This is a genomic window from Sporosarcina sp. SAFN-010 (assembly GCF_059415065.1).
Map to the genome: position 1 here is coordinate 115343 of NZ_JBPFDS010000005.1, position 83054 is coordinate 198396.

Here is an 83054-nt window from a genome sequence, read left to right on the forward strand (position 1 = left end):
AAACACCCAATCCTAAAACACCTGTAAGAATCCAGTTATTACCCCAGCCAGTGATTAAAACAATTAAACAAGTGAACGCAATAACTAAAGCTCCGTATTGCCCTCTCCATTTATCTAATTTTGAGGATTGTTCATTTTCTAAAGCAACCAACTCCAATCCTAAAGACATTTCTCAAACAAAATGGCCCGATTGTGATATTGCTTCTTTTTACTTCCCTAGATTTCTCCACCGAATATAGCAAAAAGGAATACAACATATAAAACAACCTGTTATTGATTTAAAAAGTCATTTGCTTACGACTTTTAGGAATAGCTCCGAATTTAGCGAATAAAAGAACCGCTAAGAATACAAAGCAACTAAAACCAGTGTTATTACTTGTTAGTATATTTGACTGGATAATACGCATCGCAACTAAAACGTTTAACATATAAGAAATTAGAACCCCCCCAAATGACAAACACGTTATATAATTGCCGATTAACGTCCTTCTGTAATTTGATCCCGCTGTTTTATTAGCTTTTCGGATAGTCAAAGTATGTTGAATTTGTCTAACAAAACCATAAGTGAAGCCTGTAATTAAAAATACAACTACTACATAACCAATTATTTCATCTAGCATTAATTCACCCTCTCCACTTTGAGTTTACACCAGTTACTTTTATGAGAATTTTCTTCTGGTATAAAATAGTCTAATGCTCAAAGAAGGCAAATTTCTTCTTCATGAATTGCCCCCAATTAAGGAATTAATCTTGAGCGTAATGTCTTTTAATTCTTCTATAAAAAAATATATACACCAAAGAAACTACTATGCCGATAATTCCTAATATGTTCACCGCCGTTGTGGAATAAGAACTAACCATAATAATCGCGATAAACAATAGTACTAAGAGAACTTGGGTAGCTCTAAATAACTTTTTCATTACCTCTCCCCCTCTTGTATGCATGCTTTATAATAACTACACTCCGTTGCTTGGAGCGGAAGACGGACGACTCCGAAGGGATCAGCGTGCGCCTTGAGACCCCGCAGGGAGCGTTTTTTGCGACCGAGGAGGCTCAAGCCACGCCCCTCGGAAAGCGTTCCGTCTGGAGCGCAAAGCAACAACTTGTATGCTAGATAGTGGCCAGATTGCTGAACTTTGTAACTCTTGAGTTCTACATATTAATTAAATCGCATCAAACCATTTATAAATCATCTAACCTTATTCGAATTGATCACTATTTATTTTGAGTCCACAAACTCTCTTTCATAGCCGCGACAAGACAATTAGTTCTTAAAAAACTCATTAAAATGCTCTGGGTTTAAATTCTCCAATTCCAATTCCAGCTCATACCACTTCGTCGTTGCCTCATCCATCTGTCCAATTGACAATGGGATATTTTCTTTTTGAATTTGCTCCTTCACTCTCTGAGACTGTTCTAAATTATAGGTTGAAAGATCTGTTCGTTTAAAAGAAACCTGATCTCCATTCGATTGCTTAAATTCAAACCTCCAAGCAAATATCGGTTCCTTTGAATATTTGTTAGCGACTCTTTTCAGAACATATGGAGTAATCTCCACGCTATCCACCGATGCCCAATCTACGGTCTGTTGCTTCCCCCACCACGTGGACACAACAATTCCCTCTTCCTCATGGATCGCCTGATAATCATTCCAAGTGATAAACAGAAATGTAACAGTGAGGACAAACAGGCTTAGGATGAATCCCGTCAACGGTTTTCCTCCGTGGGTCCAACCAAACAGGATTTTAGGCATAATCGAAAGAACCAATACAATTAGTAAAAGAGTTCCGATTAAACCGATAGCGGAAGAAGAAGTTGGTTGAAACCAGAGAAATCCTTCACGTGCAAAGGTTTCGTTTTTCAGCTTGGAGTAGTTATTCAACACTAGGAAAATCGAAGGTATCAAAAATGCGACTTGCACAAAAATCGCAGTGAATTTCACCAAAATCTGTTTAGTTAAGGAATGACCGATTCGAAGCCATTGCCCAACCATGAAAAGTGGAAACGCGAGCAAGATGAACAGGAATAAGTAGAAAACCCCATCCGTGAATAGGAGTCCTGTACAGGTAATTCCAAATATTATTCCGGAAGCTATGAGCAAAATCCCTATCCCTTTTTTCAACAGCGTCCTCACCCCTTTTCTTACGTTTCATACTTCTCTTACGGATTATCTCTTTCGAAAGTTTCAAATTCCTCCTGGGTATCAGTTTTTCATCCAACAAAAAAGAGTGCCTTCACGGCACCCTTTTGACATCCGATTATACTATTTTTTTCACCTTCACCCGATACGACAAACACTCATGTAACGGCACCCGATCATGATACCGCCATTCTTCAAAATCCATCGCCCCGCCCGGAAAAATGCCGACGATTCTCAAACTGGCCTGTTCACACAGTTCACTAATTTCCTCTAGAGAATAACAGCGTAGGGACTGCGTTACTTTTTCCTCGGGATGATCGGTATGCCACCAACTGTCGACCATGCGATGTGCTTCTTCATCATAATGATAAACACGACGTGCTGCGTCCACCGTCATCTCCCTACCATCCACCTGCTGCCAGTACCTTGGCTGATAGATGTCGATCAAACCACAGCCGTCCTCCTTCATCCACTTTCGAATCCGATTCAAGAGTCGAAGCTGGTCCTCGTCTGAACCAATTCCAAAACCGTCAAAGTAGCTCACAACGTCAAAAACTTCAGGCAGTTCAAACGTATAGAAATCTCCGCAATGACTTGTCACCCGTCCATTGGAGCGCTCTTTTGCAAATTCCACAAGCTTTGGGACAAGCTCAAGGGTTGTCATCTCTATTCCTTGTTCTGCCAAAGCTTTTGCCATATCTCCTCTACCCGCACCAATATCGAGCATCTCGCTAAATGGCTTCCCAACTTGCTCTTTCACTTCCTGCGCTAATTCGTTAATAGCATCTTCCATATCCAATTCCTGATTCATCCACTCAAATTGCTTTCGATAAAAGGGTTCAACCCATGATTGTGTCATTTAGATTCCTCCTGTATTTTTTTCGTTTACAGAGAAGAATTCAAGTACAATAGTGTCATGGTCAACCCTCCTTTTACTAGTTAAGGATGATTATACAGTATTTTCTGATTAAATTCTATATCGTTCTGATGTCCATAGAAATCATACTAACGGCGTCTTCAAATAAAACAATCCGCCATTAATAATTTCAACTCGGATAGTTGTTTCATACTGTTCCTCAATCGCTTTTTTCTCCATTGCATAACTTTCAGGCACATCCTCTACTCCCGTGTAAAAGTAATCCAGTACTCGTAAATCTCTGACTTGGCGTTGCTTCGCTTCATCCACCCAAGTATGATCATCCTGATTCACAACGTTTTCCATTACCTCTTCAAGGCGATTTAAGGCGCGCATTGGCGGTATATTATAAGGTAAATAGTACGTATTCGCGGATACCGATGGCGCTAAATCTAGTTTGCGGACAGACTCTTGAAACCCATCAATGACTGCACCATTCATTAAATTCATCCCTAACGAATAGAGCATTTCTTTAGTCCGGTCACTGGAATACGTGATTTTATAATTCACTCCGAGCCATGGCGTTAGCGTGACCTGGGTCGCCTGATTTTGACCAGGTTTCTCATACATTTGAACAAAGGCTCCTTGTTCTTTCGTCACTTGAAACAGCTGATGAAGTCTTGGTGAGCCAAAGTGGATTCGCTCTCCTGCCAACGAGGCTGAGAACTGACTCGGATTTGTGATCAATGTAAGCTTAGCCGGATTCGGTTCTACACCTCCACTTTCAACATAACTCCAGTAATACGGGCGATTCATAATGCGTTTATCCATGTCGATCGTTAACTGAACCGTCATATGATCATAGCTTTCGTCAAGTACCCTACATTTGTTTTCATGGAAAAACCGCTGGATGTACTGATGAATTTCTTGCTGGCGCATAGATAACCTCCATTCACAAAACTACTCAAGAGATAGACCTCTTGCCATCTGTTAAGATATGATCCAATTCCCCGACAACTTTTTCAAACACACCAATCTTCCGTTCCAGCAATTCCACCATTTTGTCTTCTACTGACTGTTGGATTGCTAAGTTATAAATGTGTACATCCTCTGTTTGTCCAAGTCTGTGAACACGGCCAATCCGCTGCTCCAGCTTCATAGGATTCCATGGTAAGTCATAGTTAATAACATGATGACAAAACTGTAGGTTAATCCCTTCACTTCCCGATTCGGTTGCGATCAGCACTTGTGCATTGTTTTGGAATAACTGTTTCATCCACTCTCGTTTGTTTTTACTGAACTTCCCATTAAACAGGACACTTGTAATACCTTTCGCATGCAAAACCGCTTGTAAATAGGCTTGTGTTGCACGATATTCTGTGAAAATGATGACTTTATCATCAGCTTTTTGAATGAGCTCCAAAGCTTTTTTCGCCTTAGAATGGATGTCTAGTTCCGTCAGCTTCAACAATATCTCTTCTATCTGGAATCGAACTTCTGGTTGGACCGTTGTTTGATGTAATTTCTCTAATGTCAACACCGCAGCCAGCTGACTACTGCACATTTCCCGCTGAAGGGTGAGCAACGTAAACGAATCTGAAACTGGTAACTTCGAAATCATCGAATAGATAACTCGTTCTTGTTCCGTAAAGTCTAGCGGCATAATTTGTACAAGACGATTCGTCCATTCAATCCCTGTCTCGTGTCTAATGTTCCGTACCATTACTTGTTGGATCAATTCCTTCAAAAATTCATCTTCTTCTACATGATGCTTACTCGCAGAAAACACACTTTGGAAAGTTTCTAAGTTTCCTAAATGGCCGGGCTTCAGCAGAGAGATCAAGTTAAACAGTTCGAACACATCATTCTGAATCGGGGTTGCCGTTAGCAATAAGCAAAACTTTTTCTTCAATTGTTGAACGAACTCATAGTTTTTTGTTTTAGGATTCTTGAGTTTGTGGGCTTCGTCGATAATAACCAAATCGTACTCTTGTTGATAAATCATCTCTTTATGGGGACTCCGCTTCGCCATGTCGATACTCGTCACAACAATTGGGCAGTGATCTAGATTGTATTTTTTATTGTAAGCAATCGCAGGAATATGGAACTTCTGATTCAACTCGGCAATCCATTGATTTGTTAAAGATGCCGGTGCTAGTATAAGAGCTTTTTTCACGAGACCACGTATGAGGTATTCTTTTAAAACGAGCCCTGCTTCAATCGTTTTTCCAAGTCCCACTTCATCCGCTAAAATGGCTTTCCCATTCATCCGCTCAATAACTGTCTCTGCAGCCTCCAATTGGTGTGCATACGGCGTGAGATTCGGTAAATGTTTTGGCGATTGGAGACCGTGAAATTCTGGAATCACTTTCGCTCTTTCCATGTCATAACACATTTGATAGAGCGTCCAATTATCCCATTCTTTGCGATTCTCGAGACGTTCTGTAAATCCATCTTTCCATTCTGTTGACCGCTCAATTCGCATACGTATCCCCTCATTCAATAATTTCTTTTAAATTAGCATGCCCAAAGAATAGTATTTTTATGTATAGAGCAGTTGTCTATCCTAGTATAAAAAAGAAGAGCCTGACGATTCCTCATCTGACTCCTCACTTTATATTCTTAATAGGTGTTTCTTAATACGATATTTAATCGTCTATTCTAGATTTCAATCACAAATACCAGGATCATCGGTCTTCTTTTCGTTCTTTCAAACAGTAGCGTTTCTACAGATTTCTTGATTTGTTGTCTCATAACGGCCCCATCGCTGCCATTGATTGTCTTGAATCTGTCAACTGTCGTTTTGACCGATTCATTCACTTCTTCTATCAATTCTTGTGCATCTGGTTTGTAAACAAAACCTCTCGAAATTGTATCGGGTTCAGTTAGGAGCCTGCCCGTCTCTTTACTTACAGTAATCAGAATCACGAGCATACCTTCTTCTGAAAGTAGTCTTCGATCGCGTAGCACGATATTTCCTACATCCCCAACTCCTAAACCATCGACAAAGACCCTACCAGCTCGGACTTTACGTGTTTGACGTGCGGTTTGACCGTCAAAATCCACTACATCTCCATTGTTGACAATGAAGATGTTTTCTCGTTCCACCCCCACCGATTCAGCCAATTGTCTGTGTTTGTGAAGCATTCTGTACTCGCCATGGATGGGGATGAAGTATTTAGGTTTCATGAGTGTCAGCATGAGCTTCAGTTCTTCCTGACGAGCATGCCCGGATACATGCATCCCTTCTTCAGAACCATAGATCACGTTAGCTTTCAAAAGGAATAACTGATCAATGATCCGTGAAACATTCTTTTCGTTACCTGGAATTGGAGACGATGCTAAGATGACCGTGTCTTCAGGAAGCACTTCTGTATGCCTTGAGTTCGAACTGGCTAAACGGGATAACGCAGCGAGCGGTTCCCCTTGGCTCCCCGTACAAAGAACAGCAACATGTTGAGGGTCCATTTTCTTGATTTCATAAGGCTCGATAATCATGCCTACAGGGATCGTTAGATGGCGAAGCTCCGAAGCAACTTTCACGACATTCAACATACTCCTTCCTAATAACACTAACTTACGATTCGTTTTCTGCGCTGCATCGATCACTTGCTGAACACGGTGGACATTCGATGCAAATGTCGAGATGATGACTTTTCTATGTGCATTTCGAAAAGCTTCTTCAATATGGGATCCGACCGCCATTTCAGAAGGATTAAAACCAGGACGCTCTGCATTCGTACTCTCTGAAAGCAACACTAATACACCCTTGTCCCCGATTCTCGCCATCTTATGGATGTCGGGTGGCTCGTTATTCACTGGAGTTAGGTCAAATTTAAAGTCACCTGTATGGACGACAACCCCTACTGGTGTATTGAATACCACACCTACACAATCAGGAATACTATGATTTGTTCTGAAAAACGTAATGTTCACACTGCCAAACGACAAATCGGAAGTATCGTCAATCAGATGCATTTCCGTAGATCGTAGCAGCCCATGTTCTTTCAATTTGATTTCTATCAGTCCTAGCGTCAGATCAGTTGCATACACAGGAAGATTCATCTGTTTCAAGAAGTAAGGAATTCCTCCAATATGATCTTCATGACCATGGGTAATAATTAATGCTCTAACATTGTCTTTGTTATCCTTTAAGTAAGAAATATCTTGGATGATCAAATCAATACCAAGTAAACTCTCGTCAGGAAATTTTGATCCACAATCAATGACGAAGATATCATCTTCATATTGCACAACATACATGTTTTTCCCGATTTCATTGATTCCACCTAAAGCAAAGATAGATAATCCCTTTTCAAATGTAGTCATCTTCGATCCGCTCCCTATACCAATTGAATATGGCTAGTATGCGCTTGTATGTCCAAATTTATGAATTCTTATATGCAGCTATTCTGGAGCTCAAAAATACAAAACTCTGTTCCACAACATCCCAGATGCCAAGAATTAAGAACAGTGGTACTATAGGAAAGTTCATAAGCGAAATGCTTGCGGATGCATGAAATGTAGGAGGTTTAGTTATGGAAGATAAAAGTACGTTGCGGCTTGTACTCGCTGGAATCCTTCTTGGTATTTTAATGTCGGCGATGGATAATACGATTGTCGCTACAGCATTAGGTTCGATTTTAGGAGATTTGGGCGGCGTCGACAGTTATGTATGGATCACGTCAGCATATGCAGTTGCTGTTCTTGCGGGGATGCCGATTTTCGGTAAGCTCTCAGATATGTTTGGAAGGAAACGTTTTTTCATATTTGGTATTATCGTATTCATGGTTGGATCTGCTCTTTGTGGCGTGGCACAATCCGTTCCACAGTTAGCAGTCTTTCGTGCAATTCAAGGAATCGGTGGTGGTGCGCTTTTACCGATCGCATTCACAATTGTGTTTGATGTGTTCCCACCTGAAAAACGCGGAAAAATGACAGGTCTCTTAGGTGCTGTTTTCGGCGCATCCAGCGTCATCGGACCGTTACTTGGTGCTTGGATCACGGAATCCATTAGTTGGCATTGGGTATTCTATGTCAATATCCCAATTGGGTTAGTGTCCTTATTACTCATCGCCCGTTTTTATAAAGAAACTACTAAACCGGTCAAACAGACAATCGATTGGCTCGGAGCAATTTCACTTGTCACTGCGGTGGTCAGTCTCATGTTCGGACTTGAATTCGGTGGTAAAGAATTTGCTTGGTCTTCTTGGCAAAGCATCGCACTGTTCAGCATTTTTGCGATCTTTTTCATTGTGTTCATCTGGGCGGAGACTCGAGCAAAAGAGCCAATCATTTCGTTCTGGATGTTTAAAAACCGTCTGTTTGCCTCTTCTCAAGTGCTTGCCTTTCTTTATGGTGCTACATTCATTTGTTTGACAATCTTCATCCCTATTTTCGTCCAAGCGGTATATGGAGGGTCTGCAACAAACGCAGGAATTGTATTAATGCCCATGCTGATTGGTACTGTTGTAGGGAGTGCACTTGGTGGAATTCTTCAAACGAAGACATCTTATCGTAGAATCATGGTCATTTCAGTCATTGCCTATTCAATCGGAATGATCCTGATGAGCACAATCACTCCAGATACGTCACGTACAATGTTGTCTATTTACATGATCTTTGTCGGATTCGGTGTAGGTTTTTCCTTTTCTTTGCTGCCAGCGGCTTCAGTTCACAAAATGGATTTCAAATATCGCGGTTCTGCCAACTCAACAAACTCATTTTTCCGTTCGTTCGGACTGGCACTCGGAATTACGATTTTCGGTGCAATTCAAACGAAGCTGTTAGCAAGTGGACTCACTTCAGGTTTTGAAAAAATGCCGGGTAACAATGCAGGTGGCATCGAATCGATTGGAAATATCCAAAACGTCTTCCTACCTGAAACACGCAAAACGATTCCACCTAATATTCTAGAGGTGATTACAAACGCCATGTCCGCTTCGATCTCGACGACATTTTTATGGGCGCTCATTCCTGTGGCCATTTCGATCATCGCCGTGTTCTATATGGGACCTGAGCGTTTAATCCCTAAAAAGGAATCAGAAAAATAAGTAGTAAAGAGGCATCGACAAGGTTAACGTCGATGCCTCTTTTCAATGAGTCTCCTCATTCTTTGAAACTGGAAGTTTTCGTTTTACTTGTTTCAGCGTTGCGACAATTAGAAAACTAACAATCACGAGCAGTAACCAAGAACTCACTTTTCCTAGATGAACCAGACTCCATGCATCCGTCTGATTTGGGTATTGCCAAGCACCAAAAAAAGTAGCAATATTCTCTGCAACCCATATGAAAAATCCAATGAGTGTAAAGGAGAGTACAATCGGCATTCGATATCGGCTTCCATTCACTTCATAGGTCACCCACGAACGCCAAAATACAACTAGTACTAGTCCAGATAGCCACCAACGAATGTCGATCCAGAAATGGTGTACAAAGAAATTTAAGTAAATTGTAGCTGCAAGAGGAACTACCAATAGGAACGGTGGCCACTTTACTAGCTGAACATCCAGCCGTCTCCACGCCTGGCACAAATAACTCGCAACACTGGCATACATAAATCCACTATAAAGAGGGACTCCGAGAATTTTCATATACCCTTCTTCAGGATAAGACCAGGACCCCATATTCACTTTAAAAATCTCCAACGCAAGTCCAATAAGGTGAAACAATGTAATCACTTTGAGTTCATCCTTCGTTTCAAGTCCAGAGTGAACCATCCACCATTGCATGAGTAAGAAAATGAGGAGCAACCAATCATACCTAGGTAGTAATGGAAGAGGGATGACTTGTGTCAATGCCAATGAACCAAAAATGACAACGGGAAAGACGCAAGACAATGCTTGCTCCCTCCCAAAGTAAATCAGTTGCGTCAGGTATCTTTTTAGCCGACCTAAATAACTCGCATCAGGAGACGTGACCTCTTCCCATCCCCTAGCCATCTTGCCGCCCCTGATCACCTTGATATTCTAGAATGTCGCCTGGCTGACAATCCAGCGCCTTACAAATCCCTTCTAACGTTGAAAACCGAACCGCTTTTGCCTTACCATTTTTTAAAATGGACAGATTCGCCATTGTGATGCCCACTTTCTCGGACAACTCTGTAACACTCATCTTCCTTTTTGCGAGCATGACATCGATATTAATAATAATTGACATAGCATTCACCTCAGACCGTCAAGTCATTTTCAGATTTTATGTCGATTGCGTTCTGTAACAATTTCTGCAGGACTGCCGCAAAAACAGCGATGACAACGCAGCCAAAAATAATTCCCAAGCCAATTACGATGATTCCTGGCGCATCATCTGCATCTCCCATCATGAAAAGCAGCGGCATGAATAACACGTAGATCGTTCCTATCGAGACCGCGCACAGTTTAATTTTTTTCAACACGCTGACCGAAGCCTCCGAAAATGCTGTGTTCCTGTCAATGTAAGTTAAAAGTTTCATCGTCTGATAAAGGGCCACAAAGTAAATGAGTGCCCCTGCATACAGACCCACTAAAAAAGGATACTGCAAGAACGACCATTTTGGAGCAAGTTCTGCAAAGAATTCTGCAATCTGTGGTACTACAAAGATACAGAGAGCAAGAATAGGTAATGCCATAATCACAAGTGTAACCTTTAAAAATAACGTTTCTCGTTTCATCAAATACACCTCATTTTGTGTAGTATAGAAATAATATTACCATCTAATTTATCGATTATCAATAAATTATTACTGATTATTAATATACTATTACCCATTTAGACGATGATGAGTGAAAAAAGCTCCTCAATTCTTGAAATAGAAGAGTGGCCATTTTATTATGTACGTTTTGTTTCATAGACAAGTTAACAAAAAAACAGCCGGAAGATTCTCCGACTGTTTTCTCTACTTATTTAAACACGGTTGCCGCTTTAACAGCTTTTTGCCATCCGCTATACAGCTGATCTCGTTCTTCTTGCTCCATGGTCGGTTCGAAAGGCCGATCTAGTGACCAATGAGCAGCGATTTCAGAACAATCTTTCCAGAAACCGACCGCAAGTCCTGCTAAATACGCAGCTCCAAGCGCTGTTGTTTCGTTAATGGAAGGACGCTCAACTGGTACATTCAATAGATCTGACTGGAACTGCATAAGGAGATTATTCTCGACTGCTCCGCCATCTACTCGCAACGTTTTCAATGAAATCCCTGAATCAATTTCCATGACATCCAAGACGTCCTTGGTTTGGTATGCAAGTGACTCTAATGTTGCACGAACGAAATGCTCTTTTGTCGTGCCGCGTGTTAAACCAAATACAGCACCGCGCACATCGCTATCCCAATATGGAGTTCCAAGACCGACAAAAGCAGGTACAACATATACACCGTCTGCCGATTCTACCCTCGAAGCGTACTGTTCACTGTCTGAAGAGTGGCGGAACATGCGTAGTCCATCACGCAGCCATTGGATGGCAGAACCTGCAACGAAAATACTTCCTTCTAAGGCATATTGAACTTTTCCATCAATGCCCCAAGCAATTGTCGTTAACAGTCCATGATCTGATTTCACCGCTTTGTCTCCTGTATTCATCAACATGAAGCAGCCGGTACCATATGTGTTTTTTACCATTCCAGTTTCAAAGCACGCTTGTCCGAACAAAGCCGCCTGCTGATCTCCTGCGATTCCCGCAATAGGGACTGCATGCCCGAAAAATTGTTCGGGATCTGCATGCGTATAGATTTCTGATGATGGGCGGACATCAGGCAGCATTGAAGCCGGAACACCTAGAATTTCTAAAAGCTCTTCATCCCATTTCAATTCGTGAATATTGTACATTAACGTTCTGGATGCATTCGAATAATCCGTTACGTGCGTCGTTCCTCCAGACAGTTTCCAAACAATCCACGTATCAATTGTTCCGAATAACAGGTCCCCATTTTCGGCTTTCTCCCGAGCTCCCTCTACATTGTCTAAAATCCATTTCACTTTAGTCCCAGAGAAATAGGCATCAATGAGCAATCCGGTCTTTTCTCTGAATAGTTCGTTGTAACCGCTTTCTTTCAGTTCTTCACATATTGCTGCCGTTTGGCGTGATTGCCAGACGATTGCGTTGTAAATTGGATTGCCCGTATTCTTATCCCATACAACTGTTGTTTCCCGTTGGTTCGTTATACCAATGCCTTCAATTTGTTCTGCTGAAATATTCTTCTCGGACAGAACCCCAGCAATTACGGATAGAATAGAGCTCCAAATTCCATCTGCGTTGTGTTCAACCCAACCTGATTTAGGAAAATGCTGTGTGAATTCTTGTTGTGCAGAGTGAAAAATCTTACCCTTTTTATCAAATAAAATAGCTCTTGAACTCGTAGTCCCTTGGTCTAACGCCATAATATACTTTTCAGTCATTCTCGCTTCCTCCTATACTTTCAATCCTTAGAATTTGTTAGTCCTTGCATGACTTGTTGTAGGTTCGACACTCTCTGAACTCATCTCTTTCCGAATTGAGTATTGAGCGGCTACCAACAATGCTAGCACAATTGCACCTACAATCCAGAATGCAAGACTATTTTCTCCAATGAAAAATTGCTTATAAAATAGGGCGCCCATCGTTCCTCCTAAAATCGGGCCAACTACTGGAATCCATGAATAACGCCAGCCGGATGATCCTTTTTTAGGGATTGGTAAGAAAAAGTGTGCAATCCGAGGTCCGAGATCACGTGCGGGGTTAATGGCATACCCTGTCGTACCTCCAAGTGATAACCCGATAGCGATGATCAAGGCACCGACAATGAGGGGATTGAGTCCTTCTGTGAATTCGTTGGCACCGATTGATAATAATCCGAGTAACAAAATGAACGCACCGATTACTTCACTTGTCAAGTTGGAAAGTGGATGACGTATCGCTGGGGTTGTTGCAAAAACATCCCGTTTTGCGACTGGATCTTCTGTTTCTTTCCAATGCGGCAAGTATTGAAAATAGACGAGGACAGCTCCAAGAATCGCCCCAATCATCTGTGCAAGTATATATGTTGGCACATCCGCCCAAGGGAAATCACCGATTGCTGCAAAGCCAATCGTCACCGCCGGATTCAAGTGTGCACCACTAGTTTGGCCAACTGCATAGACGCCAAGAGCAACTGCTAGTCCCCAACCAACTGTGACTACAATCCAACCCGAGCCTTCTGCTTTCGATTTCTTCAGCGCAACACCACCGACAACACCGCCACCAAACAAAACCAAAATCATCGTTCCGATTAACTCTCCTGCAAATGGAGTCATCCAATTCTCCCCCTACTCATATTTAATGACATGGATCATTGAGTTAAGCACAAAAAAAAGTCCACAATTAAAATCTTGCTGGACGCAAGAAATTAACTGTGGACTCCTCAACTCAACCACGTTTTATGAACTTGTCCACAATTATAGAGCGGTTTCATTGGTCTGTCAAACACTAGATTCAGAAAGTTCTCTTTTTCTCAAATGACTTCCATAACTCACGGTCGGAGGTGGTGACTGCAACAGCCCCTGCAGCTAGCGCATCTTCAATATGCTTTTCCGTACGAATGAGCCCTCCGTTAATTATCGGAATTCCCGTGCGCTTGTAAACTTCTTCAATCAGTTCAGGAATCACACCTGGCAACATTTCTATGAAGTCCGGTGCGGTTTGTTCTATCAAAGAATAACTTTTTTCCAACGCAATCGTATCGAGTAAAAACATACGTTGTATCGCAAGGATATGTTTTGCCTTCGCTTTCATAATGATATTGGAACGAGTGGAAATAATACCTGCAGGCCTAATATCATTGCACAAAAAGTCTGCAGCAAAGTTATCTGTTTTCAGTCCTTGGATAAGATCGGCATGGATGATTAACTTCTTGCCTCTCTTATCTGCTTCCAGTTTCACGGTTTTCAAATTGCTAATGTGCACTTCTAGTAACACGACATATTCGAATGGGCTGTCCAACAGCCTTTCAAACTGCTTTAAAGTGCGTGCAGCCGGTAAAATTTTTTGATTGTGAAAAGGCATTTGTTGATAACTCCTGTCTATCAGTATAGGTTCATACTATCGTATTCAGACAACTGAAGTCGCTTTACTCATCTCATCTTCCAATTCTTTTTCATAACGTTGCCGCTCCATAGCCGACCAGTTGAAGATTTTTGCCATCTCGTCGAGAACGTCTTGTTCTGCATCCACAACGTTTTTCATATTGAAAAATAGATCACCCGTCCGTCGAATGAAGAAGTCTGTCGGTTTTACGGTCATTTCCTTTTCAATAGCATAGCGCAATTTCACGTACAAAATCCGTGGCAATGATTGGTTTTCATCATATGGAATCGTAAAGACTTCATCGACATTGGTGCCATATAATGATGCTAAGTGTCTGCTTTCTCTTTCTGTAAATCCTAGCAACTGTCCTCGCTTAACTGCTTGCTCCATATACCGCATATAATTCGCAGACCCACCAAAATCGCCGCCAGAGATTGGAATCTTTTTCGTACTGCATCGTCTGAACGTCAATCCTTTTTCTTGTTGAAGAAGCTGTGCAATCTTGTTCACAACAGTCTCCGCCATTTTTCGATAGCCCGTCAGTTTCCCACCCGCAATGGTGATTAACCCACGTTCCGACTCCCAAATCTCATCTTTTCTCGAAATCTCAGAAGGATTTTTCCCATCTTCATGGATAAGCGGTCTTACGCCTGCCCAACTCGATTCCACATCTTTTTCGGACACTGAGACTTCTGGGAACATGTAGTGGATGGCATCTAAAATATACGTACGATCTTCTTCAGTAATTTGCATTTCTTTTGGATCCCCATCAAAAAACGTATCCGTTGTCCCGACATATGCTTTCCCATCCCGTGGTACCGCAAAAATCATGCGCTTATCGGGTGTGTCAAAGTAAATTGCTTGATGCAATGGAAATACACTTTGGTCGAACACTAAGTGTATTCCTTTTGAAAGGATAAGTTGTTTTCCATTGGAATGCCCGTCAATTGCTTTCACTTCATCTACCCATGGACCTGCAGCGTTGATCACTTTCGATGCATGAACGGTTGTTACGTCTCCCGTCAGCATATCTCGAACTTGCACCCCTTCGATTTTGTTGGATTCGTCATATAGAAACGATTCCGCTTTTGCATAGTTAACAAGCGTCGCGCCTTTTGAAGCAGCCGCTTTTGCAACTTCAATTGTGAGGCGTGCATCGTCTGTACGGTACTCGACGTAATATCCACTTCCTTGAAGTCCCTCTCTCTTAATAAGCGGGGCTTTTTGGATCGTCTGGTCAAGAGTCAACATCTTTCTTCGTTCAGAGCGCTTCACTCCTGCTAAAAAGTCATACACTTTCAGTCCAAGGGCAGTTGAATACGGTCCAAACGTTCCTCCTTTATGGAATGGTAGTAGCATCCATTCCGGGGTTGTCACATGCGGTCCATTCTCATAAACGATAGCACGTTCTTTTCCAAGCTCCGCCACTTCTTTGATTTCAAATTGTTTCAAATATCGCAGTCCTCCGTGCACTAACTTTGTAGAACGGCTCGATGTACCAGATGCAAAGTCTTGCATTTCAACAAGCGCCGTTTTCATACCACGTGCTGCTGCATCTAAGGCAATTCCAGCTCCTGTAATTCCCCCACCGATCACGACTACGTCAAAGTGTTCTCTATTCAACTGGCTGAATACTTCGTTTCGATTCAATGCAGAAAATGTTGTCATGTGTCTCGTCTCCTCTTTGTATACGAGTTCAAAAAACAAAAAAGAGACCCCAAGAAAATAATCGCATTGTTTGCAATCATTTCTTGAGGTCTCTCAGTAGCTCAAACCCGATATATTAACTTGTTGACTAGTATACCACAGTCAAAAAAAATTACAAAACATCTAATTTGAACATTCCCAAGCCGTGACATTGCGAGTCTGTCAGACTTAGGCAGTTGCATTTTTCCTCTTCAAACTAAGCAGTCGAATCAATACGATGGCTAGCAGTAGGAAGAATGTGATAAGCCCGATAACGCCAATCCAGCCGAAGTGTGACCAGAAAAAACCGCCTCCTGTTCCGCCAACGCTTGAACCAAAATAATAGAAAAATAAATATAAAGAAGAAGCTTGGGCTTTGTCATGTTTCGCGCGATGGCTCACCCAACCGCTCGCAATCGAATGACTGCCGATGAATCCAAATGTAAAGACTACAATCCCTGCAATCTTTAAAATCAGACTGACATTCAGTGTAATGAGTGCACCAGTCAACATGAGGACTGTACCGATAAACAGGATATTTCTACGGCCATACTCATTTGCCAACTTTCCAAACCACGTCGAGCTAACAGTCCCGACCAAATAGACGATGAAAATCCAACCGACAATCGTCGTACTTAACGAATAAGGTGGCGCTAGCAATTTAAAACCAATGTAATTGTATAGCATGACAAAACTTGCCATAAGAAAGAATCCGATACCATACAAGTTCAGCATGGCAGGATCCTTCAAATGAGAGACTAATGATTTCCAAAGATTTTTAAGCTGAAGCTCACGTGCAACGAAATGGTTTGAACTTGGCAATGCGACAACAAAGTATGCACTGATCATCAAACTCAACACTCCGATGACGATCATACCAATTTGCCAGCTATACAGGTCTGTCAACGTTCCCATCATGACGCGTCCCGCTAAGCCCCCAACAGAGTTCCCACTAATATAGAGTCCCATCGCGACGCCAAGGTCTTTCGGATGCATTTCTTCTCCTAAGTACGCCATCGCAATAGCAGGTAGCCCCGCGAAAGTAATCCCTTGAACAATTCGCAGTCCTAGTAGTACTTCAAATGTTGGGGAAAACGCTAAGGCAAGCGTTAAAATAGATGACGCAAAAATTGAAATCGTCATTAACCGTTTTCTTCCCCACGCTTCCGATAAAGAACTCACTATCACCAGACTAATTGCCAACGCAAACGTCGTGACGGATAATGACAAACTTGCAAACGCTGGAGATATATTAAATTCCTTCGAGAATTCCGGCAGAAGTGGTTGTGTAATATAGAGGTTCGCGAATGTAATGAACCCTGCTGCAAATAAAGCCCAATTCGTATGTTTATACTCTCGAGAACCTCTTTGGATATACTCCATTTATTATCTCCTCAACTCCTAAAATGCTTATAAGCTCTTACTATTTTAAGTATAGACCTTAAAAACCAGCATGATAAAAAAATTTGCTTACTAGAGAAAACGAGCTTGTAATACGTCTCCCGTAGGCACCTCTCCAATAATGAATATAAACTTTTAGTTAACGTATTCCCCGTTTTCCCCTTCTCTCGTTTATACTAGGAAAGCGGCGATTATAGAATGTACGTTCCAATCGTTTGTATCGAAACAAATCGTTTTCAAAACTAACAGCTAAAGAGGGTTTCAGATGAAAGGAAGTTCACATTTAGGAATTGGCATTGCCGTTGGCGCAATCGCCGGGTACATCACACAACCAGACCTCATGACCGTCGCGATCTGCGCAGGTATTGGCGGAGTATCTGGCGTTGCACCAGATTTAGATACTAATGGCCTTGCAAGCAATCGCATCACATTGTCGAAAAAAGTGAGTAAGGTACTCATGGAAGTTGCCGGTATCGGGATTTTACTTATGCTCATTTATCAGGTTATGACTCAAGGAATGAGCCGTGAAATTTACATATACGCAGGGATTGGCCTTGTTCTCCTGATTGTCTCACGGGTTATTACCCAAAGACGGATGCTGACGATTACAGGCGTTCTAGTCATGTTGCTTGGATTTGTATTGGATAAATCCATCGGTATTTTACTTGCAGGAAGTTATATTATTTTTGCTTCATTTTTGCCACATCGGTCTTATACGCATTCACTTATCGGCGTTGTGTTTTATGCGTTCATTTTAAAGTATCTCTATATGGAATGGCCAATTGATGGATTAGTCTTAGCAGGATTGGCAGGTTATATCAGTCATTTAGTGGCGGACATGAAAGTGTTGCCTGTGAATCGCAGAGGTGTGAAATGGTTTGCACCATTGTGGAAGCAAGAGTTTTAATTGGTCATAAAAAAAACGAGTATCCGTGAATCGGGATACTCGTTTTTTGATCTATACTTTCGTCAAACTGAAGATATAAACTTCTTAATTGTTCGATAGTAAATCCAGTATTGACCTGCTGCAAGTAGTAAAACCCCTACAGTCATCCACATCTTACCAATCGGAAGCATTAAATAGACAACCGCCATTATAGGTAACTCCCAAGCAAAATACGTGTACACTTTTTTGGTCGCCTGTTTGGTTACATCTTGAAACAGCTCATCATCTTCTAAATACTCTTGTGGCTTATAGGTTGTCATTGAAATCTTTTGTTTAGGCATTCTTTCATTGTGTTTCTTGATGTTGTAAAAAAACAGGATCAAATAAAGGAAGACTATCACCATCATTACATTCAGCAAGATGCCTGAATTCCCACTAATGCTAAATTCAAATCCAAATCCGCCATCTGAAAAAGTATTCACTGTAGCAGCATAGCCGACTAGTAAGACAAATCCCATAATAATAAAAATCCCAGCCATTTGCCAAAGTGGATAGGTGATTCGCATATCATTCTTCATGTTCTTCCTCCCCTTCCAACCAAAAGATTTCATTGATATCACAGTCAAGCGCCTTTGCCAGTTTCAATGACAGTGTGACAGAAGGTGAAAACTCACCTTTTTCGATGAACCCAATCGTCTGTCTTGTGACACCGACTTGCTTTGCCAATTCTATTTGCGTGAAGCTGTAACGCGCTCGCAGCTCCTTTAACCGATTTTTCAGCATCACGACACCTCTTCACTCTAATGTACACTATTCTTAACATAATGCATAGTATTCTTAACATCTTATTTCTATTACATGCAAAAACACTCAAATTGTCAGGGCAATTGAGTGTTTTCATGTGAAATGTTATCTAATTATTTTCGAACCTTCAGTACCCACCAAATGAGCACAATTTGCAACGGCAGACGAATCCATAATGCCGCTGGAGACAAATCGAAATTCTCAGGGTTCAGCGCCATATAGATGTTGACCGGGAACACAAGCACTAAAAAGATGGCGATTAACACGCCCGCTCGTTCACGTGTTTGCTTTAGGAATAATCCCAGTGCTAGCAAGATTTCCATGACACCTGAAATGTATACAATCTCTGGTCGGAACGGTACCCATTCTGGCATGGCCATGATGAAAAATGAATCCAATAAGAAGTGGCCAACTCCCGCAGCGGCGAAGAACAGACAAAAAGCGTATAATGCGATTTTCTTCATTGAAAAGACTCCTAACTTGGGGGCGAATGAGTTTGTTAAATGATTCTCCCATATGCACGGCCCAGGACTGGATTGTGCTCATAAATCTCTGTTTTCGCTCATAAACTCGGATTTGTGCTCATAAATCTCGAATTCCGCTCATAAACTTGGGTTTGTGCTCATAAACCACGGATTCCGCTCATAAACTTGGATTTGTGCTCACAAATCTTGAATCCCGCTCATAAAGCTCCCACAATCAAAGCGGTAGCATGCTGATTAACCAAAATTCAATTCAATTACTGTAACAAATCCCCTACTACTTTTATTCCCCTACCCTAAACAGTTCCCTATCCATGTTTTCCGGAAACGTTTTCGTAACGGTAACAGTGAAGACCGGTCCACTGGTAAACGTCACATATATGTTTTCTAATTTAATCACTATTGAGGTTAAAAATTCTTTTTCTTCATCTTTGTAACCATACACAAGCACTCGTTGAACAAGTGTATTTTCCAGTTGAATCGAAGAACTTACAATTAACGGCTCTCGAAATCTTTCAACTCGTTGGAAATGGGAAAGTGTATCAGCATCATGAGTCTCGTCAATCAGCAATTGATCATCGCCATCCTCCGTTTCTGTCCATGACAGAACCCAGTATAACGGCCTCCCGGAATCTATTGGGGATTGAAAACAAAGTACGGGTTCTGCGCATTGATATTCCCACCCATCTCCTCGTTGATAAGCTGTAAGCTGATTAACTAGAATCGTTTTTAAGTCCATTCCAATAATTGATTGCAGACTTGCTTCCATCACTCCAGCACTCCTCTTTAAAAATCTCCTTTGTTTGTAATTCTAGGTAAAACGATTACTCCCCAATCACCTCTTATATGGTGACAATCATTACATTCATCGTGGTTTCCCACCAGCAACCAATCAGTCCAACTCAACAACTAGCCTTAACGGAATTCCAAAGTATGTGTACTCAATATTCACGGTTTGAATCGGTAACTCGTTCTTCACGGTCACACCATAAATCAAATCCTGTTTAGTAACTGTCCCCTCGTCCTGTTTGGCATACGTTTTTGTAGGAGATGTTCCCTTTTTTATAGAAACACCTTTTAAATCACGGACTCCACATCCATTTAGCTCTTCTGTTCGATAATCGTCAGTAAGCGTGAATCCTGATATTGCATCACACGTTTGAACTTTCGTTTCAGTTGGTACTGCTTCCTCCACATTTACAGTTACATTTACAAGTTGAATCGTACTCAGCCCACGGTTCCCGACTCCCACAAGATACAATGTCTGATCCAAGTTTGAAGCGATTGTTCCTGTCTCTAATGGCGGATACATCTTAAGAAAAGTATAGATTCCCGCAATCAGGATGAATACGCTCAATAAAGGTATCCATAGTTTTTTACTCATGCTCTCATCCCCCCAACAAATAAGACAGCGCCGTCATTCCTAATGTAAGGAAAATCACTCCGAGAAACACTTCCCCGTAATACGTTTTAGGTCCTTCATACTTTGCTTTACTCATTCTCCATCCAATGAACATTCCAATCAAAGTCCCCATCGCACCATAGCGTAATACCGAAATCACATACTCATAAACTGGCAAATACTCTTTCATCTCTACTCCATCTTCTAAAGTAAGATGTTTATAATTAGCCAAGAAAAGTCCTAGGGATAAGGAAATAATTAGACCATATATTGCGCCATTCCGAATTCGTCTGTCCATCACCTTGCCTCCAATCCATTTTCACTCTTTGCTTCCATCAAAATATCAAGCGTTTCTTGAACGAACTCATTTCTCTTTTGTTCTTCGCTTAAAGATCCCCCAGCTTCCACCCGATCATAACGAAAAGCCCTGATAACTGATTTCAGAATCAGAACAAGCACCTGCTCCTTCTCTGTAAAGGGGCGTTCAAAAGTATACGATTCCAAAAACAATTGAAATCGCTCTTCTTCAGTCAGGTCTCCGGTATAAGGCGCATGCCATGCATGGTAAACAGCGACTGCAATGGCTTCGTTCAAATACACTTCGTTTCCAGCTAGATTAAAATCGTAAATGCCGAGTTTTCCACTCTCTTCACGTACCATATTGTAATAGCAAAAGTCCCCTTGAATAGCACCTTGAGGCAGTTGCGCCCAAGCTCTCTGCAACACTTTCCGATAGTCAATATACAAAGTTTGGATTGTTGCATATAAGGGATGGATTTGATAATAATTCTTAAACTCTAAGAAACTTAATTCGTTTTCATCATAATCCCCAAGGTTTCAGTGTCATTGCCACCGAACATGCTCCAAGAAGTCCCTGTAGTGAAGGGCGACTTGAATTGAGCTGAAATGAGATGTTGCTTACCTAACAAACTACCAATTTCAGAAAGCAACTCCTCTGTCACGTAGGTTAGTTCATACCCTGGTAATTCTTTTTCTAAAGTGAAAACGAGTCCATCTTCTGCATACACATGTGAACCACTACTTGTTTTAACATACCTTGCAACATTCATACCGTTTTCAACTAGTCGTTCCGCATATTGACAGCAAGCCTCCCAATAAAAGGACTCTACACGTTCACCTTTTAACACGTAGGTGGAAATTGATTTCACTTCGGCTAATATTTTTTCACTGGAACGAAAAATTTCTACCTCTTCTGCTTGTATATTAAAGTTTATGCAAACCGCTGAAATTCTTTCAGTATCCATAACACCCTCCGTTCCTATCCCACTACTCCAATTCACGTTCGTCAATCATCGTCATGAATTGAAAGTCACTTGAGCCGTATGAATATTGGGGACTCTTGAAAAACACTTCTGGCGAGACCGATTTTCCACTGCCGTCCAGTGCATTCCAACCGAATTCGAATTGCATAGCAGCTGTCGAATAACCATCGAACCAAGAAAATGTTTCTGTCTCATCTAAGCGAATAGTGGATTGCAACACTTCTTGCCAAGTAGAAGGAAGCGGTATTGCACCGAACGATTCTTCAGCTACCTCGATTTCTTTAGACATTTGAACCCGAGGGCTATAAAAGTTCTTCCCGTCCGCCATTCCATAATCTCTTCGACGGATGATATATGCATTCAACTTCTCTGCACCGATTTCAGGGGCGATGTTCCACGTTAAAAAATAAGAAGTAGGATCGTTTCTGTCAATCATCCAGAGCTTAGGTTCCCCATTCGATTCTAAACTGATTAACTCCCATTTCCATTTGCCCCAAATCCAAAAGCTCATCCCATAATCACCCTCTTCTGAAATATAAGGAACTGCGACGTGGCGACGATCTGCTTGGATCACCTTTTGAATTTCAGCAACTTGATCACTAGTCCCGTATTCGTTCAACGAGTCATTCATTTCCTGTAGAAGTTGGGGCTTATCCGGAAATTGGGTAGGCGGAGAATAATTCCACCACATGAAGACTAAAAGGAGGACACTCGCTAAAGAAACCCATATCCACGCTATGTGATGTCTGCTCATTTTTCGTCACCTCCCACAACAAATGATTGAGTGGAACGGAAATACAGAGATTCAGACGGAGTTTGGATGAGCAAACCTTTCCCGTCCTTTTCTACATAAATCGTCGAACGTACGCCACTTCCCCATTTTGGTTTCGCATCCAGTAACAAGTACGGAAAACGCTCATATCTCGCTTTTTCTTGCACAAACGTATACTCATACCAAGTCCCATCGTAAACTTGTGATTGCTTCAGCTTTTGAAGTTCTGAATTCAACACCTTCACATTGAGAGCGGCCTTCTCACTTCCATTTGGATGAACGGATAGTATCGATGCTTCTTTCACATCCGATACAAACGTCTCCGCATGATCTGCCGGATAAACAAAATGCCCAATCGAACTTGCCACTAGTACGCTGAGTAAGAAAATATAATTTGCCCCAAACCCTAACCATGCGAATTTACGATACCGCTCCCAACGCCCCTCTTTTCGTTTGAGAAAGAAATATAAAACCCATACACCTAGCGGCAAAACAGCAATCCGAATGACTGTGCTAGCCATCATCCATGTAATTGAAAATGAAGTTATACCGGTTAATAAAACCAGAAAAGCTTTCCATCCTACCTGTTGTTCGGGATTCTTCCTATACATTCTATACGCGAGGTAAGCAATCACCCCCCAAGCTAAAACGGTTAAAAGGTTAGATAAAAAATCAAAAGAACCATACTCGTTTATCTCGTTCACTCCTCTTATAAATTGTATAATCATTAATGCTCGTAAATATAATTTAATTCAGTTAATTCCCACATGATTATCATACACTATTTGGAAATCATGTGGGAGCAATTTTTGTAATTGAAGAAACGCAAAAAACCACTTACACGCAGTGTGTAAATGGCTTTTCTTCATCTATTCTTTCAGTACTTAGTCCTCTGTTGGTGCATAATCTTGGTTGAACCACAACTGCTCCTGATCATCCACTTCACCATTGTAGTTTATGAAGATTTCTTCGCCTGCTGTAATTGCTTTATGGGCAAAGAAGTCAAATGTTTGGTTATCAAAATTGATGTCATACCAGGCATTTGGCTCATAAGAATGGTTGAATAGCATGCCATATCCTAAAAGGATTGCGGAGTGGTTCACTCCGTATTCAAAGGCGTAATCGCCAAGAATCGTTTTCTCAATATGCTGGTGCTGTTCGTTTGGATAGGAAATAACCGGCGCCGCATGCAGCAACTGGCCTTTTTCAATATCACATGTGGCAAAAACGCCTCTGTTGAATTCACCATCACTAATTTCGGAAGTTTTTACTTCTATCATTTATTCGCCTTCTCGCTTTTGTATTTACTGCCCACTATAGCATGAATGAACCATCCAATGCTTTGTCTAGAACTCTCCCCTTAATGGTTTTGTCGTCTGCGACTAGACGCCTTCCCCATAGTAGTCGAAAACATCAGCCAGGTCGGCGTAAATCTGATAACCATTTCCCCAGTATTCTTTTACCCAAGCAAGCAGCTCAATCATCTGTTCTCCGTGCTGTACCACTTTATCTTCCAATCCTTTTGCTTCTATCAGCTTGGCGTGACACCAGACTGGATCCGGAAGAGAGTCAAACCATTGCTTCTCGCCATCATCCATTTGTTCTCCATAATACACTCCCCACTCTGCCGGCAGCATCTTGGGCCATTCCACTCCCAGTCCGACGTCTTCCATGACTTGTCGGAAATCCAGCATGAGTGAAAACATAAAGCCTTCTTCATCTGCAGCCGGTAATTCCGGAAAGGAGAGTTTATAGGACTTGGGAGCGGGTTTTGCTTTTACTAACTTTTGAAAAAATGTAGGCTCCGGGGTACGATCCTCCCATGTATAATTCCGAATCGCGTATAGGATGACCTCACTGTGATCTTGCATCTGACTATATCCAGGCAGCTTTTCATTTTGAACAGTTAAGAGTTCTTCAAGTTCCATTTGTTCTGAAAGCGACAGTTTACTTCGAAGTTCTTTTATCCGTAAATCATGTAATCCAACTGCATGTCGGCGCTCCTGTTCAATATTCATTTACACATTCCCCCATTCCTTTTTACATCCCCTCATTAAAAATATACCGCCATCTAACAGTAAAGATGACGGTATCCTTCGATTACTTATTTTTCTTCAGGAATCGCGCAGCTGCCATCTGTACACGTGGCATCTTCCCCATTATCCGGTGACAAGTTTTCAAACACGGATACTGGCTGTTCTTCTTCCAAGATTTTCTCTATAGCTTGTAAAAATGCTTCAGGTGGCTGTGCACCTGAGATCGCATATTTTCGATTAAAAACAAAGAATGGAACGCCTGTAACACCAAGTTGTTTTGCTTCTTCAATATCCGCGCGTACTTCATCAGCATAAGCATTCGGATCACTCGCAACGGCAAGTGCCTCTTCTTTAGATAAACCTGCTTCGACCGCGAGTTCAACAAGGATTACTTCATTGCCCACGTCTTTCGATTGTGTAAAGTTTGCATACAGTAATTTCTCTGCAAGTACAGCGTCTTTGCCGTGAACTTTCGCAAACTTCGTCATCCGGTGTGCGTCGAATGTATTCGTTGGTTTCATCGTATCAAAATGGAAATCGAGCCCCACTTCTTTCGCTTGTTCTGCAATAGAAGCCGTCATTTGTTTCGCTTTCTCAGCGCCTCCGAATTTAGCTCCCATGCTCTCGTAGAAGTCTTGTCCGCTATATTTAGCAGATCCTGGATCTAGTTGAAAACTTTTAAACTCGATTTCTATACGATCCTTCCCTCTGATTTCATCCAATGCAATTTCCAGTTTGCGCTTTCCAATATAGCAAAACGGGCATACAAAATCCGACCAAATTTCAATTTTCATAAAGCATCTCTCCTCATCTGTTGTCTGTTTTATTGAGACAACTATACCACTCCATAGTCTGAAAACGAATTAGTAAGCTTCTGTCTGTGATTACCCACTAATGTTAGTCATTATCTAAAACGGGTATAGATATATATAAATATTTCCCGCTCAATTTCGGGAAATCTTGGATTCTCGAACTAAAGAAAGGTTGGATATTGTGAAAGTACTAGTTATTGGAGCAAACGGACAAGTCGGTAAAGAACTTGTTTCTTTAATTCAGAAGAGTGATTCGTTAACAGCCAAGGCGATGATACGGAAGCAAGAACAGGCTTCTTATTTTGAAGACTTAGGAGCTGAAACAGTCTTAGTGGATTTAGAAGACGACACGAAGAAAATTGCAGAAGCCGCTGAAGGCGCAGATGCGATTGTATTTGCTGCAGGTTCCGGACCGAAAACGGGTGCAGACAAAACGATGCTGATTGACTTGGATGGCGCAGTGAAGTCAATTGAAGCTGCAAAACAAGCAAACGTAAAGCGTTTCATCCTCATCAGTTCTTATGACACGACCCGTGAAGCGATTCAGGAAGCAGATTCATCATTTGCGCCTTATGTTGCAGCGAAACATTATGCAGATGAATGGCTTCGCAAAACAGATTTAGACTACACGATTGTTCACCCTGGTATGTTAACGAACGACGATGGAACTGGTAAAATCGAAGCCGCAGAGAAAGTTGAGGCAAACAAAGTTCCACGAGATGACATCGCACAGGTACTTCTTGCTTGTTTAGAAGACAACTCGACAATCGGCAAGGAATTCCAAGTAATTGCAGGCGATAAACCGGTGAAAGAGGCAATCGCTTCGCTTAAATAACTACATTGAATAACCGTACCCCATGTTAAACTCTGGGGACGGTTATTTTTTACGTTGCCGTAATTACACATCTAACTCTTCCCCATTTTCTTACATATCAACTTCATTTTTTTAGACCGTTTCATAACCAAACAGAACGATTCCCTGATCAAGTATCGTTGTGGGTTGTTTTTCCATTAGACAGCCATCTACTGATAAATTCACTCCCGTGATATACGAAAATTTATCTGACCTATGCATCTCGCACACGATCATTTTGGCATTGTCTAAGCAACAGGTTTCTCAGACTACACTTCACACTTCTACTGGCTAGTTTCAGTTACTTGGTTGCACTTATTATGAGTTTCACTCTTTTTCTGACGGACCTTTGCTGTTTAATTGTCTTTTGTTTTCCGCCACGAGTTTTTCGAAATAGGATAGCTCTTTAGATTCTTTAGTTGTTTCTTCAACGAAAGGTACCACATCTTCTGTTTGTTTAGGTGTAACCACTTGTTTAACAGGTCCATCTGAAACTGAAGAACGTGCTGGCTCAATCTCCTCTTGTTCGTAATATCGATAGGATGTTGCTGGCTCACTAGGTATCGTTACTTCAATTTCTCTAATGTCTGACCGACTAGTGGATACAGGTGTCTCAACTTCAACCGATGGCGTAGTCTCCGCTTTCTGAAAAACAGCCGTTTCCGGAGTTTTTTGCAGTAGCTGATTATTTATTATATTGTTCAGTGTAGAGAATCCCGATTTTAACTCATTTAAAAGCTTTTCATATTCAGGTGTGTCTGTTTCGATTTGCGTGGAATTGCCTTCTATGAAATTGACTTGATAAAAAGGTTGGGTCCAGTTACGAATTTCAATGACCAATGCTAACGTGTGTATTTTTTTCGACTGAGTATTTTTAGGAAGCTTACTATATATCTCTTTTTTAATATACTCTAACATCGGGATATTTGTAGATGTATACGACATGTCGATCACTTCTGAATTCTCTACAATCGCAACCGCATCCAATTCAGTGAATCCATAATTATCTAGCGTGTAAGACATGTTGGCCGTCGGTGTAGTCAATGGCTTTCCAAGGCCATCCACTGCACGCCAACAATAAATCTGACGTGATTCTTCATGAATTGTAACTCTTGTCAACGCATCACTTGAAACATAGGTTAACGTGTCGTCTAGATTACCTGCCGGTGGTTGTATGGAACTCAAACTTTCTCGTTGCTTAGCCAATTGACCCACCGCTAATGTATGCGATTTGGCAGACAAAGGAATCGTTAAAAACGCAAGTATACCAATGACACTCCACCCTATCCATCCAGCCCCATTAATCATTGCAAAAACAAAAAAAATACTTGCAAGAAGTGGAGATAGACAACCCAGACACCCGATTATAGTAGAATTTTTTGTAGAGATAGGTTCCATCCTCCTTTAATGTAATAAAATTAAACCTAAAAAACACGTAAATAGTCTATATATCTGAGGCTATAGCATAAGATCCAAACTCGTTTTACTGAAGATATCCTTTTGTTTAGTCGAGTTTATACAGGGAAATCAATTGAAATAAGTACTTGTTGACTAGCAACTTACCCACTGAACTTTTGTTTTAAGGAGGAGTTACATTATGGAACTTCATGACGGAGAAACAGTTAAGTATAAGCTGTCCGCAAACTTGAGAAATGGGATTGAATTTGTAGGCGGAGTCTTAACCATTACAGACCAGCGATTCCTATTTTCATCACACGCCATCAACATTCAAAAAGGCGAAGTGGCAATTTCTATCAACGATATGGATAAGGTGCATGAATCCAACGCTTTAGGTATCCTTTCAAATGGTCTTACTGTAGAACTAACGGACGGATCTTCTCACACGTTCATCGTTGCTCCAGGAGACATGTCTAAACGTGAGGATATCGTGGAATTTGTTCAAGAAAAATTAAGTGCTTAACACACAGTACCTCAAACACTTCTAACTGTTTGGGGTATATTTTTTCATTTCCTACTATCTAGCTGGCTGTCCGGCAACAAGCACATGCATAACAGTAGCCATTATTTCAAACCACATATTTAAATTTTCATGCACGCCATCATAATCTGACGGTCCCTTATAAATCGATTGAAAATTTAGTAAAAACAGGTTTTATTATCCTTTAATTATTGATATACTAGTTATAGGTGGATAATTCCTTTACGTTATCACCATTGGATTAGTTTCAATAATTGTTGAGAATCTATATAAGCACCTTGCTTTGAAGTAGATGCTCTTAAAGATTCTGCTCCGCCACATCCACTATGCTTTAAATATATCTTGTGCAACTAACGAGTAGGAGGAGAAGCAATGGCTAGCTTGTTCATTACTATCAGTATCTTTGTTGTTATGTTGTTTGGTTTTAATAGGCTCATGGGGTATCGAAAAGGCAATATTACATTGGAGTTGGATGGCAGGTACGCAAGTCTTACCGATCAAGCCAATGCAGTCACCGAAGAGCTCAGAAAACAAGGTAAAAGCGCTGAGTACAACGGAGATGGTCATTACCTGGTTGATGGACTATCTTATGTTGTTCTCAAAAGAAATGTTGGTATGGGCGGAGTTCCTTTGGAGCGTACTGTACTTGTACCGGATAAGAAGTGAAAACTTCCCTTCGAACAAAACGTAAAAATACCAGTATACTTTTGAATTCTACATTCAATCGTATACTGGTATTTTTTCATTAGCGTGCTATTCGTTAAGACGTACAATATGCATAGCACTCACCGATTTCGTGAATACCCGGCACTTATTAAATTTGTTATATGAACTTTACTTTGTCTTCAATTGCAATTCGAGTTGTTGAATACGCAGGCGCATTTTCTTTCCCGAGTGTAATTAACACGATTGGAAAATAACGCTCAGATATATTAAAGCGCTGGGCAAACTTCACTTTGTCGAAGCCACCCATAGGTCCTGTTGCATAGCCACGCTCTTTCGCAATGAGCATGAACTGCATTGCAGCGAGACCAGAATCGAACGTAGCCATATTCTTACGTGATTCTTCAGGGGCATGTGGATACGCTTTGTGGGCATTGCCTACGAGCACTGCTTTGCTTGCTTCGTCCACAAAACCGGCTTCGGACATGCTGTCATAAACTGGATCGATGTTTTTGTAAAACTCTTTATCTCCCAGTACAGCGATGACTGCAGAAGCAGTTTCAATCTGCTCCTGGTTATACGCAATTTTTCTCAAATCTTTGCGTTCTTCAGCATCTAGGAAGACAAGGAACTCCCATGGTTGCAGATTGCTAGTTGAAGGTGCGAGTGTTGCCTGCTCTAGCATCTCCAAAATCTCATTTTTCTCGATAGTAAAGTCCGGATCGTATTTTCTCACCGAACGGCGTTCTTTAATTAGGGTAGAAATCGTTTCAGACAAGTAAATTCCTCCTGTTGGTTAAAAGAACCATTAATTCTTACAACAGTAGCATACTTATAGTAAGCTAAATCATCAAGTATTGTTGAGTTACGGTTAGGTCTCTTCGGTGCTAGTAATAATATGCATACTTTCTAACAATGCCCGCGCGTCCTGATTCAAATAAGTAAGTGTATCTTCCCTGCTCACTAGTCCCGCATGATCCTTTACCATTAATTTAAATGACCGGATATTAAAATGAACAGCATAATCATTAATAGCATGAATTACTTTAATCTCCGATTGGGTCAACCGTCTTCCATCTGAATTCAAAACAAACTCAAATAGATCTTGCGCATTCCGCTGGAGATGATGCTTATGTGTTTTCACAAGATCTATATTATCCTCCATATACTTTCTCGCGGTTATAAAGTCTAATTCATCCACACATTCATTGATCACTTTAAACAACTCATTAGAATTCATACGACCACCCCTTTACTTTACCATCCCTTACCAATATACCATTTCATAACTGTACTTCCACTTTAGCACACATTCTTTGAACATAAGGTGAATGATAAATGTGCTATACAGCGTTACATCTCCTTTGTGTAAAACTCCTCAAAAAGAAAAACCCTTTGAATTGTAGATACTTTAAGTGTATCACTTCGAAAGTGTTTTTAGATTTCAAATTAAGTTTTTCTCACTTATGAGGTAGGCTACTTTTTACAACTCACACGCACTTAAACAATGAGAGCGTTCATACTTTCCAACAATGCTTTCGCATCTTCATTCAAGTATGCGAGTGTGTCTTTTTTACTAAGTAACGCCCCTCTTTCTTTTACCAACAGCTTAAATCCCCGAATGTTAAAATTGGCGGCATATTCGTTAATCGCCTGAATAATATTCAGTTCTTTTCTGTTCAGCATCTCGCTGTTCAGATCTCGGTTTGCAACAAATTCGAACAGTTCTTGCGCATTGTGCTGCAACCGATGCTTATATCTGTTCAGCAATTCAATATTCTCTTCCATGTATTTTCTTGCAGAAACAAAATCCAATTCGTTGACGCACTTGTTGATGGTCGTAAACAGTTCCCTTTCGCTCATTCCAACCACTCCTTTTATACTAATTAATACTGTATCACCCTAAGGCCTAAAGTTCTATTAGAGAACAATTAGAAATTGATGAGAGTTTGTATTTAACGGGTATGTCCAGGTCTATTTTTTGCTATAGAGAGAAGGAATGGGTTGTTGGGGAACCTAGAAAACGAGGGGAGAAGCCTATACCTCCAGGCTTCTCCCCTCGTATGTGATAAATCAGTAAGTTACTAGGAATATTATGCATTTTCCTTCAGTTCCGCTTGTGTAAGTAGCCCACCTTGTTTGAGATACTTATTCATCCCTTCAGCAGCACGATAGGCAAATGCTCCAATCGTTCCTGTCGGGTTGTAATTACTATTATGAGGGAATGACGAACCACCCACTACGAAGAGATTTTCCATCTCCCACATTTGGGAATACGTATTCACCGCAGAGTTTTTGGGACTTTCCCCCATAATCGCTCCACCGAAGAAGTGGTCTGTGTAAAATTTATGGTCAAATTCCACATCATCTTCCACAACATCGACATTCATCGTATCTGCGCCCATCTCTTTCATGATTTCTGCGCAACGAGCGACTCCTGCCTTTGCACGTTCGCGATCTTGTTCTGAATACTTTACTGTAACCCGTAAGAGAGGGTTACCCAAAGAATCTTTGTACGTTGGATCTAAGTCCATATACGTTTCTTTGTTAGGCAGAAAACCACTCTGAGCTGTGACGAATAAATTACGATTTGCATATTTCAATGATTGCTTTTTAAACTCTTTTCCCCAAGCTGGCGTTCCTTCTGGTACTTGGTTATTCGCAATCGGGCGTGTTCCTAATTGACCATAGTGAACCTCATACCCGTGTAGAAATTTAAGATCGGAATGATCTTCGTTATCTCCGCTAAAGTCGTCAATCGTCGCCCCTAATGCACCTGTCCCCATGAAATTGTTGAACTTCTTATCCTCAAAGAAACCACGCGCCCCAATATAAGTGGACAAATTATTGAAGTGGCCAGTGAAGTTTTTACCGATGATCCCTTGTCCTGTTTTCGGATTATAAGGAGTTCCGATTTTAGAGACGAGCAACAGTTTCGTATTTGTAAATACAAATCCTGCAAGGACAACAATGTCTGCTGGCTGTTCAAATTCCTCCCCTGTCATCGTATCTGTATAGACTAACCCTGTCGCGCGCTTTCCGTCATGACTTACCCGTGTTACATTGGAGCCATTTCTCAGTTCCAAGTTACCTGTTTTCCTTGCAGTTGCAAGAACGGTACCAATCGGATCGGCTTTCGCTCCAAAGTCACATCCATACTCTTCACAAAACGCGCAATACACACATCCATTTAACTTTTCTCCATCTGGGTTTACATAGGCTTGGGAGAGATTTGCAGAAGGCATATGGTATGGATGATAGCCCAAGTCAGTAGTCGCTTTCTTAAACAAGCGAATCGTTGGTGTTTCTTTTAGTGGTGGATTGGGGTACTTATCAGACCGAGGGGGGCCAATCGGGTTTTCTTCCCCTGAAATACCAGCTGTCTTTTCATATTTATCGTAGTAAGGTTCTAACTCATCATAGGTAATGCCCCAGTCTTGCATCGTGGACTCTTTAGGTATTTTTTCTTCACCGTATCGTTCCACAGTTTTACTGTAAATCTCAAAATCATATGGTAACCATCGAAATGACATCCCATTCCAATGGACTCCAGCTCCTCCCGTATTATTTCCTAATCTTGCTTTTGAATTACTTCTAACTGGAAGTGCTTTCTTATCTAGGGAATTCCTCGATGTGATCGTTTCTTTATTAAGATCTTGCATTAAATCATATCGTTTTGAATAACGTAGCTCGTCTTTTGTCCCCATAAAATCTTCGTGCTTTTTATCCCGACCTCGCTCGAGTATTACTACCTTATGTCCCGCTTTAGTAAGTTCAGCCGCAGCAATCCCTCCTGCCCAGCCGGATCCAACAATTACAGCATCTACTTTAGGTAACTTTTTGACCATTTTTGCTTCCTCTTCTCAATTTATGATTTAGTGTCCTTGATAGTCCCGTAAACTAATTGGTTGCAGTTTTATAAATTCGTCTTGGTCTATGTAGCCAGCGTATGAGGTTTGTGCTCCAGGAAACTCTTTCATTTTCCAGCCTTCCATATTGCGGTTTCCTCCATATAATGGATCGGAGTATGCGCCTTCTAATGTAGATTGAATTAGCAGAGCGAAGAATTCAGAAGCAGCGAGTCCGTTCATTTTCACTTTATCATCGTCGAAGTCCTGCAAAATCTGAATTTGCTGGTCTTCTTCTGCCTTATCAAAAGTAGTGCTAAATCGTTTTTGACTTTCTTCGTCCAACTTCCTTAATCCGTGAATGAAAATGTCGCCACGATCCAAAATGGATTGTTCGCCTGCAGGACCCGCAGATTGATCACTCTCATCTAAAACAGCTGTATACGGACCATGTCTGTAGTCTCTTCCATTAATGCCCCAACGGCCAGCCAATTGCTTATCTATATAGTAAGGAACGCCTAATTTAATTGCCCCTGGACCATGCTCGTCCTCGGGATAGATTTGTTCCGTTGCAGCCATCAGTACTAAGAAGTCTTGATGACGGGTGAAAAATTGCATGGCTTCTTGTACATCTATCAAAGCATCCTTATGCTCTTCAACCTTTTGTTCTTTCTTCGAATCGAAACTATTCGTTAGCAAGCCGCCGAATAATGAACCACCAACCAGTCCACCTGCTACTAAACCTGAATTCTTTAAGAATTTCCGACGACTCATATCTTGCTGTTTTTGTTGCTCTCCACTCGCGCTATCTTTTGGATTATTATCTGACATGTTAAAACCTCCCCAACCTTATATTTTTCCGTATTTGTGAAAAGTTAAACTGTAATATAATTCCCAAAACCTTCACATCACAAGTATGAATCCATAAAATATAGTGAATTATTTTTTCAAATTGAGTATTGACGATTCAGTACAAAACTAGTCATTCATTTTAAGGCGTTCGTCATATTCTTTGAACTTCATGGATATCTCTCGCTGAATAAGGGTATTTCAGAGGTATACATAGTTCTTGAGGATTCGCACTGCAGGAAGGGGGAGCTAAATGGATAGAGATCAGTTGCATACCAAACGGATAACAAGTTTACTAACAATCTGTGCTGCTTTTTTGATGGGGTTTATCGATGCCTATACATTCATGGAGTTGGACCATGTTTTCGTGAGTGCCCAGACTGGAAACATGGTGACGTTTGGTGTCAAATTATTCACAGGTCAGCCCTACGATGCCTTAGCAAACATGATTGCTTTCTTCGGATTCATGTGTGGTGCATTTTTAGGTGAAGTTCTTTTGGCTCGCTTGAGGCTTCCTGGCTTGAGGAGATATCGTCTGTTCCTGTATGTCCAGGCACTCCTTTTACTGGTGTTGGCACTGTTTCAAACAAGTCTCGAATTGTCTGTAATGGTTTTTGTATTGGGATTACTTTCCGGCTATGCATTGACGACGTTCAGAAAAATCGGATCGACTTCCGTCAATAACGGCATCATGACTGGGAATGCGAGGAATATGATGAACAGCTTGTATCTGATTCTCTTCGAAAAGGATGAACAGGCAAAAAAAGATATGCTTCATCTTTTCATTGGCATCATTACATTTGTTGCTGGAGTTGGTGCTAGTGCATTTGTCAGCGGATGGGATCCGATGGCTATATTATGGATTGCCTTCGGGATTGTCTGCTTTTCAATCGTTGCACTATTTTTCTATAAGTGGACGTAAGAGGTAGTTAGAGCTATTCCTAATCTGGATGATGGCGTAATAGGCTCTATTCATGTTAGAGTGATAGACATTCAGACTGACATTTGTCAGTCTCCATCTTTATGATTTTTTCAGGAAGTTACACACTATGAATGAGGAGTGAGTGGAATGAATGAAAAACAATTTGACAAGGTGAAAAATGGAAAAGGGTTCATCGCAGCGCTTGACCAAAGTGGCGGTAGTACCCCTAAGGCACTTGCAGCATACGGTGTGAACGAAGACGCGTATACAAACGAAGATGAGATGTTTACGTTGGTGCATGATATGAGGACAAGAATCATCACCTCTCCTGCATTTGATGCGCAGCATATTCTAGGTGCGATTCTTTTCGAACAAACGATGGATCGTGAAATTGACGGTATGTACACTGCTGATTACTTAGCTGAAAAGAAAGGGATTGCTCCATTCCTTAAAATTGATAAAGGTCTTGCGGAAGAAGCAAACGGCGTCCAACTCATGAAACCAATTACAGATTTGGATGAAACCTTGAAACGCGCAAACGAACGTCATATCTTTGGAACAAAAATGCGTTCTGTCATTAAAGAAGCAAATAAAGAAGGTATCAAGGCAGTCGTCGATCAACAATTTGAAGTCGGTAAGCAAATTATCGCTGCGGGGCTCGTTCCAATTATCGAGCCTGAAGTGGATATTAACAGCGCAAACAAACCGGCTTGTGAGACATTATTGAAAACTGAACTTCTTAACCACTTGGACCAGTTGAAAGATGATGAAAATGTCATGTTGAAACTGACAATCCCTACTGAAGCAAACTTATACAAGGAGCTTATTCAACATCCTAGAGTGGTACGAGTTGTCGCACTTTCTGGTGGATATCCAACAGATATCGCCAATGAAAAGCTTAAAGAGAATGATGGGTTGATTGCCAGCTTCTCTAGAGCTCTTAGCCAGGACTTGAATGCTAACCAATCAGACGGTGAGTTCAACAGCGCTCTTGGAAAAGCTGTTAAATCGATTTACGAAGCGTCCATTTAAGCGAAAAGCCTGTGCCAAAACCAATTCAGTTGGTTTTAGACACAGGCTTTTTTATTTACTGTTTACTCTTGAAGAAGTAATTTTCGAGCTTATTAACGTCCCAGTCCAAATGAGCGATTGTAGGTTTGCCCGGATTGCACCATTTTTCGGACCTTTTGTAAACGAAGCGATTCATAGTTTTTCAAAGCTTTTATGGCTGCGGTTCCTTCGATTTCCTTTGACACACACTTCCCCAAATCCACCGCGTCTTGCAAAGATGCGTTAAATCCGCTTGCCGTAATGGGTGCTGGAACGTGTGCAGCATCTCCTATCAATGCAATACGACCATGGACTAGCTGAGTGGGAACGTATTCTTTAATAGGTGTCCCTGTAAGATTTCGATGTTGAAGTGCGTGCAACATCGCGGATCTCCATGGCTCGTCCCATCTTACAGATACTAATTTAGCGAGTTCATCGATTGTCTCTTGAGGTATATCAGGTCCTTTGAGTGAATGCTTCACGACATTTCCTTCCACACATCCGAGATGGCGCAACAATTCATTTCTTGAGATATCGTACCATGTGCAGCCAATTCGACGATTCCCAAATTCGCCCCCAGATTCAATGATTGATCCAAACAAAAAGCCATTTAAACTTTCGAGCATAGTTACTTCGGGATGGTGGTAACCTGGGCGCATATGTGGTGGCAACTCTTCTTCTTTCGTAGAGGCAATCCACACCATATATCCCGCAAACGTTGCCTCGGGATTATCTGGAGCTACGTGTCTCCGTACTAAACTATGATGCCCATCCGCGCCAATCAAAAGGTTGCCGTGAATTGTCTCTCCCGCGTCCGTCATAACAAAAGCGGAAGTATTATCTTGGTCTACAAATTCAACACGCGTATCGTAACGTAATTCAATCCTTGAATCCTTTTCAGCTTCTATCCGTAAACGAGACTCTATCGAGGACCATAGCTGAATGGATCGTTTCCCACCGGAAGCTAAATTTCGTAACAAACGCTCCGTCCCTGTCGCATTAAATCTTGCGGCATCAACTTGAAGACCAGCCCCGGATCGATGTCCTGATCCAACTTTCTCGAGAAGAGTCACTTGTACACCTTCTCTAGCAAGCGCAATTCCAGTCATTAGCCCTGAAAGTGAAGCCCCAACAACGATGGCAGAGCCGTTGGTAGCACCTTTTTTTGAATTCATTGGATTCACCGCAATCCCCCCAGTTTTTAACCATCACAAATGTGACTCTCGTGTTTTTCACTTCAACCATTTATTTCGGAATTAGTTAAACCTTATAATAATTTAACAAACAGATAAGGAAAAACCAGAAGAATGCTCACTGGAATAATTGTAAAAGCAAAAAGACCCGAATCTGCTGAGTTCAGCAAAAACCGAATCTTTAAGATGAATATACTCGATACACAACTTAGTACTACTTCTATTTAACAAGCGTCACAGGACAACTCATACGCTTTACTACTTTCTCACTGACACTCCCAAATATAAGTCCTTTAAAAGCATTCAGCCCTCGACTACCGAGTATTAGCTGATCAACTTCACTAGCATTCACATACTTGATAATCGTTGGACCCGTCTGCCCTTTCAGCAACGTGACTTTCGGTTCTACCCCGGCCTCACGAGCCATTTTAACAACAGGTTGGACGTTTTTCTTCTGATACGCAGCGAGATTTTTAGGACTTTCTGTCAGAAGTCGTTCGTCTTCCACCTTATTAAAATCGGTCACAAAAATGATCTCCAAGTGCGTCTCTGGTAAAAACTGAACAAGCATTAGCGCATGTTGTGCCGCACGTAATGCACTCTCTGAACCATCCACAGCCACCGCAATATTCATAATCGCCCTCCTTAGATTTGCTCGCCAGTCAAAGAGTCATGTAAGTAATACCACCGATTTTACCAGACCTCAAACAAAAATCAATGAAAGCGCAAAAAGATTTTTGAGTTGCACTCGTTTTTTTCCTCAGTTGTATGAAAGTAAGGGAATCTCACTGTACTTCTTCTGCACAAGCAGCCAACGTTCTTCTAATTTCAGCACGGACATCGTCTTCCTGATAATTTAAAATCCGCATCGTCTCATTCGGATCAATGAAGGCATCTCGATTCTGCATTTCGATTTGTTTCCCCATATGAATCGCATGCTCTTTCCCTTTTGCTGCGACAGTTTCATCCATTTTCTCAGCAGATGGCTTCAATTGACCTATGGGAACTGTTTCAACGATTGTGTCAGTTTGTCCAAGACTTTCCGCAATCATCTTGTAGAACTCGTCATACTTCATATTAATGCCAGAGATTGCGTAAGTCCCTCGGTGCTCACCATGTTCCAATGCACCGACAGCCGCTTCCGCCACTTGCTTCGTTGTCACCATTGCCGTCCCGCCAGCAGGGACTTTGACTACATCCATACCTTGAACACGAGGGAAAAAGCTTTTCCATAACGGTGTACGATGTGGCATTGTTCCGAATATGTATGGTAGACGAAGCGACATGACCTCCATGGATCCTTCTCCTTCCATGAATGCAACTTCCTCCTGTAGTAATCTTGTTTTGACATAAGGTTGCTCCTGCAAATTCAAATCATTCCACATACCCGCAGTTTCAGTGTGATACGAACCGAATATGAGAAACTTCTGCACGCCCGCTATACGAGCCAATCTTGCAAATCTTTGTGTAGGTAATACGTTTTTTTCATAATAAAATTTCATAGCTGGTGCTTCAGGAAGGGTTCGCTCATCCAATCCAGCTGCATAGACAAATGCGTCTTTATCTTTAAGCATCGCCAACACTTGCTCATCTGTCATCTCATTCATGTCGCCAATTATCCGTTCTTTTACTGGATCAGGTAACACATCCTCCATGACTTCTGCATTGCGTGCAATTGTAGAAACCTCGTATCCTTTGTCGAGTAGTTCTTTGATCGTCTCAAGTCCAAGCAACCCGGTTCCACCTAAAACAAAAACTTTTTCCATTCAGCATAACTCCCTTATTCAAAGTGTTCCAGTATTCTACCCTTCTATCGTTTTGGGTAATCCAATTGCGGAATAGTGTGGAAGCGTAATAGCGGTACGTAATATATTTTCTGTTGCACCATGAACAACTTTTACAATGAAAAAAGACACGATCCCTTTATAGGTTCGTGTCATCGTTATTCTGATTACTCTACAGCCAATTGGCGAATACCATTTTCAAGTCGTTTGTCGACTTCCTTGGCATCTTCAATATGCTCAATAATGAGACCGTGTGCTTGTGAGAAAAGAGTTTTTGCACCAAACAGCTCACTTTTCACTTCTGCAGATAGTTGTTTTTGCTCTTCAATCATTTTCTGGATGGATCCAATATCACCTTGACTCTGTTCGATTGTATTTAAAATGCGTTCCATTTTCTCAGCTGTCGCAAGACTAACTTGGACACCTTTATCCACAAGCTCCGCACTCGTTCTTGTAGAATCCAACGCTTCTTTAATTTCGTCACGCAATGACGAAGTCAGAGTTTGAATACTCGCTGTACTCTTTGCCGTACTTTCTGCTAAATTACGGACTTCCTGCGCAACAACTGCGAACCCTTTTCCAGACTCACCCGCTCTTGCTGCTTCAATTGAAGCGTTTAACGCAAGTAAATTTGTTTGTGTTGCAATGCCATCGATTACCCCGACAATCGATTGAATTTCATCTGATCGTGCACTTAAATTGGTCATATTTTGCTCGGAAGCCTGTATTTGCACCCCAAGATTTTTAATTACTTCTGCTGTTGCGTTCACTTCTTGTGTACCTTCAGTAGCTTCGACGACCATCACATGTGATTGATCTTCTAAAGAACGTCCCTTTTCATACAGTTCTTCTGACTTTTGAGTAGTTTGTTCACTAAGTTCGGCAATGTTCTCAAATCGCTCTTCAATTTTGCCAACTGCTTCGCCTAAGACACCATGTTGCCCATTCACTTTCTCGTGCTGCATCACAGCAGCCGATAACTCGTCTCTTAACTCAAGCAAACGAGTCTGATCTTGCTCCTCTTTTATCGCATGGCTTTGTTTTAAAGCAGTTAATTCCTCTTGGAAATTATCTTCTTCAACTAGTCTACTTTTACTTCTGAACATTTGAACTCCCCCAAGTTATCTTTATGTTCATAATTATAGCATAGAACGACCTATATTCTTTGAATATTTCAGGGTCAGAAGTCATGTTTCTGACTTTTTTGTGAACGCTGATTCAGGAAAATATTCTCATACATTCATAGGTTGAATAAAATGCGAGTCATCAGCAATCAGTCAAACTCGATTCCCGAGTTACGCGGATAACTCCGCCACCGGACCGAATCGATTCTGTTGCTGCACAGCCTACCGCAACGCTCATTCTTCCCGCGAACGGAGATGTAAGCGGCTGTTTATTACGAAGTAAAAGTTCAATGAAGTCTTGTGCAATTTTCGGATCTGCACCACCGTGACTTCCGACTTCAGGCTTCATCTCATACGTCACATTACTAAACTCATTCCACGTGTTCGTTTTGCGTGTCTTCAAATACACTTTGCCATTCACTTCATCGTTTTCAATCCTTCCTTTTGTGCCGATAAATGTATAGTTCCGCTCATAGTCCGGTGTGAAATGACATTGTAAGTACGATGCTTTTATACCGCCTTCTAACTCCATGATCAACATATTGTTATCCTCCACATCTACTTCTTTGCGGAATGCGCATTCCGTAAATGTATGCGGCACATACTCTGGGCACGTATCTTTCAGCGAACACTCCGGACACGTCAGATCATTCGGCATGTCCCCGCCGTAATAATCCAGCCCTCCGAATGCAGAAACTTTTGTTGTATATTTACCTGAAATCCAATGGATGACATCCAAGTCATGAGACCCTTTCTGAAGTAGGAGTGAAGTCGTCTTATCACTTCTTGCGTGCCAGTCATGGTAGTAATAATATCCGCCCAATCCAACAAAATGGCGAACCCATACTGTTTTCAACTCCCCTATCGCTCCTGAGTCAATTAACCCCTTCATCGTCTGATACATGCTCATATATCTCATGTTGAAGCCAACCATCAAGTGCTTATCCGATTTCTCCCACGCCTCGATGATTCGGTCACATCCTTCCACTGTAATTGCCAGTGGCTTTTCAGAATACACATGCTTGCCCGCTTCTAAGCACGCAATCACATGCTCCTCGTGGAGATAATCTGGTGATAGCACAGCGATTGCATCGATATCATCTCGCACCAATAACTCTTTATAATCCTTCGTTAGAAAAAGTTGCGAGCCTATCTCTTCTTGAAATTCCTGCTGACGGTCTTCTGATAAATCCGCCAAAGCAACAATCTCAGATTCCCCCTCAGGCTTATGCCAATAAAGTGCTAAATTCCTTCTCAGTCCTGCTCCAATGACTCCAATTCTTACTTTTTTCATATGCGCACCTCATTTATGTGTCTCTTGTAAATTGACGAAAGTCCTTTATATATCAAGCCCTGCAAAAACTATAGCATACTATAATCGTTCCTCTGAGAAGATGCCGACGCCACTAAAGTAATACATGGTGTAGTTGAATTTCAAACCACCAACTAGTGTGTAAAGTATAGACATTTCCTAGTTATCTATCACCTGACAATACTCATTTTACTTGAAAACGTATATCACGAACGGTCTTAATATCGTCAATTGGTGAAATGAATACCTCAGACGCTCTATAATCCTGCTCCACGTCCGCTTTGGCAATTACAAGTACAGGATACAAACTTACCCGTTCAATGGGTAAGTCGATTTTCTGAAGATGCTGAATAACTAATAAGAGCTCATCTAAGTCTTCATTTTCATCCGTATGAAAAACCGTGCCGTCTTCCTGTTCCGTTGTATCGATAACGACTTCATAGTGTTTACACGATTCAAAGTCTTTTAATTCGTAGCAGGACAGTTCCGCGTCTGCAAGTCGTAATCTCAGAATTGTCTCTTCTAAGTCTTCAAGTCCATTATGTAAAACTAGCATGTCTTCATTATAGAAATTCGGATAGAAGATCTCAGGACTTTCCTGGGCAAACGCCTGACCTATGGAGTGTGCATTCTCATAACTCTTAGTGAGGTCAAGCCACTCACCATTTACAGAAAGGACCTCCAATGGATATCCCGTATCTGCCGTTATTTTTTCGTTCAGTCGATGGATGATGGGTAAAGAGGCATGCAGTAATTCAAATGCAGCTGGCTCAAACAACTGAACTTCTTCAGGAAGATTCATGGTCAAGTCCTCTTCGTACACCTCATTTCCGAGTGTGATCGTTGAAAATCCATTTGCTTTAAGTGCTTTTATTTCCTCGCTCTCCTTATATCGATTGTTTACGTCGTCACGAGTTACGAGTTCTTGATAATTATCATTCTCAACCTCTCCCTTTTTGTTAATGCGAATAAGAAAGTTCAATTCTTGCCGATCCTGCGTTTTCACATGCACTACAGCCTTATAGCGATCATCATCTTCTAGTTTCCGATCTACAATTTCAATTGTTCGCCCAAACTTATCTTGTGCATATTCGGGTAACTCATCTTCCATATAGATGGCTCCCCGTGCCATGTTAGAATAGACAAGAAAGATATAAACGGAAAATCCTACGAAAACTGCTGCAGCAATAAACAGCAGCAAACTTATAGATATGCCCGCGATTAATAGTTTCTTTTTCATTCTTCTCCTCATTTACCCAATTATTTAACTATTCTTTCACATCGTATCATCCAGTGCTGGTACTTTCCAGGCAAATGAAGTTTGACTTTGTCGCAATAAGGTATGGTTTGGTATGGCTTGCACTCAATGCGGCAATCCTTACTAATACAATACGATTTATCAAACAACAAAATTGAGGTCTGCACCAATAACCTCTATCATATAAGGAATGTCAGGTCCGGTTTTCATATTAATAGGTGTATAAGGATTTGCTACTCCAAAATGAGGTGATGAAAAGCTAATGGTCAATTCACAAGCACTGGGTGATTCCCAGACGTTCGATTTTAAAAAGAATATTCCTCTACTCGCTGTATTATTGTCTGGAGCGTTCATTACTATATTGAACCAGACGCTTCTAGCGACCGCTCTCCCCCCGATTATGAAAGATCTCAACATTAGCCAAAGTACCGTTCAGTGGCTACAGTCGATCTTCATGCTCGTCAATGGAATCATGATTCCAATCACTGCGTTCCTAATTGGGAAATTTACTACACGAAAGTTGTTCCTTACTGCTATGGGCACCTTCGCCATAGGTACACTCATCGCTGCATTTTCTCCTAACTTTACCTTCTTGATGGTAGGACGCGTTTTACAAGGGGCTGGAGCCGGAATCATGATGCCGCTCTTGCAAACGATCATGTTTCTCATATTCCCAATTTCGCAACGCGGGAAAGCAATGGGGATGTTTGGTCTCGTCATTGCATTTGCACCCGCCATTGGACCAAGTTTGTCCGGCTATCTCGTCGATAACTTCCCATGGCGCAGTGTCTTTTACGTCGTGCTACCAATTGCCGCAGTAATTATTATTGCCGCGTATTTCTTACTTAAGAATATTACAGAACAAACGAATCCAAAAATGGACTATATGTCTATTGTCCTCTCCACGTTCGGATTTGGTGGACTGTTGTATGGTTTCAGTGTGGCAGGTAACTTAGGTTGGCTTAGTCCAAACGTGATCATTTCGCTAGTAGTTGGTGCGGTTACTCTCTTCTTGTTCATCAACAGACAGTTGAAACTTGAAGAACCAATCCTTGAATTCCGAGTGTTTAAATATAGCGTCTTCTCACTAGCAACAGGACTCGGAATGATTGTGTTTGCATCGATGATTGCAACGACAGTCATTCTTCCACTCTTCATGCAAAATTTACTTGGGTTCAACGCGTTGCATTCAGGACTCATGCTCTTGCCAGGTGCGATTGTTATGGGTGTCATGAATCCCGTTACTGGTACGCTGTTCGATAAATACGGAGCTAAATGGCTACTGCGTACCGGTTTTGCCATTTTGACTGTCACGACGTTCTTCTTTGCGAACTTGTCGCAAGATACGACGTTTACGTATTTAGCGGTCTTGAACGCAATACGAATGGTCGGTATCGCCATGGTCATGATGCCATCCACAACGCTCGGTTTGAATCAGTTACCGAATCACCTGATTTCCCATGGTACGGCCATGAATAACACCTTCCGTCAGATTTCAGGTGCTGTCGGAACTGCGGTGCTCGTGACGATCACCATCACCGCAGCAAGCGGAGATTCAGTTGCCGGAGAGATCCATGGAGTCAACATCGCCTTCTTGGTAGCCGGATGCATCGCAGCGTTCGGATTGTTGCTGTCGTTTGCTATCCGTGATCCGAAATCGAAAGAACAATCGATGGATGCGTAATTACATGTTAAAAAATCTCCCACATCAGTTGATGTTGGGAGATTTTTTGATTTTATAAGAAAAGTGCCATGGACAAGCTATCGTAGTACCGTTCGCCATCATACGAGTCTTTGCAAAAAAGACCTTCCCGTTCAAATCCGAGTTTTTCATAAAGTGCGATGGCCCGTTCGTTATCAGCACGTGTGACAAGCGTAATTTTTTCCGTTTGTCCATTATTTTTAGACCACTCAATCAGTGCATTCATCAGCATGCGGCCAAGTCCTTTTCCTGCGTGCGACTGGCAAATGACAATACCAAGTGTTCCGACATGAAGGAACCTGTGTTTCGTACTAGAATCGATCGTACCGATTCCGACAATCTCCTCTCCTTCCAACATGAGCAACATGCAGTTTCCACTGGATCCTTTCATATGAACTATGGATTGCGCCACTTCATCAGCTGACTGAGGGTATTCATCCCGACCGAAAGACAGATAATCCGTCTCCCCGCCAACTATATTATAAAAACTAACAATACGCGCAGCATCTTCAGGCTGTGCATTCCGAATCACACTATTTACTGCAGACTTTGTTTGATCTGACATAAAAATTTCCTTCTTTCTAATTTGTAAAATTACCCCTTGAACACTTTCATTTCCCAAATTGCAAAGTCGATGTTTGGATGCTCATTGAGTTGCGGCAAGATTTTTCGTTGCAATCCGGTTTTCACACAAGTCCCATGCCGGTAATCGACCAAATACCGTAAAACCAATACAATTCCTGCATCATTCGTATCCACTGAAAATACAGGCTGCAGGTCTGCTTGCTCACTAGACATGTGACCTTTCTTCTTCTTAAGCTCAGGCAGTACAGTTTCCTCGAAATATGCCTGACCTGCATCCGTCATGATCTTCTCAGCTGTCTGCCATTCGCTATCGAAAGACAGTACGTACTTGAGTTCATGCCAAACAAATGAATTTGCACCACCGATAATTTCAATGGATTCATTGAAAATAATACTATTCGGCAGCTTGATAATACGCCCTGTATTCGCATCGGATGATAATCCAGTACGTACCTCTAACAATTTGAAACTAGTTGAATTGATTTCAACAACATCCCCGATAATTTCATTAATTTCTACACGGTGTCCAATTTCAAAATACTTCCGATACTTAATGACAAAATAACCGATAATGTTGTTTGTCAATCCTCTGACCATGAACACCGCAATGACGCCAAATAATAGTGCGATCAAGACCAGTACATTTATCGCCTGAATCCATATGAATAACACCGCAACGACCGTCAACGTCGCCATCGTCTGCTTCGCTGCTTTATGTAACTGAATCTTCTTCGTGAAATCTTTAACACTTCGCAAAATCATTTTTTTGAATAAGATATATAAGGATAAGCCGAGCACCAGAATTACCACTGTCAGCGCCACTTTGTTCAAATATGCATCTGGCGTTTTTAAGGTGGATTTTAAGCTATCGGCAAGTCCAAGGAAATACTCTTTTAAAACGTCTGGCATGGTACCACTCCTCTGCCCTACTAGTATACCGTAAATATCACTTTTTGCTGTGTGTTACACGAGTGATCCACCTCGACACAAAACGTTCAGCAATCACAAGTCCGGTCGATGGTAGACTGAAAAGTAAGGAGTGGATTATTGTGAATGAACAGAACGAAGAACTTTTCACGAAAGCTGCGGATTTCATCGAACGTTGTTATGGGGAGTTAGGACTTCCTGCGGAACAACAACAACAGCGACTTCAAGACATTAAAAACGAAATCACAGCAAGCGGCACCTATACACACACGCCCACTGAATTGGCGCATGGGGCGAAAATGGCTTGGCGCAACAGCAACCGCTGCATAGGTCGTCTGCTTTGGGAAACACTTGAAGTGTTCGATAGACGAGACGTAACAACAGTGGACGAAGCATTTGATGCATTGCTGGACCATGTTCACTTTGCAACGAATGACGGTGATATCCGATCGACCATTACCGTCTTCCCACCACGGAAAGAAGGACAAAATCCAATTCGTATCTGGAATCATCAGCTAATTCGGTATGCAGGTTATGAAATGGATGGGAAAGTTGTGGGTGATTCTGCGAATAATGCCATGACAAAAAAGTGCGAGTCTCTCGGCTGGCAAGGGGCTCACACTTCGTTCGACATCCTACCGCTCGTTATCCAAGAAGACGGACACCCTCCTAAATTGTACAAGCTACCGGATGGCTTAGTGAAAGAAGTACCCATCAGCCACCCAGACATTGCTGGTGTCGAGGCGCTTGGCATCAAATGGCATGCGGTACCGATTATTTCTGACATGAGGCTTGAAATCGGAGGTATTGACTATCCGATGGCGCCTTTCAACGGCTGGTACATGGGAACTGAAATCGGAGCACGGAACCTTGCGGACGAAGACCGATACAACCTGCTGCCGGCGATAGCGAAACAGATGGGACTTGCAACAAACTCAAACCGTTCACTCTGGATTGACAAAGCACTCGTCGAACTGAACATCGCTGTCCTGCACTCTTATCACCAATCAGGCGTTACAATTATCGACCATCATACAGCCGCCAAACAATTTAAAGCGTTCGAGAAAAAGGAGAAGAATGCGGGACGCTCCGTCACCGGTAACTGGACTTGGCTTATCCCGCCTGTCTCCCCCGCTACGACGCATATTTTCCATAAGCCATACCGAAATGATATCGTGACACCAAACTTCTTTCATCAGGCAAGCCCACTGGACGAAGAATAGACACTACGCTTTTTTCATGCACCTATGCACCATTCGTTTGTGCATAGGTGTTTCATCATCACCTACCTACCTCAACAAAATCTTTCATAACTGAACCCTCCCGTTTCCCAATCACCTACACCTGTATACCCAGCACTATTGCATCCCTACTAAAAAATACTAAGCCGCCGAATGAGTCGGTGGCTTAGTATTGGGTGTACAAGATTTCTTACATTAACCTTTTAACTCGATTGCCTGGTCTAACACTTTGTCACCTTTCATCATTCCGTAAGCTAACTGATTGATGATGTCTACCTTTATACCTTGAGGTTCCAATTGTTGTTTTATCTTCTTTTCCAGGTATCTGACTTGTGGTCCAATCAGGACTACATCCAGGTTTTCCAAGTTGTTTTTCAATTGAGATTCAGCAACTGCACTGATCTCTACATCTAAGTTCCTTGCTTCTGCTGAATCTCTCATCTTCTTCACTAACATAGAAGTCGACATTCCCGCAGAACAAACTAGAATGATTTTCATCTTTTTCCCTCCTCAATCATCTGCATCCGTTCGTACATATCAATCATCTCATTCGCCAACTCTTTGACCGTCATCGCTGTCATGAGATGATCTTGAGCATGCACTAATATGACTGTCACAGGATTTTCTACACCGTTAGCTTCAGCTTGTAAAAGTTTTGTCTGGTAATTATGAGCTTCAGTGAATTCCTTATCCGCTTCTTCTATCTTCTTTCGAGCTTCATCAAATTCATAGGATTTCGCTAGGGCAATGGCTTCCATTGAACTGGATCTAGCGTTGCCTGCGTGCAAAATAATCGTGAATGACAGCATTTGTATTTCTTCAATTGTGTGCATCCTCAATCTCTCCCCATCTGTTGTTTTAACGCTCTGACGCCTACCATAACAAATGGAATGTACATCATCGTAGCAATCGCGAAGTTAAATAGCTGTAAAGCAATTCCTCTCCAGCTTCCGCCAGTTACTAAGTAACCACTTAAAATCGGTGGTGTCGTCCATGGAATAATCGCGACCGTTTTTGGTACTAACCCTGTAGCTAGAGCGAAATAAGACGTGATTGTTAAGATAACCGGAATCATGATGAATGGAATTAGCATCGCTGGATTCAGTACAATCGGTAAACCAAAGATTACTGGCTCGTTAATGTTAAATAGTGAAGCCGGTGCAGAGAGTTTACCAACTTCCCGATACGGGTGATTTTTCTGTTTCCGTATGACGATGAATATCGCAGCAATTAAAGCGATGGTCGTACCTGATCCACCCATGAACACATACGCATCAAGGAATGGTTTCGTTACTGTATAAGGAACATCGAACGCTGAGACCCCACTATTGAATAGCTCTAAGTTTTCCTGGATCAACGGAAGGTACAACGGCTCCATAACAGCCCCTATAATGTTCGTACCATGTAACCCAAAGAACCAAAGTAAGTGATTCAAGAATGCAATTAAAATAGCAGCTGGCAGCGTATTCCCGAGACCTTGTAACGGCTCCTGAATCGCTTGGAATATCACTTCAAATATACTAATTTCAGCAAACACACTCATTAAAGCTTGGAAACAACCAACTAAAATCAAAATAATCGTCGCTGGGATCAATGCCTTAAACGATCGAGCAACACCTTCAGGGACTCCTTCTGGCATTTTGATCGTCCATTTAGAGTTCACTAATACTCGGAATAGCTCAGTCAGTACAAGTGCAAGGATGATGGCCACAAATAGTCCTTGAGCCCCTAGCCAAGCAAAATTCAATCCCCAATCTTCCGTCACAGGAACAAGCATGATGTATGCTGCCGCAGAGATTAAACCCGCGGACAACCCATCGACTTCATAAGACTTGGCAAGATTATAGGCGATTGAAAAGGCGACTAGCAATCCTAAGACAGCAAAGGTACCGTTCCATATACTTCCTCCAACTGCTTGCCAGTTCCCTTCTCCTAATATACCATTCATCCATTCAACAAAACTGAAAGAACCTAAAGGTGGAAAGTTATTGATTAGAATAGCGAAAGATCCTACAATGATCAGCGGCATAATCGCAACAAATCCATCACGGATTGCTACGAGGTGACGCTGTGCCCCAATTCGTCCAGCAATTTCAATAAACTTCTCCATGAACCTGCCTTTCATTCCAATTCCCCCTTGAATTGTGGTAAGTACTCTTTGTGAGCTGTTAGCAACTCATCAAGTACCGTTTTACTTCCCTTTTCATCTCGCATAAGTGGATTCATGAGCATCGCTACGTATGCATCATGATAATTACCAGATAGCCCTGCTTGAATAACAAGTTCCTCAAATGCTTTCATCTCGCAAACAATCCCTTTGATAGAGAGCGGTAGCGGCCCCACTGCAATCGGTTCGGGTCCATTTTCCGTAATCACACTGTTCACTTCAATCACTGCATCATTTGGCAAATCAGGAATCGCTCCATTATTAAAAGTATTTACCGTTTGTATGTCTTTTCTATTATTATAAATGGAATCCATTAGACTACAGGCGACATCACTATAAAAAGCGCCCCCACGCTCTTCTAGCTCCTTCGGTTTGTCTTCCAGTTCAGGATTCTTATAGAGTTCAAATAACGACTTCTCCAACTCTTGGACTTTTTCAGCACGCGTACCATGTTCGTTAAACGCTTGAATATCCTTTTTCAGAACATCTTTCATCTGGAAGTAATATTGATGATACGGATTAGGCAACAGCTTTGTCGCGTCAATGAACGTACTAGACCATCCTAGATCCACAATATTAGCTGGAGAATAATCCAAGCCCTGTTTTAGTTTGTTCAATACATCTTCTGTCCGATCAATCCCGTTGACCGTGACCTTTCTTCCAAAAACAAAATGATTCATCCCGATGAATTCAATTTCCACATCACTTGGTGACACATCCAAAATCTCGGCGCTAGAATGTCGCATGTTAAATGGAATATTACATACACCAATCACTTTCTTATGTGCGGAATACTTTAACAGCGCTTCAGTAATCATTCCTGCAGGATTCGTAAAGTTGATCATCCATGCTTCTGGGCAGATGTGATGGATATCTTCCGCCATTTCCATCATGACGGGAATCGTACGAAATGCTTTGAAGATTCCTCCTGCTCCATTCGTTTCCTGTCCAATGAATCCATGACTTAACGGGATCCGCTCATCTTTCGCTCTTGCTTCTAAACCACCAACACGTATTTGTGTAGACACAAAATCTGCTCCTACAAGAGCTTCTTTTCTATCCAATGTCCAAGATACGTTTATAGGCTTACCAGATTTCAAAATCATTCTCTTCGAAAGCTCACCAACAATCCGTAATTTCTCCTTCCCCTCTTCAATGTCTACTAATACAATGTCTGTTACAGGAAACGAATCATGACGACGAATGATTCCCTCGATGATTTCAGGAGTATAGCTCGATCCTCCACCGATGATAACGATTTTTAAGTTCATGTTAAAAGCTCCTTTACTGCAAATGTGAAAGCGGTTGCAAAATATGATTACGGGTAAAATCACTAGACTTATAAATCTCCACATATACTTCAGTAGAGATATCCAGATACATATTTCAACAGAACACTTATAAATTGTTACTACTTTCTAATTCTTCAAAGCAAATGTATCATACATTTAAAAACTTGTATATAACAATAATTCATATTATTCAAATGTAGTAACATATATTCCAAATTTGTTATTGTATCTTTAATCTTGTACACTTTAGTCATTATCAATGAAGGAGCATTGCAATGGAAAAAAACCAAGCACTTCATGCGTACATTAAAGAAGATTTACTGAATCGTATAAAGTCTGGCACTTATAAAGTAGGCGACAGAATCCCTACAGAATTGGAATTATGTAAAGATTTCGATGTCAGTAGAACAACAGTAAGAACAGCACTTAAACAACTTACAATTGAGGGATATCTTGTCCGCAAACAAGGAAACGGGACTTTTGTTGCGGAACATAAAGTAAAACAAACCCTTTCACACACAGTGAAACGGTATAGTGATCAAATCGCAATCCAAGGAAAAAAAGCAGAAATCTCACTCGTCAGTATTCAAGTAATCCCTGCGACAGAGCTGCTAAGAAATGTACTTCATGTGTCCATCAATGATCCTATTCAATGTATTGAGCGGGTTAGAAAAGCGAATGGTGAACCTACACAATTTGAAATTGCTTATATTCCATGGAAATTAGCGCCTGGCATTACGAAAGAACAGGCTGAGTCATCTTTATATGAAGCACTCAAAACAAACTATCATTTACAGATTGCTAAGACAACAGAGCATGTTGAGATTGCATTTCCCGACGATCGAGTGGCTCACATCTTAAAGTATAAGGAAGGCTTGCCATGCTTCTATATTGAAACAGTGGCCGAGGATGTAGATGGAAATGTATTTGAATACTCGCGCTCCTATTTCAGAGGCGACAAGACGAATTTTGTCATTAGTCGTAATTACTTAGAGGAAGAGTGATTTGTAAAAACTAGGAGGGATTATGGTGAAAGTACTTTTTAACGCAGATGATTTCGGGTTAACAAAAGGCGTGACGGATGGGATACTTCACTCTCATACAAACGGTGTGGTTCAGTCAACCACGTTAATGATGAATGGACTTGCAACGGAATATGCCGTTGAAAAAGCGAAATTGTTCCCTTCCTTGCATGTAGGCATTCATCTCGTACTCACATATGGCAAACCCTTAAGTGAAGACGTGCCAACACTTGTCAATGAACAAGGTGTCTTTCGCTATACGAATGCCTTTCTAAAAATGGAGCCGCCCAATCTTGAAGAGGTAGAAAAAGAATGGCGTGCTCAACTGGATGCGTTTCTTGCGACAGGTTTACCACTTCACCATATTGACAGTCACCACCACGTTCATGGCTGGGACGTTTTTAAAGAACTCATCGTAAAGCTATCGAACGAGTACCAAGTCCCCGTCCGTTATACGGATTCCTTAAAAAACTATCCTGATATCCTGTTGACCGACTCTCTATGGTTGGATTTTTACGAAGATGGAGCCAATGAAGATCTCTTTTCTCGCCTAAAAAGCCTTGAAAGTAAGTCTGTTGAAATAATGACCCACCCTGCCATCGTTGACCTAGATTTAAGATCCGTTAGCTCTTATCAAGACAAAAGAGAAGATGAACTCCACATATTATGTAATATAAAAATCCCTGAATGGGTAGTAATGATGCAGTAGGATTTGAACCTTTTTTGGTGAATTTTACTTTCACACTTATTTCAATACCCCCATGTAGCGCACCGTATCTTTTCTAAAACAATTCTATTGTCAGATTTTCTTGTTGTAACGTATGAAAGTTGAAAAAAATAAAAGATACCCGGTCCGCAGTGAATTATAATTGCGGACCGGGTATTTAATTTTTGTGCATCTCGGGGCTTTTGTGTTGTTGAAGCAAACCCATTTGTTTTACAAACATATCTAATTTTGAATCCTGTTTTGCGGTTTCTAGAACATGCATTTAAGTGCTCGTTGCGTAGGAAAACAATGATCAATTCTCCTGTTGATTTAACTCATCTACATTCTCGGCTTCGAATTCATCGAGCAACGCGCGCACTTCATCTGTCGTCTCCGTGTACATCAATTGATTTCTCAATTCACCTGCTCCTCGAATTCCTTTGACATAAATCTTAAAGAATCGACGGAGTGGTTTGAATGGAAGCTCTTCAATTTCTTTCGAGTATTTATCATGGAGATCCAGCTGAAGTCTTAAGAGATCCATTAACTCTTTACTGCTGTGCTCTCTTGGCTCTTTTTCAAAGGCGAATGGATTTTTAAAGATGCCTCGTCCAATCATTACGCCATCCACACCGTATTTTTCGACGAGTTCTAAGCCCATTTGACGATCCAAGATATCTCCGTTGATGGTTAACAATGTATCTGGTGCAATTTCATCACGAAGTTTCTTAATCTCAGGGATGAGTTCCCAATGCGCTTCAAAATTACTCATTTCCTTACGAGTACGCAAGTGTATCGATAAATTAGCGATGTCTTGCTCCAATATATGTGTCAGCCAACCACGCCATTCTTCTACATCTGTATAACCTAGTCTCGTCTTCACACTGACTGGCAATCCTCCCGCTTTTGCAGCTTGGATAATATCCGCTGCGTTATCAGGATAATTGATCAGCCCGCTACCTCTTCCTTTCGAAGCTACGTTTGGAACAGGACAGCCCATGTTAATATCGATCCCTTTAAATCCTTGTTCTGCCATTCCGATACTCATATCTCTGAAGTGTTCGGGCTTGTTCCCCCAAATATGAGCCACCATTGGCTGTTCGTCTGCTGTGAACGTCAAACGCCCGCGTACACTAAAGATTCCCTCCGGATGACAATAACTTTCCGTATTCGTAAACTCTGTGAAAAACACATCAGGTCTTGCAGCTTCTGCCACGACATGACGAAACACAACATTCGTGACATCTTCCATCGGTGCTAATATAAAAAACGGTCGTGGTAATTCACGCCAGAAATTCTCTTTCATGTTCAAATTCCAATCCTCTCATTATGGGATGCCAGGTCAGCCCTTCATCTAAAAATCTTAGTGTAGTAATACTGGAAATCGAAGTAGACCTTTTTTACGTTGCCTACCTATAGTTTTATTCTCAACGTTAACTATTTTACATGACTAACGTGTATGTGGGAAGAGACTGGTTCTAATAAGGTCAATCATTCCATTATACAAAAAGCCCGCCGGCACATTCCACTATGTTTGGAATTCGCGGTGGGCAATTATTGTGAAGTTACCTTTGAGGTTTGCTTTGTAAATAATATCGATTTTACAAAGGAGCCGAAACTTGAATTGGATGATAGACAGGCAGCATTCACTACGTCAAATCACTAGCATGGGTGACTTGATTGCGACCGCCATTTTTGGAGGCATAGAGTGCGTAATCTGCTTTGGACTGTAAAGAACTTTCTGTATCTCCTTGTAGAAACGTGGCTGCTCCTATACTTATCGTGATGGCTGATTCACCCCAGTCTGCCATTTCAACATGCAATCGGATTCTTTCAGCGATTTTCAGAGCATCAGATTTATCGGTATTCGGGAGAATCAATGCAAATTCTTCTCCTCCATATCGTGCGGCAATATCTTCTTTTCTGGACTCCTCTTCGAGTAACCGTCCCATCTCCTGCAATACTCTGTCGCCCGTCATATGACCATAAGTATCGTTAATCTCCTTAAAGTAATCGATATCCATTAGCAGCAGGGAGATTGGCTGCATTTGTCCAGCATGTGAATTGAAATTGGATGTCAGACTTTCTTGTAGGTAGCGTCTGTTCTTGAGACCCGTTAATCCGTCTGTTTCGGCTAGTTTTCGAAGCTTTTCATTCAATTCCAGCAGTTCATTTTGCTTGCACTCCAATTCGTTCCTTAACAAGTCCAGCTCTTCTATTTGCTTTTTCTTCATCTGGTTTCGCTGATCTGTCTCCTTTTTAGCTACCAGAAGGGCCTGCTCATACTCATATCTTTCTTTCATAGGAAAACAGGCACAATCGTTAAAAAACTTACCGCCACGTTCATTTCGCGAGGCATTGAGCAATATAGGAATTTCCTGTCCGGACTTTGCCTTTAAAGCAATATACATCGCATCCACTTTTTCCTGAAGGCGGATCATCGGAAAAAAATAGAGTTGGTAAAAAGTTTGGCTCGCATGCGTCAAGAGTAGGTTAATGTGCTGCCCCTGTACCTCTTGAAGTTTGTAATCGAGTAAACTGAGCAGCGTCTTATTGATGTCAAGGATCGTACTGTCATCATTAAGTGATACGTAACCGCATGGCGCAAAGTCCAGTTGCTCATCCATTTGAACTATCCTGATCAGCGACTGATTTCAAATAATCGCTAATCAAACGGATGGTCTCTTCAGGATGGCTCAAATGTGGACAATGTCCCGTCGCTTCCATTAAGGCGTATTCACTTTCTGCGAGGACGCTGTGCATATATTTTCCGACTTCTATCGGAGCAATTGCATCATCAGAGCACTGGAGAATGAGTGACGGCACCGTAACATTCTGTAAATCGTTCCGGTGGTCAGAGAAAAAGGTTGCTGTTGCAAATTGGCGGGCTACGGTTGGATCCGTAGAGCAAAAGCTCTCCTCCAACTCTTGGAAAAGTTCCGGGCGCTCAGGATTTTTCATAATGACCTGAGAGAGATAATTTGCCCAGCCAATATAATTCATCTCCATCATCCCAATCAATCCCTCAAGGTCTTCCTTTTCAAATCCTCCTTTATAAAGAGGAGGGTCATTCAAGAAACAAGGTGAAGGACCGAGCATCACAAGGCGCTCAAATCGTGTTGGCTCTTGAATAGAGGCCAGCATCCCGATAATACTGCCAACCGAGTGCCCCACAAATATTGCATCTTTTATATCTAAAGCATCGCATATATCGAGTACATCTTGTGCATATCCATGAAGGTCTTGGTACTTAGTTGAACTGTAAGCACTGTAATCAGACTTTCCAGAGCCGACATAGTCGAACAAAATGACACGGAAATTTTCTTCGAACGCCGGTGCCACTAGCCTCCACATATTCTGATCACACCCAAAGCCGTGCGCAAAGATCATTGCCTTTGTGCCCTTCCCTGTAACGTTCACGTTATTGCGAATAAGGGTATTTCGATTCATAAAAAAGCCTCCATTACTTATTTTATAATAGCAGTTTAGTCTTTAGAATAATATTTTCCACAATCACAAATAGGGCAATGTTACTAATTCTAGTATAGAATAAAATGTCTCTTCTTTCAATATCCGTCGAATTTCAATTGTGACAATTTCTTACACTGACAAAGAAAGCATCTATCCTCAGTATAAGAATAGATGCCTTATGTGCTTGGGTAGGAAGCTTTCGTTCATGTTTATAGTTTCGCGATTGTTTATTCACGCCACTTTCAATAAATGCTGTTTCACATCACTATCTTATCCGGATTATACAAAAAACCACCTACCGATTCCACTATCTTTGGAATCGGTAGGCAGGTTATTGTCGTGGTTGCGAAAACACCAATATCTACTATTTTTTAAATCAATTTTAGATTCACAGCCAGATTATGATGCTGGGTTTACTTGCATCTCTACTAGGATTTTGATGTCTTTACCAACAAGTACTCCGCCTGTTTCAAGAGTTGTATTCCAAGTTAGGCCGAACTCTTCTCGGTTGATCTTCGCTTCCGCTTCAAACCCATATACTTCAACACCCCATGGATTTGTTCCTTTTCCGCCAAACTCCACGTCAAAAGTTACCGGTTTAGTGACGTCTTTAATCGTTAAATCGCCTGTTACTTTGTAGTCATCGCCTTTTTTTACAATGGCAGTCGATTGGAATGTGATGTTCGAAAAATTCTCTACATCAAAGAAATCTGCTGATTTCAAGTGATTATCCCGATCTACTGAATGTGTATTGAGGCTTGTCACGTCGAAATCGAAAGCAATTGAGGCAGTTGTAAGATCTGTTAAGTCTGCTGCCTCAACCGTTGCCGTGTAACCGTCAAACTGGCCTTTCACCTTGGATACCATCATGTGTTTTACTTCAAAACCTACTGTTGAGTGCGATTGATCTACTGTCCATTTTGTCATTTTAATTTCCTCCAATTTATATATGATTCTCTTGAATCTGAGTTTTTGTTTCTTGCCAGGTTAAACTGGTCACTTCATCTGTAATAGTCTGTAGTATCTTACTGAAAAATTTGTTCATACCAAGCTTTTGCAGCTTTTACTTCCGACATTGTCAACTGATGTCCCGCGTTCTCCCAATGAAGTCCAACGGATGCCCCTGCTTCTTCCAGCAGGTTCTGCAACTCAGTCGATTCTTCCTGCGTACAGATCGGGTCGTTTGCTCCCGCTCCGATCCATACATGAATCCCTGTAAGATCAGGCATAGGCACATTACGTATTGGCACCATCGGATGATGCAAAATGGCTCCCTTTACTGCATCGTCATAGTGAAATAGCAGACTGGCCGCAATATTAGCACCATTTGAATACCCGATAGCTACGATATTTGACGGGTCGAATTGATGGTCAATTGCCGCCTGATCCAAAAAGGCTTTCAGCTCTTTCGTCCGGAAAACTAAATCTTCTTCGTCAAATATGCCTTCTGATAACCGTTTAAAGAAACGAGGCATGCCATTCTCCAAGACATTTCCACGTACACTGAGCACGGAAGCTTCAGGGTCAACTAATTCTGCTAACGACAGCAAGTCCTGCTCCGTACCGCCTGTGCCGTGCAACAACAGTAAAACCGGTTTCTCGCCATTAGTACCTTTTCTAAAAATATGCTGCATAATGGGGTTGCCCCTTTCTACAAGTACTCTTTTTCTATTTGAATCGTACTGCGTACGGTGTCGATCGGCCGAACAATCGCCTCGATTTGTTCCCGTTTTCCTTCCAGGAATGGTGGTAGCGACAAAATTTCACCAACTGTTTCATAAGGTTCATCCCCCATGAAACCAGGTCCATCTGTTGCCCACTCAAAAAGAATTCCAGGAGCTACACGCGCATAGAGGGATTCAAAGAAAAATCGATCTACATACCCGGATGTATTTAAACCGAATGATGGCAAGCGCTCAATCCACTCGTTTAACACATTCGTATCTTCTACCCGGAAAGCGGCGTGGTGAACAGTTCCGTACCCTTGACGGCCATCCGGAAGTGACATGTTGTGCTCCACAATCACTTGTGCTCCGTTCCCGCCTTCACCCACTTCGAACAAGTGTAGAGAGCCTTCCGCTGCCACTTCTTTAAACAACATGACCTTTTCAAGCACTTCTTTAAAGTAGTCAAACTGTGCAATGCGAATGTGGATCGGTCCTAACCCCGTAATCGCAAATTCGAGAGGCACAGGACCATGCTGCCAAGGAGTGCCTGATACAATACCTGTGTTGTGCTCATCTGAAACCAGCATATAGTTTTGTTCGTCGAAATCGGTGAATGAAATGGTTTTTTTGCCAAAAACTTCTTGGATTCCCGTATGGGTCACGTCGTATTTTTCAAAGCGTTTTACCCAATAGTCCAACGCCGCATCTGTCGGTACCCGAAAAGCGGTTTTGTAAATCTCATTCGTGCCATGAACCCCTTTTTGAATGCCCGGAAAATCGAAAAATGTCATATCGGTACCGGCTGACCCTGCATCGTCTGCAAAGAACAAATGATACGTCCGAATATCATCCTGATTCACCGTTTTCTTCACTAACCGCATACCTAATGTATATGTGAAAAACTCATAATTTTTCTCCGCACTACTAGTAATTGCCGTCACGTGGTGAATACCTTTCAATCCGTTCATATTATTATCTCCCTTCTTATATTGTAATTTTATCTTGAATTCAAGATATATAAGCAAAAAATAAACAGCTCGAACTTACAAGCTAGTTTTGTGTTATTTTAACTCAATTATTCATAAATGGCTCGCCATTCATGTGGGAAGGCAGTTCATCCATAGTAATTTCTCCTCCAACTTGTTTGGAAAATAAATTACCTTGAATTCAAAGTAATCATAACACGTCATATTTTTCCGGTCAATTAGTTTGTTCCTCCTTTTGAGTAGATCAGATTCAGAAAGTGCCCAAAAGCACAAAAAGCGTCAACTTCAATAAGAAGTTGACGTTTTTTAAATTTAGCAGCTTGCTTAGAGGAAGAAGCTACCTATTATAAGAAACCTTTATGTTTCTAGTTTAAATCATCCTAGTAATACTAATCAGATGTATCCAGAACTGTATACGAATTGCATCGCGTACAGACACCTCATACCTTCACCTTAGATAGCACAGCGCACTACTCTTTCTCAACAATCCCCTGTTCAATAGCCAGCAATTTCGCCACTTTCGGCGCGTACCATACGACCGGGAGCAAAAGAATTGATACTGGAACTGCAGCTATGACGACAAATGACTGTAACGCACCAATTCCTCCGCCACCGATTTCAATTAGGATGGTGGCGATTGTCGCCATGATGACCGCCCAAAATACACGAATGGCTTTTGGAGGGTTTCCGTCGCCTGTCACGGCCATGGAGATGGAATACGACATGGAGTCTACTGTCGTCACTACAAATAGTGTAGTCAAAATCAAGAAGACAGAAGGCATGATGAATCCTAACGGCATTTGTTCCGCTATAGCGATGATTGCACTCGGCAATCCCCCCTCATTCAATGGACCGCTGACGGAACCTGCGTTATTTAATTCGTAGAAAATACCCGTACCTCCAAGTACCGTGAACCAAAAGTTTGTGACGACAGGTGCTATTACAGCAACCACTAAAAAGATTTCACGAATTTTTCTACCATTGGATATTCTTGCGACGAATAATGCCACCAATGGACCGAACCCTATAAACCATCCGAAGAAGAAGAGCATCCAGCTTCCTAGCCATGCATCATCCCCGCGGAATGTACTGATGCTTACGAAATCACTGATGTACGTACCAAAGGAAGACATGAACGTGTTGACGATGAACAGCCCTGGACCGAACACGATTAGGAATACGGCAATCACCGCCACTAAGTTGACGTTCACCTTACTTAAAAATTGAATCCCCTTCTCAATACCTGTAAGGGTGGATACGAGTACGACTCCTGTCAAAATAACGATGACCGAGAGCTGCGTCACAAATGTATCCGGTATGCCAAAGATCGAACTGACTCCATAGCTAACTTGCAGCCCGAGAAAACCGATTGGACCAATCGTGCCAGCAGCAGCGCCTATAATACAAAATACATCGGCAGCCGTGCCCCATTTGCTCGTTAAAATTCTCTCTTTCAAAATAGGATACAAAAGGGTCCTAGGCTTCAACGGCATGCCCTTATGTTTATGTGCGTAAATCAATATAATCGAACTGATTGCACCGTATACAGACCATGCGGTGAAGCCCCATGACATGTAACTTTGAGCCAATGCAGGCCCAATCGCGTCAACAGTGCCGCCTTCTATCCCTTTATGCATGGGAGGCACGTCCAGAAAATAGTACATAGGCTCTGCCGCTGCCCAAAAGACACCGCCAGCTCCAAGACCTGTCGTCAAAATTACGGCTAACCATTTAAAATAAGACATCTCCGGCTTCTTTGCGTCTCCCAGGCGAACTTTGCCATACTTTGAAAACGCCAATACCGCACCTACTACAAAACTGGCCATCAATAGGAATTGCCAATACGCCCCGAAGTAGCGAATAGATAAATCGAATCCCTTATTTACAAATGCACTAACCTGGTCTACTTTAAAAATTGAAAACAGCACGAATGCCACTAATATGCCGCCACTCCATAAAAATACTGGCCAATCAATCTTTTCACGTATACTCTTCCAATAACCTCTCGTCATAGCTCTCCTCCAATGTTCGTTTCACTTACATATCTATACTGTTTTCCAAGACAATCGTAGTTATAGCTTTCCCTTCTTTTCATCTACTTTCCAACAGCTTCTGCAAAAAAAAATGCAACACGATTTGAATTCGTGTTGCATGTCTCATACAAAAACTCATAGTACAGGATATATGGTACCTTCCACACTGTCAACACGTATCCATATTTTTCAAATATGGAGAAAGGTCAGTTATTGAAGGGTTTTCTGAGGGGACTGGGTTGAACTGGGAGTACTCGTGTACAAAATTATTGTATTTGAAGCATAGGTACTCCACACTTCGTTTTAAGTATTATGGTGCACATCATTTTCATTTTGGAACATCATTTATATTTCAACTGTCTCCATATAAACGCAGGCTCACACAAAGTATGTCGTGTATACTTGTTTCTGCTTTGTGCCTGTATATGTATTAAAACAAAAACAAAAAACCCTCTTCTTAAATAATAAGGAAGAGAGGTGAAAAGCTTTCGTTATTTTCCTATTCAATCTACAAGTTTAAACTTCAAATCGCCTACTCCAACATCAATCTTTATATCGATCACAACATCACTACTCTCATAAGCGTCATTCACGTAGATGCCATTTCCCTGAGAAGTAAAGCCTTTCGCCTCAAGGCCAGAGATTCCTTTCGAAACGTTCAATTTGACACCGGTGTCCGCAGGGAGAAGAATCGTCGCATCGCCGACTCCAAGATCGATGTCTGCGTTGAAGCTATCTTTCCAGTCTCCGCTTAAATCGATGGTTGCATCGCTTACACCTGCATCGATCGATAGCTTACTGAGTTGGATACCCGACAGGTTTAGTGTCGAGTCAGAGACGCCCATCTCAATATTCAAGTTGACAGGTATCTCATTTGTCAGCTCGAGGTCCCAATCGTTACGTACGGTCCCTAATCCCGCAAGTAATTTTCCTTTTTGCTTAATGTCAGCGTTTCCGACAGTTCCTTTCTTCTTATAAGATACAGTTGGTTTCAATTTCTTTTTGTTCGTGTCAACTGTGCCTTTGATCCAGGCATCCTCACCATCCGTAATAGATACGTCCCCGAAGCCAATCTGTATATTTGCGTTAAGTGATTTTACGTCATCCTTTTCGATTAAAATGTCATTAACCCTATTTCCCGAAAAGAACCAATTATATCCCCAAACCCCGACAGCACCTAGTATTCCCACTGCCATCACAGCCACTATAAGCTTGCGCATATAGAACACCCCTTTCCCTTTGACTTTATCATATCCGATTCCCTGCACAAATTTGCCAGTCGTTTGCATGAAATTCAAATCAGTCTTAAGTCTTAGTATACATAGATCATGCAACCAGACGGAAAGTAGTTCTTGCGTAGACTCTATCGTTCGTAGCTGAAGTGCTTCTAACTTAACATGGGTAACGCTTAGCTCCGAAACACTTAAACCATTGGGGGACAAGGTCCGAAAATTATAATTGTGAGTACCTGCGCACGAAACAATTGTGATTGTCAGTCTCACATGTACCCCATATTAATTCTTTGTTATCACAACGTACTAAGCCGTAGTTCATAAAAGTACTGAACGATTGGATGCTTTAACTTCATCTTCTCGGTCATGTTTAAAATTCGTTTTTTTCCAACCCTCCGGTCCACCAAAGCTAGAATATTCAATAGGATATCATTGCTCTCTATGCTCTCCTCTATAGGAGTGGATAAAAACTTATTAGCTAAAACGATAAAATTTGATTTACTTAATGATGACTGTGCTGACAAAAGCTCCTTTGCATGTTCTGATAATTTTCTACTTCTTGCAATTACTTGTAGACGATCCTCCGGAACCATCCCCTTGGTCTCGTTTCTTACTGCTTCAATTTCCTCATTGTTGATAGGAATTTGGATATCTGAATCATTCTTAATTTCTAGCTCCGTTTGATACCATCTGATTGAGGTATTTATATCACTCATATTGAGTACATTCTTTTTATCTACCGCAATATAACAAGTTCCTGCTTTATCAGGTAAATAACGATAGCTGCTTGCACGGTATTCAACCCTTCCATCTAATGCGGGACAGAGAAAACTCTCCAGATTTTTCTTCAATTTGCTCCAGGTCATGTAATTCTCCTTAATTTTTATATTTTAACTAGTTATTGAGGCAGTCGTTCTATTATCCATAATACAATAACCGTCACATCGGTCATACTAAATACAAGGATTAAGTGTGACATGAATTTCTGAGGTATCGATAATAGTGAGCGAGTAAAACATCCAGACTGATGAAACAATAACTTGTCCATCTCCATGTTACCCAAGAAATGAAAAAAGAAGCTTCTCAAAAGTTTGTACAACTAATGAGAGGCCTCGATTATAATCCTTTATGTTAGAATTGTTTTGGAGTTGTATCTTACACACGCAGCCATATTTATTCTCCTACCATGCCGTCATTATCACGATCCTGCATATATTGATACAACCAGTGTTCCCTAGTTATTGGCATACTGAAACCAGCTGCTTTCGCTTCTGCGATTGTCACGATACCATTTCCATTTGTATCAACACTAGAAAGCTCGCCTTCGTTTGCGGAAGAACTTTCTGATTTGGACTCGGACTCATTATTTCCGGTTAGTCCAAGAGATTCGTTTACTTCATCTGGATTCACATTTTCAAATGAATCCGTAATGACATTTCCCTTTATTGTATAGGTATATTGATAACTTGAAGGAATTTGCGTTTCCGTATTCGGATAGGTGATAATTGCTTCGAATTTAGTAGCTCCACCTGCTCTTCGGATCTCGTTTTCCATATACGCTTGATCACCATGTCGGTTGAGCTTGCTATTCTGTGGGGTAATATTATAAGCATTCGATACCCCTCCGAGAGAGTCAGCAATTACATGGCCTTCATCTAAAACATCACTTTCAACGCCAGGAACCTTTGCCTCATCGGAATAATATCTGCCAGACGATAAAACAGGTTCATTACTTTCATCTTGTAGAATGATCTCGTCAGCTATGACACGTACTAGTTGCCCATATTCATTAGTAAATCCCCAATATTCACGGTCCCCGTAACCAATGTCAACAACGACGCTAGGTTCATGATATCCAGACAAATCACCACCATCAACTTCAATTAGTTTGTATCCGGAGAACCGTTCTTTCTTTGGTTGAGTTGATTTTTCCTCTACTACGTGCTCCTCTACATCCTGGTCTTCAACAATCGTAGTTACCGTTTCTTCTTTTTCACTAGTTTTATTTGGTTCAACAGTCGTGACTTTTTGCGAACCCGTTTCTACCTCTGTACTGGATGCATCTTCTGAATTGGTACAACCAACCATAAAGACGATTGTTAAAAATAAGATTAAATAGTTCATTTTCTTTTTCATTCTTCAAACCATACCTTTCATCTGTGTCAAAGTTTCACGAAAAAAATTATATCATAAGTAAACGCGCGCCTTAACATTTTCCATGAAATTCAAGTGAAATACACGAGAAATATTAGCTGTTCGTAATAGTAAACTCATCCAGACAAAAAAGAAGAATGACTCGGTACTGCTCAAGCACAGAGCAATCCGACGCCACATTTTAATCTACTTAATTTTAGGTAATTCCTATACTTTTTTAGCGCTATAATAAAACTAGCCATTAAGTTGGCCTTAATGACTAGTTTTTCTTTTATTTATTTTTCTGTGCCACAATAATATATACAGGTTGATTAGCAATTGGTGTTGGTGAATGAACCGTTTCTTTGATGCTGAAACCTGCTTTGCGAATTTCCGCCTCCATTTCCAGAGAAGGAACTCTTGGCCCAGTGGGATGATCTGTTTTCTCTAGATCGATACATAAAAATATTCCTTCATCCTTTAACACCCTGTGGATTTCACTTAAAACCAATGAGAGTGGGGTAACTTCATGCAATGATATCGAAGCGACAGCTTTATCAAACTTATTGCTAGCTAAGGGCATTGCTTTAAAATCTCCGGCAGCTGTTTCTATGTTTGTTATTCCTTTATCCTTGGCTTTGTTTTCTAGATAATCTAAAACATCCTTATCAAAATCAAGCGCCACCACTTTTTTCACGTAGTTAGCAATAGAAAGGCTTATATATCCTGCACCCGCTCCAAGATCTAGTAGTTCGTCTTCTTTATTAAGCTGTAGGAATTTAAAGAACTCCTCTGCTGGAAGTCGTTTTATGTTCTCTAAATTATGGATCTTTTTCTGTAATTTTTGATTCATGATAAATTCTCCTTTGATTACTGATTTTTAAAACCTTTAAGACTTGAATTTGGATTTGGATACTTATGACAATAGTGTTTCTCTAACTCGCCTTGCTATAACATGTGCGATTCAAGCACCACTACCAAAAAAAAATAAAAGAGCCGCATATCCTTTTTATCGCATTAAAACCATTAAAGGTATTTTATATCTACAATTAACATAAATTTTTTTGATACTTAGATAAATCATTGAACTTTCTATTCCCTAACTAAGAAAGTTGGCTGGTTACAGAATTGTCTAACCTTTTTGCTTAAGCAATTATCCAGGTCATTCTATTACATAAACTCTTCTTCGATCAGTGCTCCATTGATACTGATCGCAGCCATACTGCCTTCTCCGGCTGCAAGAATCAATTGAGACGGTCCGGCCATCAAGGTATCGCCACATGCATATAGACCCTCAACAGTTGTCCTTTTCCAACTATCTGTTTCGATGCCTCCGCGCTCGTTCAGGTTGCAGCCTAACTGTATACCAATGTCAGTCGCTTGTTCCCATTCCGGCAGGACAAATCCGCCGTCGCGCAACACCGCTTCTCCGCCATCAAACTCGATTTTTTGTAGGAACCCTTTTTCACCGATTAACGAACGGATCTTTTCCTCGTAAACTTTTATCCCCCTGCTTTCCAGTATTCCTTTTTCATCTGCAGAAAGCGTTCGTTTGCCATTGGTGCACACAATCAAATTATCCGTCCAGTTCGATACCACTTTCGCCAGATGAAAAGCTGGCTGATTTTCTGAGATCACGGCAAGGGGACGGTCTCTCAATTCCCAGCCGTCGCAAAATGGGCAGCTGAACAAACTGGTTCCGTAAAACTCTTTTATTGATTGGATATCAGGAAGAACTTCCTTGAATCCCGTCGCTAGTATGACCTTTTTGGCGTTATGGATTCCTCCGTCCTCAGCTGTGATCTGGAACACGCCATTTTTCTTGACTACGCTCAGCACCCGTTGCTTTTCAATTTTAACGTCGGGATAATTGCCCAATTCTTCCTGGGCAATTCGTTTCAACTCCTGTGGGTTGATACCGTCGCGCGTGATAAACCCGTGGGATTCCGAAGTCACCGCATTTCTGGGGTTGTTATCATCGAATAGAATCGTTTTCCTTCTTGACCTTCCGAGAACCAAAGAAGCGTTCAGCCCCGCTGGTCCGCCGCCAATCACTGCACAATCCAATAACATTTGTCCATCTCCTTCCGTTGCTTTTACTGGTTCGTTTCCACTGAACGTTCGGCCTCTGCTTTTTTAACAATATCAATCAGAAGCTTTGCCTGGAGTTCTTTTTTCATATTTTCTTCTGCCTGCCGCATGGTTTCTTCGATCAGGCACCCTTCATGGTGGATTGAACAATCAAACAGGTTGGTGTCTCCCTCAATCGCTTTGATGACATCAAAAAACGTAACCTCATTTTGAAACCTGGAAATTTTATAGCCGCCCTTTACTCCTGGGGTCGATTCGATCAACCCCGCTTTTGTCAGCTTGGTTAGAATTTTTGACAGATAAGTTGGAGACAGCTTTTGAATTTTCGCCAACTCCTGAACGCCTACCGTGTTTCCTTGTGGCAAATGTATTAAATACACCATCGTGTGCAAAGCATAATTTGTTGCATTTGAGTATTTCATCCTGATTCTCCTCTCCAGCTATTAAAGAGATATTAAAGACTCTTGTTATCTTTAATACAACTTAGCATCATCAAAATAAGAAGTCAACCAAGAAGTTTAAAATTCACTTCCATTGCAAAAAAGCAGGAAAAAGGATTAAGTATGAATATATTCTGATGTTCCAGGGACTTTTATTTCTTGCTGTGCTTATTTCATTTCTACTAAATGATTTCATCTGGTTGAACAAGCTAATCTGTTAGCCCTCTTTAAAACCATTCATAAAAGTACACATTTACGAACAGCTAATAACTATCACTGATTGTTAAGATGATAAGTACGCAAATTCCATAAAAACATTTCCAAACCTGTAGTGCAGATCAACAGCTGTCTACTCAATTTCACTTTTGTTCAGCGCAAAAAACGTCAACTTCCAATTGAGAGTTGACGTTTTTAGTGTTGAACTTTATGACTTACACCATTCCGCCCATATCAGGCATACCGCCACCTGCTGGCTCTGGGACGTTAACTTAAAAGTGCCTGTGCAACATTGAATTCTGAATTAAATGTTGTGCAGACACTATTTATTTTTGAAACTTTACTTCATTAAAGTCACTGGTCGTCGATTGATAATTTGTCGCACAGTTATCCCCGCACTCAGGAGCTGACGCGAGTCCAATGAGACCTGTGGATGAATGGTTGTTTCACATTGGAAGACGTTAACCTATCTCCTGATAGTGAATTGAGCAATTGCGGCCATTTTCTTTAGCCCTGTAAAGCGCCTGATCCGCACAATTTACAATGGTGACCTCTGTGTCGCTCTCTGAGAATGTAGACGCTCCAATACTCACGGTTAATCGATCAATAATTTCCCAATTGGCATTTTCTACTGCCTTATTAAGCTTAACAGCAAGTTTAAGTGCCTCTTCAGCATTCGTTTCTGGCAGAATGATGACGAACTCTTCACCGCCCAAACGTGCTACCCGATCCTCAGGACCAATTTCTTGCGCCAGCAGTCCCGCTAGTTGAACCAGAACGCTATCGCCAGCGAGATGACCATACGTGTCATTGACCTTTTTGAAGTAATCAATGTCCACCATCAATAACGAAAATACAATTCGCTCTTTCCTATATCGATCAATATGACGTTCCAATTCTTCCTGGAAAAAGCGTCTGTTCGAAATATTCGTCAGCTTATCTGTATTAGATAATTTCAAGAGTTCATTATTCATTTCCAAAATCTCGCCTTGCTTCCTTGCGATTTCCACATACACTTTTTCTAATTGAGCAAATGCTTCTTCCCTGTCACGATACGCCTTTTCAGTTGTTTTCTGAAGCGAACGCAGTTCCAGTTCATAATCGATTCGCTGTTTCATCTGGATGAACAAACAGTCAATGACAGGTACACCATCATGTACATATCGTCTCGCGTTTAAAAGTACCGGTATGGATTCACCAGCTGAATTTGTTAGATTGATATAAAATTCTTCCACAGAGTTATGCAGCTGTATCGTCGGGAAAAAGTAGGTATGGATGAACATACGATTGACTTTGGTAAACAAAGTCTCCATGTGTTTTCCAACCACTTCTTCTTCCTGATAGCCCATCCATGTTAGAAAGCGATTATTCACTTCATTGATACAGCCGCTTTGATCAATACTAATAAAACCGCATGGCGCTTCTTTTAACCGTTCCTCCACTACGAATCATCCTCTTCAGCATTAATTAGAAAAATACTCTTCTATCAGTTTTCTCGTTTCTGTCGGGTTGCTCATATGTGGATAATGACCTTTCACCTGCATAACGTGCAACGTGCTCGCTGGCAAATGGGCATGCAAATATTCGCCTACTTCTATAGGCACAATACTATCATCCGAGCATTGAATAATAAATGTCGGCACGGTCATCGATGCTAAACTTTCGCGATGATCAGACATAAATGTCATTTCGGCAAATTCTCGTGCAATTTGAGGATTTACTGAGACAAAACTCTGCTCCAAATTCTTTGTCAGCTGAGGATCTTTCACCGGATCCGTCACGACAGGTGCTAAATAGTTCGCCCATCCGGAAAAATTCATTTCCAGCATGGTCAGCAAGTCCGCAATGTCACTCGCATCGAATCCGCCCGTATAACCTGGCTCATTTATATAGCACGGAGAAGGTCCAATCATGACGAACTTCTTAAAGCATTCCGGTCTCTCAATTGCAGCGAGCATGCCAATCATCGAACTTACCGAATGTCCTACAAAGTGGATGTCCTTCAATTCCAACTCGTCAATGATGTCTAAAATATCTTGCTTATAGCCATGGGCCGAACTGTATTTTTCGGATTGATAAGCGGTAATATCTGAATCGCCTGCACCCACATAATCGAACAGCACGACTCGGTAACGCTCCGCCAAAGCCGGCGCTATGTACTGCCACATACTCTGATCGCACCCAAATCCATGAGCCAACAGGATGGTTTGTTCCCCTTGTCCCATAACCATCACATTATTACGCTGCTGAATAGTTTTCATAGTAATCCGCTCCTTTACTAATCTCTACCCTCATTATAGATTTAAAAGCGATTGGTTGATAGAGATAGATTTATTCAAACACTTCAATGACTGCCTATACTTGCTCTATCGGTATCCTTGCTTTTAGGTACCTGTACAACAAACTTTCGTGTTTGTTTAAACATTCATGTTTGTTTTATGCACAGGTACCCTTCGTATGTCTTTCAAAAATAAAAACGTCAACTCATAGATTGAAGTTGACGTTTTTATACTATAAGACAAGTGAATTACATTTTGCCAGCTTACTCACAAAAAGGTGCTCACTATAATGAAGATGTACATTATTTTGTTTTTCAACATCCATATTAACGTCTACCTTTGACACTGTAATATCTAATTTCAAGCCTAAATTATCTATAAAGTTCTTTGAAAATATATTTCACTAATTTCTCATTGGATTTAATCTCATTTCTGTTTATACATAATCTATCTGCTATATACTCGAGTTGGGAAAGAGTAGCTTTATTAAAGTTATAGTGCTGTCTCACCGATCGTAGCCTTAATGAATGAAGATATTTTTTTCTCATTCCTAAAAACAAGCGAGAACTATATAAATGTTTTAGAATTACTTTATTAATTACCTCATAACTATTCAGGTTATTTATTCTTTTGTAACTATTCTTAAAGCCAAAAGAAATTGTTGTATTCTTTGAGTAATTCATCGTTTCCGTTGTCCATAATAGATTTCTCAAAGAATAATAAAGCTTAAAAAAGTCTTTATCTGTTTTATGACTGTGATAATAATTTGAGAATAATAAGTTTATGTTACCCAGATATTTTTCTAGCTTTTCTTTACTTACAGAAATAATTATTTCAGTAGAGCCTCTATTACTTTCAAAACAATAACCTAGATAAGTAAACTTAAAGCTATTCTCTTTATTAATAACTTCAAGTTGGGTTTTATCATTTAGTTCCAGTTTATAACTGCTTAATAAATTTTGTATACTACTAATTAAATCATTTTTAATCTGTTTATGATTACCATGTAGAACTAGTATAATATCATCTACAAATCGTTCATAAAGAATTACATTGGGAAGAGTAATTGGTACTAACCTATCGAAGTCTTCAAGATAAATCTCTGAAAGTGCTGAAGAAAAACTAACTCCTTGAGGAAGTCCTTTTATTTTATTTGAAAAAACTATCTCTTTTATTTTATTCATTGATGAATTCTTTAACATCATCGATCTACTTAATCTCTGATAAAGCAAATGTGTATTTACTGAACCAAAAAAATTCTTTATATCTAATCTTAGTATAGTTAGAGAGGAATTCTTTGCTATCATATTATTTTTATTCGTCATGACTGTTAGGAGCGCATCTATAATATAATTTCTATTACTAGTTTCCACAGCATATTTCATTTTAATTTCTTTATTGACAGTACTGTCGAAAATCTTTTGATGTCGAGGTGAAGAATAAATTATACGGTTATTAATACGTCTAACTTTGTATTTAGAAACTTTCATTTTATTACACCCCCTCATTTAAAGGTATGGCTAGGCGGAGATCGAATGACCTACCGCCTTATCACTCATCTAAGAGAGTGTAATGGATCGAAATTATGTAGATGAATCTTGATCCCTAATGTGTGTGTAAGAAGTGAGTAATGTTTAAAAACCATGTATGTATGATGAAACATCCTACAATAAATAGAATTAAATAAACTCACTACTATATTACTATTGGCCAATACCTCTGTTATCATTATAAGTAATAAATAACTATTTGGGAAGGATATTACATGAAAAAAAACTTTCTATTTAAAACCGTTGTACTGCCTACTGAAATCCCTATGAATTATACAAACAAGAATCTATTTAAAATTAATTGTGATTCTTTAACTGTGAGCTATACAATTCCTCATTCATTCCAGATACCAAAGCCAAACTCAATAAGTCAAAGAGTCATGAGCCTTCCACATCCAATTGCTCAATTACAAATGTCCAGCTTTATTGACTCATTTAAATTTAATATTACTAGTTTTTGTTCTTTATCTTCTTTTAGTATTCGTTCTCCTTATAAACTAAATAATATTAATACAGATATCATAAAAAGAAAAACACAAAAAACAATCTATGAGAATGAACAATTCTTTAATTCTGAAGACAGGTCCACCCAAAAAGTTTCATATAGCGACATAGTTAAAGAATATACCCAGTTTTTCAAGTACAAAAAATACAGTTCTTTAACGCAGTTTTTAAGCTCACCTATTTATCATCGTTCAAAATCTAGATTTGATAACTCAATGAAACTTGATATACAAAACTTTTTTGACTCTATATACACACATTCGTTAGAATGGGCAGTCTCTGGAGACAAATATACAGTTAAAAGAGATAAAATCACAGCAGATAATGATTTTTTTCCAAAAGCACTAGATAAAATTTGTCAACAAATCAATTACAATGAAACAAATGGAATCATTATAGGCCCTGAGTTTTCAAGATTAGTTGCCGAAATATTACTAACCAGAATTGATGTAAATATACTTAGGGACCTACAAATTTCTGGATTAACGTTTAACAAAGACTATCTAATTTATAGATACGTTGATGACTATTTCATCTTTTTTAATTCCTATGAAAATAGTCAAGACAAAATAAAACAAATAATAATACATAATCTTAAAGAATACAAATTATCATTGAATGATTCAAAGTATGTTCTTGCAGAATCGAGTATTGCGTTAGAAGACGATAGTATTATTATTCTAAAAAAGTCCTTAGATTACTTTTTTGAAAAGTTCGATTCAAGTACATCGTTTCAAAACAGAATGAAAAGTCTCAGTTCCTTTTTAATTGAATTTGAGCTGGTCATTAATAACTATCCTAATAAAAAGCAAAGGTTAGTAAGATATGCATTAAAATCCTTAAATCATTTTTTAAAGACACCCATAATTATCAAACATCGAAAGTTAATATTTGAGCTGAGTTTATACATTTTTAATTTTTCTAGCGAATACTATAGTAGTAGAACCTTTTACACCTTCTTTCTTAAATACAGAGAACTCTTAAAAAAAGAATATAAAGATAGCACATTACTCGGTGAAGTAGAAGAAGAAATTTTTCAATTCATGCTTAAAGGGTTAAAACAAAACTCGGATAATTTTAAACAAATTTATGATTTACTGGTCTCCATGAAGTTTTTTGATAAAAAGATATCTCCCGCGATTTTATGTTCATTGATTGAAAAACATAAATATGACTACTTCTCTTTATGCGCAATCTCTATATATATATTAGATGATAAACAACGTGTTGCTAAGGAATACCTCATAGTATTAAAGAAAATAATGAATCAACTAACCACATATATTGAGTTTTACAAAACTAAAAGTATATATAAGTATCAAGACGCCACTTATTTCTATTTAATTAATGATTTTTATCATTATCCTGGATTTAATAACAGTAATTTATCTAAAGGTTTTAAGATGCTAATCAAAGATAAGCATAATGAACTACGAAACGATTTACAATCTATATACGGAGCTGACACTCAGATACTTTTAGGCAACTCATATTTTAGTTGGAAGTGTGATTTCCAGTGGTTCTTCAAACAGAGTTTGTTAAAGTCTGAAAATTCATCAATGAATGATATTAATAGTGACTATTAATGAAGTAAAATATCAGTTTGACGTATTTGCACAAGGCATATTCTTTTTTAATTAAACATTCATGATTGCTTATAGCACCACAAATTATAGGAATTCCGCTCAGAAGCGCCTTCTGTGTAATGTACAATTCGAACACTATTTGAAATTATATTTGAGTTGCGTCTTACAAAGGCAGCCATTTTGAAAAAATGAGGTTTGAGTTTCGGGCAGAGCAAACGGAGATGGAACGGCTGAAAAAATCATAAGTGAATTCAATCTGAAATCGCCAACTCACTTGCAGAGTTGCCGCTTTTGGAAATAATTGTTGTGAATCGGACAGTTCAAACACTATTCGGGATGAATTGCGTCTTACACAAGCAGCCTTCGGGTTTAACTCGTCGAACTCCGACTGTTAAAATCCCTTCAATCCCTTCTTTCCAGTCCTCTTTTATTTCAGTGCAGGCTTTTAATTTTCAGTGCCTGTACACGAAACTTTCTTGTTTGTTCTAACATCCATGTTTATTCCTTATATAGGCGCATTATCATTAAAGCTTTGATTAAGTATAGAAGACTTTAATTCATGACAAAACCGTTAATCGAAGCGGAAGGTGGCGACTCCTGCGGAATAAGCGAAGCGCGAAGACCCCGCAGGAGCGAAGCGACGAGGAGGCTGAGGGCGAGCCCGCGGAAAGCGACCACCTGCAGTGCAGATCAACAACCGTCTACTCCACCTTGATTTTATCCAAACAAAAAACGCCAACTCCATCTTTCGGAGTTGACGTTTTTCTATTTATGGGAATGACTTACATCATTCCACCCATGCCACCCATGCCGCCCATATCAGGCATACCGCCACCTGCTGGCTCTGGAATGTTAGCAACTACTGCCTCAGTCGATAGGAACATCGCTGCTACAGATGCTGCGTTTTGTAGTGCTGAACGAGTTACTTTTGTTGGATCCACGATACCGGCTTGGACCATGTTGACCCACTCGCCGTTTGCTGCGTTGAAGCCGATGCCGACTTCTTCGCGCTTGAGGCGATCTACAACGATCGAACCTTCAAGACCAGCGTTTGTTGCGATTTGACGTACTGGTTCTTCAAGTGCACGAAGAACAATTTTCACGCCTGTTGCTACGTCGCCTTCTACACCTTCAAGCAATGACTCTACTTTTTTGTATACATTGATAAGCGCTGTACCACCACCAGAGACAATACCTTCTTCGACTGCTGCACGTGTCGAGTTAAGAGCGTCTTCGATGCGAAGTTTGCGTTCTTTCAATTCTGTTTCAGTCGCTGCGCCGACTTTGATGACTGCCACGCCGCCAGCAAGTTTCGCTAGACGCTCTTGGAGTTTCTCTTTGTCGAACTCGGAAGTTGTTTCTTCCAATTGTGCACGGATTTGACCCACGCGTGCTGAAATTGTATCCGCATCGCCTGTTCCTTCTACAATCGTAGTGTTGTCCTTTGTTACAACGACTTTAGAAGCGCGTCCGAGTTGTGCGATGTCTGTAGATTTCAAGTCAAGCCCGATATCTTCAGTAATCACTTCTCCGCCTGTTAGGATTGCGATGTCTTCAAGCATAGCTTTACGACGATCTCCGAATCCAGGAGCTTTAACTGCAACTGCGTTGAACGTACCACGTAGCTTGTTCACAACGAGTGTTGCAAGCGCTTCGCCTTCTACGTCTTCAGCAATCATCAACAACGGCTTGCCTTGTTGAACAACTTGCTCAAGCACTGGAAGGATTTCTTGAATGTTATTAATCTTCTTATCTGTGATCAAGATATATGGATTGTCGAGAACCGCTTCCATCTTATCTGTATCTGTTGCCATGTAAGCAGATGCATAGCCACGGTCGAATTGCATACCTTCAACTACGTCTAGCTCTGTTGTGAAGCCTTTAGATTCTTCAAGTGTAATAACTCCGTCGTTTCCAACGCGTTCCATTGCTTCAGCAATCAGGTTACCGACTTCGTCGTCGCCTGAAGAGATTGCAGCAACTTGTGCAATTTCTTGCTTGCTTGAGATTTCATCAGAAATGCTCTTCAGCTCGGTAACTGCTGTTGCAACTGCTGATTCAATTCCCTTACGGATACCGACAGGGTTTGCACCCGCAGTAACGTTCTTCAAGCCTTCACGGATCATTGCTTGAGCAAGAACCGTTGCAGTAGTTGTCCCGTCACCAGCGATTTCGTTTGTTTTTGAAGCCACTTCAGCAACAAGTTTAGCACCCATGTTTTCGAATGCGTCTTCGAGTTCGATTTCTTTAGCAATCGTCACACCGTCATTCGTAATCAGTGGTGAACCGAAGCTTTTCTCAAGAACTACGTTACGTCCTTTAGGTCCAAGTGTTACTTTTACAGCGTTTGCTAATGTATCTACACCGCGCATCATTGCGCTGCGTGCGTCTTCGTTGAATTTAATTTCTTTCGCCATAATGAATGAGTCCCCCCTGTTTTTGGATTAATAGTCAAAGTGATGCGTATCCTTAAATAGTTGCTAGAATATCGCTCTCACGTAAAATTAAGTAGTCATTACCTTCATATTTAACTTCAGTACCTGCATATTTTGAGAAGATGATGCGGTCGCCTTCTTTTACTTCAAGCTCGACGCGCTGGCCGTTTTCGAGAACGCGGCCTGTACCGACTGCAATGACTTTACCTTCTTGCGGCTTTTCTTTTGCGGAATCTGGTAATACGATGCCGCTTGACGTTTTCTCTTCCACTTCGATTAGTTCAATTACAATACGATCACCTAATGGTTTCAACAAATGAAACACCCTCCTCTAACGGTTCTTCTTTTAATTTAGCACTCGCTAAACAGGAGTGCTAATACACTACTTATCATAATAAAACGAAGATTGAATTGCAAGTAAAACAAATCGGTCATCCGTACTCTTTGCGCTTCTTTTATAAAACCGATACACTTATCCATACTTAGATGGAAAGGAACGATTCTTTTGAAACAAAAAACGATGAAACCATGGATGCTCTACTTGACCATTCTTCTTTTATACATCGCAATGCAATTCGCAAGCGTCCCAATTTCGAAAGGGATGATCGCACTTTTCAGCTCAAATGGCTATGACGTAAAGGAAGCTGCCTATAACGGCTTTGCATGGGGGTTGTTTGCAACAAACATTCTGGCCATCCTTGCAATATTTCTCGTCATTCGATCTGATAAGAAGTTTTGGACCGTCTTTAAAGGAAAAAAAGAACCGATTTGGAAATCGATAATGTGGGGGATTCTCGGATTCTTCTTGGCACTAGGTGGTCAAATGATAGCGGGAACAATTGAAAAGGCAATCGGTATTACGGAGGGCTCAGCGAGTACGGCAAAACTTACTGAAATTGCAGCTGTCGCCCCGATCCTCATTGTCTGCATCGTCCTTTTTGCGCCGATATTAGAAGAGACCGTCTTCCGTCGTGTCCTATTCGGTGGAATCTATACGAAAACGAACTTCTGGATCGCTACAATCGTCAGTGCTCTGATCTTTGCAGCCGTGCATAACGAACTCGAGCACATTCTTACCTATCTGATGCCTGGACTCGTGTTCTCGTACGTCTACTACCGATCCAAGCGCATCTGGACACCGATGATCTCGCATATGCTCATGAATGGTTTCGTTATGATCGTCATGCTCAACCAAGACAAAATCCTGGAGCTCCAAAAACTCCAACAATCCGTCATCTCCCTCTTCCATTTCTTCTGGTAGAGGTGCGGATATTTAATCAATACGCAAAAAAAGACTTGCTCAACCGTATCCCGGTCAGCAAGTCTTTTTCAATTTATCAATCCTGATCCTTCATCCGTGCATTCACTTCATCGATCTGCCGCTGTTGCTCAGCCTTCGCCTCCGCAAACAACCGCACCCGTTCTGCCTCTTCTTCCTCCACACGACGTTTCTCTTCCGCCTTCAAGAACTTTTTGTAGCCGACGCGAGCAATGATGATACTCACTTCATACAGCAAGAACAACGGAACCGTCACAAACAAATGTGACACCAAGTCAGGTGGTGTAATGAACGCCGCAATGACGAACAATACGAAGTAAGCCACTTTCCGGAACTTCGACAACACGTTCGGATTCAAGAAGCCGAGCCTTGATAGGAACAACAAGACCACAGGAAGCTGAAACACAAATCCAAACGGCAACAATATCTGGAACAAAAACGAGAAATATTGGTTAATGCCGATTGTCTGCGTAATCCCTAAATCCGCCGACAGTGTTTCCATGAATTTAATGACATATGGCAACAATACATAGTAGGAAAACGCAATCCCTGATAGGAACAGTATAAATGCAAAAGGAATATAACTGAGCGTCACTCGTCGTTCCGTTTCCAAAAGCCCTGGAGAAACGAACGCCCAAAATTGGTACATGATAATCGGTAAAATAATGATGATTCCTATGAACACCACTACTTTTAAGTAGATGGCTATTGGATCGATCACGTTAAACGCGTTTAACGGCAAATCTGCAGCCGGACCGTTCGATTGCAAAAACTTAATGAGCGGCTTCGCCAGCAAAAAGCCTCCAATGACCGCAACTGCAAAGAAAACGACGATCGTAATCAGCCGTTTTCGAATTTCTTCTATATGCTCAATAATGGTTAGCGTACGTTCTTCCATTACACAGACATCCTAACTTATTGCACTTCTTTTTTATCTTCAACTTTTTTAACGTCTGTTTTAGCGTCATCGTCTTCTACAAGACCCTTTGTCGCATTTTTGAACTCGCGTAGTGAAGAACCGAATGCTTTGCCGATTTCAGGCAACTTTTTCGGTCCGAAAATGAGAAGGGCAATGACAGCAATAATAAGTAGACTTCCAATACCTGGTGACATTTCGGACACCTCCCTCTGAATATGTCTATTCTACACCATAGCGCACGAAATGACTATTCGTGCAACCCTATAAATGTGAATCTTTTACGTCATTTTTTATGAAGTAAATAAGAGATTGCAGTTCTACAGACAAGTCGATTGTATGGACCCGAATCGATGGCGGAACTGTAAGTCGGATCGTTGTGAAATTGAGAATTCCTTTAACCCCCACTGCCGCAAGCCGATCGGTCAATTGCTGAGCAGCACGCGAAGGCACGGTTAGAATTACAAGATCAATTCCGAGCTCTGTCAGTTTTTCTTCAATCATATCTGGATGATAAACAGGGATATCCGAGATGACTTTACCCTCACGTGGCGCTTTTGGGTCAAACGCAATGACAATGCGTGTATTATGATTCTTATGGAAATTGTATTTCATGAATGCATGTCCAAGACTACCCACACCAATCAGAGCGACATCCGTGGCTTCATCTTGGTCGAGTGTTTTTCTAAAAAAGCTGACGAGGTAATCCACATCGTAACCATAGCCTTTACGGCCGAGCGCACCAAAGTGCGAAAAGTCACGACGAATCGTCGCTGCATCGATCTTCATAGCCTCGCTTAGTTCGCTTGAAGAAACACGTTTCTTCCCGCTGTTTGCGAAATTTTGTAAAAATCGATAGTACAACGGCAAGCGTTTTGACGTTGCCTGGGGAATTTTAACCGTTTCTTCAGCCATCGTAAACCTCCTGCTGCTGTATCGAATCGCTTCTATCGTACAGTAGAAGCGTTCTGTTGTAAAGCCGGTGATTGCACCTATCCTCCCATTCCAGTAAACTGAAGGAGAATGAAAATAGAGGTGAAACGATGATAATCTTGCAAGTGAACGGTGTAACGAAGTCGTTTTCAGGCACTGATATATTGGAAAATGTAAAGTTAGAGGTGCAACATCGTGATCGTGTAGCGCTCGTTGGTCGAAACGGCGCTGGGAAATCCACATTACTTAAAATAATTGCTGGGGAATCTTCTGCCGATGCCGGAGACATCATTGTCCCAAAAGGCATCCGTATCGGGTATCTCGAGCAACATAGCGGACTAGAAACAGAACTATCCGTATGGGATGAAATGATGACGGTCTTTGAACCACTTCAAGCGATGGAACGTCGCCTACGTGGATTGGAAGCCCAAATGGCAGATCCTGAAGTCTATGGAGACCCTTCAACATCAGAACGCATTATGGGCGAATACGATTCTCTTCAAGTCGAGTTCAAAGATCTCGGAGGCTATCAATACGAATCTGATACACGCTCGATCTTGCACGGAATGCGCTTTTATCCCAATGACTATGAAAAACCCGTCGATTTACTCTCAGGCGGACAGAAGACACGACTTGCCTTAGCAAAAATGCTGTTGAGTAAACCTGATCTGCTTATCTTGGATGAACCTACAAACCATCTGGACATTGAAACATTAGGATGGTTGGAGAACTACTTGAAATCATATGAAGGTGCTCTGCTTATCGTATCGCACGATAGATACTTCCTAGACCAAGTTGTGACATTAGTATATGAGGTCTCTAGACGCAAAGTCTCTCGCTTTACAGGCAATTACAGCGCGTACTTGGATGAGAAAGCGAAGAACTATGAGAAAGACCGCAAAATGTTCGAAAAAGAATCGAGTGAAAAAGCAAAGCTGGAAGATTTCATCCAAAAGAATATTGCTCGTGCTTCGACAAGTAAAATGGCGAAAAGCCGTCGCAAGCAGTTAGAACGGACAGACTGGATGGATGCCCCTGATGGTGATGAAAAATCCGCCAACTTCTCATTCACCATCGACCGTCCGAGTGGAAACGATGTGCTCGCAGTCGAAAAGGCTGCTGTCGGCTACAATGGAAATCCCGTTTCAACAAATATCGACATGCGTGTTTACAAACAGGATCGAATTGCAATCCTTGGTCCGAACGGAGTCGGCAAATCGACCTTGTTAAAAACAATCGTCCGTCTGCAAGAATTGCTTGCCGGAGAAATTCGGTACGGGACTAATGTTCAGTTCGGCTATTACGACCAAAACCAGGCAACGCTTGTTGGTTCAGGCACCGTGTTACAAGAAATATGGGATGACTGGCCACTCATGAACGAAAAAGATATCCGCAGCTTACTTGGTCGCTTCCTTTTTACAGGTGACGATGTCGGGAAACCTGTACAATCGCTTTCTGGTGGAGAAAAAGCCCGTCTTTCTTTAGCGAAGCTAATGCTTGAAAAATCCAATACCCTCGTGCTGGATGAGCCGACGAACCACTTGGATCTTGATAGCAAAGAAGTACTTGAGAACGCACTGGACGACTTCCCTGGAACGATCCTATTTGTTTCTCACGATCGCTATTTTATTAATCGGATCGCAACCAAAGTTTTCGATTTAAGCGATAATGGGGCTGTGGAATACTTAGGGGACTATGATTATTTTGTCGAAAAGAAGGCAGAACAAGCTGAGCTCCTTGCAGAATCCCTTGCTGCAAAGCAGTCTACTACCGTTACAAAAAGCCGTCCACAAGAGGTGGATAAAGAACGTCAAAAAGCAGAACGTCGTTTGAAACGCGCAATTGAACAAGCGGAATTGAAGATGGCAGAGCTGGACGAAAAAATTGCAGCTCTTCAAGATGAGCTGATCAAGCCCGAGTATGCGGATGATCATGTGAAACTGATGGAATTGCAAGCGGACATCGATTCTCTTCAAGAGACTCACGATTCTCAAGCTGAAGAATGGCTACTGATGCAAGAGGAACTCGAAACCGTTTAATCACTCATGAAGCAGCGGAGAACTCCGCTGCCTTTTTGTTTTCTCGAGGTTATCCACTAGCTCTAAAAAACAGGATTTCCACGGCGAAGACGAAATTCCGCCACCAGTCAACAGATGTCCATCTCAATTCGACATTCCCATAGTCTCGTTTTCCACAATCTTGTCCACAACTAAAATACCGATTTTATCGCTATTCACAAAGTTATCCACGTTATCCACACAAACCATGTTTTTAATCCACATAGTTATCCAAGTGTGCAACCTAACTTATCAACCAAACACTACCTTATACACATCTTATCCACAAATTGTGCATAAGTACGAATGTTCCCTATTGACAAACCTTCTATTCTGTTTATCAAAAAAACATGGAATTCGTCTGAATTTGACGAATTCCATGTTAATGTTAATAACTCAATTTTAGTGACTCCATGATGCAAGTTGCATTCCTGGCCTTCCGTTCATAGACAGATCTCCTCGCACGTCACTTAAAAACATTTGCGTTCCTGCAGCTGCAATCATCGCAGCATTATCTGTGCACAACGCAATTGGCGGAACACTGAAAGGAATGTTCTCTTTTGCAAACGTCGTCTCTAATGAATTTCTTAGACCTTTATTTGCAGAAACCCCACCTGCTGCAATCACTTGCTTCACTCGATATTCTTTAGCAGCTCTTAATGCTTTCACTGTCAGGACTTCTACTACACTCTGTTGGAAACCTGCAGCAACAGCTTCTGCATTTAGCGTACCGCCCCGTTGTTCCAGGTTATGCTTGTAGTTAATGACGGATGATTTTAATCCGCTGAAACTGAAGTCATAGGAATCTGGCTCTAACCAAGCTCTCGGAAACTCTACCGCAGATTCACTTGCCAATGCCAGCTGATCAACATGCGGACCACCAGGATAAGGTAGTCCTAACACACGTGCCACTTTGTCATACGCTTCACCTGCAGCATCATCTCTCGTCTCTCCGATGAGCTCAAATGAACCATGCTCGCGCATAATTACCATTTCCGTATGTCCACCTGAAACAATAAGTGCAAGTAATGGGAATTCCATCGGTTGAACGAGCTGATTGGCATAGATGTGTCCCGCAATATGATGTACCCCGATAATAGGCAATGAGTTCGCAAATGCAAATGCTTTTGCTGCATTGATGCCAATCAGAAGAGCTCCTACAAGCCCAGGTCCTTCTGTAACGGCCACAGCATCTAACTCCTCGGGATCCAATCCTGCATCCTCAAGTGCTTTCTCAATGACCAGTGTAATTTCCTCCACGTGATGGCGGGAAGCAATTTCTGGGACAACTCCACCAAAGCGCTTCTGACTTTCGATTTGAGAAGCTACTACGTTGGAAACAATCTCACTCCCATTTTTCACGACAGACGCTGCAGTCTCATCGCAACTCGTTTCGATCCCTAATATATAGACGTCTTTTTTCATCATAACTCCACCCACATGACGAGCGCATCTTCATGGTCGTCAGAATAATAGTTTTTCCGAATTCCACCTTCTTGAAAACCAAGCTTGCGGTATAAATTCTTTGCTGTTTCATTACTCACTCGAACTTCAAGAGACATGGCTACCACACCGTTATTGCGGCAAAGCTCCATTGCTTGACGCATCAGAGCTTCTCCAATACCTAATCCTTGCCGATGTTTCCGTACAGCCACATTTGTAATATGACATTCATCAAGTACGACCCACATCCCTACGTGTCCGACCACTTCGTTCTCACATTCAGCTACAATATACGTTGCATAATCATTACCCGTAAGCTCATGGGCAAAAACCTCGGCTGACCACGGAGTTGTAAAAACTTCCGTTTCTGTTGCCACAACCTCTTCAATGTCCTTTGCCACCATTTGACGATAAACAATCGAGTCAATCATGAGACTTCACCTGTTTTTGTTCTTTCATCCAATTCGCTTCAGCTTCAGGAATACGACGATAATTCGGAACAAACTGATGAATATCGGATGCAGGAATACGTTGCTCAGCTAAACTGATCAATTGCGAAGCACGTGGGAGTTGCTGTGGAAATGGCGCAAATACAGCCTGATCTCCAAGCGTTGCACTAATTTTCGTTTTATGGATTTCGACATCCATCCCCACAAATAAAACAGGTTGGTCGATACAAACAACATCCTCTAATAACTGTTCAAGAGTCCCGTGACGGTCTTCCCATATACGATGTAACCGATCACCCTTTGACTTGTAAAGACCACAATAGACATTTTCTCTCCGTGCATCAAACAACGGGACAATAACTCCCTCAAATGGAACAGCATTCGCTGCAATAACTTCCAAGCTGGAAACACCGACTAATGGAATTTTCAACGTCCAGGCAAGTGTTTTTGCAAGCGTCACACCAATTCTGACACCTGTATAAGATCCTGGACCTTCAGATACTGCAATTGCCTCCAAATCAGAAGGTCGTAAACTCGCTTCACTTAATAAGCGTTCAATTGCAGGCATTGCCTGAATAGAATGGGTTCGTGCAAATGTTGACGTTTGCTCACACAATATTCGACCGTCTTCTACTAGTGCAACAGATAAAGGTGAATTTGCTGTGTCAATTCCTAACCATATCATAGGGTGATCGCCTCACAAATCTTTATAAAATGACTTCCCGTAGGTTCCAATTCAATCGTTCTTGCGGTATCACCTGTCCGTGTAATGCGAATCGCTAGGCGGTTCTCCGGTAAATCTTCTTCAATGTACTGGGCCCATTCTACAATTGAAATCGCATCACCATAAAACAACTCATCCCAGCCTAAATCTTCTTCGCTATCTTCCAAGCGATAGACATCTAAATGGTTAAGAGGGTAGGTCCCTTCATATTGCTTAATAATTGTAAAGGTCGGGCTACTGACAGTGCGCTCCACCCCAAGTCCTTTTGCGAGCGCTTGAGTGAAGGTTGTCTTCCCCGCTCCCAAATCACCTTCAAGCGTGACTACGTCGGGCGGTAAAAGAAGTTTGGCTAATTGCTCTGCAAGTTGTACGGTTTGCGCAACTGATGTGACATGTATTTGTTTCTTCATAATATAATCCGATCCTTTTCAAGTGATGTACTCAGTGTAACGGAAAATGTGCAGAACCGCACACGGTACGCATAGAGACCATAAAAAAACCGACCCAGGGAATATCCCCGAATCGGTTTGTAAGTTTAAATTAAATGGCGGTCCCGACCGGGGTCGAACCGGCGATCTCCTGCGTGACAGGCAGGCATGTTAACCACTACACCACGGGA

General features: G+C 41.2%; 86 protein-coding genes (1 of these 86 cut by a window edge). 14 read left to right on the forward strand and 72 right to left on the reverse strand.

The window, feature by feature from the left end; all coding sequences use genetic code 11:
- The 8 genes from ACR65F_RS08005 to ACR65F_RS08040 all read right to left on the reverse strand — a co-directional run.
- Positions 1-151, reverse strand: partial view of a hypothetical protein gene (locus ACR65F_RS08005; protein ID WP_440503963.1) — the 5' portion only. Its footprint begins 62 nt before the window's first position; only the first 151 of its 213 coding nucleotides appear in the window; its start codon is at positions 149-151; its stop codon lies off the left edge, out of view.
- Positions 152-278: 127 nt separating this feature from the next.
- A complete protein-coding gene (locus ACR65F_RS08010; RefSeq protein ID WP_440503964.1) occupies positions 279-620 on the reverse strand; it encodes a hypothetical protein in 342 nt (113 codons plus the stop codon).
- Between the two features lie 124 nt (positions 621-744).
- A complete protein-coding gene (locus ACR65F_RS08015; protein ID WP_185736917.1) occupies positions 745-921 on the reverse strand; it encodes a hypothetical protein in 177 nt (58 codons plus the stop codon).
- A 344-nt stretch (positions 922-1265) separates the two neighbouring features.
- On the reverse strand, positions 1266-2123 hold the full coding sequence (locus ACR65F_RS08020) for a hypothetical protein (protein WP_440503966.1): 858 nt from the start codon (positions 2121-2123) through the stop codon (positions 1266-1268).
- 136 nt (positions 2124-2259) lie between these two features.
- Positions 2260-3000: a class I SAM-dependent methyltransferase gene (locus ACR65F_RS08025; RefSeq protein WP_125102160.1), complete on the reverse strand. Its 741-nt coding sequence runs from the start codon at positions 2998-3000 to the stop codon at positions 2260-2262.
- A gap of 141 nt (positions 3001-3141) precedes the next feature.
- The gene (locus ACR65F_RS08030) at positions 3142-3936 is read right to left on the reverse strand and encodes a YqhG family protein (protein WP_440503968.1); all 795 of its coding nucleotides are present in this window, start codon (positions 3934-3936) and stop codon (positions 3142-3144) included.
- A 25-nt stretch (positions 3937-3961) separates the two neighbouring features.
- Positions 3962-5482, reverse strand: a complete 1521-nt coding sequence (locus ACR65F_RS08035; RefSeq protein ID WP_125102162.1) for a DEAD/DEAH box helicase — start codon at positions 5480-5482, stop codon at positions 3962-3964.
- Positions 5483-5658: 176 nt separating this feature from the next.
- Positions 5659-7326, reverse strand: coding sequence for a ribonuclease J (locus ACR65F_RS08040; protein ID WP_440503970.1), 1668 nt, complete (start codon positions 7324-7326; stop codon positions 5659-5661).
- A 209-nt stretch (positions 7327-7535) separates the two neighbouring features.
- On the opposite strand from ACR65F_RS08040, the gene ACR65F_RS08045 reads away from it, so the two are divergent.
- The gene (locus ACR65F_RS08045; RefSeq protein WP_039043625.1) at positions 7536-9050 is read left to right on the forward strand and encodes an MDR family MFS transporter; all 1515 of its coding nucleotides are present in this window, start codon (positions 7536-7538) and stop codon (positions 9048-9050) included.
- 42 nt (positions 9051-9092) lie between these two features.
- Here the strand turns inward: ACR65F_RS08045 and ACR65F_RS08050 are convergent, their stop codons facing one another.
- The 8 genes from ACR65F_RS08050 to ACR65F_RS08085 form a co-directional block, all read right to left on the reverse strand.
- Positions 9093-9938, reverse strand: a complete 846-nt coding sequence (locus ACR65F_RS08050; RefSeq protein WP_440503972.1) for a DUF817 domain-containing protein — start codon at positions 9936-9938, stop codon at positions 9093-9095.
- Positions 9931-10155, reverse strand: coding sequence for a helix-turn-helix domain-containing protein (locus ACR65F_RS08055; RefSeq protein ID WP_039043626.1), 225 nt, complete (start codon positions 10153-10155; stop codon positions 9931-9933). Before ACR65F_RS08055 ends, ACR65F_RS08050 begins: the two co-directional genes overlap by 8 nt.
- Before the next feature lie 10 nt (positions 10156-10165).
- Positions 10166-10645: a DUF2975 domain-containing protein gene (locus tag ACR65F_RS08060; RefSeq protein WP_440503973.1), complete on the reverse strand. Its 480-nt coding sequence runs from the start codon at positions 10643-10645 to the stop codon at positions 10166-10168.
- Between the two features lie 229 nt (positions 10646-10874).
- Positions 10875-12368 carry a glycerol kinase GlpK gene (gene glpK, locus ACR65F_RS08065; RefSeq protein ID WP_440503975.1) on the reverse strand — a complete coding sequence of 498 codons (1494 nt, stop codon included), beginning with the start codon at positions 12366-12368 and terminating at the stop codon, positions 10875-10877.
- Between the two features lie 27 nt (positions 12369-12395).
- Positions 12396-13241, reverse strand: a complete 846-nt coding sequence (locus ACR65F_RS08070; RefSeq protein WP_440503977.1) for an MIP/aquaporin family protein — start codon at positions 13239-13241, stop codon at positions 12396-12398.
- 178 nt (positions 13242-13419) lie between these two features.
- Entirely contained in the window at positions 13420-13989 is a 570-nt protein-coding gene (locus ACR65F_RS08075; RefSeq protein WP_440503979.1) for a glycerol-3-phosphate responsive antiterminator, read from the reverse strand.
- 45 nt (positions 13990-14034) lie between these two features.
- Entirely contained in the window at positions 14035-15678 is a 1644-nt protein-coding gene (locus ACR65F_RS08080; protein ID WP_440503980.1) for a glycerol-3-phosphate dehydrogenase/oxidase, read from the reverse strand.
- Between the two features lie 207 nt (positions 15679-15885).
- Positions 15886-17079, reverse strand: coding sequence for an MFS transporter (locus tag ACR65F_RS08085; RefSeq protein WP_440503981.1), 1194 nt, complete (start codon positions 17077-17079; stop codon positions 15886-15888).
- A 283-nt stretch (positions 17080-17362) separates the two neighbouring features.
- Here ACR65F_RS08085 and ACR65F_RS08090 point away from each other — a divergent pair, with 283 nt between their 5' ends.
- Complete coding sequence (locus ACR65F_RS08090; protein ID WP_440503982.1) at positions 17363-18004, forward strand: metal-dependent hydrolase; 642 nt, start codon at positions 17363-17365, stop codon at positions 18002-18004.
- A gap of 62 nt (positions 18005-18066) precedes the next feature.
- Here the strand turns inward: ACR65F_RS08090 and ACR65F_RS08095 are convergent, their stop codons facing one another.
- From ACR65F_RS08095 to ACR65F_RS08155, 13 genes are all read right to left on the reverse strand, one after another.
- Positions 18067-18561: a hypothetical protein gene (locus ACR65F_RS08095; protein ID WP_440503984.1), complete on the reverse strand. Its 495-nt coding sequence runs from the start codon at positions 18559-18561 to the stop codon at positions 18067-18069.
- Positions 18551-18766 (reverse strand): helix-turn-helix transcriptional regulator, encoded by a 216-nt coding sequence (locus ACR65F_RS08100; RefSeq protein ID WP_025783974.1) that lies wholly within the window; start codon positions 18764-18766, stop codon positions 18551-18553. Before ACR65F_RS08100 ends, ACR65F_RS08095 begins: the two co-directional genes overlap by 11 nt.
- A 134-nt stretch (positions 18767-18900) precedes the next feature.
- Positions 18901-19251 carry a DoxX family protein gene (locus tag ACR65F_RS08105; protein WP_039043635.1) on the reverse strand — a complete coding sequence of 117 codons (351 nt, stop codon included), beginning with the start codon at positions 19249-19251 and terminating at the stop codon, positions 18901-18903.
- A 301-nt stretch (positions 19252-19552) separates the two neighbouring features.
- Entirely contained in the window at positions 19553-20038 is a 486-nt protein-coding gene (locus ACR65F_RS08110) for a hypothetical protein (protein ID WP_125102175.1), read from the reverse strand.
- Positions 20039-20161: 123 nt separating this feature from the next.
- Entirely contained in the window at positions 20162-20653 is a 492-nt protein-coding gene (locus tag ACR65F_RS08115; protein ID WP_125102176.1) for a hypothetical protein, read from the reverse strand.
- A gap of 4 nt (positions 20654-20657) precedes the next feature.
- Positions 20658-20969: a hypothetical protein gene (locus tag ACR65F_RS08120; RefSeq protein ID WP_039043639.1), complete on the reverse strand. Its 312-nt coding sequence runs from the start codon at positions 20967-20969 to the stop codon at positions 20658-20660.
- Positions 20969-21397 (reverse strand): protein kinase family protein, encoded by a 429-nt coding sequence (locus tag ACR65F_RS08125; RefSeq protein WP_125102177.1) that lies wholly within the window; start codon positions 21395-21397, stop codon positions 20969-20971. The genes ACR65F_RS08120 and ACR65F_RS08125 overlap by 1 nt, the downstream gene beginning before the upstream one ends.
- Positions 21398-21477: 80 nt before the next feature.
- The gene (locus ACR65F_RS08130; protein WP_125102178.1) at positions 21478-21936 is read right to left on the reverse strand and encodes an aminoglycoside phosphotransferase/kinase family protein; all 459 of its coding nucleotides are present in this window, start codon (positions 21934-21936) and stop codon (positions 21478-21480) included.
- Between the two features lie 22 nt (positions 21937-21958).
- Positions 21959-22708: a hypothetical protein gene (locus ACR65F_RS08135; RefSeq protein WP_039043641.1), complete on the reverse strand. Its 750-nt coding sequence runs from the start codon at positions 22706-22708 to the stop codon at positions 21959-21961.
- Complete coding sequence (locus ACR65F_RS08140) at positions 22705-23430, reverse strand: hypothetical protein (protein WP_125102180.1); 726 nt, start codon at positions 23428-23430, stop codon at positions 22705-22707. The genes ACR65F_RS08135 and ACR65F_RS08140 overlap by 4 nt, the downstream gene beginning before the upstream one ends.
- Before the next feature lie 180 nt (positions 23431-23610).
- A complete protein-coding gene (locus tag ACR65F_RS08145; RefSeq protein WP_039043642.1) occupies positions 23611-24006 on the reverse strand; it encodes an SET domain-containing protein in 396 nt (131 codons plus the stop codon).
- A 102-nt stretch (positions 24007-24108) separates the two neighbouring features.
- The gene (locus ACR65F_RS08150) at positions 24109-24744 is read right to left on the reverse strand and encodes a hypothetical protein (RefSeq protein ID WP_440503988.1); all 636 of its coding nucleotides are present in this window, start codon (positions 24742-24744) and stop codon (positions 24109-24111) included.
- Positions 24745-24830: 86 nt separating this feature from the next.
- Entirely contained in the window at positions 24831-25556 is a 726-nt protein-coding gene (locus ACR65F_RS08155; RefSeq protein ID WP_440503990.1) for a DsbA family oxidoreductase, read from the reverse strand.
- Between the two features lie 196 nt (positions 25557-25752).
- On the opposite strand from ACR65F_RS08155, the gene ACR65F_RS08160 reads away from it, so the two are divergent.
- Positions 25753-26409 (forward strand): SDR family oxidoreductase, encoded by a 657-nt coding sequence (locus tag ACR65F_RS08160; protein ID WP_039043694.1) that lies wholly within the window; start codon positions 25753-25755, stop codon positions 26407-26409.
- 345 nt (positions 26410-26754) lie between these two features.
- Here the strand turns inward: ACR65F_RS08160 and ACR65F_RS08165 are convergent, their stop codons facing one another.
- On the reverse strand, positions 26755-27825 hold the full coding sequence (locus ACR65F_RS08165; protein WP_125102184.1) for a hypothetical protein: 1071 nt from the start codon (positions 27823-27825) through the stop codon (positions 26755-26757).
- Positions 27826-28024: 199 nt separating this feature from the next.
- Here ACR65F_RS08165 and ACR65F_RS08170 point away from each other — a divergent pair, with 199 nt between their 5' ends.
- Together ACR65F_RS08170 and ACR65F_RS08175 are read left to right on the forward strand one after the other, a co-directional pair.
- Positions 28025-28348: a GRAM domain-containing protein gene (locus ACR65F_RS08170; protein ID WP_052245938.1), complete on the forward strand. Its 324-nt coding sequence runs from the start codon at positions 28025-28027 to the stop codon at positions 28346-28348.
- A 390-nt stretch (positions 28349-28738) separates the two neighbouring features.
- Complete coding sequence (locus ACR65F_RS08175; protein ID WP_125102185.1) at positions 28739-29032, forward strand: hypothetical protein; 294 nt, start codon at positions 28739-28741, stop codon at positions 29030-29032.
- A gap of 157 nt (positions 29033-29189) precedes the next feature.
- Here ACR65F_RS08175 and ACR65F_RS08180 read toward each other — a convergent pair whose 3' ends face one another.
- The 5 genes from ACR65F_RS08180 to ACR65F_RS08200 form a co-directional block, all read right to left on the reverse strand.
- Entirely contained in the window at positions 29190-29807 is a 618-nt protein-coding gene (locus ACR65F_RS08180; protein WP_039043647.1) for a nitroreductase family protein, read from the reverse strand.
- A 93-nt stretch (positions 29808-29900) separates the two neighbouring features.
- Positions 29901-30269, reverse strand: a complete 369-nt coding sequence (locus tag ACR65F_RS08185) for a hypothetical protein (protein WP_039043648.1) — start codon at positions 30267-30269, stop codon at positions 29901-29903.
- A 260-nt stretch (positions 30270-30529) separates the two neighbouring features.
- Complete coding sequence (locus ACR65F_RS08190) at positions 30530-30892, reverse strand: hypothetical protein (protein WP_125102187.1); 363 nt, start codon at positions 30890-30892, stop codon at positions 30530-30532.
- A gap of 230 nt (positions 30893-31122) precedes the next feature.
- Entirely contained in the window at positions 31123-32877 is a 1755-nt protein-coding gene (locus ACR65F_RS08195; RefSeq protein ID WP_125102188.1) for a GMC family oxidoreductase, read from the reverse strand.
- 27 nt (positions 32878-32904) lie between these two features.
- On the reverse strand, positions 32905-33708 hold the full coding sequence (locus tag ACR65F_RS08200; protein WP_052245939.1) for a gluconate 2-dehydrogenase subunit 3 family protein: 804 nt from the start codon (positions 33706-33708) through the stop codon (positions 32905-32907).
- A gap of 271 nt (positions 33709-33979) precedes the next feature.
- Here ACR65F_RS08200 and ACR65F_RS08205 point away from each other — a divergent pair, with 271 nt between their 5' ends.
- Both ACR65F_RS08205 and ACR65F_RS08210 read left to right on the forward strand, forming a co-directional pair.
- On the forward strand, positions 33980-34648 hold the full coding sequence (locus ACR65F_RS08205; protein WP_440503994.1) for a YoaK family protein: 669 nt from the start codon (positions 33980-33982) through the stop codon (positions 34646-34648).
- A 147-nt stretch (positions 34649-34795) separates the two neighbouring features.
- On the forward strand, positions 34796-35680 hold the full coding sequence (locus ACR65F_RS08210; RefSeq protein WP_440503995.1) for a fructose bisphosphate aldolase: 885 nt from the start codon (positions 34796-34798) through the stop codon (positions 35678-35680).
- Positions 35681-35772: 92 nt separating this feature from the next.
- Here ACR65F_RS08210 and ACR65F_RS08215 read toward each other — a convergent pair whose 3' ends face one another.
- The 6 genes from ACR65F_RS08215 to ACR65F_RS08240 form a co-directional block, all read right to left on the reverse strand.
- Positions 35773-36873 carry an FAD-dependent oxidoreductase gene (locus tag ACR65F_RS08215; RefSeq protein ID WP_440504038.1) on the reverse strand — a complete coding sequence of 367 codons (1101 nt, stop codon included), beginning with the start codon at positions 36871-36873 and terminating at the stop codon, positions 35773-35775.
- Positions 36874-37111: 238 nt separating this feature from the next.
- On the reverse strand, positions 37112-37525 hold the full coding sequence (locus ACR65F_RS08220) for a universal stress protein (protein ID WP_125102193.1): 414 nt from the start codon (positions 37523-37525) through the stop codon (positions 37112-37114).
- Between the two features lie 151 nt (positions 37526-37676).
- Positions 37677-38657 (reverse strand): NAD(P)H-binding protein, encoded by a 981-nt coding sequence (locus tag ACR65F_RS08225; protein ID WP_440503997.1) that lies wholly within the window; start codon positions 38655-38657, stop codon positions 37677-37679.
- A gap of 185 nt (positions 38658-38842) precedes the next feature.
- Positions 38843-39781 carry a methyl-accepting chemotaxis protein gene (locus ACR65F_RS08230; RefSeq protein WP_440503998.1) on the reverse strand — a complete coding sequence of 313 codons (939 nt, stop codon included), beginning with the start codon at positions 39779-39781 and terminating at the stop codon, positions 38843-38845.
- A gap of 160 nt (positions 39782-39941) precedes the next feature.
- Complete coding sequence (locus tag ACR65F_RS08235) at positions 39942-41093, reverse strand: Gfo/Idh/MocA family protein (RefSeq protein ID WP_440504000.1); 1152 nt, start codon at positions 41091-41093, stop codon at positions 39942-39944.
- A 202-nt stretch (positions 41094-41295) separates the two neighbouring features.
- The gene (locus tag ACR65F_RS08240) at positions 41296-42351 is read right to left on the reverse strand and encodes a hypothetical protein (RefSeq protein ID WP_440504001.1); all 1056 of its coding nucleotides are present in this window, start codon (positions 42349-42351) and stop codon (positions 41296-41298) included.
- A gap of 280 nt (positions 42352-42631) precedes the next feature.
- Here ACR65F_RS08240 and ACR65F_RS08245 point away from each other — a divergent pair, with 280 nt between their 5' ends.
- The gene (locus tag ACR65F_RS08245; RefSeq protein ID WP_440504003.1) at positions 42632-44053 is read left to right on the forward strand and encodes an MDR family MFS transporter; all 1422 of its coding nucleotides are present in this window, start codon (positions 42632-42634) and stop codon (positions 44051-44053) included.
- A gap of 52 nt (positions 44054-44105) precedes the next feature.
- Here the strand turns inward: ACR65F_RS08245 and ACR65F_RS08250 are convergent, their stop codons facing one another.
- Both ACR65F_RS08250 and ACR65F_RS08255 read right to left on the reverse strand, forming a co-directional pair.
- Positions 44106-44636, reverse strand: a complete 531-nt coding sequence (locus ACR65F_RS08250; protein WP_039043658.1) for a GNAT family N-acetyltransferase — start codon at positions 44634-44636, stop codon at positions 44106-44108.
- A 29-nt stretch (positions 44637-44665) separates the two neighbouring features.
- Positions 44666-45565 (reverse strand): mechanosensitive ion channel family protein, encoded by a 900-nt coding sequence (locus ACR65F_RS08255; protein ID WP_440504004.1) that lies wholly within the window; start codon positions 45563-45565, stop codon positions 44666-44668.
- Between the two features lie 134 nt (positions 45566-45699).
- On the opposite strand from ACR65F_RS08255, the gene ACR65F_RS08260 reads away from it, so the two are divergent.
- Positions 45700-46806 carry a nitric oxide synthase oxygenase gene (locus ACR65F_RS08260; protein WP_369795230.1) on the forward strand — a complete coding sequence of 369 codons (1107 nt, stop codon included), beginning with the start codon at positions 45700-45702 and terminating at the stop codon, positions 46804-46806.
- A 213-nt stretch (positions 46807-47019) separates the two neighbouring features.
- On the opposite strand, the gene ACR65F_RS08265 is transcribed toward ACR65F_RS08260, so the two are convergent.
- The 4 genes from ACR65F_RS08265 to ACR65F_RS08280 are packed head-to-tail and all read right to left on the reverse strand — an operon-like array spanning position 47020 to position 50262.
- Positions 47020-47322: a PTS sugar transporter subunit IIB gene (locus ACR65F_RS08265; protein WP_025782815.1), complete on the reverse strand. Its 303-nt coding sequence runs from the start codon at positions 47320-47322 to the stop codon at positions 47020-47022.
- The gene (locus ACR65F_RS08270; RefSeq protein WP_039043661.1) at positions 47319-47657 is read right to left on the reverse strand and encodes a PTS lactose/cellobiose transporter subunit IIA; all 339 of its coding nucleotides are present in this window, start codon (positions 47655-47657) and stop codon (positions 47319-47321) included. The genes ACR65F_RS08265 and ACR65F_RS08270 overlap by 4 nt, the downstream gene beginning before the upstream one ends.
- 2 nt (positions 47658-47659) lie before the next feature.
- Complete coding sequence (locus tag ACR65F_RS08275; protein ID WP_082003406.1) at positions 47660-48949, reverse strand: PTS sugar transporter subunit IIC; 1290 nt, start codon at positions 48947-48949, stop codon at positions 47660-47662.
- On the reverse strand, positions 48946-50262 hold the full coding sequence (locus ACR65F_RS08280; protein ID WP_440504006.1) for a 6-phospho-beta-glucosidase: 1317 nt from the start codon (positions 50260-50262) through the stop codon (positions 48946-48948). Before ACR65F_RS08280 ends, ACR65F_RS08275 begins: the two co-directional genes overlap by 4 nt.
- 296 nt (positions 50263-50558) lie before the next feature.
- Here ACR65F_RS08280 and ACR65F_RS08285 point away from each other — a divergent pair, with 296 nt between their 5' ends.
- Together ACR65F_RS08285 and chbG are read left to right on the forward strand one after the other, a co-directional pair.
- Complete coding sequence (locus ACR65F_RS08285) at positions 50559-51287, forward strand: GntR family transcriptional regulator (RefSeq protein ID WP_039043663.1); 729 nt, start codon at positions 50559-50561, stop codon at positions 51285-51287.
- Between the two features lie 22 nt (positions 51288-51309).
- A complete protein-coding gene (gene chbG, locus ACR65F_RS08290) occupies positions 51310-52014 on the forward strand; it encodes a chitin disaccharide deacetylase (protein WP_440504008.1) in 705 nt (234 codons plus the stop codon).
- 310 nt (positions 52015-52324) lie between these two features.
- On the opposite strand, the gene ACR65F_RS08295 is transcribed toward chbG, so the two are convergent.
- The 16 genes from ACR65F_RS08295 to ACR65F_RS08370 form a co-directional block, all read right to left on the reverse strand.
- Complete coding sequence (locus ACR65F_RS08295; protein WP_039043701.1) at positions 52325-53317, reverse strand: tRNA dihydrouridine synthase; 993 nt, start codon at positions 53315-53317, stop codon at positions 52325-52327.
- A 343-nt stretch (positions 53318-53660) separates the two neighbouring features.
- Positions 53661-54638 carry a sensor domain-containing diguanylate cyclase gene (locus tag ACR65F_RS08300; RefSeq protein ID WP_440504010.1) on the reverse strand — a complete coding sequence of 326 codons (978 nt, stop codon included), beginning with the start codon at positions 54636-54638 and terminating at the stop codon, positions 53661-53663.
- On the reverse strand, positions 54631-55461 hold the full coding sequence (locus tag ACR65F_RS08305; RefSeq protein ID WP_440504012.1) for an alpha/beta fold hydrolase: 831 nt from the start codon (positions 55459-55461) through the stop codon (positions 54631-54633). Before ACR65F_RS08305 ends, ACR65F_RS08300 begins: the two co-directional genes overlap by 8 nt.
- A 420-nt stretch (positions 55462-55881) precedes the next feature.
- A complete protein-coding gene (locus ACR65F_RS08310) occupies positions 55882-56409 on the reverse strand; it encodes a YceI family protein (RefSeq protein ID WP_440504013.1) in 528 nt (175 codons plus the stop codon).
- Positions 56410-56507: 98 nt separating this feature from the next.
- A complete protein-coding gene (locus ACR65F_RS08315; protein WP_039043667.1) occupies positions 56508-57119 on the reverse strand; it encodes an alpha/beta hydrolase in 612 nt (203 codons plus the stop codon).
- Between the two features lie 14 nt (positions 57120-57133).
- Positions 57134-58117: a ring-cleaving dioxygenase gene (locus tag ACR65F_RS08320; RefSeq protein ID WP_440504015.1), complete on the reverse strand. Its 984-nt coding sequence runs from the start codon at positions 58115-58117 to the stop codon at positions 57134-57136.
- Positions 58118-58605: 488 nt separating this feature from the next.
- Entirely contained in the window at positions 58606-60147 is a 1542-nt protein-coding gene (locus ACR65F_RS08325; protein ID WP_440504016.1) for a BCCT family transporter, read from the reverse strand.
- 524 nt (positions 60148-60671) lie between these two features.
- Entirely contained in the window at positions 60672-61388 is a 717-nt protein-coding gene (locus ACR65F_RS08330) for a toast rack family protein (protein ID WP_440504017.1), read from the reverse strand.
- Positions 61389-61696: 308 nt separating this feature from the next.
- Positions 61697-62266 carry an SF0329 family protein gene (locus ACR65F_RS08335; protein ID WP_440504019.1) on the reverse strand — a complete coding sequence of 190 codons (570 nt, stop codon included), beginning with the start codon at positions 62264-62266 and terminating at the stop codon, positions 61697-61699.
- 307 nt (positions 62267-62573) lie between these two features.
- Positions 62574-63536, reverse strand: a complete 963-nt coding sequence (locus ACR65F_RS08340; protein ID WP_440504020.1) for a DNA/RNA non-specific endonuclease — start codon at positions 63534-63536, stop codon at positions 62574-62576.
- A 289-nt stretch (positions 63537-63825) separates the two neighbouring features.
- Complete coding sequence (locus ACR65F_RS08345) at positions 63826-64386, reverse strand: class I SAM-dependent methyltransferase (protein WP_440504021.1); 561 nt, start codon at positions 64384-64386, stop codon at positions 63826-63828.
- A 317-nt stretch (positions 64387-64703) separates the two neighbouring features.
- Complete coding sequence (locus tag ACR65F_RS08350) at positions 64704-65606, reverse strand: NAD(P)/FAD-dependent oxidoreductase (protein WP_440504022.1); 903 nt, start codon at positions 65604-65606, stop codon at positions 64704-64706.
- Positions 65607-65629: 23 nt separating this feature from the next.
- Positions 65630-66046 carry an RrF2 family transcriptional regulator gene (locus ACR65F_RS08355; RefSeq protein ID WP_440504023.1) on the reverse strand — a complete coding sequence of 139 codons (417 nt, stop codon included), beginning with the start codon at positions 66044-66046 and terminating at the stop codon, positions 65630-65632.
- 695 nt (positions 66047-66741) lie between these two features.
- Positions 66742-67722 (reverse strand): sensor domain-containing diguanylate cyclase, encoded by a 981-nt coding sequence (locus ACR65F_RS08360; protein ID WP_440504025.1) that lies wholly within the window; start codon positions 67720-67722, stop codon positions 66742-66744.
- A 21-nt stretch (positions 67723-67743) separates the two neighbouring features.
- Positions 67744-68541 carry an alpha/beta fold hydrolase gene (locus ACR65F_RS08365; protein WP_440504026.1) on the reverse strand — a complete coding sequence of 266 codons (798 nt, stop codon included), beginning with the start codon at positions 68539-68541 and terminating at the stop codon, positions 67744-67746.
- Between the two features lie 389 nt (positions 68542-68930).
- Complete coding sequence (locus ACR65F_RS08370; protein ID WP_440504027.1) at positions 68931-70049, reverse strand: RNA-directed DNA polymerase; 1119 nt, start codon at positions 70047-70049, stop codon at positions 68931-68933.
- A gap of 275 nt (positions 70050-70324) precedes the next feature.
- On the opposite strand from ACR65F_RS08370, the gene ACR65F_RS08375 reads away from it, so the two are divergent.
- Positions 70325-72199: an RNA-directed DNA polymerase gene (locus ACR65F_RS08375; protein WP_440504029.1), complete on the forward strand. Its 1875-nt coding sequence runs from the start codon at positions 70325-70327 to the stop codon at positions 72197-72199.
- A 782-nt stretch (positions 72200-72981) separates the two neighbouring features.
- Here the strand turns inward: ACR65F_RS08375 and groL are convergent.
- Positions 72982-74616 (reverse strand): chaperonin GroEL, encoded by a 1635-nt coding sequence (groL, locus tag ACR65F_RS08380; RefSeq protein ID WP_039043677.1) that lies wholly within the window; start codon positions 74614-74616, stop codon positions 72982-72984.
- 52 nt (positions 74617-74668) lie between these two features.
- Complete coding sequence (groES, locus tag ACR65F_RS08385) at positions 74669-74950, reverse strand: co-chaperone GroES (RefSeq protein ID WP_025782799.1); 282 nt, start codon at positions 74948-74950, stop codon at positions 74669-74671.
- A 189-nt stretch (positions 74951-75139) separates the two neighbouring features.
- Here groES and ACR65F_RS08390 point away from each other — a divergent pair, with 189 nt between their 5' ends.
- The gene (locus tag ACR65F_RS08390; RefSeq protein ID WP_440504030.1) at positions 75140-75895 is read left to right on the forward strand and encodes a CPBP family intramembrane glutamic endopeptidase; all 756 of its coding nucleotides are present in this window, start codon (positions 75140-75142) and stop codon (positions 75893-75895) included.
- A 76-nt stretch (positions 75896-75971) separates the two neighbouring features.
- Here ACR65F_RS08390 and tatC read toward each other — a convergent pair whose 3' ends face one another.
- The 3 genes from tatC to ACR65F_RS08405 form a co-directional block, all read right to left on the reverse strand.
- Positions 75972-76811: a twin-arginine translocase subunit TatC gene (gene tatC / locus ACR65F_RS08395; protein WP_039043678.1), complete on the reverse strand. Its 840-nt coding sequence runs from the start codon at positions 76809-76811 to the stop codon at positions 75972-75974.
- Positions 76812-76828: 17 nt separating this feature from the next.
- Positions 76829-77026, reverse strand: coding sequence for a twin-arginine translocase TatA/TatE family subunit (locus tag ACR65F_RS08400; RefSeq protein WP_039043679.1), 198 nt, complete (start codon positions 77024-77026; stop codon positions 76829-76831).
- Positions 77027-77093: 67 nt separating this feature from the next.
- Positions 77094-77744, reverse strand: a complete 651-nt coding sequence (locus ACR65F_RS08405) for a redox-sensing transcriptional repressor Rex (protein WP_440504031.1) — start codon at positions 77742-77744, stop codon at positions 77094-77096.
- 128 nt (positions 77745-77872) lie between these two features.
- Here ACR65F_RS08405 and ACR65F_RS08410 point away from each other — a divergent pair, with 128 nt between their 5' ends.
- Entirely contained in the window at positions 77873-79801 is a 1929-nt protein-coding gene (locus ACR65F_RS08410; RefSeq protein WP_440504033.1) for an ABC-F family ATP-binding cassette domain-containing protein, read from the forward strand.
- Between the two features lie 420 nt (positions 79802-80221).
- Here ACR65F_RS08410 and tsaD read toward each other — a convergent pair whose 3' ends face one another.
- Genes tsaD through tsaE form a run of 4 tightly spaced genes read right to left on the reverse strand, consistent with a single transcriptional unit; the run spans position 80222 to position 82845 of the window.
- Positions 80222-81244, reverse strand: coding sequence for a tRNA (adenosine(37)-N6)-threonylcarbamoyltransferase complex transferase subunit TsaD (gene tsaD / locus ACR65F_RS08415; RefSeq protein ID WP_440504040.1), 1023 nt, complete (start codon positions 81242-81244; stop codon positions 80222-80224).
- Positions 81244-81693 carry a ribosomal protein S18-alanine N-acetyltransferase gene (gene rimI / locus ACR65F_RS08420; RefSeq protein ID WP_039043683.1) on the reverse strand — a complete coding sequence of 150 codons (450 nt, stop codon included), beginning with the start codon at positions 81691-81693 and terminating at the stop codon, positions 81244-81246. The genes tsaD and rimI overlap by 1 nt, the downstream gene beginning before the upstream one ends.
- Entirely contained in the window at positions 81686-82396 is a 711-nt protein-coding gene (tsaB, locus tag ACR65F_RS08425) for a tRNA (adenosine(37)-N6)-threonylcarbamoyltransferase complex dimerization subunit type 1 TsaB (protein WP_440504035.1), read from the reverse strand. Before tsaB ends, rimI begins: the two co-directional genes overlap by 8 nt.
- A complete protein-coding gene (tsaE, locus tag ACR65F_RS08430) occupies positions 82393-82845 on the reverse strand; it encodes a tRNA (adenosine(37)-N6)-threonylcarbamoyltransferase complex ATPase subunit type 1 TsaE (RefSeq protein ID WP_440504036.1) in 453 nt (150 codons plus the stop codon). The genes tsaB and tsaE overlap by 4 nt, the downstream gene beginning before the upstream one ends.
- Positions 82846-83054: the final 209 nt, after the last annotated feature.

Bases quoted from the DNA above. Each gene is read 5' to 3' on its own strand.
- ACR65F_RS08010 (WP_440503964.1), bottom strand. From the start codon at position 620: ATGCTAGATGAAATAATTGGTTATGTAGTAGTTGTATTTTTAATTACA.
- ACR65F_RS08015 (WP_185736917.1), bottom strand. From the start codon at position 921: ATGAAAAAGTTATTTAGAGCTACCCAAGTTCTCTTAGTACTATTGTTT.
- ACR65F_RS08025 (WP_125102160.1), bottom strand. From the start codon at position 3,000: ATGACACAATCATGGGTTGAACCCTTTTATCGAAAGCAATTTGAGTGG.
- ACR65F_RS08030 (WP_440503968.1), bottom strand. From the start codon at position 3,936: ATGCGCCAGCAAGAAATTCATCAGTACATCCAGCGGTTTTTCCATGAA.
- ACR65F_RS08035 (WP_125102162.1), bottom strand. From the start codon at position 5,482: ATGCGAATTGAGCGGTCAACAGAATGGAAAGATGGATTTACAGAACGT.
- ACR65F_RS08040 (WP_440503970.1), bottom strand. From the start codon at position 7,326: ATGACTACATTTGAAAAGGGATTATCTATCTTTGCTTTAGGTGGAATC.
- ACR65F_RS08045 (WP_039043625.1), top strand. From the start codon at position 7,536: ATGGAAGATAAAAGTACGTTGCGGCTTGTACTCGCTGGAATCCTTCTT.
- ACR65F_RS08050 (WP_440503972.1), bottom strand. From the start codon at position 9,938: ATGGCTAGGGGATGGGAAGAGGTCACGTCTCCTGATGCGAGTTATTTA.
- ACR65F_RS08055 (WP_039043626.1), bottom strand. From the start codon at position 10,155: ATGTCAATTATTATTAATATCGATGTCATGCTCGCAAAAAGGAAGATG.
- ACR65F_RS08060 (WP_440503973.1), bottom strand. From the start codon at position 10,645: ATGAAACGAGAAACGTTATTTTTAAAGGTTACACTTGTGATTATGGCA.
- glpK (WP_440503975.1), bottom strand. From the start codon at position 12,368: ATGACTGAAAAGTATATTATGGCGTTAGACCAAGGGACTACGAGTTCA.
- ACR65F_RS08070 (WP_440503977.1), bottom strand. From the start codon at position 13,241: ATGACTCCATTTGCAGGAGAGTTAATCGGAACGATGATTTTGGTTTTG.
- ACR65F_RS08075 (WP_440503979.1), bottom strand. From the start codon at position 13,989: ATGCCTTTTCACAATCAAAAAATTTTACCGGCTGCACGCACTTTAAAG.
- ACR65F_RS08080 (WP_440503980.1), bottom strand. From the start codon at position 15,678: ATGACAACATTTTCTGCATTGAATCGAAACGAAGTATTCAGCCAGTTG.
- ACR65F_RS08085 (WP_440503981.1), bottom strand. From the start codon at position 17,079: ATGGAGTATATCCAAAGAGGTTCTCGAGAGTATAAACATACGAATTGG.
- ACR65F_RS08090 (WP_440503982.1), top strand. From the start codon at position 17,363: ATGAAAGGAAGTTCACATTTAGGAATTGGCATTGCCGTTGGCGCAATC.
- ACR65F_RS08095 (WP_440503984.1), bottom strand. From the start codon at position 18,561: ATGAAGAATGATATGCGAATCACCTATCCACTTTGGCAAATGGCTGGG.
- ACR65F_RS08100 (WP_025783974.1), bottom strand. From the start codon at position 18,766: ATGCTGAAAAATCGGTTAAAGGAGCTGCGAGCGCGTTACAGCTTCACG.
- ACR65F_RS08105 (WP_039043635.1), bottom strand. From the start codon at position 19,251: ATGAAGAAAATCGCATTATACGCTTTTTGTCTGTTCTTCGCCGCTGCG.
- ACR65F_RS08110 (WP_125102175.1), bottom strand. From the start codon at position 20,038: ATGGAAGCAAGTCTGCAATCAATTATTGGAATGGACTTAAAAACGATT.
- ACR65F_RS08115 (WP_125102176.1), bottom strand. From the start codon at position 20,653: ATGAGTAAAAAACTATGGATACCTTTATTGAGCGTATTCATCCTGATT.
- ACR65F_RS08120 (WP_039043639.1), bottom strand. From the start codon at position 20,969: ATGGACAGACGAATTCGGAATGGCGCAATATATGGTCTAATTATTTCC.
- ACR65F_RS08130 (WP_125102178.1), bottom strand. From the start codon at position 21,936: ATGGATACTGAAAGAATTTCAGCGGTTTGCATAAACTTTAATATACAA.
- ACR65F_RS08135 (WP_039043641.1), bottom strand. From the start codon at position 22,708: ATGAGCAGACATCACATAGCGTGGATATGGGTTTCTTTAGCGAGTGTC.
- ACR65F_RS08145 (WP_039043642.1), bottom strand. From the start codon at position 24,006: ATGATAGAAGTAAAAACTTCCGAAATTAGTGATGGTGAATTCAACAGA.
- ACR65F_RS08150 (WP_440503988.1), bottom strand. From the start codon at position 24,744: ATGAATATTGAACAGGAGCGCCGACATGCAGTTGGATTACATGATTTA.
- ACR65F_RS08155 (WP_440503990.1), bottom strand. From the start codon at position 25,556: ATGAAAATTGAAATTTGGTCGGATTTTGTATGCCCGTTTTGCTATATT.
- ACR65F_RS08165 (WP_125102184.1), bottom strand. From the start codon at position 27,825: ATGGAACCTATCTCTACAAAAAATTCTACTATAATCGGGTGTCTGGGT.
- ACR65F_RS08170 (WP_052245938.1), top strand. From the start codon at position 28,025: ATGGAACTTCATGACGGAGAAACAGTTAAGTATAAGCTGTCCGCAAAC.
- ACR65F_RS08175 (WP_125102185.1), top strand. From the start codon at position 28,739: ATGGCTAGCTTGTTCATTACTATCAGTATCTTTGTTGTTATGTTGTTT.
- ACR65F_RS08185 (WP_039043648.1), bottom strand. From the start codon at position 30,269: ATGAATTCTAATGAGTTGTTTAAAGTGATCAATGAATGTGTGGATGAA.
- ACR65F_RS08190 (WP_125102187.1), bottom strand. From the start codon at position 30,892: ATGAGCGAAAGGGAACTGTTTACGACCATCAACAAGTGCGTCAACGAA.
- ACR65F_RS08195 (WP_125102188.1), bottom strand. From the start codon at position 32,877: ATGGTCAAAAAGTTACCTAAAGTAGATGCTGTAATTGTTGGATCCGGC.
- ACR65F_RS08200 (WP_052245939.1), bottom strand. From the start codon at position 33,708: ATGTCAGATAATAATCCAAAAGATAGCGCGAGTGGAGAGCAACAAAAA.
- ACR65F_RS08205 (WP_440503994.1), top strand. From the start codon at position 33,980: ATGGATAGAGATCAGTTGCATACCAAACGGATAACAAGTTTACTAACA.
- ACR65F_RS08210 (WP_440503995.1), top strand. From the start codon at position 34,796: ATGAATGAAAAACAATTTGACAAGGTGAAAAATGGAAAAGGGTTCATC.
- ACR65F_RS08215 (WP_440504038.1), bottom strand. From the start codon at position 36,873: ATGAATTCAAAAAAAGGTGCTACCAACGGCTCTGCCATCGTTGTTGGG.
- ACR65F_RS08220 (WP_125102193.1), bottom strand. From the start codon at position 37,525: ATGAATATTGCGGTGGCTGTGGATGGTTCAGAGAGTGCATTACGTGCG.
- ACR65F_RS08225 (WP_440503997.1), bottom strand. From the start codon at position 38,657: ATGGAAAAAGTTTTTGTTTTAGGTGGAACCGGGTTGCTTGGACTTGAG.
- ACR65F_RS08230 (WP_440503998.1), bottom strand. From the start codon at position 39,781: ATGTTCAGAAGTAAAAGTAGACTAGTTGAAGAAGATAATTTCCAAGAG.
- ACR65F_RS08235 (WP_440504000.1), bottom strand. From the start codon at position 41,093: ATGAAAAAAGTAAGAATTGGAGTCATTGGAGCAGGACTGAGAAGGAAT.
- ACR65F_RS08240 (WP_440504001.1), bottom strand. From the start codon at position 42,351: ATGAAAAAGAAACTATTAATCGCGGGCATATCTATAAGTTTGCTGCTG.
- ACR65F_RS08245 (WP_440504003.1), top strand. From the start codon at position 42,632: ATGGTCAATTCACAAGCACTGGGTGATTCCCAGACGTTCGATTTTAAA.
- ACR65F_RS08250 (WP_039043658.1), bottom strand. From the start codon at position 44,636: ATGTCAGATCAAACAAAGTCTGCAGTAAATAGTGTGATTCGGAATGCA.
- ACR65F_RS08255 (WP_440504004.1), bottom strand. From the start codon at position 45,565: ATGCCAGACGTTTTAAAAGAGTATTTCCTTGGACTTGCCGATAGCTTA.
- ACR65F_RS08265 (WP_025782815.1), bottom strand. From the start codon at position 47,322: ATGAAAATCATTCTAGTTTGTTCTGCGGGAATGTCGACTTCTATGTTA.
- ACR65F_RS08270 (WP_039043661.1), bottom strand. From the start codon at position 47,657: ATGCACACAATTGAAGAAATACAAATGCTGTCATTCACGATTATTTTG.
- ACR65F_RS08275 (WP_082003406.1), bottom strand. From the start codon at position 48,949: ATGAAAGGCAGGTTCATGGAGAAGTTTATTGAAATTGCTGGACGAATT.
- ACR65F_RS08280 (WP_440504006.1), bottom strand. From the start codon at position 50,262: ATGAACTTAAAAATCGTTATCATCGGTGGAGGATCGAGCTATACTCCT.
- ACR65F_RS08285 (WP_039043663.1), top strand. From the start codon at position 50,559: ATGGAAAAAAACCAAGCACTTCATGCGTACATTAAAGAAGATTTACTG.
- chbG (WP_440504008.1), top strand. From the start codon at position 51,310: ATGGTGAAAGTACTTTTTAACGCAGATGATTTCGGGTTAACAAAAGGC.
- ACR65F_RS08295 (WP_039043701.1), bottom strand. From the start codon at position 53,317: ATGAAAGAGAATTTCTGGCGTGAATTACCACGACCGTTTTTTATATTA.
- ACR65F_RS08300 (WP_440504010.1), bottom strand. From the start codon at position 54,638: ATGGATGAGCAACTGGACTTTGCGCCATGCGGTTACGTATCACTTAAT.
- ACR65F_RS08305 (WP_440504012.1), bottom strand. From the start codon at position 55,461: ATGAATCGAAATACCCTTATTCGCAATAACGTGAACGTTACAGGGAAG.
- ACR65F_RS08310 (WP_440504013.1), bottom strand. From the start codon at position 56,409: ATGACAAAATGGACAGTAGATCAATCGCACTCAACAGTAGGTTTTGAA.
- ACR65F_RS08320 (WP_440504015.1), bottom strand. From the start codon at position 58,117: ATGAACGGATTGAAAGGTATTCACCACGTGACGGCAATTACTAGTAGT.
- ACR65F_RS08325 (WP_440504016.1), bottom strand. From the start codon at position 60,147: ATGACGAGAGGTTATTGGAAGAGTATACGTGAAAAGATTGATTGGCCA.
- ACR65F_RS08330 (WP_440504017.1), bottom strand. From the start codon at position 61,388: ATGCGCAAGCTTATAGTGGCTGTGATGGCAGTGGGAATACTAGGTGCT.
- ACR65F_RS08335 (WP_440504019.1), bottom strand. From the start codon at position 62,266: ATGACCTGGAGCAAATTGAAGAAAAATCTGGAGAGTTTTCTCTGTCCC.
- ACR65F_RS08340 (WP_440504020.1), bottom strand. From the start codon at position 63,536: ATGAAAAAGAAAATGAACTATTTAATCTTATTTTTAACAATCGTCTTT.
- ACR65F_RS08345 (WP_440504021.1), bottom strand. From the start codon at position 64,386: ATGAATCAAAAATTACAGAAAAAGATCCATAATTTAGAGAACATAAAA.
- ACR65F_RS08350 (WP_440504022.1), bottom strand. From the start codon at position 65,606: ATGTTATTGGATTGTGCAGTGATTGGCGGCGGACCAGCGGGGCTGAAC.
- ACR65F_RS08355 (WP_440504023.1), bottom strand. From the start codon at position 66,046: ATGAAATACTCAAATGCAACAAATTATGCTTTGCACACGATGGTGTAT.
- ACR65F_RS08365 (WP_440504026.1), bottom strand. From the start codon at position 68,541: ATGAAAACTATTCAGCAGCGTAATAATGTGATGGTTATGGGACAAGGG.
- ACR65F_RS08370 (WP_440504027.1), bottom strand. From the start codon at position 70,049: ATGAAAGTTTCTAAATACAAAGTTAGACGTATTAATAACCGTATAATT.
- ACR65F_RS08375 (WP_440504029.1), top strand. From the start codon at position 70,325: ATGAAAAAAAACTTTCTATTTAAAACCGTTGTACTGCCTACTGAAATC.
- groL (WP_039043677.1), bottom strand. From the start codon at position 74,616: ATGGCGAAAGAAATTAAATTCAACGAAGACGCACGCAGCGCAATGATG.
- tatC (WP_039043678.1), bottom strand. From the start codon at position 76,811: ATGGAAGAACGTACGCTAACCATTATTGAGCATATAGAAGAAATTCGA.
- ACR65F_RS08400 (WP_039043679.1), bottom strand. From the start codon at position 77,026: ATGTCACCAGGTATTGGAAGTCTACTTATTATTGCTGTCATTGCCCTT.
- ACR65F_RS08405 (WP_440504031.1), bottom strand. From the start codon at position 77,744: ATGGCTGAAGAAACGGTTAAAATTCCCCAGGCAACGTCAAAACGCTTG.
- ACR65F_RS08410 (WP_440504033.1), top strand. From the start codon at position 77,873: ATGATAATCTTGCAAGTGAACGGTGTAACGAAGTCGTTTTCAGGCACT.
- tsaD (WP_440504040.1), bottom strand. From the start codon at position 81,244: ATGAAAAAAGACGTCTATATATTAGGGATCGAAACGAGTTGCGATGAG.
- rimI (WP_039043683.1), bottom strand. From the start codon at position 81,693: ATGATTGACTCGATTGTTTATCGTCAAATGGTGGCAAAGGACATTGAA.
- tsaB (WP_440504035.1), bottom strand. From the start codon at position 82,396: ATGATATGGTTAGGAATTGACACAGCAAATTCACCTTTATCTGTTGCA.
- tsaE (WP_440504036.1), bottom strand. From the start codon at position 82,845: ATGAAGAAACAAATACATGTCACATCAGTTGCGCAAACCGTACAACTT.